108 protein-coding genes, 1 tRNA gene and 1 pseudogene (2 of these 110 cut by a window edge) are annotated in these 115,343 nt (G+C 60.8%); 48 read left to right on the top strand and 62 right to left on the bottom strand.

Annotated features, from left to right (window positions below; all coding sequences use genetic code 11):
* From sdhA to accD, 16 genes are all read left to right on the top strand, one after another.
* Positions 1-1,002: the 3' portion of a succinate dehydrogenase flavoprotein subunit gene (gene sdhA / locus HZ993_RS07990; protein WP_209396818.1), read on the top strand. The gene continues 789 nt to the left of window position 1, outside the view; the window shows 1,002 of its 1,791 coding nt (coding positions 790-1,791); its start codon lies beyond the left edge, outside the window; it ends in the stop codon at positions 1,000-1,002.
* Positions 1,003-1,017: 15 nt separating this feature from the next.
* A complete protein-coding gene (locus tag HZ993_RS07995; RefSeq protein ID WP_209396820.1) occupies positions 1,018-1,722 on the top strand; it encodes a succinate dehydrogenase iron-sulfur subunit in 705 nt (234 codons plus the stop codon).
* Positions 1,723-1,727: 5 nt separating this feature from the next.
* On the top strand, positions 1,728-2,018 hold the full coding sequence (locus tag HZ993_RS08000; RefSeq protein ID WP_371816972.1) for a succinate dehydrogenase assembly factor 2: 291 nt from the start codon (positions 1,728-1,730) through the stop codon (positions 2,016-2,018).
* 10 nt (positions 2,019-2,028) lie between these two features.
* On the top strand, positions 2,029-3,339 hold the full coding sequence (gene gltA, locus HZ993_RS08005; protein ID WP_209396824.1) for a citrate synthase: 1,311 nt from the start codon (positions 2,029-2,031) through the stop codon (positions 3,337-3,339).
* Between the two features lie 232 nt (positions 3,340-3,571).
* Entirely contained in the window at positions 3,572-4,507 is a 936-nt protein-coding gene (locus tag HZ993_RS08010; protein WP_209396826.1) for a LysR family transcriptional regulator, read from the top strand.
* 28 nt (positions 4,508-4,535) lie between these two features.
* On the top strand, positions 4,536-5,984 hold the full coding sequence (gene leuC, locus HZ993_RS08015) for a 3-isopropylmalate dehydratase large subunit (protein ID WP_209396828.1): 1,449 nt from the start codon (positions 4,536-4,538) through the stop codon (positions 5,982-5,984).
* Between the two features lie 27 nt (positions 5,985-6,011).
* The gene (locus HZ993_RS08020) at positions 6,012-6,143 is read left to right on the top strand and encodes an entericidin A/B family lipoprotein (protein WP_209396830.1); all 132 of its coding nucleotides are present in this window, start codon (positions 6,012-6,014) and stop codon (positions 6,141-6,143) included.
* Positions 6,140-6,790: a 3-isopropylmalate dehydratase small subunit gene (gene leuD, locus HZ993_RS08025; RefSeq protein ID WP_209396832.1), complete on the top strand. Its 651-nt coding sequence runs from the start codon at positions 6,140-6,142 to the stop codon at positions 6,788-6,790. The genes HZ993_RS08020 and leuD overlap by 4 nt, the downstream gene beginning before the upstream one ends.
* Positions 6,791-6,824: 34 nt before the next feature.
* The gene (leuB, locus tag HZ993_RS08030; RefSeq protein WP_209396834.1) at positions 6,825-7,907 is read left to right on the top strand and encodes a 3-isopropylmalate dehydrogenase; all 1,083 of its coding nucleotides are present in this window, start codon (positions 6,825-6,827) and stop codon (positions 7,905-7,907) included.
* A gap of 228 nt (positions 7,908-8,135) precedes the next feature.
* On the top strand, positions 8,136-9,272 hold the full coding sequence (gene asd / locus HZ993_RS08035; RefSeq protein ID WP_209396836.1) for an aspartate-semialdehyde dehydrogenase: 1,137 nt from the start codon (positions 8,136-8,138) through the stop codon (positions 9,270-9,272).
* A gap of 321 nt (positions 9,273-9,593) precedes the next feature.
* Entirely contained in the window at positions 9,594-12,194 is a 2,601-nt protein-coding gene (locus tag HZ993_RS08040; protein ID WP_245213875.1) for a FimV/HubP family polar landmark protein, read from the top strand.
* Between the two features lie 43 nt (positions 12,195-12,237).
* Positions 12,238-13,020, top strand: coding sequence for a tRNA pseudouridine(38-40) synthase TruA (gene truA, locus HZ993_RS08045; protein ID WP_209396838.1), 783 nt, complete (start codon positions 12,238-12,240; stop codon positions 13,018-13,020).
* Positions 13,017-13,814, top strand: a complete 798-nt coding sequence (locus HZ993_RS08050) for a phosphoribosylanthranilate isomerase (RefSeq protein WP_209396840.1) — start codon at positions 13,017-13,019, stop codon at positions 13,812-13,814. Before truA ends, HZ993_RS08050 begins: the two co-directional genes overlap by 4 nt.
* A 95-nt stretch (positions 13,815-13,909) precedes the next feature.
* The gene (trpB, locus tag HZ993_RS08055) at positions 13,910-15,220 is read left to right on the top strand and encodes a tryptophan synthase subunit beta (protein ID WP_209396842.1); all 1,311 of its coding nucleotides are present in this window, start codon (positions 13,910-13,912) and stop codon (positions 15,218-15,220) included.
* On the top strand, positions 15,217-16,038 hold the full coding sequence (trpA, locus tag HZ993_RS08060; RefSeq protein WP_209396844.1) for a tryptophan synthase subunit alpha: 822 nt from the start codon (positions 15,217-15,219) through the stop codon (positions 16,036-16,038). The genes trpB and trpA overlap by 4 nt, the downstream gene beginning before the upstream one ends.
* 76 nt (positions 16,039-16,114) lie before the next feature.
* Positions 16,115-16,990 carry an acetyl-CoA carboxylase, carboxyltransferase subunit beta gene (accD, locus tag HZ993_RS08065; protein ID WP_209396846.1) on the top strand — a complete coding sequence of 292 codons (876 nt, stop codon included), beginning with the start codon at positions 16,115-16,117 and terminating at the stop codon, positions 16,988-16,990.
* A gap of 135 nt (positions 16,991-17,125) precedes the next feature.
* Here the strand turns inward: accD and HZ993_RS08070 are convergent, their stop codons facing one another.
* Complete coding sequence (locus HZ993_RS08070) at positions 17,126-17,692, bottom strand: YggT family protein (protein ID WP_209396848.1); 567 nt, start codon at positions 17,690-17,692, stop codon at positions 17,126-17,128.
* A gap of 202 nt (positions 17,693-17,894) precedes the next feature.
* On the opposite strand from HZ993_RS08070, the gene lysS reads away from it, so the two are divergent.
* Both lysS and HZ993_RS08080 read left to right on the top strand, forming a co-directional pair.
* Positions 17,895-19,448: a lysine--tRNA ligase gene (gene lysS / locus HZ993_RS08075; RefSeq protein WP_209396850.1), complete on the top strand. Its 1,554-nt coding sequence runs from the start codon at positions 17,895-17,897 to the stop codon at positions 19,446-19,448.
* A 43-nt stretch (positions 19,449-19,491) separates the two neighbouring features.
* A complete protein-coding gene (locus tag HZ993_RS08080) occupies positions 19,492-20,034 on the top strand; it encodes a M48 family metallopeptidase (protein ID WP_209396858.1) in 543 nt (180 codons plus the stop codon).
* A gap of 13 nt (positions 20,035-20,047) precedes the next feature.
* On the opposite strand, the gene HZ993_RS08085 is transcribed toward HZ993_RS08080, so the two are convergent.
* The 4 genes from HZ993_RS08085 to HZ993_RS08100 all read right to left on the bottom strand — a co-directional run bounded on the left by HZ993_RS08085 (position 20,048) and on the right by HZ993_RS08100 (position 23,533).
* On the bottom strand, positions 20,048-20,296 hold the full coding sequence (locus tag HZ993_RS08085) for a YdcH family protein (RefSeq protein ID WP_209396860.1): 249 nt from the start codon (positions 20,294-20,296) through the stop codon (positions 20,048-20,050).
* Positions 20,297-20,446: 150 nt separating this feature from the next.
* Complete coding sequence (locus HZ993_RS08090; RefSeq protein WP_209396862.1) at positions 20,447-21,523, bottom strand: hypothetical protein; 1,077 nt, start codon at positions 21,521-21,523, stop codon at positions 20,447-20,449.
* A 17-nt stretch (positions 21,524-21,540) separates the two neighbouring features.
* The gene (locus HZ993_RS08095) at positions 21,541-22,566 is read right to left on the bottom strand and encodes a metal-dependent hydrolase (RefSeq protein ID WP_209396864.1); all 1,026 of its coding nucleotides are present in this window, start codon (positions 22,564-22,566) and stop codon (positions 21,541-21,543) included.
* A gap of 103 nt (positions 22,567-22,669) precedes the next feature.
* A complete protein-coding gene (locus HZ993_RS08100; protein ID WP_209396866.1) occupies positions 22,670-23,533 on the bottom strand; it encodes an MBL fold metallo-hydrolase in 864 nt (287 codons plus the stop codon).
* A 118-nt stretch (positions 23,534-23,651) separates the two neighbouring features.
* Here HZ993_RS08100 and HZ993_RS08105 point away from each other — a divergent pair, with 118 nt between their 5' ends.
* Entirely contained in the window at positions 23,652-24,545 is an 894-nt protein-coding gene (locus HZ993_RS08105; protein WP_209396868.1) for a LysR family transcriptional regulator, read from the top strand.
* Between the two features lie 16 nt (positions 24,546-24,561).
* Here the strand turns inward: HZ993_RS08105 and HZ993_RS08110 are convergent, their stop codons facing one another.
* Together HZ993_RS08110 and HZ993_RS08115 are read right to left on the bottom strand one after the other, a co-directional pair.
* On the bottom strand, positions 24,562-24,888 hold the full coding sequence (locus HZ993_RS08110; RefSeq protein ID WP_209396870.1) for a helix-turn-helix domain-containing protein: 327 nt from the start codon (positions 24,886-24,888) through the stop codon (positions 24,562-24,564).
* 5 nt (positions 24,889-24,893) lie between these two features.
* A complete protein-coding gene (locus tag HZ993_RS08115) occupies positions 24,894-26,222 on the bottom strand; it encodes a type II toxin-antitoxin system HipA family toxin (RefSeq protein WP_209396872.1) in 1,329 nt (442 codons plus the stop codon).
* Between the two features lie 389 nt (positions 26,223-26,611).
* Here HZ993_RS08115 and HZ993_RS08120 point away from each other — a divergent pair, with 389 nt between their 5' ends.
* Positions 26,612-27,622, top strand: coding sequence for a hypothetical protein (locus HZ993_RS08120; protein WP_209396874.1), 1,011 nt, complete (start codon positions 26,612-26,614; stop codon positions 27,620-27,622).
* 8 nt (positions 27,623-27,630) lie between these two features.
* Here HZ993_RS08120 and HZ993_RS08125 read toward each other — a convergent pair whose 3' ends face one another.
* The 4 genes from HZ993_RS08125 to HZ993_RS08140 all read right to left on the bottom strand — a co-directional run bounded on the left by HZ993_RS08125 (position 27,631) and on the right by HZ993_RS08140 (position 32,412).
* On the bottom strand, positions 27,631-27,843 hold the full coding sequence (locus tag HZ993_RS08125) for a DUF3820 family protein (protein WP_209396876.1): 213 nt from the start codon (positions 27,841-27,843) through the stop codon (positions 27,631-27,633).
* A 133-nt stretch (positions 27,844-27,976) separates the two neighbouring features.
* A complete protein-coding gene (locus tag HZ993_RS08130) occupies positions 27,977-29,494 on the bottom strand; it encodes an FAD-binding oxidoreductase (protein WP_245213876.1) in 1,518 nt (505 codons plus the stop codon).
* Between the two features lie 46 nt (positions 29,495-29,540).
* The gene (locus tag HZ993_RS08135) at positions 29,541-31,130 is read right to left on the bottom strand and encodes an FAD-dependent oxidoreductase (RefSeq protein ID WP_209396878.1); all 1,590 of its coding nucleotides are present in this window, start codon (positions 31,128-31,130) and stop codon (positions 29,541-29,543) included.
* A gap of 22 nt (positions 31,131-31,152) precedes the next feature.
* Complete coding sequence (locus HZ993_RS08140) at positions 31,153-32,412, bottom strand: diguanylate cyclase domain-containing protein (protein ID WP_209396888.1); 1,260 nt, start codon at positions 32,410-32,412, stop codon at positions 31,153-31,155.
* Positions 32,413-32,518: 106 nt separating this feature from the next.
* On the opposite strand from HZ993_RS08140, the gene HZ993_RS08145 reads away from it, so the two are divergent.
* From HZ993_RS08145 to HZ993_RS08165, 5 genes are all read left to right on the top strand, one after another.
* On the top strand, positions 32,519-33,034 hold the full coding sequence (locus HZ993_RS08145; protein WP_209396890.1) for an ABC transporter substrate-binding protein: 516 nt from the start codon (positions 32,519-32,521) through the stop codon (positions 33,032-33,034).
* Positions 33,035-33,040: 6 nt separating this feature from the next.
* Positions 33,041-33,331, top strand: a complete 291-nt coding sequence (locus HZ993_RS08150) for a hypothetical protein (protein ID WP_209396892.1) — start codon at positions 33,041-33,043, stop codon at positions 33,329-33,331.
* A 137-nt stretch (positions 33,332-33,468) separates the two neighbouring features.
* Entirely contained in the window at positions 33,469-33,696 is a 228-nt protein-coding gene (locus tag HZ993_RS08155; RefSeq protein ID WP_209396894.1) for a hypothetical protein, read from the top strand.
* A 37-nt stretch (positions 33,697-33,733) separates the two neighbouring features.
* Positions 33,734-34,132, top strand: coding sequence for a hypothetical protein (locus HZ993_RS08160; RefSeq protein ID WP_209396896.1), 399 nt, complete (start codon positions 33,734-33,736; stop codon positions 34,130-34,132).
* 14 nt (positions 34,133-34,146) lie between these two features.
* A complete protein-coding gene (locus HZ993_RS08165) occupies positions 34,147-36,126 on the top strand; it encodes a S8 family serine peptidase (RefSeq protein ID WP_209396898.1) in 1,980 nt (659 codons plus the stop codon).
* On the opposite strand, the gene rrtA is transcribed toward HZ993_RS08165, so the two are convergent.
* Positions 36,070-36,726, bottom strand: coding sequence for a rhombosortase (gene rrtA / locus HZ993_RS08170; protein WP_209396900.1), 657 nt, complete (start codon positions 36,724-36,726; stop codon positions 36,070-36,072). The genes HZ993_RS08165 and rrtA overlap by 57 nt on opposite strands.
* Position 36,727: 1 nt before the next feature.
* Positions 36,728-37,834, bottom strand: a complete 1,107-nt coding sequence (gene nagZ / locus HZ993_RS08175) for a beta-N-acetylhexosaminidase (protein ID WP_209396902.1) — start codon at positions 37,832-37,834, stop codon at positions 36,728-36,730.
* Positions 37,835-38,014: 180 nt separating this feature from the next.
* Between nagZ and HZ993_RS08180 the strand changes: the two genes are divergently transcribed.
* From HZ993_RS08180 to HZ993_RS08200, 5 genes are all read left to right on the top strand, one after another.
* Positions 38,015-38,584, top strand: a complete 570-nt coding sequence (locus HZ993_RS08180) for a GNAT family N-acetyltransferase (protein WP_209396904.1) — start codon at positions 38,015-38,017, stop codon at positions 38,582-38,584.
* The gene (locus HZ993_RS08185; protein WP_209396906.1) at positions 38,581-39,615 is read left to right on the top strand and encodes a nitronate monooxygenase family protein; all 1,035 of its coding nucleotides are present in this window, start codon (positions 38,581-38,583) and stop codon (positions 39,613-39,615) included. Before HZ993_RS08180 ends, HZ993_RS08185 begins: the two co-directional genes overlap by 4 nt.
* A 28-nt stretch (positions 39,616-39,643) precedes the next feature.
* A complete protein-coding gene (locus HZ993_RS08190; RefSeq protein WP_209396908.1) occupies positions 39,644-40,957 on the top strand; it encodes an adenylate/guanylate cyclase domain-containing protein in 1,314 nt (437 codons plus the stop codon).
* Between the two features lie 115 nt (positions 40,958-41,072).
* On the top strand, positions 41,073-42,350 hold the full coding sequence (murA, locus tag HZ993_RS08195) for a UDP-N-acetylglucosamine 1-carboxyvinyltransferase (RefSeq protein WP_209396910.1): 1,278 nt from the start codon (positions 41,073-41,075) through the stop codon (positions 42,348-42,350).
* A gap of 31 nt (positions 42,351-42,381) precedes the next feature.
* Positions 42,382-44,286, top strand: a complete 1,905-nt coding sequence (locus tag HZ993_RS08200; RefSeq protein ID WP_209396912.1) for an ankyrin repeat domain-containing protein — start codon at positions 42,382-42,384, stop codon at positions 44,284-44,286.
* Positions 44,287-44,326: 40 nt separating this feature from the next.
* Here the strand turns inward: HZ993_RS08200 and acpS are convergent, their stop codons facing one another.
* The 21 genes from acpS to HZ993_RS08305 form a co-directional block, all read right to left on the bottom strand.
* On the bottom strand, positions 44,327-44,728 hold the full coding sequence (gene acpS / locus HZ993_RS08205; RefSeq protein ID WP_209396914.1) for a holo-ACP synthase: 402 nt from the start codon (positions 44,726-44,728) through the stop codon (positions 44,327-44,329).
* Positions 44,728-45,486 carry a pyridoxine 5'-phosphate synthase gene (locus HZ993_RS08210; RefSeq protein WP_209396916.1) on the bottom strand — a complete coding sequence of 253 codons (759 nt, stop codon included), beginning with the start codon at positions 45,484-45,486 and terminating at the stop codon, positions 44,728-44,730. Before HZ993_RS08210 ends, acpS begins: the two co-directional genes overlap by 1 nt.
* Positions 45,487-45,576: 90 nt before the next feature.
* Positions 45,577-46,326, bottom strand: a complete 750-nt coding sequence (gene recO / locus HZ993_RS08215) for a DNA repair protein RecO (RefSeq protein ID WP_209396918.1) — start codon at positions 46,324-46,326, stop codon at positions 45,577-45,579.
* Positions 46,327-47,289 (bottom strand): GTPase Era, encoded by a 963-nt coding sequence (gene era / locus HZ993_RS08220; RefSeq protein ID WP_371816973.1) that lies wholly within the window; start codon positions 47,287-47,289, stop codon positions 46,327-46,329.
* A 95-nt stretch (positions 47,290-47,384) separates the two neighbouring features.
* Positions 47,385-48,071 carry a ribonuclease III gene (gene rnc / locus HZ993_RS08225; RefSeq protein ID WP_209396920.1) on the bottom strand — a complete coding sequence of 229 codons (687 nt, stop codon included), beginning with the start codon at positions 48,069-48,071 and terminating at the stop codon, positions 47,385-47,387.
* A gap of 1 nt (position 48,072) precedes the next feature.
* Positions 48,073-48,426: a DUF4845 domain-containing protein gene (locus tag HZ993_RS08230; protein WP_209396922.1), complete on the bottom strand. Its 354-nt coding sequence runs from the start codon at positions 48,424-48,426 to the stop codon at positions 48,073-48,075.
* Positions 48,427-48,439: 13 nt separating this feature from the next.
* On the bottom strand, positions 48,440-49,405 hold the full coding sequence (gene lepB, locus HZ993_RS08235) for a signal peptidase I (RefSeq protein ID WP_209396924.1): 966 nt from the start codon (positions 49,403-49,405) through the stop codon (positions 48,440-48,442).
* 85 nt (positions 49,406-49,490) lie between these two features.
* Positions 49,491-51,302 carry a translation elongation factor 4 gene (gene lepA / locus HZ993_RS08240; RefSeq protein WP_209396927.1) on the bottom strand — a complete coding sequence of 604 codons (1,812 nt, stop codon included), beginning with the start codon at positions 51,300-51,302 and terminating at the stop codon, positions 49,491-49,493.
* 486 nt (positions 51,303-51,788) lie between these two features.
* Positions 51,789-53,258, bottom strand: coding sequence for a DegQ family serine endoprotease (locus HZ993_RS08245; protein WP_209396929.1), 1,470 nt, complete (start codon positions 53,256-53,258; stop codon positions 51,789-51,791).
* Between the two features lie 73 nt (positions 53,259-53,331).
* Positions 53,332-54,348, bottom strand: a complete 1,017-nt coding sequence (locus HZ993_RS08250; RefSeq protein ID WP_209396931.1) for a MucB/RseB C-terminal domain-containing protein — start codon at positions 54,346-54,348, stop codon at positions 53,332-53,334.
* The gene (locus tag HZ993_RS08255; RefSeq protein ID WP_245213877.1) at positions 54,345-54,944 is read right to left on the bottom strand and encodes a sigma-E factor negative regulatory protein; all 600 of its coding nucleotides are present in this window, start codon (positions 54,942-54,944) and stop codon (positions 54,345-54,347) included. The genes HZ993_RS08250 and HZ993_RS08255 overlap by 4 nt, the downstream gene beginning before the upstream one ends.
* A gap of 20 nt (positions 54,945-54,964) precedes the next feature.
* On the bottom strand, positions 54,965-55,588 hold the full coding sequence (rpoE, locus tag HZ993_RS08260) for an RNA polymerase sigma factor RpoE (RefSeq protein WP_209396933.1): 624 nt from the start codon (positions 55,586-55,588) through the stop codon (positions 54,965-54,967).
* Positions 55,585-56,058 carry a hypothetical protein gene (locus tag HZ993_RS08265; protein WP_209396935.1) on the bottom strand — a complete coding sequence of 158 codons (474 nt, stop codon included), beginning with the start codon at positions 56,056-56,058 and terminating at the stop codon, positions 55,585-55,587. Before HZ993_RS08265 ends, rpoE begins: the two co-directional genes overlap by 4 nt.
* A gap of 25 nt (positions 56,059-56,083) precedes the next feature.
* Positions 56,084-57,328: a beta-ketoacyl-ACP synthase II gene (gene fabF / locus HZ993_RS08270; protein WP_209396937.1), complete on the bottom strand. Its 1,245-nt coding sequence runs from the start codon at positions 57,326-57,328 to the stop codon at positions 56,084-56,086.
* Between the two features lie 131 nt (positions 57,329-57,459).
* Entirely contained in the window at positions 57,460-57,699 is a 240-nt protein-coding gene (gene acpP / locus HZ993_RS08275; protein WP_209396939.1) for an acyl carrier protein, read from the bottom strand.
* 123 nt (positions 57,700-57,822) lie between these two features.
* Positions 57,823-58,569, bottom strand: a complete 747-nt coding sequence (fabG, locus tag HZ993_RS08280; RefSeq protein WP_209396941.1) for a 3-oxoacyl-ACP reductase FabG — start codon at positions 58,567-58,569, stop codon at positions 57,823-57,825.
* Positions 58,566-59,528 (bottom strand): ACP S-malonyltransferase, encoded by a 963-nt coding sequence (fabD, locus tag HZ993_RS08285; protein WP_209396950.1) that lies wholly within the window; start codon positions 59,526-59,528, stop codon positions 58,566-58,568. The genes fabG and fabD overlap by 4 nt, the downstream gene beginning before the upstream one ends.
* A gap of 52 nt (positions 59,529-59,580) precedes the next feature.
* Positions 59,581-60,555 (bottom strand): beta-ketoacyl-ACP synthase III, encoded by a 975-nt coding sequence (locus HZ993_RS08290; RefSeq protein WP_209396952.1) that lies wholly within the window; start codon positions 60,553-60,555, stop codon positions 59,581-59,583.
* A gap of 30 nt (positions 60,556-60,585) precedes the next feature.
* The gene (plsX, locus tag HZ993_RS08295) at positions 60,586-61,611 is read right to left on the bottom strand and encodes a phosphate acyltransferase PlsX (protein WP_209396954.1); all 1,026 of its coding nucleotides are present in this window, start codon (positions 61,609-61,611) and stop codon (positions 60,586-60,588) included.
* Between the two features lie 124 nt (positions 61,612-61,735).
* A complete protein-coding gene (gene rpmF / locus HZ993_RS08300; protein ID WP_105259923.1) occupies positions 61,736-61,918 on the bottom strand; it encodes a 50S ribosomal protein L32 in 183 nt (60 codons plus the stop codon).
* 125 nt (positions 61,919-62,043) lie between these two features.
* Positions 62,044-62,586 (bottom strand): DUF177 domain-containing protein, encoded by a 543-nt coding sequence (locus tag HZ993_RS08305; RefSeq protein ID WP_209396956.1) that lies wholly within the window; start codon positions 62,584-62,586, stop codon positions 62,044-62,046.
* A 25-nt stretch (positions 62,587-62,611) separates the two neighbouring features.
* On the opposite strand from HZ993_RS08305, the gene HZ993_RS08310 reads away from it, so the two are divergent.
* On the top strand, positions 62,612-63,226 hold the full coding sequence (locus tag HZ993_RS08310; protein ID WP_209396957.1) for a Maf family nucleotide pyrophosphatase: 615 nt from the start codon (positions 62,612-62,614) through the stop codon (positions 63,224-63,226).
* Positions 63,223-64,020, top strand: a complete 798-nt coding sequence (locus HZ993_RS08315) for an SAM-dependent methyltransferase (RefSeq protein WP_209396958.1) — start codon at positions 63,223-63,225, stop codon at positions 64,018-64,020. The genes HZ993_RS08310 and HZ993_RS08315 overlap by 4 nt, the downstream gene beginning before the upstream one ends.
* Positions 64,021-64,030: 10 nt before the next feature.
* Here the strand turns inward: HZ993_RS08315 and HZ993_RS08320 are convergent, their stop codons facing one another.
* The 4 genes from HZ993_RS08320 to HZ993_RS08335 are packed head-to-tail and all read right to left on the bottom strand — an operon-like array spanning position 64,031 to position 67,212.
* The gene (locus HZ993_RS08320; protein ID WP_209396959.1) at positions 64,031-65,047 is read right to left on the bottom strand and encodes a S49 family peptidase; all 1,017 of its coding nucleotides are present in this window, start codon (positions 65,045-65,047) and stop codon (positions 64,031-64,033) included.
* A gap of 33 nt (positions 65,048-65,080) precedes the next feature.
* The gene (locus HZ993_RS08325; RefSeq protein ID WP_209396960.1) at positions 65,081-65,452 is read right to left on the bottom strand and encodes a Rieske 2Fe-2S domain-containing protein; all 372 of its coding nucleotides are present in this window, start codon (positions 65,450-65,452) and stop codon (positions 65,081-65,083) included.
* A complete protein-coding gene (locus HZ993_RS08330; RefSeq protein ID WP_209396961.1) occupies positions 65,445-66,113 on the bottom strand; it encodes an HAD family hydrolase in 669 nt (222 codons plus the stop codon). The genes HZ993_RS08325 and HZ993_RS08330 overlap by 8 nt, the downstream gene beginning before the upstream one ends.
* Before the next feature lie 28 nt (positions 66,114-66,141).
* Positions 66,142-67,212, bottom strand: coding sequence for an RluA family pseudouridine synthase (locus HZ993_RS08335; RefSeq protein ID WP_209396962.1), 1,071 nt, complete (start codon positions 67,210-67,212; stop codon positions 66,142-66,144).
* A gap of 496 nt (positions 67,213-67,708) precedes the next feature.
* Between HZ993_RS08335 and HZ993_RS08340 the strand changes: the two genes are divergently transcribed.
* The gene (locus HZ993_RS08340) at positions 67,709-70,771 is read left to right on the top strand and encodes an Rne/Rng family ribonuclease (protein ID WP_209396963.1); all 3,063 of its coding nucleotides are present in this window, start codon (positions 67,709-67,711) and stop codon (positions 70,769-70,771) included.
* A 63-nt stretch (positions 70,772-70,834) separates the two neighbouring features.
* On the opposite strand, the gene HZ993_RS08345 is transcribed toward HZ993_RS08340, so the two are convergent.
* Genes HZ993_RS08345 through hemC form a run of 5 tightly spaced genes read right to left on the bottom strand, consistent with a single transcriptional unit; the run spans position 70,835 to position 76,026 of the window.
* Positions 70,835-71,911, bottom strand: a complete 1,077-nt coding sequence (locus HZ993_RS08345) for a GGDEF domain-containing protein (RefSeq protein ID WP_209396964.1) — start codon at positions 71,909-71,911, stop codon at positions 70,835-70,837.
* A gap of 31 nt (positions 71,912-71,942) precedes the next feature.
* Positions 71,943-73,220: a heme biosynthesis protein HemY gene (locus HZ993_RS08350; protein ID WP_209396966.1), complete on the bottom strand. Its 1,278-nt coding sequence runs from the start codon at positions 73,218-73,220 to the stop codon at positions 71,943-71,945.
* 2 nt (positions 73,221-73,222) lie between these two features.
* Positions 73,223-74,278 carry a uroporphyrinogen-III C-methyltransferase gene (locus tag HZ993_RS08355; RefSeq protein ID WP_209396968.1) on the bottom strand — a complete coding sequence of 352 codons (1,056 nt, stop codon included), beginning with the start codon at positions 74,276-74,278 and terminating at the stop codon, positions 73,223-73,225.
* On the bottom strand, positions 74,275-75,096 hold the full coding sequence (locus HZ993_RS08360) for a uroporphyrinogen-III synthase (RefSeq protein WP_209396970.1): 822 nt from the start codon (positions 75,094-75,096) through the stop codon (positions 74,275-74,277). The genes HZ993_RS08355 and HZ993_RS08360 overlap by 4 nt, the downstream gene beginning before the upstream one ends.
* A gap of 3 nt (positions 75,097-75,099) precedes the next feature.
* Complete coding sequence (gene hemC, locus HZ993_RS08365; protein ID WP_209396972.1) at positions 75,100-76,026, bottom strand: hydroxymethylbilane synthase; 927 nt, start codon at positions 76,024-76,026, stop codon at positions 75,100-75,102.
* 60 nt (positions 76,027-76,086) lie between these two features.
* On the opposite strand from hemC, the gene ppc reads away from it, so the two are divergent.
* Positions 76,087-78,942, top strand: a complete 2,856-nt coding sequence (gene ppc, locus HZ993_RS08370; RefSeq protein WP_209396974.1) for a phosphoenolpyruvate carboxylase — start codon at positions 76,087-76,089, stop codon at positions 78,940-78,942.
* A 433-nt stretch (positions 78,943-79,375) separates the two neighbouring features.
* On the opposite strand, the gene HZ993_RS08375 is transcribed toward ppc, so the two are convergent.
* Positions 79,376-80,128 (bottom strand): LytTR family DNA-binding domain-containing protein, encoded by a 753-nt coding sequence (locus HZ993_RS08375; protein ID WP_209396983.1) that lies wholly within the window; start codon positions 80,126-80,128, stop codon positions 79,376-79,378.
* Positions 80,125-81,180, bottom strand: coding sequence for a sensor histidine kinase (locus HZ993_RS08380; RefSeq protein ID WP_209396985.1), 1,056 nt, complete (start codon positions 81,178-81,180; stop codon positions 80,125-80,127). The genes HZ993_RS08375 and HZ993_RS08380 overlap by 4 nt, the downstream gene beginning before the upstream one ends.
* 38 nt (positions 81,181-81,218) lie before the next feature.
* On the opposite strand from HZ993_RS08380, the gene argH reads away from it, so the two are divergent.
* The gene (argH, locus tag HZ993_RS08385; RefSeq protein WP_209396987.1) at positions 81,219-82,670 is read left to right on the top strand and encodes an argininosuccinate lyase; all 1,452 of its coding nucleotides are present in this window, start codon (positions 81,219-81,221) and stop codon (positions 82,668-82,670) included.
* A 159-nt stretch (positions 82,671-82,829) separates the two neighbouring features.
* On the opposite strand, the pseudogene HZ993_RS08390 reads toward argH, so the two are convergent.
* The 4 genes and pseudogenes from HZ993_RS08390 to HZ993_RS08405 form a co-directional block, all read right to left on the bottom strand.
* Positions 82,830-83,125, bottom strand: a pseudogene (locus HZ993_RS08390) (transposase zinc-binding domain-containing protein); the annotation flags it as partial.
* Between the two features lie 159 nt (positions 83,126-83,284).
* Positions 83,285-85,474 carry a prolyl oligopeptidase family serine peptidase gene (locus HZ993_RS08395; protein WP_209396991.1) on the bottom strand — a complete coding sequence of 730 codons (2,190 nt, stop codon included), beginning with the start codon at positions 85,472-85,474 and terminating at the stop codon, positions 83,285-83,287.
* 545 nt (positions 85,475-86,019) lie between these two features.
* Complete coding sequence (locus tag HZ993_RS08400; protein WP_209396997.1) at positions 86,020-87,027, bottom strand: DUF2804 domain-containing protein; 1,008 nt, start codon at positions 87,025-87,027, stop codon at positions 86,020-86,022.
* 49 nt (positions 87,028-87,076) lie between these two features.
* Positions 87,077-88,141: an aldo/keto reductase gene (locus tag HZ993_RS08405; protein WP_209396999.1), complete on the bottom strand. Its 1,065-nt coding sequence runs from the start codon at positions 88,139-88,141 to the stop codon at positions 87,077-87,079.
* 110 nt (positions 88,142-88,251) lie between these two features.
* On the opposite strand from HZ993_RS08405, the gene HZ993_RS08410 reads away from it, so the two are divergent.
* Together HZ993_RS08410 and HZ993_RS08415 are read left to right on the top strand one after the other, a co-directional pair.
* On the top strand, positions 88,252-90,411 hold the full coding sequence (locus HZ993_RS08410; RefSeq protein WP_209397001.1) for a transporter substrate-binding domain-containing protein: 2,160 nt from the start codon (positions 88,252-88,254) through the stop codon (positions 90,409-90,411).
* A 6-nt stretch (positions 90,412-90,417) separates the two neighbouring features.
* Entirely contained in the window at positions 90,418-92,136 is a 1,719-nt protein-coding gene (locus HZ993_RS08415; RefSeq protein WP_209397011.1) for a sensor histidine kinase, read from the top strand.
* A 13-nt stretch (positions 92,137-92,149) separates the two neighbouring features.
* On the opposite strand, the gene HZ993_RS08420 is transcribed toward HZ993_RS08415, so the two are convergent.
* The 3 genes from HZ993_RS08420 to HZ993_RS08430 form a co-directional block, all read right to left on the bottom strand.
* Positions 92,150-92,755: a DUF1579 domain-containing protein gene (locus HZ993_RS08420; protein ID WP_209397014.1), complete on the bottom strand. Its 606-nt coding sequence runs from the start codon at positions 92,753-92,755 to the stop codon at positions 92,150-92,152.
* 91 nt (positions 92,756-92,846) lie between these two features.
* Entirely contained in the window at positions 92,847-93,650 is an 804-nt protein-coding gene (locus HZ993_RS08425; RefSeq protein ID WP_209397016.1) for a helix-turn-helix domain-containing protein, read from the bottom strand.
* Positions 93,651-93,727: 77 nt separating this feature from the next.
* On the bottom strand, positions 93,728-94,123 hold the full coding sequence (locus HZ993_RS08430) for a hypothetical protein (protein WP_209397018.1): 396 nt from the start codon (positions 94,121-94,123) through the stop codon (positions 93,728-93,730).
* A gap of 349 nt (positions 94,124-94,472) precedes the next feature.
* Here HZ993_RS08430 and HZ993_RS08435 point away from each other — a divergent pair, with 349 nt between their 5' ends.
* The gene (locus HZ993_RS08435; RefSeq protein WP_209397020.1) at positions 94,473-95,501 is read left to right on the top strand and encodes an acyltransferase; all 1,029 of its coding nucleotides are present in this window, start codon (positions 94,473-94,475) and stop codon (positions 95,499-95,501) included.
* Between the two features lie 15 nt (positions 95,502-95,516).
* Here the strand turns inward: HZ993_RS08435 and HZ993_RS08440 are convergent, their stop codons facing one another.
* Complete coding sequence (locus HZ993_RS08440; protein ID WP_209397022.1) at positions 95,517-96,356, bottom strand: hypothetical protein; 840 nt, start codon at positions 96,354-96,356, stop codon at positions 95,517-95,519.
* Positions 96,337-98,151: an acyl-CoA synthetase gene (locus tag HZ993_RS08445; protein WP_209397024.1), complete on the bottom strand. Its 1,815-nt coding sequence runs from the start codon at positions 98,149-98,151 to the stop codon at positions 96,337-96,339. Before HZ993_RS08445 ends, HZ993_RS08440 begins: the two co-directional genes overlap by 20 nt.
* Before the next feature lie 25 nt (positions 98,152-98,176).
* Between HZ993_RS08445 and HZ993_RS08450 the strand changes: the two genes are divergently transcribed.
* The 9 genes from HZ993_RS08450 to HZ993_RS08490 all read left to right on the top strand — a co-directional run bounded on the left by HZ993_RS08450 (position 98,177) and on the right by HZ993_RS08490 (position 108,546).
* Complete coding sequence (locus HZ993_RS08450; protein WP_209397026.1) at positions 98,177-99,079, top strand: alpha/beta fold hydrolase; 903 nt, start codon at positions 98,177-98,179, stop codon at positions 99,077-99,079.
* A complete protein-coding gene (locus HZ993_RS08455) occupies positions 99,079-100,173 on the top strand; it encodes a patatin-like phospholipase family protein (RefSeq protein WP_209397035.1) in 1,095 nt (364 codons plus the stop codon). The genes HZ993_RS08450 and HZ993_RS08455 overlap by 1 nt, the downstream gene beginning before the upstream one ends.
* A gap of 84 nt (positions 100,174-100,257) precedes the next feature.
* Positions 100,258-101,362, top strand: a protein-coding gene (prfB, locus tag HZ993_RS08460) for a peptide chain release factor 2 (protein WP_209397037.1) whose coding sequence is annotated in 2 segments (ribosomal slippage) — positions 100,258-100,338 and positions 100,340-101,362 — 1,104 coding nt in all. Because the reading frame shifts where the segments join, the coding sequence is not laid out codon by codon here.
* A 34-nt stretch (positions 101,363-101,396) separates the two neighbouring features.
* Entirely contained in the window at positions 101,397-104,105 is a 2,709-nt protein-coding gene (gene pepN / locus HZ993_RS08465; RefSeq protein WP_209397039.1) for an aminopeptidase N, read from the top strand.
* A gap of 16 nt (positions 104,106-104,121) precedes the next feature.
* A complete protein-coding gene (locus HZ993_RS08470) occupies positions 104,122-105,126 on the top strand; it encodes a class 1 fructose-bisphosphatase (protein WP_209397041.1) in 1,005 nt (334 codons plus the stop codon).
* 30 nt (positions 105,127-105,156) lie between these two features.
* Positions 105,157-105,232: transfer RNA gene (locus HZ993_RS08475), tRNA-Thr, on the top strand.
* 144 nt (positions 105,233-105,376) lie between these two features.
* Entirely contained in the window at positions 105,377-106,033 is a 657-nt protein-coding gene (locus tag HZ993_RS24340) for a PEP-CTERM sorting domain-containing protein (RefSeq protein ID WP_245213878.1), read from the top strand.
* 247 nt (positions 106,034-106,280) lie between these two features.
* Positions 106,281-106,952, top strand: a complete 672-nt coding sequence (locus HZ993_RS08485; RefSeq protein ID WP_209397043.1) for a DUF2087 domain-containing protein — start codon at positions 106,281-106,283, stop codon at positions 106,950-106,952.
* The gene (locus HZ993_RS08490; RefSeq protein WP_209397045.1) at positions 106,939-108,546 is read left to right on the top strand and encodes an amidase; all 1,608 of its coding nucleotides are present in this window, start codon (positions 106,939-106,941) and stop codon (positions 108,544-108,546) included. The genes HZ993_RS08485 and HZ993_RS08490 overlap by 14 nt, the downstream gene beginning before the upstream one ends.
* On the opposite strand, the gene HZ993_RS08495 is transcribed toward HZ993_RS08490, so the two are convergent.
* The 7 genes from HZ993_RS08495 to HZ993_RS08525 form a co-directional block, all read right to left on the bottom strand.
* The gene (locus HZ993_RS08495) at positions 108,543-108,836 is read right to left on the bottom strand and encodes a hypothetical protein (protein WP_209397047.1); all 294 of its coding nucleotides are present in this window, start codon (positions 108,834-108,836) and stop codon (positions 108,543-108,545) included. The genes HZ993_RS08490 and HZ993_RS08495 overlap by 4 nt on opposite strands.
* An 81-nt stretch (positions 108,837-108,917) precedes the next feature.
* The gene (locus HZ993_RS08500; RefSeq protein ID WP_209397049.1) at positions 108,918-110,420 is read right to left on the bottom strand and encodes a tripartite tricarboxylate transporter permease; all 1,503 of its coding nucleotides are present in this window, start codon (positions 110,418-110,420) and stop codon (positions 108,918-108,920) included.
* A 12-nt stretch (positions 110,421-110,432) separates the two neighbouring features.
* Positions 110,433-110,894, bottom strand: coding sequence for a tripartite tricarboxylate transporter TctB family protein (locus tag HZ993_RS08505; protein ID WP_209397051.1), 462 nt, complete (start codon positions 110,892-110,894; stop codon positions 110,433-110,435).
* A 17-nt stretch (positions 110,895-110,911) separates the two neighbouring features.
* Positions 110,912-111,886, bottom strand: a complete 975-nt coding sequence (locus HZ993_RS08510) for a tripartite tricarboxylate transporter substrate binding protein BugD (protein ID WP_209397053.1) — start codon at positions 111,884-111,886, stop codon at positions 110,912-110,914.
* A 67-nt stretch (positions 111,887-111,953) separates the two neighbouring features.
* The gene (locus HZ993_RS08515) at positions 111,954-112,379 is read right to left on the bottom strand and encodes a universal stress protein (protein ID WP_209397055.1); all 426 of its coding nucleotides are present in this window, start codon (positions 112,377-112,379) and stop codon (positions 111,954-111,956) included.
* Positions 112,380-112,449: 70 nt separating this feature from the next.
* Positions 112,450-113,175, bottom strand: a complete 726-nt coding sequence (locus HZ993_RS08520) for a TerC family protein (protein ID WP_209397057.1) — start codon at positions 113,173-113,175, stop codon at positions 112,450-112,452.
* A gap of 45 nt (positions 113,176-113,220) precedes the next feature.
* Positions 113,221-114,225, bottom strand: coding sequence for a TRAP transporter substrate-binding protein (locus HZ993_RS08525; protein WP_209397059.1), 1,005 nt, complete (start codon positions 114,223-114,225; stop codon positions 113,221-113,223).
* 142 nt (positions 114,226-114,367) lie between these two features.
* On the opposite strand from HZ993_RS08525, the gene HZ993_RS08530 reads away from it, so the two are divergent.
* Positions 114,368-115,135, top strand: coding sequence for a YdcF family protein (locus tag HZ993_RS08530; RefSeq protein ID WP_209397061.1), 768 nt, complete (start codon positions 114,368-114,370; stop codon positions 115,133-115,135).
* 16 nt (positions 115,136-115,151) lie between these two features.
* Here the strand turns inward: HZ993_RS08530 and HZ993_RS08535 are convergent, their stop codons facing one another.
* Positions 115,152-115,343, bottom strand: partial view of a hemolysin family protein gene (locus HZ993_RS08535; protein WP_209397063.1) — the end only. It continues 1,098 nt past the right edge of the window; 192 of the gene's 1,290 nt are visible here — the last part of the coding sequence; the start codon falls outside the window, past its right edge; it ends in the stop codon at positions 115,152-115,154.

Raw genomic sequence — 115,343 nt, forward strand, 5'->3', positions numbered from 1 at the left:
GCAATTCTGCTGAACAGCAATGGCGAACGCTTCATGGAGCGTTATGCACCCACGCTGAAAGACTTGGCACCACGCGATTTCGTGTCCCGCTCCATGGACCAGGAAATCAAGGAAGGCCGTGGCTGCGGTCCCAACAAAGACTACGTGCTGCTGAAGCTCGACCACCTGGGAGCCGAGACCATCCACAAGCGCCTGCCGTCGGTGTACGAGATTGGCGTCAATTTCGCAAACGTGGATATCACCCGCGAACCCATCCCCGTGGTACCCACGATCCACTACCAGATGGGTGGCATCCCCACCAACATCAACGGCCAGGTTGTCACGCCCAAGGGTGATGTGCACAACGCCGTGGTGAATGGCCTCTACGCGGTCGGTGAATGCTCTTGTGTCAGCGTGCACGGCGCCAACCGCCTGGGCACCAATTCGCTGCTGGACCTGCTGGTGTTTGGCCGCGCGGCGGGCAACCACATCGTCGACTTTGCAAGCAAGACCAAGGCGCACAAGCCGCTGCCCAAGGACGCGGCAGACCGCACGTTGGAACGCCTGGCACGCCTGGACAATTCCACGACGGGTGAATACGCACAAAACGTGGCCGACGACCTGCGCGCCAGCATGCAGTTGCACGCCGGTGTGTTCCGGACGCAAAAGAGCATGGACGAAGGCGTGGTCAAGATTGCCGAGCTGCGCAAGCGCGTCGACGCCATCACGCTGAAGGACAAGTCCAAAGTCTTCAACACTGCACGTATCGAAGCGCTGGAAGTGGACAACCTGATCGAAGCCGCACAGGCCACCATCGTGTCCGCTGCCGCCCGCCACGAAAGCCGCGGTGCCCACACCGTGGACGACTACAGCGACAGCCCCGAACACCCCAACGGCCGCAACGACGTTGAATGGCACAAACACACGCTGTGGCACAGCGAGAGCAATTCGCTGACCTATAAGCCCGTGCAAATGAAACCGCTGACGGTTGATTCCGTGCCCTTAAAAGTCCGCACCTTCTAAAGCGAGAAACAGAACATGACCAAACGCACTTTCTCCATCTACCGCTACGATCCAGACAAGGACGCCAAGCCTTATATGCAGGACATCGAGGTCGAACTCGACGGCCACGAACGCATGTTGCTTGACGCTTTGATGAAGCTCAAGGCCGTGGACCCCACCATCTCTTTCCGCCGCTCGTGCCGTGAAGGTGTGTGTGGTTCGGACGCCATGAACATCAACGGCAAGAATGGTCTGGCCTGCCTGACCAATATGCTGACACTGCCCGGCAAAATTGTGTTGAAGCCCCTGCCCGGCCTGCCCGTGATCCGCGATCTGATCGTGGACATGACACAGTTCTTCAAGCAGTACAACTCGATCAAGCCCTATTTGATCAACGACACCGTTCCGCCCGAGAAAGAACGCCTGCAGAGCCCCGAAGAGCGCGAAGAGCTCAACGGCCTGTACGAATGTATTCTGTGCGCGAGCTGCTCCACGAGCTGCCCCAGCTTCTGGTGGAACCCGGACAAGTTTGTAGGCCCCGCCGGTTTGCTGCAGGCCTACCGCTTCCTGGCCGACAGCCGCGACCAGGCCACTGGTGAACGCCTGGACAACCTGGAAGACCCCTACCGCCTGTTCCGCTGCCACACCATCATGAACTGTGTGGATGTGTGCCCCAAGGGACTCAACCCCACCAAGGCGATTGGCAAGATCAAGGAAATGATGGTGATGCGTACTGTCTGATGAGCATGCCACACGTTGAAGACGAGCTGCTGGATGAACGGGCCCTGAGCAAGCTGCGGTGGCGCTGCCGCCGCGGGTTGCTGGAGAACGATTTATTCATCGAGCGGTTCTTTAAAAGCTTCAGCGCGTCGCTGACCGTACGCCAGGGCCACGCATTGGGCCTGTTGATGGATTTGAGCGACAACGACTTGCTGGACGTGCAATTGGCACGTAAATCGTTGGCACAGGTATCAGAGACATTAGACCGCGAAGACGGTGTGCACGAAGTTTTGAGTATGTTGAGAAAAAACTGTTGAAAGGTCGAAAATGAAATTAGCTGACAACAAAGCCACACTGTCCTTCAGTAATGGCAGCCCCAGCGTTGAACTGCCGGTGTACCAGGGTAGTGTCGGACCCGATGTCGTAGACATCCGCAAGCTCTACGCGCAAACCGGAATGTTTACCTACGACCCGGGCTTTTTGTCCACGGCGGCGTGCCAGTCAGCGATTACTTACATCGACGGCGACAAAGGCGAGCTGTTGTACCGCGGCTACCCCATCGAGCAATTGGCCACCAATTGCGACTTCATGGAAACCTGTCACCTGCTGCTGTACGGAAACCTTCCCGATGCCGCAGGCAAGGCCGACTTCACCAGGCGCGTGACCCAGCACACCATGGTCAACGAGCAGATGCAGTTCTTCCTGCGCGGTTTCCGCCGTGATGCACACCCCATGGCCATCATGACCGGCCTGGTGGGCGCACTGTCGGCCTTCTATCATGACAGCACCGACATCAACAACCCCGAGCACCGCGACATCTCCGCGATCCGTCTGATTGCCAAGATGCCGACCCTGGTGGCCATGGCCTACAAGTACAGTGTGGGCCAGCCCTTCATGTACCCCAAGAACGACCTGAGCTATGCCGGCAACTTCATGCACATGATGTTTGCCACGCCTTGCGAGCCCTATGTCGTCAATCCCGTCATCGAGCGTGCGCTGGACCGCATCTTCACACTGCACGCCGACCACGAACAAAACGCGTCCACATCCACCGTGCGCCTGTGCGGCAGCTCGGGTACCAACCCGTTTGCCGCCATCGCAGCCGGTGTGGCCTGCCTGTGGGGCCCCGCCCACGGCGGCGCCAACGAGGCCTGCCTGAACATGCTGGAAGACATCCAGAAGATGGGTGGCATCAGCAAGGTTGGCGAGTTCATGGAAAAGGTCAAGGACAAGAGCTCCGGCGTCAAGCTGATGGGCTTTGGCCACCGCGTGTACAAGAACTACGACCCTCGCGCCAAGCTCATGCAAGAGACCTGCAAGGAAGTGCTGGCGGCCCTGGGCCTGGAAAACGACCCGCTGTTCAAGCTGGCCATGGCCCTGGAAAAGATCGCACTGGAAGACGACTACTTTGTGCAACGCAAGCTCTACCCCAATGTGGACTTCTACTCCGGCATCGTGCAACGCGCCATCGGTATCCCCGTGAGCCTGTTCACCGCCATCTTCGCGCTGGCCCGCACCGTCGGCTGGATTGCGCAGTTGAATGAAATGATTGGCGACCCCGAATACAAAATCGGCCGTCCCCGCCAGTTGTTCACCGGCTCTGAAAAGCGTGACGTAGCGCCCATCGCACAACGCTAATCCGCTGCCTCCCTTCAAAAGCCCGCCAGCGGTCAACGCTGGCGGGCTTTTTATTTGCTATATTTTTGATAGCTACATATCCATATTTCTCGGGGGCTACAGGCCATTTTTCCTTAGAACGATCCGCCAGCACGGTTTACCATACCTTCCATCGCCATACGCGATGGCAAACCAGCCGATACTGTAGGAAAATACGCCTACGCATCGCCATCAGCGATGTCTTTGACATCCCATGAACACCCCTGACCGCAGTTTTGCCCGCCGCATGGACCTGACCTCGCTTCAGCTCTTTGCCGCTGTCTGCGAGCTGGGAAGCATCGGCAAGGCCGCGCAGCGGGAGTTCATTGCACCTTCGGCCCTGAGCAAGCGGCTCAGTGATCTGGAGGCCACGTTGGGCACCGCACTCTTGCACCGCCACTCACGTGGTGTGCACCTCACGCCTGCAGGTCAAAACCTGCTGCAGCACGCGCGGGCCGTGTTGTTCAGCCTGGAGCGCATGCAGTCCGAGTTCAGCGAATACGCCGACGGTGTACGCGGCCAGGTGCGGGTGCATGCCAGCATCTCGGCCACGGTGCAGTTTTTGCCCGAAGACCTGGGTGCCTTCGTCCGTGCGCACCAGGGCGTCAAGATCGACCTGGAGGAACACCTCAGCAGCGAAGTGTTGCGCGCGGTGCAAGAAGGTGCAGCGGACCTTGGCATCTGCAACACGGCCGATGGCGTGGGCGAACTGCAGACCCTGCCCTACCGACAAGACCAACTCGTGCTCATCGTGCCCACAGGCCATGCGCTGGCTGGCAAGCCCCGCGTGGCCTTTGAAGAAACCCTGGCCTACGACCATGTGGGTCTGCACTCCAACAGTTCCATCTATGTGGCCATGCGCCAGGCCGCGGCCGCGCTGGGGCAAAGCATCAAGCTGCGCATCCAGGTCAGTGGACTGGACGCCATGGGCCGCATGATTCTCAACGGACTGGGCATAGGCGTCATGCCCTTGCGCGCCTTTACGCTGATGCACAGCGCGGGCGGGCTTACTGCTGTGGCCCTGACCGATGCGTGGACCACGCGCCGCATCGAGCTAGTAGCCCGCGATTTCTCCACCCTGCCGCACACCGCACGGCTGCTGGTGGACCACCTCACCGCCATGCCTCCGCAGCCGGGGGCCAAGGCCTAGAATCCCGTTTCACAAGGAAAACATCTCCATGGCACGCACGCTTTACGACAAGCTTTGGGACGACCACGTTGTCCACACCGAGGAAGACGGCACGTCCATCCTCTACATCGACCGCCACCTGGTCCACGAAGTGACCAGCCCCCAGGCCTTTGAAGGCCTGCGCGTGGCGGGCCGCAAGGTCTGGCGCGTGAGTTCCATCGTGGCCACCGCGGACCACAACACCCCCACCACGGGCTGGGAATTGGGGTACGACGGCATCACCGACCCGACCAGCAAAGAGCAGGTCACCACCCTGGATGCCAACATCAAAGAGTTTGGCGCCGCGGCCTTCTTCCCGTTCCTGTCCAAACGCCAGGGCATCGTGCACGTCATCGGGCCTGAAAACGGCGCGACCTTGCCTGGCATGACCGTTGTCTGCGGCGATTCCCACACATCCACCCACGGCGCCTTTGGCGCACTGGCCCACGGCATTGGCACCAGCGAGGTCGAGCACGTCATGGCCACGCAAACCCTGTTGGCCAAGAAGGCCAAGAACATGCTGGTGAAAGTGGAAGGCGCCGTTGCCCAGGGCATTACCGCCAAGGACATCGTGCTGGCCATCATCGGCAAGATAGGCACGGCCGGTGGCACCGGTTACACCATTGAGTTTGGTGGTTCGGCCATACGCGCCCTCTCCATGGAAGGCCGCATGACCGTCTGCAACATGGCCATCGAAGCCGGTGCACGCGCGGGCCTGGTGGCCGTGGATGAAAAAACTATCGATTACGTCAAGGGACGCCCCCTGGCCCCCGGTGCCAATGCCACAAGCCCCGAGGCAGCGGCCGTGGAATGGGACCAGGCGGTGGCATTCTGGAAAACACTGCACTCCGACACCGGTGCACATTTCGACACCGTGGTCGAGCTGGATGCCACCCAAATCGTTCCGCAAGTGACCTGGGGCACCTCGCCCGAAATGGTGCTGGGCATTGACGCCCGCGTGCCAGACCCGGACAAGGAAAAAGACGCCAACAAACGCGGAGCCATCGAGCGTGCGCTGACCTATATGGGACTGGAGCCCGGCAAGGCCTTGAACGATTTGTTTGTCGACAAGGTGTTCATCGGTTCCTGTACCAACAGCCGCATCGAAGACATGCGTGAAGCCGCAGCCGTAGTCAAAAAGCTGGGGCAGAAAGTGGCCAAAAACATCAAGCTGGCCATGGTGGTACCGGGCTCCGGCTTGGTGAAAGACCAGGCGGAACGCGAAGGTTTGCACGAAATTTTCAAAGCCGCCGGCTTTGAATGGCGCGAGCCCGGTTGCTCCATGTGCCTGGCCATGAATGCCGACCGCTTGGAGCCGGGCGAACGCTGCGCCTCCACCAGCAACCGCAATTTTGAAGGCCGCCAGGGAGCAGGTGGACGCACCCACCTGGTTAGCCCGGCGATGGCTGCGGCAGCGGCCATCCATGGCCATTTTGTTGACATCCGCAAATTCAGTTAACTCCAAGCCCACCGAGAGGAAACCACCATGAAAACCATCGTTTACGCTGTGTGCGCATCCGCCCTGTTGCTGTTGACTGCCTGTAACACCGTCAAGGGTGTGGGACAGGACGTCCAGAAGGTTGGCGAAAAAATCGAAGACGCGGCGAAGAAAAAATGAACAAATTCACCATCCACAAGGGCCTGATTGCGCCCATGGACCGCGAGAACGTGGACACGGACGCCATCATTCCCAAGCAGTTTCTCAAGTCCATCCGCAAGACCGGTTTTGGCCAAAACCTGTTTGACGAATGGCGCTACCTGGACGCGGGTTTTCCCGGCCAAGACCCGACCAGCCGCAAGCCTAACCCGGACTTTGTGCTGAACCAGCCACGTTATGCCGGGGCCAGCATCCTGTTGGCGCGCAAGAACTTTGGCTGCGGCTCGTCGCGCGAGCATGCGCCCTGGGCGCTGGACCAGTATGGTTTTCGTGCCATCATCGCGCCCAGCTACGCCGACATCTTCTTCAACAACAGCTTCAAGAACGGCCTGCTACCTATTGTGCTGAGCGAAGCGCTGGTGGACCAGTTGTTCAGTGAGGCTCTGGCCTTCCCCGGCTACCAGCTCACCATCGATCTGGAGCGCCAGGTCATCGTCAAACCCCAGGGTGAAGAAATCCCGTTTGAGGTGCAGGCTTTTCGCAAATACTGCCTGCTCAACGGCTTTGATGACATCGGCCTGACCCTGCGCCACGCGGACAAGATCAAGGCATTTGAGGCCGAACGTCTTGCACAAAAACCGTGGTTAGCCCGCACGATGTCTGCCTAAGCAGCTACAAATTCAATAGCACATTAAGGACCCCATGAAAATCGCAGTGTTGCCGGGTGACGGCATTGGTACCGAAATCGTCGCCGAAGCCGTCAAGGTCTTGAACGTTCTGGACTTGCCCCTGGAAATGGAAAGCGCCCTGGTTGGCGGTGCCGCCTATGAGGCCCATGGCCATCCCCTGCCTGAGTCCACACTCAAGCTGGCCAAGGAAGCAGACGCCGTGCTGTTCGGCGCCGTGGGTGACTGGAAATACGACAAGCTGGACCGCCCGCTGCGCCCCGAACAGGCCATTCTGGGCCTGCGCAAGAACCTGGGCCTGTTCGCCAACTTCCGTCCCGCCATTTGTTACGAGCAGTTGGTCGGTGCTTCCAGCCTCAAGCCCGAACTGATTGCCGGCCTGGACATTCTGATCATTCGCGAACTGACCGGCGACATCTACTTCGGCCAGCCCCGCGGTCGCCGCATAGCCACCGATGGCCACTTCCCCGGTGCCGAGGAAGCCTATGACACCATGCGTTACTCGCGCCCCGAGATCGAGCGTATTGCCCACGTAGCTTTCCAGGCGGCGCGCAAGCGCAAGGCATCGGGAAGTGAGGGTCGCGTGACCAGCGTGGACAAGGCCAATGTGCTGGAAACCTTCCAGTTCTGGAAAGACGTGGTCTCCGAGGTCGGCCTGCAATACCCCGACATTGCGCTAGACCATATGTATGTGGACAACGCCGCCATGCAACTGGTCAAGGCGCCCAAACGTTTTGACGTGGTGGTCACCGGCAATATGTTTGGCGACATCCTGTCGGACGAAGCCTCCATGTTGACCGGGTCGATTGGCATGCTGCCCTCGGCATCGCTGAATTCCAGCAACCAGGGCCTGTACGAACCCAGCCACGGCAGTGCACCCGACATTGCAGGCAAGGGCATCGCCAACCCGCTGGCCACCATTCTGAGTGCGGCCATGATGCTGCGCTTCAGCCTGAACCAGGAAGCTTCTGCCCTGCGTATCGAAGCCGCCGTGCAAAAGGTGCTGGCACAAGGCTTGCGCACGGCCGACATCTACAGCGAAGGCACAACCCGCGTCAGCACCCGCGAAATGGGTGATGCTGTTGTCAAGGCCCTGTAAATATCTGCCTTACAATCGGCCCATGCAAATCCATCGCCCCGTTTCCCTGGTACTGCCCTTCTGCGGCGGTACAGGCGCGTGGGCCGGTGTGCCGTCGGCTCTGCCTGCGACCACCAAGACGACAACCATTAAAGGCTAAACAAGCCCGGTTCGTCGCGCCCCTACCCGGCCAGACGAGCCGGGCAGACCAAATTCTGTGTTTTGAATTTTTTCTGAAAGGGCAATGTCATGAAGGTAGGTAATCTCGTAGGCCTCGTCGGTTGGCGCGGCATGGTGGGTTCGGTTCTGATGGACCGTATGCAAACCGAGGGCGACTTCGATTTGATCGAACCCGTGTTCTTCTCCACCTCCAACTCCGGTGGCAAAGCCCCGGCCCAGGCCAAGAACGAAACCACGCTGCAGGATGCGTTCAATATTGACGCCCTGAAGCGCTGCGACATCATCATCAGCGCCCAAGGTGGTGACTACACCACCGAAGTCTTCCCAAAATTGCGTGCTGCAGGCTGGAACGGCCACTGGATCGATGCCGCATCTACATTGCGCATGGACAAGGACGCCGTCATCATCCTGGACCCGGTCAACATGCCTGTGATCCAGAAGGCGCTGGCCAACGGTGGCAAAAACTGGATAGGCGGCAACTGCACCGTCAGTTGCATGCTGATGGGCGTGGGTGCGCTGTACAAGGCTGGTCTGGTGGAGTGGATGAGCACCCAGACCTACCAGGCGGCTTCTGGCGGTGGCGCGCAGCACATGCGCGAACTGCTTACCCAGTACGGCACACTGAACGCTGAAGTCAAAGCCCTGCTGGACGACCCCAAGAGCGCCATCCTGGAAATTGACCGCAAGGTTATTGCCAAGCAGCGAGCACTAACTTCCGCAGAAACGGCTAATTTTGGCGTACCGTTGGGCGGTTCGTTGATCCCCTGGATCGACAAGGACCTGGGCAATGGCCAGTCCAAGGAAGAGTGGAAGGGCATGGCCGAGACCAACAAGATCATGGGCATGGGCGAAGGCTTCAGCACCCCTGCCATCCCCGTGGACGGCTTCTGCGTGCGTGTGGGCGCCATGCGCTGCCACAGCCAGGCTCTGACCTTCAAGTTGAACAAGGACGTACCCGTGGCCGACCTGGAAGCCATGATGGCTGCCGATAACGAGTGGGTCAAGGTCGTTCCCAACACCCGTGAGGCGACTATCAGGGACCTGACACCGGTGGCAGTGACCGGCACCATGACGATCCCGGTCGGCCGGGTGCGCAAACTCGCCATGGGCCCGCAGTACGTTGGCGCCTTCACAATTGGCGACCAGTTGCTCTGGGGAGCCGCGGAGCCATTGCGCCGGATGCTACGTATTTTGCTGTCTGCGTAATTAATTGCAACTCGGGAGTACCGGCACAGATTACACTCCCGAGTCGTTGTCGCAAGGCAACAAAAAAGTACCAAGTTGGCATGGCACAGGTCCGGCCTGTAAAGTTAAGCGCTTTCTTAGCTTGTCAGTCTAAGACATTGATGTTATGGTACTTTTTACGTTTTGAGAGTCTGGCTTTTGGGCCGCAAAGAAGCAAACAAATTGCTGCTCGCGTGAGCTGCACCGGAGGCATATAAATTGATAGCAAAGTCACATCGTTGGCAAAAGACCGCTGTAGCGGCTGCGGCCATTGCGCTACTGGGTCTTACCACCACTGGGGCTTTGGCGCTTTCGCTTGGCCGCATCACGGTACAGTCAGCGTTGGGCGAACCCCTTCGCGCGGAAATTGAAGTCCCTGACATCAACGCCGAAGAAGCCTCATCCCTGAAAGCCAGCGTTGCGTCCCCCGCAGCTTTCGCTGCCGCAGGACTGGAATACAACGCAGCCATGGCCGGGTTGCAGGCCACATTGCAACGTCGTGCCGATGGCCGTGCCTACATCCGCCTGAGCAGTGACCGTCCGGTCAATGACCCGTTTGTGGACATGATCATCGAGGCCAGCTGGTCGTCGGGTCGCATCCTGCGCGACTACACCATGCTGTTTGACCCGCCCGTTACGCGAAGCCAGGCACCGATTGCGACCACGCTGCCACAAACATCCACGCCTTCGGCCTTGCCCAGAACTGGCCGAGCGACCGCACCATCTGCTCCCGCAGAGCCCACACGCAGCGCACCCGCGCAGCGGCCGGTGGCAGCCAGCCAACCAAAACCTGCCGTTGTGGCGTCACCGTCCGACGACACACGCCGTGTAGTCGTCAAATCCGGCGACACTGCCAGCAAGATTGTGGCCAATGCCAAACCAGCGGGGGTCTCGCTGGACCAGATGCTGGTGGCACTGTTGCGCACCAACCCGGACGCGTTTGTCAACAGCAACATCAACCGCATCCGCGCCGGCGCTGTTGTGGATTTGCCAAGCGCCGAGCAGGCCCAGGCCTTGTCGGCGGCTGAAGCAACCCAAACCGTGGTTGCCCAAAGCAAGGATTTCAATGAATTCCGCCGCAACCTGGCAACCAATGCGCCGGCAGCTGCTGTAGCGGCACCCGCACGCAAGAGCAGTGGCGCTATTGATACCAAGGTCGAGGACAAGAAGACCGCCGCCGTCACGCCGGACAAGTTGACACTGTCCAAAGGCTCCGTCCAGTCCAAGACAGACGACACCAAGATTGCCAAGGAGCGGGCTGAGAAAGAAGCCGCTGCGCGCGCTGCTGAAATTGCCAAAAACATCAGTGACCTGAAGAAGCTCGGTGGCGCCAGTGCGGCAGCCCCTGCCGCCGCTGCAGTGGCATCCCAACCCAAACCTGCGGCTACGCCGTCGGTGCCGGCACTTGCCGTTGCGGTGCCACCACCCGTGGTGCCGGTCGCCCCGCCCTCTGCGCCAACCGCTGTGCAGCCTCCAGCGCCCGTTGCTTCGGCTCCCGCATCTGCTGCTGCAGTAGCATCCGCTCCAGTTGTTACGCCGACGGCAAGCGCTCCTGCCAGTGCGCCCGCTTCTGCGCCAGCAAAGCCCAAGGTGGTGGTGCCGGCGCCCCAACCGGTGGAAGAGCCCAGTTTGGTGGATGAGTTGTTGGGTAACCCCTGGCTGCCGTATGGCGCAGGCGCTCTGATTGCCGTGTTGGGCGGTTTTGCATTCTGGCGTACACGCCAGCGCAAGAACAGCCAGTCGCACATGGACAGTTCCTTCCTGGAAAGCCGTCTGCAGCCAGACTCGTTCTTTGGCGCCAGTGGTGGACAACGGGTCGACACCAATAACGAGAATTCGGCCACGGGCTCGTCCATGGTCTATTCTGCAAGCCAGCTGGATGCAGCAGACGACGTCGATCCAGTGGCGGAAGCCGATGTGTACCTGGCCTATGGCCGCGACCTGCAAGCAGAAGAGATCCTGCGCGAAGCAGTGCGCACCAACCCTGGCCGCTTGGCCATTCACACCAAGCTGCTGGAGATTTTCGCCAAACGCCGCGACGCCAAAAACTTTGAAGCCAGCGCAACCCATGCATTCCAGTTGACGGGCAGCAACAGCCCAGACTGGACCCGCATCTGCGAAATGGGCATGGGATTTGACCCTGGCAACCCCTTGTACCAACCCGGTGGTGCACCCACGGGCGATGGCGGTGCTACACAGCCGATTGCTGCGGTAGCTAGCTCTACGTTTGGCAACAGCACCATACCGCAACCCGTGCGCGCCGATGCGGGCGAGTCTGTGTCCGGCGTCGACCTGGATCTGGATCTAGATTTCTCACTGGATGACGAACCGGCACCGGCCGTTACCGAACTGAGCAAGAACGACTTCAGCCAGGCCAAGGTTGAGCAGACCGTCAAGATGCCAGCCGCGCCTGGTGCAGATGCCCATGCGCCGATGGACATGGATATGGACATGGACTTCGAAATGCCCATCGAAGCACCCGTTGCCGCGCAGGCCGCTGCGCCCCAGTCCATGTACGAGCCGCCTGCCAGCGCATTGCCGGAAATTTCCTTGTCCATGGATTTGGATGAGCCCGCTGTGGACCACCACCCGGTGCCAGAATTTAATGCCACATCGCCGGCTCCGGTGGTATCTGCAGCGCCAGCTGCAGACGCCAAAGACTCTGGCATGCTGGAATTTGACCTGGGCTCTTTGTCGCTGGACCTCGATGGCCCGGCATCTGAGCAGCACACTGCGTCGGACAACCTCACCGAAGACCCGTTGGAAACCAAACTCGCGCTGGCCGATGAGTTTGTATCCATCGGCGACGAAGACGGCGCCCGCGCGCTGATCGAAGAAGTGGTGGCAGAAGCCACCGGTGAGATGCGCGCCAAAGCGCAACGCGCCCTCGCCAACCTGAGCTAAGCCCGCCCTCGGGCGGAGCGCTCCTGACGCATACAACATTGCCGTGAGGGTCGCGCTTGGTATCAGCTACAACGGACAGGCCTACCAGGGCTGGCAAAGCCAGCTCTCCGGTCTGACCGTACAAGACAAACTGGAAGCAGCCCTGGGCAAGTTTGCCGCCCAGCGCGTGTCCACGCTGTGTGCCGGCCGCACCGATTCGGGCGTACACGGCATCATGCAGGTGGTGCACTTTGACACCCCGCTGGAACGCGACACCTACTCCTGGGTCCGTGGCACCAATGCCAATCTGCCCCGTGACATTGCGGTGCAATGGGCAGTTGTTCCCCCCGAAGGATTCCATTGCCGGGCCTGCGCCACATCGCGCCGTTATGCCTATGTGCTGTACGAGTCCACGATACGCCCCAGCATTGACCAGGGCCGTGTGGGCTGGGCGTTTCGCTCGCTGGACGCAGATGCCATGCGCCAAGCGGCAGACATCCTCATTGGCGAGCACGATTTCACATCCTTCCGTGCCTCCCAATGCCAGGCGCTGACTCCCGTCAAGAATCTGATGGAGATCGCCTTCAGCAAACGCGGTTCCTACTGGCGCATCGAATTTGAGGCCAACGCCTTTCTGCACCACATGATCCGCAACATCATGGGCTGCCTGGTGCAGATCGGCCAGGGCAAGAAACCACCGGAATGGATGGCCGAGGTGCTGGCCGCGCGGGACCGCCGCGCCGCCGCTCCCACCTTTTCTCCCGATGGCCTGTACTTTCTGGGACCACGCTATGACGCCAAGTGGGGTATCCCCGACCGTGCGCCTGCGTATGATGGGCTGCCATGACATACATTGCCCCCACGCTTGCGACTACGTTTGCTGCGCTGCTCCCCGAGGGGGCGCAATCCGCCTTGGGGCGGCTCGGCGGCGGATTCATCCGAACCCGCATCAAAATCTGCGGCTTGACCCGCGAAGACCAGGTGGACGCAGCCGTTGCCGCCGGTGCCGATGCGATTGGATTTGTGCTGTACGCCAAGAGCCCGCGTGCGGTCACGGTGCAGCGTGCGGCCGAATTGGCCAAACGTCTGCCACCCTTTGTCACACCGGTGCTGCTGGTTGTGAATGCAAATGCTACAGAAGTAATAGCAGCATGTTCAATGATCGCGGGGGCTACTGTCCAATTCCATGGAGACGAAAGTCCAGAGGACTGCCATCTGGCCACGCTGGAGAGCAAGCGCCCCTGGGTGCGCGCGGCGCGTATACCGCTGGACGATACCGCTGCCAGCTTTGACCTCGTACAATTCGCCAACGATTACTCAAACGCACAAGCCATTCTGCTCGACGCCCATGTCGATGGATTTGGTGGCAGCGGCAAGGCATTCAATTGGTCACTTCTTCCTCCAAGCGTCAACGCTCACCTCGTCTTGAGTGGTGGACTCACACCTGCAAACGTGGGCGATGGGATCGCGCTGGTTCGGCCGCGCTGTAAGACGCTGGCCGTGGATGTGAGCTCCGGCGTTGAAACCGTGGACGCTCAGGGTAAGCCCCTCAAGGGCATCAAAGACCCCATCAAGATTCAACAGTTTGTGGCCGCCGTGCGCGCTGCCGACAACCAGCGAATCCAATCTCCAGCGGACTAGGCCTCGCCTTCGCGTGCCGGGTCCGCGTTCTGAAACTTGCGGGGCAGACCGCGACACACCGTGACCGCTCTGTCCTCAACACGAGAGAAAAGACCATGTACGCATACCAACAACCGGACCCGACCGGACACTTCGGAAAATACGGCGGCAGTTTTGTGTCCGAGACACTAACCCACGCCATCAACGAACTCAAAGACGCCTACGCAAAGTACCAGCACGACCCGGCCTTCCTGGCCGAGTTCCAGTCCGAGCTGGCCCACTTTGTAGGCCGCCCTTCCCCGGTCTACCACGCAGCCCGCATGAGCCGTGAAATGGGCGGTGCACAGATCTTTCTGAAGCGCGAAGACCTCAACCACACGGGCGCCCACAAGATCAACAACACCATTGGCCAGGCCATGCTTGCCAAACGCATGGGCAAGCCACGCGTGATTGCCGAAACCGGCGCCGGCCAGCACGGCGTGGCCACTGCCACCATCTGCGCCCGTTACGGACTGGAGTGCGTGGTCTACATGGGCAGCGAAGACGTCAAACGCCAAAGCCCCAATGTCTACCGCATGAAGCTGCTGGGCGCCACCGTGGTGCCAGTGGAGAGCGGAAGCAAGACGCTGAAAGACGCGCTGAACGAAGCCATGCGCGACTGGGTTGCCAATGTGGACAACACCTTCTACATCATCGGCACGGTGGCCGGCCCCCACCCCTACCCGATGATGGTGCGCGACTTCCAGAGCGTGATTGGCAACGAATGCCTGGTACAGATGCCCGAGATGCTAAAAGCCGCAGGTTGCAAAGGCGAACAGCCCGACGCGGTGGTTGCCTGTGTAGGCGGCGGGTCCAACGCCATGGGCATTTTCCACCCCTACATCGCCCATGAAGCCACGCGCCTGATCGGCGTCGAAGCGGCTGGCGAAGGGGCAGACAGTGGCAAACACTCCATGTCCATCCAGCGCGGCAGCCCCGGCGTGCTGCACGGCAACCGCACCTATGTGCTGCAGGACGACAACGGCCAAGTGACCGAGACACACAGCATCAGCGCCGGTCTGGACTACCCCGGAGTGGGCCCTGAGCATGCCTTCTTGGCCGATATCGGTCGCGCCGAATACGTGGGCATCACCGACAAGGAGGCGCTGGAAGCCTTCCACTACCTGTGCCGCACCGAGGGCATCATCCCCGCGCTGGAATCCAGCCATGCGGTGGCCTACGCCATGAAGTTGGCCAAGACCATGCGACCGGACCAATCCATTTTGGTGAACCTGTCGGGCCGTGGCGACAAGGACATTGGCACGGTGGCCGATTTGAGCAATGGTGAGTTCTTCTGTCGACCCAGTTGTACAGGTCAATCGGTCAAGGGAAATGTGGCCCTAGCCCCCGTATCTGCTGCATTGTCTGCTATCAAGGTGGTAGCATGAGCCGCATCACCTCCACCTTCGCCACACTGAAGTCCCAGGGCCGCAAGGCGCTGATCCCCTTCGTCACTGCGGGTTACCCGTTTGCCGACGTTACCCCCGAGCTGATGCACGCCATGGTGGCGGGCGGCGCCGATGTCATCGAGCTGGGCGTGCCCTTCTCCGACCCCAGCGCCGACGGCCCGGTGATCCAGAAGGCCGGTGACAAGGCCCTGGCCTTTGGTATTGGCCTGGTCCAGATTCTGGCCATGGTGCGGGAATTTCGCCAGACCAACACCAGCACGCCCATCGTGCTGATGGGTTACGCCAACCCGGTGGAACGTTACGACCAGAAACACGCCAAACCCGGTATCAGCAGCCCGTTTGTGAAGGACGCAGCAGAGGCAGGAGTGGACGGCGTGCTGATCGTCGACTACCCGCCCGAAGAATGCGAAGCCTTTGCCGCCGACCTGCGTGCCCACAACATGGACCTGATCTTCCTGCTGGCCCCCACCAGCACCGAGCAACGCATGCAGCAGGTGGCCCGCGTGGCCAGCGGTTATGTGTATTACGTGTCCCTCAAGGGGGTGACGGGTTCGGGCGCGCTGGACGTGGGCGCGGTGGAAGCCATGTTGCCCCGTATCCGCCAGCACATCCAGGTGCCAGTGGGGGTCGGTTTTGGCATACGTGATGCGGCAACGGCCAATACCATTGCCCAGGTGGCTGATGCGGTGGTCATTGGCAGCAAGATCATCCAGCTGCTGGAAGACCAGCCGCGTGACCAGGTCGGTTTCACAGTGCAAAATTTCCTGAAAGAAATACGGGTCGCTTTGGATTCATAATGGCACCCTTGCGGAACCAGGCGCGGCGGCCCGCAGCCCTGCGCCGGTTCCCCCTTGAGATGAAGGAACACCACCCATGAGCTGGCTCGAAAAACTGCTTCCCCCCAAAATTCAGCAAACCGACCCGGCCGACCGCCGCAGCGTCCCTGAAGGCCTGTGGGTCAAGTGCCCCAGTTGTGAATCCGTGTTGTACAAGACCGATCTGGAGCAAAACCAGAACGTCTGCCCCACCTGCAGCCACCACCACCGCATTGGCGCCCGCGCCCGGCTCAATGTGTTTCTGGACAACGAAGGCCGTTTTGAAATCGGCCAGGAAGTGCTGCCGGTGGACCCGTTGAAGTTCAAAGACAGCCGCAAATACCCCGACCGTCTGAAAGAAGCCCTGGAAAACACCGGCGAGACCGATGCCCTGGTGGTCATGGGCGGTGCCGTGCATGGTGTCAGCCTGATCGCAGCCTGCTTTGAGTTCGACTTCATGGGCGGCAGCATGGGCTCCGTCGTCGGCGAGCGTTTTGTTCGGGGCGTGGAAGCGGCCGTTGAACAAAAGGTGCCTTTCCTGTGTTTTACCGCTACCGGTGGCGCACGTATGCAAGAAGGTCTGTTGAGCCTGATGCAAATGGCCAAGACCAATGCAGCCCTGACCCGTCTGGCCAAGAAGGGCCTGCCCTACATCAGTGTGTTGACCGACCCGACCATGGGTGGCGTCAGCGCAGGTTTTGCGTTCCTGGGTGACATCGTGATTGCAGAGCCCAAGGCCCTGATCGGTTTTGCCGGTCCGCGCGTCATTGAATCCACGGTGCGGGTGACGCTGCCAGAAGGTTTTCAGCGTTCGGAGTTTTTACAGACCAAGGGGGCTGTGGATCTGATTTGTGACCGTCGTGAACTGCGCAAGACCGTGGCTAATTCGCTGGCGATGCTGCAAAGGCAGCCTGCTGACGCAGTCATCATCTAAAGCTTATTGCTTTTTGGCTACACCGCGGGGATTGCGGTGAGCCGGTCTCCTCATGGTGCCAAATGCGCACAAATCGGATACCGGCTCACCGCAATCCCCGCTCTACATTTGCGCTGCGTAAAAGCCAGACCTGCACTACAGCGCGACTAGCACGGCGGCCTGCACATTCCCCAGCACAATGCCTGCGATTTGCAGGATGACGAGCAGCACCAGCGGTGACAGGTCAATACCGCCTACCAGGGGCACGACGCGGCGAATGGGTATCAGCAGGGGCATGACCAGCCGCTCCAGAAAGTCGGCCGCCACTGACTGGGTCTGCACCCACGACAAAATGGCATAAATGATGACCAGGCCGGTCATGCCCGAGATGGCCATACGCACCAGGCCAAACGCGGCCAGCACCAGCACCGACAGCAGATTGGCACCCATGCCGGTGAGACCCCACAGGATCAAAAACTGCGCCAGCTGGATCAGGAAGGCACCCACCAGGCTGGCCAGGTCCCAGCGCCCCACCGCCGGGATCACGCGGCGCAGCGGCAGCACCAGCCAGTCGGTCAGCGCAAAAATGAACTTGGCCAGCGGGTTGCCCGAGCGCACTGACATGGGTATGCGCTGGTACTGCATGTACAGGCGCAGCAGGCAGGTGCCGGCCAACAAACCGGCGGCCACTTCCAGCAACAGAGAGGAGATTTGGTAGAGCATGGTGTCCAATGAAAAAGGGCCTTTGCATCATAGCCGCAGCGGCTCTTCCAGGCCGCCGCGCCGGGCCGCCCCAAGCAAGGCCGCACCCCCTCGGGGGGCAGCGCAGTACGCGAAGCGACAAGCGTGGGGGCTTAGAACTTAGAATCTAGGGTTCTGGCCGGCAAAAGCGGCCTTCTCTTTGACCCACCCTCTGCCCACCTCCATGTCTGACTCCAACGCATCTGCTCCCGCCCCCGCACCCCAGGACGAAAACCAGTTGATCCTGGAGCGCCGCGAAAAACTCAAGGCCATTCGCCAGCAGCAGGTGGACGGCAAAGGCGTGGCCTTTCCCAATGACTACAAGCCCAGCCACAAGGCCGAGGCCCTGTTCGCCGAATTTGACAGCCGGACCACCGAAGAGCTCGAAGCCCTGAACATCACCGCCAAGGTGGCCGGCCGCATGATGCTCAAGCGTGTCATGGGCAAGGCCAGCTTCTGCACCCTGCAAGACGCTTCTTTTGGCACGACCGGCGGGCGCATCCAGATTTACGTGAAGGGTGAAGATGTGGGTGCGGAGCTGTACGCCGCGTTCAAGCACTGGGACCTGGGTGACATCGTCGCCGCCGAAGGCAGGGTGTTCAAGACCAAAACTGGCGAATTGTCGATCCACGCCACCAGCGTGCGGCTGCTAACCAAGAGCCTGCGTCCTCTGCCAGGCGACTTCTATGGCATGAAAGATCAGGAGCAAAAATACCGCCAACGCTACGTGGACCTGATCACTGACGTGGAAGCCCGCAAGCGCTTCATGGCGCGCAGCAAGGCCGTCAGCGCGTTGCGCGACTTCATGGTGAGCCACGACTTCCTGGAAGTCGAAACCCCCATGCTGCACCCCATTCCCGGCGGTGCCAATGCCAAGCCCTTCAAGACCCACCACAACGCGCTGGACCAGGAGATGTTCCTGCGCATCGCGCCCGAGCTGTACCTCAAGCGCCTGATCGTCGGTGGCTTTGAGCGCGTGTTCGAGATCAACCGCAGCTACCGCAACGAAGGTATCAGCGTGCGGCACAACCCCGAGTTCACCATGATGGAGTTCTACGCGGCGTACTGGAACTACCAGGACCTCATGGACTACACCGAGGCGCTGATCCGCGACGCCGCCCAGCGCGCGACCGGCTCGCTGCAACTGACCTACGCCGGCAAACCGGTCGACCTGAGCAAGCCTTTTGAGCGCCTGACGATTGTCGAAGCCATCCGCAAGTACACCGATGCGGGTGACAACGTCAACGACCCCGTCTGGCTGACCAACGCCGTCAAGAAGCTGGGCCTGACCGAGGCCAAGAATCGCCTGGAAGGCCGCACCCTGGCCAGCCTGCAGGTGCTGTACTTTGAAGAGACCGTGGAAGAGAAGCTGTGGAACCCCACCTTCATCATGGAGCACCCCACCGAGATCTCGCCGCTGGCCCGTGCCAATGACGAGCGCCCCGAAGTGACCGAGCGTTTTGAGCTCTACATCACCGGCCGCGAATTCGGCAACGGCTTTAGCGAATTGAACGACGCCGAAGACCAGGCCGCCCGCTTCCACGCCCAGGTGACCGCCAAAGACAGCGGTGACGACGAGGCCATGCACTTCGACCACGACTTTGTGCGTGCACTGGAATACGGCATGCCCCCGACCGGCGGCTGCGGTGTGGGTATCGACCGCCTGATGATGTTGTTGACCGACAGCGCCAGCATCCGCGACGTGATCCTGTTCCCTGCCCTGCGCCGAGAGGTCTAAGCGTTTTAGGCCTCCAGCCCCCGAAAAACATGGTTGCATAGCTATGAAATCGGTAGCAACCGTGCAATGGAAGTTTCTGCAAGGCTACCCGCCCGACACGCTGGCCCAGGTGCAGCAGATGCTGGACGGGCAGCGCACGGGCGCCTGGCTGTTGAAAAAATACCCCACGGCCCACGGTGTGCGAACCGACCGGGCCTTGTACGACTACGTGCAGGGGTTGAAGGCGGAACACCTGCGTGGTGCCGAGCCTGTATCCAAGGTGGCGTTTGACAGCAAGCTGCAAATCGTCCAGCACGCGCTGGGCACACACACCACGGTATCCCGCGTGCAGGGCAGCAAGCTCAAGGCCAAACGCGAGATCCGAATTGCATCCCTGTTCAAGGACTGCCCACCCGAGTTTCTGAAAATGATTGTGGTGCACGAGCTGGCCCACTTGCGCGAGCGCAACCACGACAAGGCCTTCTACCAGCTGTGCACCTACATGGAGCCGGCCTACCACCAGCTGGAGTTTGAAGTGCGCCTGTACCTGACGCACCTGGATGCAGTGGGTACGCGCTGCTGGGCTGCTGCCGACAGCGCGCCTTAGGCACCCCAGCCCGTCAGGGCCGGGTGAGCATCTGGACGATTTCGTCTTTGATCTTCAGACGTTTCTTCTTTTCGATTTCTAGCGCCTCGTCCGTCATGGCTGCGCCGGCACCGCCCGTTGTCTCCACCTTGGTGATGGCATGGTTGACCAGGTCGTAGCTCTCAAATAGCTTGGCGAAATGGGCGTTGCTGGCCCTCAGGCTCTGTATCTTGTCCTTGAATTGGGGGAACTCGGTGGCGATGTCGTGTTTGAGCAGGTTCATGCGCATCCTTAAAGCGTTGAGGGATGGGATAAGCGGTGCGCGCAAAGACGACGCGCACCCCGGGTGTACCACAGGCCCTCGGTGCGGGCTAGCAGTTCTTTTGTAGATCTGCTTCGCGGGTGACCGCAGGGCCAGAACAGCACAACTTCATCAAAGAGCGACCTTTTCAAACTGCGACAACAGCAAGGCATTTTGTCCAGACCAGCGCTCCAGTGCCGCGGTGTCTTTACCGTGGAGCCGGTTCAGAAATGCCAGCGCCAGCTGGCGGGTCGCCACCTTCACTTTGGGATTGAGCGCAGCGCCGCCCGTGCCCATGCGGTCGGTAAAAATGCTGTGCGAGCCATCCTTGAAAACCGCCAGCACTTTGGCGGCCTGCGTGCTTGCACCGGTCGCCTGGTACAGCGCCAAGCGGTCGGCCACACCAGAGCTGTAGCCAGGGATTTGTATGTCATCGGCGGTCGCGGTGATGTGCAGTGTGGGCACATCGATGCCAGACACAATTTTGAGCGGATCACCCAGGCCATAAAACGGGGGCGCAGAGATCAATATCGCGGCACCAAAGCGCGGGTCTTTGACCCACACGGTATTGCCATTCATGTCCACCTTGGCGCCGGCCAGCAGCATCGTTGTATTGGCACCGTAGGAATGACCGGCTGCGATGAGGCGTTGGCCATCAATGACCTTGCCCACCGGATCGCCCAGCAGGCGGTCGAGTGCGAACTTGACATCCTTCACGCGATGCAGCGCCTCGGTGTCTTGGGCTGCATCGGACAAGCGCGAAACCAGCGTCAGCGGGTTGCCGCGCCAGAGTTGGCGGTCGCTCCCCACATGCTGCACGTGCAAGCTGGCATAACCGTGTGCTGCAAAGTAGCGCCCCAGGTAGCTGTAGCCTTCCATGGAGCCACCAATCCCGTGTGAGAAAACGACCAGAGGCACCGTGCCTGCATCCAAGCCAGGCCCGGCTGGCAGATAAATCTTGGCCGGCACCGGCCGGTCGCGGGTGGTATCCTTCCATTGAAAGGTCTGCGTGGTGAACAACGACGGATCTACCGAAACTGCTTCTGAAGCGGCAGCCGTCGCGTCCGGTTTCGGCGCGGCCTCCACCGACGCCGATGTGGCTGCCTGGGCACCGAGTACGGCCAGGCCAAGCAAAGCCGCCGCTATGCCGCGGTATATCCAGGTTTTGGCACCAGGCGTGGTGAGTGGGATGCGCGTGAGGAGGTTCATAAGTCTGGCTCTGAAGGTTAGCGTTGTGTGGTGACCGTACCTAGCGCGGGGAGGTCGCCGCCCCACATGCGGGCCCACAACCAACGCAAGCTGTCAGCTATGGGTGGGCGGGCCGTGTGCTGGATGGCAGGCGGTGGTGTCGCGCCGGGGTGCAAAGGCCGCCCCAGTACAAAATCGAATACATAGGCGCCCTCCTGCCCCATGCGCAGATCGGTCAGCCACAGGTGACCGTCTTGAAAGCGCATCCGCATCAGGCCATCGGTAAAACGCAGCATGCGTTGTACATGGGGGTGGTTTGCATGGGCCTGCACCAGGTCTTGCCCAAGGGCATGTTGGGTCCAGCGCACCGGGCGGTTGCCATCCAACAATGCGTAATACCCTTCGTAGTAGTGGTCGCCCTGCACCGCTACCGCACGCCACAACAGCGTGTTCAAGGGGGCCGGGGTGACCAGCAGCGCCTGGGGTTGCAAGCCCTGGCTTGCCAATGAGCGCTGCACGTGATCGGTAGCCCAGGCCTGTGCCAGCAGACTCCAGCCCAGGTAGGCCGTACTCAGCGCCAACAGCGAGCCATTCCACCGCAAGCCCGTATGGGCGGGGCGGCGCAGGGCCATGGTGACCCCCACGAGCAAGGGCAGCGTGTACAGCGGGTCAATGATGAACATGCTGCCCACACCATAGGCCTCATCGGTAAAGGGTTGCAATAGCTGCGTGCCATAAATGGTGAGTCCATCCAGCAGTGGGTGGGTGGCCATTGCTGCAAACATCGCCAGGCACCAGCGCCATCGCAAGGGCCATTCATGGTGCAGCCTTGCCGCTAGCAGGCCCAGCAGTGCGCCACCGAGTGAGGTCCACAACAAGGAGTGTGAGTGCCCCCGGTGCAAGACCATGTTGAGCACGGCATCGCCGTGGTCCAGCAATACGTCAAGGTCTGGCAACGTGCCAGCCACACCGCCCCACAGTGCTGCTTTCCATACCGCGGTACGGCGCCCCATGAGGGCAATGCCAATACTGGCGCCCAGTGCCAATTGCGAAACAGAGTCCATGGAAATGCGGCTGTTGGCGCCCTAGGTGGTTGAGGCCCGAATGTAGCGAAAGGGGGAAGCCCATACCCCATCTGGGGACGAAAAAGCCCCCCCCCGAGCTACATCACCACTTCATGTCGCCCTTGTTGACCTTGGCACCAATGTCCAGCGCCATGGCCATGCCCGCATCGGGGTACGCCTTTTGCAGGCTGCTGATCAGCTCGGCGCTGGTCTTGGTGGCGGCTGCGTTTTTCTCAAAGGTCTGCAGGTAGGTCTTGGTGTAGGTGATGGCGCTGGCATCCAGCTTGGTGCCCGCGTTCATGTGGCCAGGCACCACAACGACCGGGTTCAAGGCCGCCATCTCGTCCAGCTGTGCCGCCCATGCACTACGCTCGGCGGTGGTCTGTGTATCGGCCGTCCACACATGCAAGTTGCCAAACACCGCGATATTGCCAACGATGGCCTTGATGGAGGGAATCCAGGCATAGGGCCGGTGCGCCAGCAGGCCCTGGGTGCCGCGAATCTCAACCTTTTCACCATCCACGGTCAGCGTGGTACCGCTCAATGCCTTGGGCAGCACCGGCGTCTTGGGAGCATTGGCACCCATCTTGGGGCCCCAGAAAGCGACCTTGCCAGCCATCTTGGCGCTCAGCTTCTCCAGCACGGCGGGCGTGGCCAGCACCTCGGCCTGGGGGAAGATTTCCTTCAGCGTTTCCACGCCAAAGTAATAGTCCGGGTCGGCCTGGCTCACGAAGATGGTCTTGAGTTGTTTACCGCTGTCCAGCACATTGGCTGCTATGCGCAGCGCGTCGGCGCGGGTAAAACCAGCGTCTATGACCAGGGCTTCCTTCTCGCCGTAGACCAGCGTGGAGTTGACGTTAAAGCTATTGTCGTCGCCGTTGTAGACCTTGATCTGCAATGGCTGAGCGGCTTGGGCGCCAGAAAAAGCGATGGCCAAAGTGGCGGCGATGAGGGTGGTGCGGAACATGGTGATTCACTCCAAAAAGAGGGTTGTTGCTGTACAAGAGCCTGCAGTTTAATTTCGTGAATCGTGCAGATATACCCCATAAAATGGCCATTACTGTTTCACAAATTGAGCAAACACAATGGACCGACTCACCGCCATGCAGGTCTTTGCCGAGGTGGCAACCAGCGGCAGCTTCACCGCCACAGCCGACAAACTGGACATGTCCCGCGCCATGGTCACGCGTTATGTGGCCGAACTTGAGCAGTGGCTGGGCGCCCGCCTGCTGCAGCGCACCACCCGCAGCGTGACGCTGACCGACGCGGGCGAGACGTGCCTGCGCCGCAGCCAACAAATGCTGGCGCTGATGGAAAACGTGGAGGAAGAAACCTCTACCGCCACCGGCGGTGCGCTGCGCGGCCAGTTGCGTTTGACCTGCGCAACATCCTTCGCCTATGCCCACCTGGCCGCGGTGTTGTCTGACTTCCTGGCGCTGCACCCGCAATTGAAGATCGACCTGAACATCAGCGAAGGTGCGCTGAACCTGGTGGACGCCCGCATAGACATGGCCATCCGCATCAGCGCAGAGCCCGACCCCATGCTGATCGCCCGGCCGCTGGCGCGGTGTGACTCGCTGCTGGTGGCGTCACCCGCCTATCTAGCCAGCCACGGCACACCGAAATTGCCGCAAGACTTGGCGCAGCACCGCTGTCTGAGCCATGCCAATTTCGGCAAGAGTGTGTGGCATTTGTCGCGCGGTGAAGAGTCTGCGAAGGTCAGCGTGGCCAGCCACTTCAGCGCCAATGAGGCGACCGCGCTGCTGAAGGCCGCCATGGCGGGTGGCGGCATTGCGATGTTGCCTAGTTACCTGGTCAACCCGAGCGTGGCTACGGGTGCATTGCAGGTGGTCTTGCCGGAATGGAAAGTGCCGGCCTTGACGATTTATGCGCTGTACCCGTCGCGGCGGAATTTGTCGCCAGCGGTGCGGGCGTTGCTGGATTATTTGGTGGGGCGGTTTGAGGTGGTGCCGTGGTGAGCGTACCGGTGGTAGTTCAGGCTTTTGGCACTGGCAGGTTTGATGTGGATGAACTCTGTTCCCGAACGATACGGGTAACGCCAAGTCGGAGTCCGAGCATCCCCAAAATGCGGTTCATGGTTTGAACGGTGCCTTCGCTGCGTTCCTGCTCGATGTCTTGCATGGTGCGTGCTGAGACACCAGAGAGTTTGGCCATCTCGGCCGTGGTCAGACGCATGGTCTTCTTGAGGTGGCGTACAGCTTGTGCAAGCGACCACTCTGGATGCGCTATGACGTCTTCTACGGCTTTCTTGCGCAGATCCAGTTGCTCCGATACCGACAGGGTGTTGAAACGTTTGTCCATGGCTATCAGACGAGAGTGGCCAACTCGTCGGCCCTGGCCAGAATGGATGGGCGCAAGAACGCAGCGACGTCTGGCTCCAGCCCCATGGCCTGGCCTGCATCAGCAACCTCTCGCAAGTGGGGCTCCATGGCCTTGAGACCCGCCACCAGTGGCGCACGCTCAATCAGCACCCGCTTGCTGCGCCGCTCTTTCTGAACCGCTGTTCCCAGTTCACACACGCGGTCTACGACCCGCGTCCAGTTCGTTTGGCCAAAGTCGTTGTTGTCCCACCGAATACGCCGGGCGATGCCATCCGGATGGAGGTACATCGGGGCGAAGTCGTACAGCGGGGTCAGTGAGATGTGATTGTCAAAGTTCCGTTGCACGGCCGTATTGCGCGCATGGTTGTCCTTGTTGAGCAGCGCTAGGTTGACAATGTCCCGCTTCAGATATTCCAGCACTTCAGCCTGCGGGTCCGTGCAATGCCGAATGAGTGCCTCGCAGATTTGGTCGTGGCTTGGTACCGCTTCGAACCCTGGCATGCCGGTCAAGGTGGCCACACTTTCTTGCGCCAGCCGCGTCACTCCACCACCGGCGCCAACGATGCGGTCGAACCGGGGAATGAAAAGGGCACGTTTTCGGAGAGCCAGCGGCGCGTGCACACGCAGGCCGAGCCGGCGAGCAATGTCCATATACGGGGCCTCATGCCTCAGGATGCTCGCCAAATGTGGGTCGGCGCCCCTCCCGAACTTGACGATGAAGTGCTCTACCGCCCGCGCGTCGGGAAGGGTGTGGTCGAGGTACAGAAGCCCGTCATCCGCCCGGGTCAGGAGAATTTTGGGCCACTCACCTTGAACGCCGGAAGAACCGGCAACGAAGAGTCCATGCGACGCCAGGTATTCCGAGAATGCCTCGCCACGCTCTGCTACGTTGTCGTCCGTAAATCCACGCAACGGCCCAGCGTTTTCGGCCAGCCACATGGCAGCCTCTTTGACCCGAAGGTTTCCAATCGTATTGCCAGCGCCAACCAACAGCAGCTTCCAGTCCACACCCAGACCTGCAGTGGGGGACTCTCCGATGCGTCTGAGCAACTCCTGCCTTCCGAAACCCTGCGGCAGCATATCGATGAGGAACACCGGCCAGTGGTCCTGCTCCAGGGCTTCCAAACCTACCGGCCAGCGCACACAGAGGGCATGTCCGTCCGCGGCCTTGGCGTGCGCAAACGCCCACTCCACCGCATAACCTGAATAGGTCTTCGCCTTCCATCCCTGTGCCGCAGACCCAAGCAGGCGGACACTCGCTACGTCGTGCCAGGCATTGTGTGCGTGCAGTTGGAGGGTGCAGGTTTCATACATTTACACAGAATTTTATATATATCGATACAGCTTGTCGACTTAAATAGTATGTTTTTATGTGCAAATAGAAATTATTGAAGTCTTCTACTCCAAGGCCGACGCCGGTAGAGACCTGGCACAACACCGCTGTTTGAGCCATGCCAATTTCGGCAGGAGTGTGTGGCAGCTGTCGTGAAGCGAAGTGTCTGCGCAGGTCAGCGTGGCCAGCCATTTCAGTGCCAACGAGGCCACCGCGTTGTTGAAGGTCTTTGTTTCTGCCCTTTGTGGAAACTGTCCCGATCCTGATGGCAAGAGCCATCTTGCACTGCGTTCGGTTATTCAAGACCACTAAAGTATGCGAGTGACATGGGCTGCAGTTGCTGATAGCGTCGCCGCTAACACTTCAGCCTATGAACACAATCCACACATTTCTTCTGACCTGTATCGGCACTGCATTTTTGACAGCCTGCGGAGGCGGTGGCGGTACACCGGTCCCACTTGGCATAGGCGAACCAGTAACAGGCTCATTGGTCATCACGCCTGCCAATGCAAAAGCGGTGGCAGCCCATGCGCTGTCACAAACAACCAACAGGCTCTACACACTCGGCGCCGCCGGCCCGCTAGTCGCATATACGGAGTTTCTATCGCCCTCAAAATCCAGCTTGGCCAACCCAACCGTGCTGAACTCCAACTCACTGAAAACCGGTCAAGTGTGTGGCGCTGGTGGCGCCGTCCAAGTGACCGGCTCGGTTGCCAATACTTCGGGGCTTGGCACCGGTGATGTGGTCCAGTCGACATACAAAAACTGCGGCGTTCTTGCATATGGGTTGTCTCCCACGTACCTAGACGGAAGTGCCATGCAGACGGTTACCAGTGGCGGTGCGGCAACCATGCCGTTTCAGATCGTGCTGGAAGGCAGTCTAGACAATGTGCGTATAGGTATCCCGCAAGCCGGCGGCGGTTTTTCAGAAATCCAGGTCCTCAATGGGATCCCGACACTGCAATGGAGTGCAACCAGCAAAACGGTGCAAACCCTGACTATTTTTGGCAGGCCGCTGACGATCAAGAGTACGGTTGGTGGCGTCCTGCGCACCCACAATTGGCAGGGGCACCGCCAAGTCATAAGCATCAATGGTGTCTACACAGGCTATTCCCTGGACGCTTTGGTCTATTCGGACAACCCCCTTTTTGGCCCAACCGGTGGCAGCTATGTCCTGAGGACCCTTACACCCGTAATCAAAGATACCGTGTCCAATGTCCTGACTGCCGGTGTGCTCCGGGCCGAGGGATACTTCAACGCGCGGGCGCTCATCAGCATCGGCACCAACCAAGTGGTGCAAGTGGATGTGGATGCCAATGGTGATGGGATGTATGAAACCACCGTCTTCAGCACGGTGTCGGAGTTGAGTGGCCTCTTGTAGCCAGGCGTTCAGCCACCCCGCAACGGCTTCAACAAATCACCCAAGCCGTTGTGATCAATCTCATGCATCAGCGCCAGCAACCTCCCAATCTCCCCTTTGGGAAAGCCCGTGCGGGCAAACCAGTTCAAATAATCTCCGGGCAGGTCGGCGATCAGACGGCCCTGGTATTTGCCAAAGGGCATGGTGCGGGTCACCAACAGGGAGAGGTCTTCGGCTTGCATGGTTGGAGCGTAGCGTAGATTTGCTACTTATTTGATAGTGAAACAGTGATATTTGACGGGGGCTACAGGCCAAAAACGCTTACAACGACCTGGTGACTGGGTCTTGCAAGGTCCTGGCTGCCACCCGCTTCCATCAGGCCAGCGGAATACTCTGCGGAAACCTGAAGATATTGTCGGTGTCGTATTTACGCTTGACCTGCGAGAGGCGCTGCAGATTTTTGCCGTAGTAGGCGCTGGCCCAGTTCTCCTGGTCGCGGTTCGGGAAATTCACATACGACTGCGCCAGCACATAGGGCTTCATGGCGGTGAAGTAGCGGGCCAGCCATTCGCGCTGGGCGCGCACCACCTCAGGCTTGTCCACCGGTGCCCAGGCGCACTCCATTTCGAAGATGTAGTTGGCGTTGCGGTGCACGTAGGCGGTGGCGTCTTGCGCCACGCTGCGCACCTTGCCGCCAATGGCAAACAGGATGCCCATGTTCTCGGGCAGCAGCGCGCCGCCTGGCCATTGCATCATCCACTGCAGCATGGTCTCCAGCCCGGCCTCTGGCATGGCGTCGGCCACATAGGACGAACGCAGGTCGTACATGCCGTTGGGGTCGTCCGTCACCAGGTAGTCGCGTGCCTGCCAGTAGCCCATGGTGCGGATGTCCACGCTCAGGGGCGCCAGCAGGCCCAGTGCAGGGGCCAGCGCCTTGCGGGTCTGTTCTTCATTGCCCCAGTAGATGCCCAGCGTGGCGACCTGGATGTCGGCCAGCTTGGGGTTGGGCCCTGCCTTGTCGGGGTAGGCCTTGGTGCGGGTGGAGATCATCTGGCCGTGGTTGTTCTGGATCTCTTGCAGCGTACGCAGCATGGCAATCTGGTTTTTGCCGGGCCACAGGATGTTGAAGATGGTGACATCCCCCACGCGGTGGGTCTGAAAGGTGAAGGAGGTGTTGACGCCAAAGTTGCCGCCACCGCCACCGCGCAGGGCCCAGAACAACTCGGGGTTCGCGGTGTCACTGGCGCTGACCAATTGTGTGTCTGCCAACACCACATTGGTCTGGCGCAGGCTGTCGGCCGTCAGGCCCGAGTGGGTGGCGGCAAAGCCCCAGCCACCGCCCAGCACCAGGCCGCTGACGCCCACGGTAGGGCAGCGGCCCGACGGCACGGCAACCCCGATGCCCGACATCGTGTTGGCCATGTCCTGGTTGGTGGCACCGGCCTGCACCCAGGCCAAGCCGGTGCTGGGGTTGTAGGACACCTTGTTCATGGGCCGCACGTTGATGAGCAGGCCGGTGGTGGTCGAGAAACCCGCATACGAATGCCCGCCGCAGCGGATGGCAAAGGCCTCGCCCTGGTCGCGCGCCCAGCGCAGGCACAGCTGCACATCGGCCTCACTGGCGCACATGGCAATAGCCTTGGGGAACACACCGGCCCAGCGTGCATTGTTGGGGTAGGTGGCCATGTAGTAGCCCTCGTCCCCCGGTAGTAACAGGCGGCCCTGCATGCTGCTGCGCAGGGCCTGCAGGTTCTGTGGCGAGTGGATGGCCAGCCCGCTGGCGCAGGCGCTGACCAGGCCCAGCGTGCCCAGGCTGCCCGCAGTTGCGGCCAGGCCACCGGCCTTGAGGAAGAGGCGACGATCAAAGCGGTCGTCCAAGGTGCTGACGGTCATGGGAGCTTTCCTGTGCGGGAGTGGGTGAAGTGTCTCGTGGTGGAATTCAGCGCATATGGCGCATGGCATGTTCGGCGGACAAGAACGCCCCTTCCTGCCAGCCAGGCAAGGGCGAGAGCTGGTCGCCTATGGCGATGAAGCGGCCCTCGGGCTGCAGCAGGCGCTGGTAGAGGGCGGTGTGCGCAGGGTTGGTGCGCTCCCAGGCCGCATAGCCGGCGCTTTGGCCTTCGGCCTGGTGCCAGGCAATGCTGACGGCCTTGCTGGCGGGCAGCAGTTTTTCGTCGGCAAACTCGGGGTGCAGTTTGATGGCATCGCGTCGGGCCACGCGGATGCGTTCGGCCAGGCTCATGTTGCCAAAGGCGCGGGCCTGCGCGTCGTAGGTGTAGCAGCCGGGGATGATGCCTTTTTTACCCATGTAGTCGTTGGAGGGGTACCACATCTGTGTCATCGGGGAATCGGTGTAGCTGATGCCGCCAAAGATGTTGTAGGGCGCCTCTTCCCAGAAGCGGCGTTCGGCCTGCCACGCCAGCTTGTACAGCTCCCCCACCGGGAACGCGGCCAGGGCCTGCTGGTAGTCGGCGCTGAAGTTGTTTGGGATGGCAGCCAGCTTGGGCAGGGGGATGGCGCTGAGCACGTGGTCGGCGCGCAGGGTGTGGGTTTGGCGGGTCTTGCCATCGCGGTAGACCACCTGCACACCCTTGTCCTGGTTGGTGATCTGTACCACCTGGGCGCGGTAGCGAATCAGGCTGCCCACATGGCGGGTAAAGCCCTCCACCAGCTTGTCCATGCCGCCCATGGGTTGGAACAGCGTGGGTTCCCAGTCACCCTCGATGGGCTGGAAGAAATTGTGCTCCCAGAAGCCCGAGCGCAGCATGTCGTCCAGCGCCAGGCGGGGGTTGGGTGCACACATGGCCTGCACGGTCATGGGGTGCAGGCACAGGTTGCGAGGGGTGTCGGATGCAGAGCCCAGCGCGTCGTCCAGCGGCAGGCCGCCAAAGCTGCGTACCATGGCCATGAAGCGCTGGCGATCCTCGGGGCTCAGCTCGGCATCCAGCGCACCCCGTGCGTTGGCCTTGCCCATCATCTCGGCGATGTGGCTGTTGACGTCGTTACCCAGCCGGTAGCGGGGCACGGCCTTGCCTCCAAAGGCCTTGTCCGACTGGAATAGGTTGGCCGCGGTGGACATGACATACACCTCCAGCGGCACCTTCAGTTCCTTGCAGTAGTGCATGAGCCGCGGGTGCTGAAACGGCAGGCGGGCCGGGCCCAGGTTCATGTACTGCCCGGCGTCAAACTGGCAGACCTGCTCGGTGCGGCCCTGGGGGCCGGTGTCTTCCACCACACGGGTGCCCCGCCGGGCCGTGAAGTTGCGGCCGCCGGGGCGGCCCAGCGCCTCCAGGATGACACAGCGGTAGCCGGCCTTTTGCAGCTCGTAGGCGGCCATCAGACTGGAGACACCCGCACCCAGCAGGGCCACGGTCTTGCCGTGACCGGCCGGCAGCTGCAGGCCCGATGGCCCGGCCCAAGCAGACGGCGTGTGCAGCAGGCCCAACGTGGCCATGGTCTGGTAGAGGGCGGTGGCACCGGCGGTTTTGCCAACCCACTGGAGCAGGTGGCGGCGTGTAGGTGTTTGCATAGAGCGGGGTGGGTCTGGAGGGTTAATAACGGTAGCAGTTGCCACCGGCCTTTTTGGCGCGGTACATGGCCTCGTCTGCGTGTTTGATCAGCGCATCCACCGTGTCGCCGTGGTCCGGGTACAGGCCCACGCCGATGGACGGGCTCACGCGCAGGGTGTGTCCATTGAACAGCACAGGTTCGGCCAACGCGGTGATCAGGGCGTTGGCCACACGCTCTGCACTGTCGGGGGCCGCTATACCGGTCAACAGCATCAGAAACTCGTCGCCGCCCAGTCGCACCACCAGATCGCTCTCACGCACCAGGGTTTGCATACGCCGTGCCACTTCTTGCAGCAGCGCATCACCGGCATCGTGGCCATACGTATCGTTGACGGGTTTGAAGCCGTCCAGGTCCACAAACAACAGGGCTACCAGGTGGTTCTGCCGCCGCGCCTGGGCCATGACGCGGGGCAAAAACTCGGCCAGGTAGTTGCGGTTGGGCAATTGTGTCAAGACATCGTGCAGGGCCAAAAACTCGATACGCGCCTGGGCCTGCTTGTGCCGGCTGATGTCCCGCACCACAGCCACCCGGTAGCTGCCGCCCTCGTCGGGCATGGTTTTGCCGACCACCTCTACCGGCACCCGCCGCCCGTCGCGCGTGAGCAGTTCGGTTTCGTAGGGCTCTTCTTTGCCCGCCGCCAGGTAGGCTTGGGTGATGTGTCGCAGCTCGGGTGCCATCAGGTCGGTGGTCAACATGCCTTGCAGCTCGGCGCCGCTGTAGCCGGTCAGGTGCTGGACCGCGGCATTGGTGTCCGAGATCACGCCCTCTTTGTGCACCACGATGCCTTCCGCCGTAGCCTCAAAAAATTTCTGCAGGCGCACACCGGCGTCCCGCACGGCTTGCGCTGCCTGGCGCTGGGCTGTGATGTCATTGATGAGCACAAAAAGGCCGATGACCCGGCCCGCCTCCAAGTGGGGAACCAGATGGACGTTTATCCAGCGCCGATGCCCCTTGGGCAGGGTTTGCTCGCGTTCGTAATTCTGCGGCTGGGCGGTGCGCAAACCTTCGGCAAGAAAAGGAGAAATAAAGCCCCACCCGACCTCGCCCACAATGTCGCGCACTGTTTTGCCCAGCATCGACTCGGGTGTGCAGCCGTGGTAGTCGGCGTAGCGTTGGTTGGCGAAGCGGCAGCGCAGGCCGTCGGCGTCGAAATAGGCGATCAGCGCGGGCACAGAATCGGCAATCAGCCTGACCAGCGTTGCCGGCACTTCGGTCCAGGACTCTAAGGGGGCATCCGACATGGTCTCCGATCTCCAGCGTCTGCGGATTGGCACTGGCCTGCATAATGTTCTCAGGCTAGGATTCGCTTCTTATTCTGAACCACCTGAGCGACTTGCGGGGGAAATTATGGCTTGTAGTGTCGTTCGCCAAACGCAACCTGGCAACCTGCGTAGGCTGTTCTTGCTGTGCACCGTGGCCCTGCTGCAGGCCCTGCCCGCGGTGCAGGCAAAAGAGCTGCGCATTGTCACAATAGAGTCCGCGCCATTCGGCTTTGTAGGCCCTGATAGACAACCCACGGGCATGATGTACGAGATTGGCAACCTGATTGCCACCGAAGCCGGCTTCACCTACAGCAACCAGTTGACCCCCTACGCCCGATCAGCCCATGCGGTGGTACATGGGGACGCCGATTTTGTGCTGCGCTACAGCAGCGCCGAGCTGGCAGCGGCGGCCATCCCGGTGACGGGTGTGCTGCGCCTGCCCACCATTGTGGTGGGCAAGCCCGCGTCCAGATTTGAGTCACTGGCAGATTTGCATGGCAAGACCGTGGGCACGCCACGCGGGGGTCGGTTTGATGCAAGCTTCGAAGCCGATACCGCCATTCTCAAATACCAGGTCGCCGACTATTCACAAATGCTCTAGATGTTGATGAATGACCGCTTTGATGCCGGCATAGGCTCATCCATTGGGCTGTACTACAACGCGCATGTGCTCGGCATTCAACGTGAGCAACTGGGCAAACCCCTGGTGCTGAGCACCCAAACCTTTGAGCTGCATTTCTCCAAAAAAACGGCGGATGACAACACGCTGACCGCACTGCGCGAGGCTGTTGCACGGCTCAAGGCCCGCCAAGCCTTTCGCAAGGTGGTGGACAAATACCTGGGTACCTTTGACTGGAACGTAGCGCCTCGGGAGGCCAGAACCATCGTGCAACCGTAACGTTATGCAGTGAGGATGAATCAGGCCTTTCATTTGCTACCATTTTGATAGCGACCTAACCAAATAATACGGGGGCTATGTGCCACAATGGCACCTAGCGATTGCCCCGCAGAGAACGAGTAGAAAAGGATTCCACCATGTCGCGTCCCCATGTTTGGGCCAGCAAGATCGTCACGCTGATTCAGGGTGGCAACACCCAGGCGGCGCTGGCGCAGATCAAAGTCGCCCCGTCCGTCACCGATGTCGAGCAGTTGCGCACCCTGTTGACCAATGCCAAGCTGCTGGCCCGTTACCCGGTGCTGGACGCTGCCACACAAGACCAGATCAACGCGCTCAAGGGCTCGCGCCTGCACCGCGCGCCATAGGTTTGGTTGCCGCCCCCGTCTGACCCGGAGAAGCCCTTTGAAGAATGTCTACACCGTGCCGCTTGGCGCAACCGTTATCAGCCTGTTGCTGACCGCCTGCGCCAGCAGCCCGGAAAACCTGCCGCCCTTTCCGGCAGACGCCCTGCCCCCACCCAACCTGCAGGTAGACGCCGGCAAGGCGGGTATGGCAACGGTGAGGGTGGTGCTGCAGTTCAAGTCGGGCACACAACAGGCCTTTGACGACGAAAATTTTGTAACAGGCCTGCAGGTGCAGGCCCAGGTGCCGATGCACTACATAACATCGGTATCTGCAGACACCCATGTCTACGGGCTGGAGCTGCCCGCCACTGCCGGCGCGGCACCTGCGGTACAGCGGCTGCAAGCGTTAACATCGGTGCAGCGGGCCGAGTTGGACACAAGGGCCACAACCAAATAAGCAAAGGGAGCGTCATGTCCGGATATCGAATTCTTGTAGCCATTGCCTCAGGCACCGCATTGGCAGGTGCTTCGTGGTTTGCGCAGGCCCAGGCGAACACGCGTGCGGCGGCCGTTGTTTCATCTTCAGCCAAGGCTGAATTGCGCGTGGCCCGATCAGGCGCCGGGCAGCGCATGAACCGGTTAATTGTGCAGTTCAAAAACACTGTAGATAGCGATAAAAACGGGGCCATGCAGTTGGCCTCGGCGCAGGAACGTGTACAAAGCCTGAACACGTTCGCTCTGTCCAGCAGGGCGGGTGGTGCAACCCTTTCGTACCTGAAATCGGTCTCAGCCAACACCCATGTGGCGCAGACCAGTGCTCCCATGGATTACGCCGCATTGCGCGCACTGGCCCAAACCCTGGCCCAGGACCCGCGTGTAGAGTATGCCGAGGTGGACGAGCGGGTGTTCTCCCACTTTGTACCCAATGACACGTTTTACGCAGCCCAGCAGGGCAACCTGCAATCGCCGTTTGTGCAAGCCGGTGGGGCCAACCTGCCCAACGCGTGGGGGCGCTCCGTGGGGGGTGTACCCGTCAGCGGATCAGGTGTTACGGTAGCCGTGCTGGACTCGGGCTACCGACCCCATGCAGATCTGGTGGCCAATATTGTGGCGGGCTACGATTTTGTCAGCCAGGACGGCGTCGCTGACTTCACCACCGCCAACGATGGTGATGGTCGCGATGCCAATGCGCTGGACCCGGGCGACTGGAACTCGCAGAAAGACCTGTGCGACGTAGAAAACTCATCGTGGCATGGCACCCATGTGGCGGGCATCATCGGTGCGGTGGGCAACAACAATGCAGGGGTGATCGGTGTGGCCTACCGGGCCAAAGTTCTGCCGGTGCGGGTGCTGGGTGTGTGTGGTGGCTACACCTCCGACACCGCTGCGGCCCTGCAGTGGGCTGCGGGCCTGGCCGTGCCGGGTGTACCGGCCAATGCCAACCCGGCCAAGGTTATTAACATGAGTTTTGGCCGCAGCGGTGCGTGCTCTGTAACCTACCAAAACGCCGTGCGTGCAGTCACTACGGCGGGTACCCTGATAGTAGTCTCCACCGGCAACGACGGTTCCACCGACGCCATCACCCAGCCCAGCAATTGCCCTGGGGTCATGGCCGTCACCGCGCACACCAGCACGGGTGCCAACACGGACTACGCCAATGTGGGTGCTGGCACCTTGATCAGCGCGCCGGGGAACAGCATCTATTCCCTCAGCAACACGGGTACCACAGTCCCGGGTGCAGATAACTTTATTGCACGCACGGGCACCAGCTTCTCGGCGCCACAGGTTGCGGGCGTGGCAGCGTTGCTGGCGCAGATCAAGCCTGGCATCACCCCGGCCGAAATCATCACCCACATCACCACGTCGGCCAGGCCCTATGCCGCGGGCACGTATTGTGTTGGCCGGCCCGAGTGTGGTGCGGGCCTGCTGGATGCTTTCAAGGCGGTGTATTCGGTGCTGCAGTCACAGGGCGTGGCCAACGCCGCACCGCTGATGGCGGCGCTGCCCCAGCAGTATGTGTTGCCAGGTGGTGCGCTGCAGTTCACCGCCACGGCGAGTGACGCCGACGGTGACGCTGTGGCCTTTATCGGCAGCGGTCTGCCCGCTGGCGCCACCTTTAATGCGGTCACCGGCGTCTTCAGCTGGCCCAAGGCCCAGCCTGCGGGTGACTACAACTTTGTAATCCAGCCCACCGATGGCGCCACTCTGGGTGCCAGCATCACGGTGAAGATTTCGGTGACCACGGCGATACCGGTTGCACCGGTGGCGCCGGTAGAGCCCACACCACCAGCGGTAACCCCCACGCCGCCGCTCACGCTGACACCCATTACCAACAGTGGCGGCGGCGGTGGGGGCGCCATGGGTTGGATGGATATGGTGGCTGGTCTGCTGTTGTTAGCCGCCAGTGCCTGGGTCCGCCGGACTGCCCCGCCGCAACCCACGCGCAGCTAAGGGCAGCAGCCACGCCGCGCACACCACGGCCAGCAGGCCACCCACAGCCCCGGCCTCGTGGGCCGGGTAATAGGTTGCAAAACCCAGCCAGCCAGCCTGGGTGGGGGACGTACCAAAGTGCTGCACCAGCAGCTTGGCCGCCAGCCCCAACAACACACAGCAGGCCAGTATGTGCATGCGCTGACGTGTCATGGGCAACTGCGGGGGCGACGCCAGCAACGCACAGGCGCTACCTGCCAGCAGACCATGCAAGGCACCCGATGCGCCGGCATACACCGTGCAATGGGGGTCCAGCGCCAGCACCACCGCCACACCGGCATACCCCCCCAGCAGAGCCACCACTTGCAGGTGCCCGCTGATCAGCCCCTGGAATACCCGCAGCAAGACCACCAGGCCCAGCGCATTGGCGGCCGCGTGTAAGGTGCCCATGTGGACCCATTGGGCGGTGAACAGTTGCCACCACGCACCCGCTACATAAGTAGGGCGCACAAACTGCAAGTTTTCGGCAGCGCCCGGCAGCCATTGCAGACCCAGCGTCACCACCACGAAGCCCAGCGACCACAGCCCAGCCCCGCTCCACAGACTGTGGCGCACAGCCATATCAGGCAATCCAGTCCAGCGCGTGCATATAGGCTGGCTGCACCATCAGGGCGTCCCACTCCACGGCCGGGGTGGCTGGCAGCAGCGCACGGCGGCGCAGCTCACCCGCGTCGCTGGGCTGCCACTGGCCTTTGACCTGGGCTTCGGTCAGCCCGTCCAACACCGCGTCAATACCTTTGCCACCCCCTTCGCTGCTGGCCAGCGACTGGTTGCACAACAAGACCATGTCGCAACCCGCCGCCAGCGCAGCCAGGGCGGCCTGCGTGAAGCTGACTGGCTGGCCATCCACAACCCGCGCACCGGCCATGGACAAATCATCGCTAAAGATGGCGCCACCAAAACCCAACTGGCCACGCAGGATGTCGTTCAGCCAGATGCTGGAGAAACCCGCCGGCCGCGCATCCACCTTGGGGTAGATCACATGGGCGGGCATCACACTCAGGGTCACGGTGTTGAGCCAGCGGTAGGGCGCGGCATCGTCGGCCAGAATCGCTTTGAGGCTGCGTTTGTCCACGGGGATGGCAGTGTGGGAATCCGCAGCCACAAAGCCGTGCCCGGGAAAATGTTTGCCGCAGTTGGCCATGCCGCTTTGCAGCATGCCCTGCATCAGACTCTTGGCCAGCAGGCTGACCACCCGCGGGTCGCGGGCAAAGGCGCGGTCACCGATGACACTGCTGCCACCGTAGTCCAGGTCGAGCACCGGCGTGAAGCTCAGGTCCACACCGCAGGCGCGTAACTCGGCGCCCATTACGTAGCCGCAGGCGGTGGCAGCATTGGTAGCGTCCATCGGACCGGCGTGGCCTTTGGCGTCAGCACCCGCCTTGGGCGGCTGCATCCACATCTCACCCAGCGCGCGCATGGGCGGCAGGTGGGTGAAGCCATCGGTCTTGAAACGCTGCACCCGGCCACCCTCGTGGTCCACACAGATCAGCAGATCGCTGCGTATCTTTTTGATGTCGGCACACAGGGCCGTAAGCTGGGCGCGGTCTTGCCAGTTGCGTGCGAACAAAATCAGCCCACCCACCAGGGGGTGCTTCAGCCGCTTGCGGTCCGCGGGCGTCAACGTGAGGCCTGCAATATCGATGATGAGGGGTGCGTGGAAGGTCATGGTGTGTGTGCCGGGTGGTGGCTTGCTATTAATTCAGTAGCTATAGGTTTATATTGTACGGGGGCTACAGGCCATTTTGGCTTAGAGTCTTTGGGTAAAACACACCTCTGCGTCGGGTCAAACGACCTGCGGCACACTACGCAGACACATCCCACACACACATTGGCACCACTGACTTCCATGCGTGACTTCCCCGCGCTGACCACACCCCGCCTGCACCTGCGCGAAATCGTAGCCGCCGACGTCCCCGCACTCTTCGCCATCCACAGCAACACCGAAGCCATGCGCTGGTTTGGCGCAGACCCTCTGCAGACCCTGCAGGATGCCGAAAAACTGGTCGAGATGTTTGCCAGCTGGCGCAAGCTGCCCAACCCCGGCACGCGCTGGGGCATCACCGACCGGGCCAACGGGCAACTGTTGGGCACCTGTGGTCTGTTCAGGTGGAACCGCAACTGGCGCAGCTGCGCCATAGGTTATGAACTGGCACCGGCCGCCTGGGGCCAGGGCCTGATGCACGAGGCGCTGAACAGCATGCTGGACTGGGGTTTTGAACACATGGCCCTGAACCGGGTCGAGGCCCAGGTGCACCCGCACAACACCCCGTCCATCAAACGGCTGGAAGCGCTGGGCTTTGTACGCGAAGGGCTGTCGCGCCAGGCCGGTTTCTGGTTGGGCGAATACCGCGATCTCCTGCAATACGCGCTGCTGCGCAACGAACGACCACCCCTCTCTGGAGCCACCACACCATGACACTGCAACAACACCTGGGCATAGAACTCCCAATCATCCAGGCGCCCATGGCCGGCATACAGACCAGTGCCATGGCCATCGCCGTGTCCAACGCCGGCGGACTGGGCTCCCTGCCCGCCGCCATGCTGACACTGGAAGTGCTGCGCCAAGAGCTGAGTACTATCCGCGCCCAGACCGACAAGCCCTTCAATGTCAATTTCTTTTGCCACACACCACCCGCACCCGATGCCCACCGCGAGGCCGCCTGGCGCAGCACGTTGACACTCTACTACGCCGAATACGGCATTGACCCCACGGCGATTGCGCCCGGAGTGGGCCGCATGCCCTTCAACACCGAAGTGTGCGACGTAGTGGAGCCGTTTGCGCCGCCGGTGGTCAGCTTCCACTTTGGCCTGCCCAATGCAATCCTGCTGGCGCGCGTGCGCGGCTGGGGCGCCAAGGTGTTGTGTTCGGCCACCACGGTGGAAGAAGGCCTGTGGCTGCAGGCCCAGGGTGTGGACGCCGTCATCGCCCAGGGCCTGGAAGCCGGTGGCCACCGCGGGCATTTCCTCAGTGACGACCTCAGCCAGCAAATGGGCACCTATGCCCTGCTGCCGCAAATGGTGCGCGCATTGCAGGTTCCTGTGATTGCTGCGGGCGGCATTGCAGATGCCAAAGGTGTGTCCGCCGCACTGGCCATGGGGGCCGCGGCCGTACAGGTTGGCACAGCCTACATGTTGTGCCCCGAAGCCACCACCAGTAGCCTGCACCGCGCCGCATTACAGAGCGACGCAGCCCGCCACACGGCGCTGACCAACCTGTTCACCGGGCGGCCGGCGCGCGGCATTGTCAACCGCGTGATGCGGGAGCTGGGTGCCATCAACCCGGCGGCACCACATTTCCCGCAGGCCACCACGGCCATCGCCCCGCTGCGGACCAAGGCCGAGGCTTCGGGCCTGGGGGATTTTTCGCCCCTGTGGTCGGGCCAGAACGCCAGTGGCTGCAAGGCGGTACCGGCTGCGCAGTTGACGCGGGAGTTGGCTGGGGTCTAGCATCGCGTGGTACACAGGGGATTGGCGCATGCAAGATCACCAGGACGACGCGAACCACGGAACACCGACCAAGGGCTGGCCCGGCCTCTTGCAAGCCCAGGGCCTGCAGTTCGACAATCCTGCGGAGGAACAAAGGTTCGCCAAGGAGTATGTAGAGGACTACCGGCAGTTTCACCAGCTCTCGATCTTCCTGGGGATCATGCTGTACTACATCTTCTTTCTGTGGGACCGCATCATCGACCCGGTGAACTACGGCTACACACAGGCCATACGCGGCCTGGTCTTTGCACCCATGGGTCTGGTCTGCATAGGCCTGCTGCAACTGGACCGCATGCGCAAGGCCCACGAATGGCTGGTCATCACAACGCTGACACTGGCCAATATGGGCCTGACCGTCATCTACTGCATACTGACCGATGGCATGAACTACGGCAGCGTGGGTATTGTGCTGGTCACGCTGTTCACCTTCATGCTGCTGCGGGTGCGCTTTGTGTTTTACCTGCTGTACAGCGTTGCCACACTGGTGGCCTTCAACCTGGGCCAGTGGTATGCCAACACACAGGCCGGCATGTTTGGCATCAACAACTTGTGTGTAGTGTCCGCTGCGCTGATGGGCCTGTTTGCCGCCTTCCACCGCGAGCGCGACATGCGCCGCAAGTTTGTCGTCGAGGACGAGCTGCGCGCCGCCAAGCGTAAGGTGGAGGAGCTGCTGTACTCCATGCTGCCCGACGACATCGTTCGGCGCATCAACCTCGGCGAGAAAGTGATTGCCGATTCGTATGGAGAGGTCAGCATCGTCTTTGCCGACCTGGTAGGTTTTACCCATCTGGCGCGCAAGCTGTCGCCCAATCACTTGGTTGAAACATTGAACCAGTTGTTCTCCGAATTCGACCAGTTGGCGGCGAAGTTCCAGATTGAAAAGATCAAGACCATTGGCGATGCCTACATGGCAATCTCCGGTGTCGGCAAGGACAAGGAGGGCCAGGCGGAACGGGCCGCCGACTTTGCCATCGGCATCCGCGAGATCGTGGCCCGCATGTCCGACCGTAACGACTTTGACATGCATGTGCGCATAGGCCTGCACATTGGCCCGGTGGTGGCCGGCGTCATCGGCAGCGCACGCCCGGCCTTTGACTGCTGGGGTGACGCCGTCAACCTGGCCAGCCGGCTGGAGGCCAGTGCTCGCAGCGGCGCCATCCATATCTCCGAGCAGGCCTACTGGCGACTGCGCGATACCTTTGTCATTGAGCAAGGTGAGGACGTAGATCTGAAAGGCATGGGCAAGACGCCGTCGTTTGCGCTGCTGGGGCGGCGCGGGGCCGGCACTGCGACGGGGTATTGACCGCGATTGGGGGGCGATTTCCGGCCCAGGGCATGGCAAAATCAGGCCCCACCCAGCCTGGCACGCAGCTTTCTGCCCAGCCTGCGGCCACATACTGCATCTACCCACCACCACCATGTCAACTTTTGAAATTGAAGGCGGTATTCCGCTGCGCGGTACCGTGCGTGCCTCGGGCAACAAAAACGCCATATTGCCGATGATTGCGGCCTGCATACTGACCGACCAGGAGATGGTGCTGGACAACGTGCCCGACATCATAGACGTGCGCCATATGTTGGACGTCCTGGTTGCGCTGGGCGGCAAGGTCGAGCGCAGTGGCCAGCGGGTCAGCATCCACATGGCGCAGATCAACGGCAGCGAGATCAGCCGCGAGCTGTGCAACAAGGTACGCACCTCCATCCTGTGCGTGGCGCCACTGCTGCACCGGACCGGCAAAGCCAAGCTGTACCCGCCCGGTGGCGACGTGATTGGCCGCCGCCGCCTGGACACGCATTTCTACGGCCTGCAGAAGCTGGGCGCGGTGCTAGCTTCCAACGGCAGTTACGACTTTGCGGTGCCCAACCGGCTGCGGGGTGCCGAACTCTTTTTTGACGAGCCTTCTGTCACGGGTACCGAACACATCATGATGGCCGCCGCAGTGAGCGAAGGCCACACGCTGATCCGCAATGCTGCCTGCGAGCCGCATGTGCAAGACCTGGCGGTGATGCTCAACGCCATGGGCGCCAAGATCAGCGGCATCGGCACCAACCAGCTCAGCGTCGAGGGTGTGCCATCACTGCACGGCACTACACACATGGTGTGCCACGACCATATTGAAGCGGCGTCTTACCTGGCCCTGGCCGCCGCAACCGGTGGCGAGATCCGGGTTGAGGGCACCGACCTGCACGCCTACTGGATGTGCCACCGCGTCTTTGAGACGCTGGGCGTCAAGATCGAGCTGTACAAAGACCACATCTACCTTCCGCCGAACCAGGAGCTGCGCATCCTGCGCGACAACGACGGCACCATGCCGGTGATTGGCGACGGCCCCTGGCCCCAGTTTGCCAGCGATCAGATGAGCTGCATGATCACGCTGGCCACGCAGGTGGAGGGTAATGTGTTGTTCTTCGAAAAGATGTTTGAGTCGCGCCTGTATTTTGTGGACCGCCTGATTGGCATGGGCGCCAACGCCATCGTGTGTGACCCCCACCGTGTAGTCATCAGCGGGCGCTCCAAACTACGGGGCACCACCATGAGCTCCCCCGACATCCGTGCAGGCATGGCATTGCTGGGTGCGGCCCTGTGCGCCACCGGCAAGTCGACGGTACAAAACGCCAACATGATCGAGCGCGGTTATGAGCGTGTCGAAGAAAAGCTGCTGAGCCTGGGCGCTCGGATCACGCGCAAGGGTTGATGTTGCCGGTAGTCCCGCCCGTCCACACCCCGTGACAAAGTCCGAACGCTCACAGACCCGCACCCGCGCCGGAAAAGGCGCAGAGGCTCTAACCGTGTTCGCCATCGTGTGGGACACCATCGTGCTCAAGCTGATGGTCCCCACGGGCGATATTCCGTTTTGGTTCAAGGCACTGTTTGTGTTGGCGGGGGTGGGGGTGACCTGGGGTGCGCTGTACCTATGGCGCCAGCGTCTCAAAGGGGGCGGCGCCCGCCTGAAACTGTCCCAGGACCCGGTGCCGCATGGTGTGCCGGTGACGGTAGAGTTTCAGATCGACCGGTCCATCACCGCAAACCAATGGCAGGTAGAAGCAAAGCTGGAGTCGTCAGCGCGCAACCAAAGCGGGTTTGGCTTGGTCTGGAGCCAGGACTACCCCGCCAGGGCTGTAGACGCCCACCACATCCGGGCGGAGGTGACCCTGCCCAGTGACATGCCCAGCACCGCGGCGTCCGACCGTGACATGGCGTACAGCATGACACTGACCTTGCGGGCAGACGGCGTGGAATGGACCTTCGACTTGAAGACGCGCAAGGCCCGCGAAAGCGAGTTGCAGTTTGCACCGCGTGACACCCGCAACCTTGGCAACAAAAAACCCACATACACGCCAGAACAAGTGGCGGCCATCCGCAAGCGGTGGGCTCCATGGGGCTGGGGCTTGATTGCGCTGGCGCTGGTGGCGCAGTTTTCGTTTTTTCTGGACCTGAATGTGTGGACGCGTGCCAAGGCCCTGATCGGTGCAGGTGCCGAGACCACTGGCGTCGACACCGAAGCGTTTGACATCCGGGTCACCAATTACCTGGTCAACGATTGGGCGTTGCGCGGCCGGCTGGTGGGCAAGGCGCACGTGGCCCAGGGCGTGCTTATCGTGCAGGTTGAATCGCTGGACGTGCAACCCGTGGGTGCCTGCGAGGCGGACAGCCGCGTGTGTGAAGTTGAATCGGTGAGTCTCTTGCTCTCGCAAGACGGAGAGAAGAATTTTTCCACGCTCGCGCAGAGTGGCTCGATTGCCGTGAACGCCAATCTGCGGGAGGTCACGCGCTGGAGTCTGCCGCCACAGAAAAAGGGTGTTGAGATCCGCATGCCCCTACCTGCGGCCGTGGAGACACACGGTGTGCGGCTCAAACTGCAGATCCGCTCGGCGGGTGGCTCCACGGTCTACCCGGAGCACGGCCCCTACCTCAATCTGCACCGTGCCCTGGCCAAGGCGCGCGGGGCCAGCGATCCTTGTGAACAGGTAAAGGGTGAACTGGAACTGGTACGCGCGGGTTGCGGCGAGCGCCTGCGCGGTGCTGCAATACAAGACAAGGATGGTCTGCTGCTGGAAGCGCTCAAGACCGAAAACTTCGACACGGCCACGCTGCTGCTGGCCGCCGGTGCCCGTGCCGACGCGCATAGCGCGGAAGACGCCGGCCGCACGGCCCTGGGTTATGCGGCGGCGAGTAATGACGTAGCGATGGTCGAGCGGCTATTGGCCACCGGCGCAAATGTGAATGCCCGAAAGACCAACGAACAGGGGCAAATCGTGACCGCACTCACGCAGGCATTGCGCACGGACGCGGCGGCCGCTGTCCACCGCCTGATCCAGGCCGGCGCAGAACCAACCACCAACGACCCGACCGGCTGGACGCCCATGCATATTGCGGCGTATGAAAGCGCCACGGAGTCGATCGCGGAACTGGTCCGCGCGGGCGCCGACATCAACGAGCGCACCCCGGCCTACCGGAAACAGACAGCCCTGCAAACGGCCGTGCAGTTTGGCAGTGCTGCGACCGTGCAAGCCTTTGTGCAGCTGGGTGCCGACCGGTTGCTCCAAGACAACCAGGGCCAGAATGCCTGTGATTGGGCGAAGTTTTTTAAGCGCAACGCCGAGATCCAGGCCACGGTCTGTGCAGAGTAGCTCCGCTGTGTGGACAGTGGCGCGGGCCGTCTATCGTGGCCTAGGCCTGGAGCTGGGTCTCGACCACGCAGAAGCTGGCCGCGTAGTCGGTCTCGTCCGTCACGCTGATGTGGGCACTGAGCTGTTTGGCGTCAAACCATTCCTTCAGCACGCCGTGCAGCACGATGGTGGGCGCGCCGCTGGGCAGCTTGGCCACTTCACACAGCCGCCAGGTCATGGGCATGCGCATGCCCAGGCCGATGGCCTTGCTGAAAGCCTCCTTGGCTGAGAAGCGCGTTGCCAGGAAACGGATGCCGCGCTCGGGCCAGCGGGCGCTGCGCGCCTTCCAGGTCTTGAATTCCCCTTCGCTGAGGATCTTCAATGCGAAGCGGTCGCCGTGTTTGTCCAGACTGGCCTTGATGCGGCGCACGTCGCAGATGTCGGTGCCTATGCCGTAGATCATCAGACCAAACAATCCAGATAGGCCTTGACGGTGGCGGTATAGCCCAGCTCCAGCGCGTCGGCAATCAGCGCGTGGCCTATGGACACCTCATCCAGTCCCTGTACAGCGCGGGCGAAGGCAGGCAGGTTGTCGCGGTTCAGGTCGTGGCCGGCGTTGACGCCCAAGCCTGCATCCAGCGCGGCCTGGGCGGCCTGCGCGAATCGCCGCAGCTGTGCATCCTGGTCAGGTGTGCCCCAGGCCGCGGCATAGGGTTCGGTGTAGAGCTCGATGCGGTCGGCGCCCACGGCCCGGGCGGCAGGCATCGCGGCTACATCCGCATCCATGAAGAGGCTGACGCGTATGCCCAAGGCGTGCGCCTGGTCAATCAGTGGCTTCAAACGCGCGGCATCCTGCGGGAAGCTCCAGCCGTGGTCACTGGTGAACTGGCCTTCGGAATCGGGCACAAAGGTGACCTGGTGCACCGGCAGCTTGCGCGCCACGAGGTCGGCCACACAGTCCATCAGGTTGTGGAAGGGGTTGCCCTCGACGTTGTATTCGCGGTCCGGCCAGTCCTGCATCAGCGTGGCCAGTTCCACCACGTCGTCGGCGCGGATATGGCGCGCATCCGGCCGCGGGTGCACCGTGATGCCCGCCGCGCCGGCTTGCAGGCACAGCAAGGCGGCCCGGGTCACGCTGGGAATACCCAGGTGGCGCGTGTTGCGCAGGTGGGCGACCTTGTTGACGTTGACCGATAGGTTGGTGCGGGGTTTGGGGGTCATAGTGTTTTGCCGCCGGGCCGCCCCAAGGCAAAACTCGCCCCCTTGGGGGGCAGCGTCGTACACGAAGTGACAAGCGTGGGGGCCATATTGCTATAAAGATTGAATGTCCACCATCATCTGGCGGGTGCGCAAGGTTTTGACACCACAATGGTAGTGCAGCAGAGCCCGCAGCTGGGGCTTGAGTTCGGTGGTGACCTCGGAGCAGGCGCGCAAAGTTGTGGTGAACGGCGCGTTGTCTGCCAGCGCGGCCTGCAGAGCTGTCCACTGCGCACCGCTCAGGCTGGCCCGGTCATCGCCATGGGCCTGGCGCAAGCCACCTTCTGGCACCAGGCAATAAGCGGTATCGGCAGCCAGCGCGCCCAGCGTCATGGTTTGGGCATTCAACTGTGGCAACAGACCGATTTCGCGAAGCAGCAGCAGCTCGTAGGTGCGCAGTGCGGCCTGGAGTGCCTCGCCGTGTTCGCTGGCCAGCACACGCACCACGTTCGCGTAGACATCGAACAACCGGGGGTGCGGGTCGTCCCGCGCTAGCAGGGTCAGCAACAATTCATTCAGGTAGTAGCCCGACAGCAGCGCATCACCAGTGGGCATGACATGCCCACCCTGCCATTCGGCGCTCTTGAGGGTGCGGATTTCGGCATCACCGCCATAGGCCACATGCAGCATCTGCAGCGGCAGCAAGACGGGGCGGAAGCTGGAACTGGGCCGCTTGGCCCCCTTGGCCACCAGCGCGATGCGGCCATAGTGGCGGGTAAAGACCTCCAGTATCAGGCTGGACTCGCTCCAGTCGTAGCGGTGCAGCACATACGCGGGCTCGTCGGCTATGCGCTTGGTAGCCACTTATTCATAGCCAAAGGAACGGACGCGGGCTTCATCGTCTGCCCAACCGGATCGCACCTTGACCCACAACTCAATGAAAACCTTGGCATCGGCCAGCTTTTCCAGTTCGACGCGGGTTTCCATGCCGATGCGTTTGATACGTTCACCCTTGTCACCAATGACCATGGCCTTGTGGGTGTCGCGCTCGACGACGATGGTGGCGGCAATACGCAGCAAACGCTTCTGGCCTTTCTTCTGGGGGGGCTCTTCTTCGAACTTGTCGATGACAACCGTGGAGGTGTAGGGCAGTTCGTCGCCCGTCAGGCGGAACAGCTTCTCGCGCACCAGTTCGCTGGCCAGGAATTTTTCGCTGCGGTCGGTCAGTTCGTCTTCGGCATACCACCAGGCCTGTTCGGGCAGGAATTTTTCGCAGATGCCCAGCAGTCGGTCCACGTCCTTGGCGTTCTTGGCCGACATTGGCACAAACTCGGCGAATGTGTGTTTGTCCTGCATGGTTTGCAGCCAGGGCGCGATATCGCCACGGCGGTGGATGTTGTCCAGCTTGTTGGCGATCAGCAGCGTGGGAATGTTCTTACCCAACAGCGACAACACGCGGGCATCGGCCGGCGTGAAGCTTCCCGCCTCCACCACAAACAATATCAGGTCGACATCGGCCACCGCGCCTTGTACGGTCTTGTTCAGCGACTTGTTCAGCGCATTGGCATGCAGGGTCTGAAAGCCGGGCGTGTCCACAAACACAAACTGTGTAGCGCCGCGGGTGTGCATGCCGGTGATGCGGTGGCGCGTGGTCTGCGCCTTGCGCGACGTGATGCTGATTTTCTGGCCGACCAGGGCGTTGAGCAGCGTGGACTTGCCGACATTGGGTTTCCCGACGATGGCGACCAGGCCGCAGCGCTGACCCATCTCGGCTGCAGCGCCGGGCTGCGCCAGCTTGGGTGTGCTTTTAAGCACGCCTTCGAGCATGCTGTCCAGATCAGACTGTTGGTCATTTGTGCCGCCAGCCCCCGCAGAATTTCCATGAGGCGCTATGGTTTTTATAGTAGATGTTTTTTTGGATGTCATGGTTTGACTTTTGCCTTGATGGTGAGCAGCATCGCGGCAGCTGCAGCCTGTTCGCCGGATCGGCGGGAACCACCTATGCCCCGTTCGGACAGGCGCAGTTCGGGAATTTCACACTCCACGTCGAAGCTTTGTTTGTGCGCCGCACCGATGGTGGCAACCACCTTGTACAGCGGCAGCTTCATTTTGCGACCCTGGAGCCACTCTTGCAACTCGGTTTTGGCATCCTTGCCAATGGCCTCCATGCCGGGGTTGATCTCTACGTCCTTGAACAGCCTCTGCACCAGGGTCTGGGCCGCGGCAAATCCGCTATCCAGGTAGACGGCGCCAATGATGGCTTCCAGCGTATCGGCCAGGATGGAGGGGCGCTTCTGCCCACCGGAGCGGACTTCGCCCTCGCCCAGGCGCATGACGTCTGGCAAGCCCAAACCGACCGCCAACTGGTGCAAGGTTTCCTGCTTGACCAGATTGGCCCGCACACGGGACAAATCACCCTCAGGCAAATTGCCCAGGCGGGTGTAGAGAAGATCGGAGACTGCCAGATTCAGCACCGAGTCGCCCAGGAACTCCAGGCGCTCGTAATGGTCGGCGGAGAAGCTGCGGTGGGTCAGTGCCTGGGTCAGCAGCGCAGCATTGGTAAATTCATGTTGCAGGCGACGCTGCAACTCCAGTAAACCAGATGCCACGCTATTTAGAGTTGCCGGCGTACTTCAACGTTAACCAGGCGGGGCCTGTCAAGTGAATTTCACGCTCGTAGGCAAAACTGACCACCACTTTGTCTCCCTCTTTGGTGATTTCAAGATCTTTACCACTAATGGCTTTGAAATCGTCAATCGCTTGCATACGGTCAAACGCAGCGCGAACTTCCACCACTGAAGTACCTTCAGCCGATTTCCTTGCTGCCTTCTTGATGGCTTGGTACTCTACAAATGTCGGGAAGACTTGCGCTGCGACCACACCGGTCACGGCCAACACCACACCCACAAAAACCAAACCAAAAAAAGTAATGCCGCGTTGCTTGGATCTGCTTTGCACTCTCATGTGTACTTTCCTTTCAATCAAACGAACCGATACGCTTGGGATTGCTGAAATTCATCCAGACAAAAAAAGCCTTGCCCACAATATTTTTCTCTGGAACAAAGCCCCAATAGCGCGAATCCAGTGAATTATCGCGATTGTCACCCATCATGAAATAGTGACCTTCCGGTACCTTGCAGCGCACACCCTCCACGGAATACAGGCAGGCATCACGGCCGGCAAAGTTCTCCACACCAGGCACAAAAGCCGGGCGTTCCTCATCATTAAGGACCTTATGCTTTTTGTCACCCAGCGTCTCTTCATACTGCTTGAAGTAACGCATGACGTCTTCATCAAAAAAATCAGGCACACCCGTGGTGACAACGGATTGGCCGTTAACCGTCAAACGCTTGTTGATGTACTGAACGGTATCCCCCGGCAACCCCACCACACGCTTGATGTAGTCCAGACTGGGCTTGGGTGGATAGCGGAACACCATGACGTCGCCACGTTTGGGTGCGCTGCCTTCCGTGATTTTGGTGTTGAGCACCGGCAGGCGCAGGCCATAGGTAAATTTATTCACCAGGATCAGGTCGCCGACCAGCAGTGTGGGGATCATGGAGCCCGACGGAATCTTGAACGGCTCTACGAGAAACGAGCGCAGGAAGAAGACGGCGATGATGACGGGGAACAAACCAGCGGTCCAATCCAGCCACCAAGGCTGTGCCAACAGGCGACTCTTGGCTTCTGCAATATCACCATCAACCTGTTTGATGCCCATCTTGCCCAGATCTTCGCGCCGTTTGGCGTCCGAAGCTTCCAGCACCGCTGCGGCGGTTTGCCGTTGTGGCAAAAAGTAGAACCGTTCAGCCAGCCAATAAGCGCCAGTGACCACGGTTGCCACAAACAGCAGCAAGGCAAAGTTGCCTTCCACATACCCGAAATACCAGGAACCGGCGTACAGCACAAAAGCCGCCAGCACGGCAGAGGTCAGCGCCTGCATCAGTTAGTTCCCCCCACGCTTGCCGCTGCGCGTACTGCGCTGCCCCCCAAGGGGGCCATCGCGCCTTGGGACGGCCCGGCGGCGCTCAATCTTCCACCTGCAAAATAGCCAGGAAGGCCTCTTGTGGCACTTCCACCGATCCGACTTGTTTCATACGTTTTTTGCCTGCTTTTTGTTTTTCGAGGAGCTTCTTCTTGCGTGAAATGTCACCGCCATAACACTTGGCGAGCACGTTCTTGCGAAGGGCTTTGATTGTCTCACGGGCAATGATGTTGGCTCCTATGGCCGCCTGGATCGCCACGTCGTACATCTGGCGGGAAATGATTTCGCGCATCTTGGCCACCACGGCCCGGCCGCGGTACTGGCTCTGGGCGCGGTGCAGCATGATGGATAAGGCATCGACCTTTTCGCCGTTGAGCAAAATATCCACTTTGACGACATCGGCCGCGCGGTATTCCTTGAACTCATAGTCCATGGAGGCATAACCCCGGCTCACACTCTTGAGCTTGTCAAAGAAGTCCAACACGATTTCAGCCAGCGGCATTTCATAGGTCAGTACAACCTGGCGGCCCTTGTAGGCCATATTCATCTGCACGCCGCGCTTCTGGTTGGCCAATGTCATGACCACTCCCACATATTCCTGCGGCATGTACAGGTGCATGGTGACAATGGGTTCACGGATCTCGGCCATCTTGCCCACGTCCGGCATCTTGGAGGGGTTCTCCACCATGATGACTTCGCCGTCGTTTTTCATAACCTGGTAGACCACGCTGGGTGCGGTGGTGATCAGGTCCTGGTCAAACTCGCGCTCTAGGCGCTCCTGCACAATTTCCATGTGCAGCAAGCCCAGGAAGCCGCAGCGGAATCCAAAACCCAGCGCTTGCGACACCTCGGGTTCGTAATGCAACGATGCGTCGTTGAGTTTGAGCTTTTCCAGTGCGTCACGCAGCGAATCGTATTCACTGGCTTCGGTCGGGTACAGGCCCGCAAACACTTGGGGCTGGATTTCCTTGAATCCAGGCAGAGCCTCGGTGGCCGTCATTGCCGCGCCGCCAGTGCCAGGCTTGATCAGCGTCACCGTGTCACCCACCTTGGCGGCCTGGAGTTCCTTGATGCCGGCAATGATGTAACCCACTTCTCCCGCTTCCAGCGACGGACGTGGCTGGTTGGCTGGCGTGAACACGCCCAGGTTGTCGGCGTTGTACATGGCGCCCGAGGCCATCATCTTGATGCGTTCACCCTTGGCCAAACGGCCATCGACCACACGGACCAGCATCACTACACCGACATATGGATCGAACCAGCTGTCGATGATCATGGCTCGCAGCGGGCCATTGGGGTTGCCTTTGGGGGCCGGTATCTTGGCGACGATGGCTTCCAGGATGTCATCGATACCCAAGCCAGTTTTGGCGGAGCAGACAATGGCATCGGTTGCGTCGATGCCAATCACGTCTTCTATTTCGCTGCGTGCGTTGTCGGGGTCCGCGTTGGGCAGATCAATCTTGTTGAGCACCGGCAGCACTTCCACATGCAGATCCAATGCGGTGTAACAGTTCGCCACGGTCTGTGCTTCAACACCCTGACTGGCATCCACCACCAGCAACGCACCTTCACAAGCTGACAGTGAACGACTCACTTCATAAGAGAAGTCCACATGACCGGGTGTGTCGATCAGATTGAGGTTGTAGACCTGCCCGTCTTTCGCTTTGTATTGCAGCGCGGCGGTCTGCGCCTTGATGGTTATCCCACGCTCTTTTTCGATATCCATCGAGTCAAGAACTTGCGCTTCCATCTCACGTGCTTCGAGGCCGCCGCAACGCTGGATCAATCGGTCCGCGAGTGTGGATTTGCCGTGATCAATGTGCGCAATGATCGAAAAATTTCTGATGTGATTCATCAACGAGAACGCTTAAGTGGTTGAATTAAAAAGGACGCACAAGAAAAAAGGGCGCGTCGGATAGTGACGCGCCCTGAAACCAACAATCATTGGCAACTGCGAAGGTTGGAACTTCATTGTAGGCAAAAAGCCCTGAATGCAAAGCCCCCAAAACGCCAATCGGGTGAAGTTGCAACTCAACAACAGTTATCTTATTCACAGCTTATCAACAATTCGAAGGGGGAAGTTCTGTACAACTTGTGGGTGATCTGTGGATCAGCTGTGGGGGACTTGTCGTCATCCCATATGATGGATTTTTACCCATCCATATACCCAAAAAGTACTTTGTAAGTGCCGCATTCTAACCAATTTTCGAACGAACTCGAAAAGTTAGTAACTGCAAACATTTTGAGGGGATTTTTACCCCGATATAAAAAATCTATGGTTCGGCCTCCCTAACACGCCAAAACCCCACCGTAACGTGGGGTTGTTGGGTGGCCGAACGCCTTAACGTGCCGGCTTGATGATGACAAACTGGGCCAACTCTCCGCGGCGGATCAGCACCGGCAAAGGTTTGGTCTTGTCATGTTTTGCCAATGCCGCTTCAAACTCTTTCACGGACAGCACATCCACATTGGCCAAGGCCAAGATCACATCCCCCTCTCGCAGACCTGCGCGAGCTGCGGCGTCTACGGCGCTATCAACTTTGACACCGCCTTTGACCTTGAGCTCTTTTTTCTGTACATCGGTCAGCTCGCTGACGGAGAGCCCCACAGCCTGACCGGCAGCCGAGGCTTTGGGCTTCTCATCACGCGACGAGGTCTTGACCGATGGTTTGTCGGCCTCAACTTCTGCAATGGTGATACTCAGGTCCTTGGATGTACCACGGCGAAACACGGTAATAGTGCTCTTGGTACCAGGCTTGGTACCGCCCACCATGCGTGGCAGGTCGCTTGATTTTTCAATGACCTTGCCATCAAAACGGGTGATGATGTCGCCCGCTTCGATACCGGCTTTCTCCGCAGGTGATCCGGCTTCCACACCGCGCACCATGGCGCCCACCGATTTGCCCAGGCCGATGGACTCCGCGACGTCTTTGTTGACCTGTTCAATCTGAACACCAATGCGACCACGAGACACGCGGCCCGAGCTGCGCAGTTGGTCACTCACGCGTACCGCTTCATCCATGGGAATGGCGAAGGAAATTCCCATAAACCCACCCGAGCGCGAATAAATCTGGCTGTTGATACCCACCACTTCACCACGCATATTGATCAAGGGTCCGCCCGAATTGCCAGGATTGATCGCCACGTCCGTTTGAATGAAGGGCAAAAAGTCTCCCGTATCGCGTTGTTTTGCACTCACGATACCTGCCGTAACGGTGCTCTCCAGACCAAAGGGTGAGCCAATAGCCATAACCCATTCGCCAACGCGCAGTCGGCTGACATCGCCCACCTTGACCGCCGGCAACCCAGTAGCCTCGATCTTCACAACGGCAACGTCGGTCCGTTTGTCTGTACCAATGATCTTCGCCTTGAACTCACGCTTGTCAGTCAACGTCACCAAAACCTCGTCTGCACCATCCACCACATGGGCATTGGTCATGATGAAGCCGTCAGCCGTCAGGATGAATCCGGAACCCACACCACGGGGCTGTTCCTCTTCCTGCTGGGGCTTGTTTTGCCGCGGGACCTGGCGCGGATTTCCAGGCACATTGGGCATCGGAATGCCAAAACGCCGGAAGAACTCCATCATGTCTTCGTCACCTTGGGCGCCCGGCTGGCGGGCCACCACCTTCTCCATGGTGCGGATATTGACAACGGACGGGCCCACCTGGTCCACCAGATCAGTAAAGTCGGGCAACGCTCGGGCTTGCGCCATGGCGGGCTGTAACGGCGCCGTGGCGACGAAAGCACCGGCTGACAGGCTCAACGCGACCAGGAAAGCACGCAAAGTCTTGTGCACGAAAATTTTCATCGAGAATATCCTCCATTCAAAATACAGGTACTGCCATAGAGCGCCCTGCGCTGGCGGTGTTCCCCGCGCAGCGCTATTTTTTTCGTTCCAGGGCCTGCGCAAACGCATTCAATGTGGCCAGTGGCACCTCACCGACCGCGGTCACCCACCACATATCTATGCGGCGGGTCAGCGTGTGTGTGGCGCCCCCCATATCGGTGGCGCCTTCACGCAGGTGGCGCCGGGCATCGAAGGTCTCTACAAACAGTGACAGCGTTGCGACACCATCCGAGAACACCCATTGCATTGTGGGTTGCGCTTTACCCTGCTGAGTGGCCTGCGGCTGAACCACAGCGGCGCGCTGGTAACAGCCCATCGGCTTGAATCCGTCCACAGGCTTTTGAAGCGCCCAACCCTGGGCATCTGCGGTCGTCTTCTGCAAATCGGGCCGCACCACGCGGTAACCATCCGTGTTACCTGAGCGGGTCAGTTTGGCCACATTGACCGCGGCACCCAGTTGCAACTCGGAAAACGCGGACTGTTCCAAAACCTTGCCGCTCAGATCCAAGGTCTGCAACTGGATGATGAGGCCCGACTTTTTTTCACTCCACACCCGGTAGCCAAAGCGCAGTCCGTCTTTGGGCTGCAGCAGAAAAATTTCGGTGTCAAAGCCCGCTATGCGTTCGTTGCCCAACGCTTTGAGCTGGTAAAAATCACCGATTGACGAGTCACTGGATTTGAGCAAGTCGGGGAACAGGCCCAGGGATTCGCGCACTTCTGCAACCGCAATGCGGGACTGTGGAAAAAACGTGACTACTTGGTCGTTGTGCCGAAATATGGCCCTGGGTATCCCGCTGAGGGACTCCACCCGCTCCAGTTGTTGTGCACCATCGCATACATGCCAGATACGGGCACTGGCCATGCCGGCGCTCGATGACACTACAAACGTGCCGGTATAGACACTTTGCCGTGCCGCCTGGTGCACGCGCAACAACCAGGCATTCAAAGACGGGGGTTCGGAAACTGCTGGCTGCGCAAAGGCACTATTGTGCGACACCAGCCCGTACAGTGCCAGCAACAAACTGACGAAGAAAAGCCGAGTCTGCCTCACCGGGCAGGTCCTTCATAAGTCGCGTTGCGCAGAAAGCCCGCTGGCACCTGCAATGCGGAATGGCCACCCAACTGGCGGTGGGCCGCCATCAACTCGTCCAAACGCGGGTCGCGCAACATAGTGCCCGCACCCGTGTCGGCCACGACAACCGTTGTGGGTGCACGCGGTGCAACAACCTCCTGAGCGACCAGTTGCGCACCACTACGCGAGCCCACTTGTGTCCAGAGATTCAGACCTACGACACCCACCAAGGCAAATCCGGCCACACCGGCCAGCATTTTCCAGCGGAACACCGAGGCGTTGGCGCTGGGCACATTGACCGTGATGGTGGCAAGTTGTACTGGGCTAACCACTGGGCGTATGGGCTCTTGCGCCAGCCTACGCTCCAACCGCTCCAGAAAAGCATGGTCACTGCCGGACGGAGCCAGCTCCGAGCTGCGCAGCACATCACCAATCACATGGTAGGCATGCCAGGTTTGCACCGCTTGGCGGTCCGACAACAAGGCATCTAAGGCATGTGCGCCCTCGCCGTCCGGCACATGGCCGTCGACCAGATCACAGATACGTTCGTTGGGTATTGAATTCATCTTTTCCATGTGCAACCCTCTGCCACCGTTTACCACCGTTTACCTGTTTGTTTGTCCAATAGCGGCCGTACTCGCGCAGAAATAGCCTCCCGGGCACGGAAGATGCGCGAACGCACGGTTCCGACGGGGCAATCCATGGCGGCAGCAATTTCTTCGTAACTCAAGCCTTCAATCTCTCGCAACACGACAGCCTGGCGCAAATCGACGGGCAGGTCATCCATGGCGGCATTCACGACGGCTGCAATTTCTTTGGCAGCAAGGATGGATTCCGGTCCGTCATCGGCTGTTGGTTCGTTTTTCTTCCAGGAAGTTTCATCGTCGTCGTCATTGGCCAGAAAACTCTCCGATACCGTGGGATCGTTCTTGAGCTCCAGCAGGAACTTCTTGGCCGTGTTGACGGCAATGCGGTACAGCCAGGTGTAAAACTGGGCATCGCCGCGGAACTGGTGCAAGGCACGGTAGGCGCGGATAAAGGTTTCCTGGCAAATGTCTTCCACCAGATCGACATCGCGCACCATACGGCCAATAAGGCGCTGAATGCGGCGCTGGTACTTCAACACCAGCAAGCCATAGGCGCGCTGATCACCTGCCACGGTGCGCTGCACGAGGACCGCGTCGCTATCCTGGGGGGTTGCGGGCAGGACGTCGCTCACGCAAGCTCCCCTGCAATGCCAGTGCTGGATGTTTTGCTTTTGCTGTTGGCTTTAGCTTGACTAGACACGATTGCACGCCGCAAAGGCTTCCAGCCCGTGTCGCCGGGAGCCGCCTCCAGCCACAGGGAAATTGGCGCCCGGCCTTCGGTCGTGACATGGACCACAACAACACTCTGAAAGTCCATCAACACGTCCAGGCGACACTCCGGGTTATCGCCAAAGCCCGACCAGCGCCAATGCTCGCCGTCCCAGCGCAAGCTGCCCTGCGGGGAATTCTTCCACCCCACGAGCGCCACGCCACTGGCAGCCAATACAGCCAGGGCCAATCCTCCGGTACGAAGGTCCAACACGGTCTGCGTCCACGCGAAAGTTACCAAGGCAAGCAAGGCCAGCAGGCTTGCGGACACGATAAGCCAAGCCTGCCAGCGCGAACGTTTGACGAGAAAATTGACCGCGGGGGCCCGGTGCATGGAATCTGACGAAGGGCCCGTGCGCCTAGACGCGCTTGAACACCAGGGAACCGTTGGTGCCACCAAAGCCAAAATTATTCTTCACCGCGACGTCAATGCGCATGTCACGGGCAACATTGGCGCAGTAGTCCAGATCACATTCGGGATCCTGGTTGAAGATATTGATGGTCGGTGGGCTCTTTTGGTGGTGCACCGCCAACACAGTAAACACCGATTCAATGCCACCAGCGCCGCCCAACAAATGCCCGGTCATGGACTTGGTCGAATTGACCACGATCTTTTTGGCATGGTCACCCAAGGCCGCCTTGATCGCGTTGGTCTCATTCAAATCACCCAGTGGTGTCGAGGTGCCATGTGCATTCAGATAGTTCACCTGATCAGCGTTGACACCGGCATTGCGCATGGCACTCAGCATGGCGCGGCGTGGGCCGTCCATATTCGGAGCGGTCATATGACCGGCATCGGCACTCATGCCAAAACCTGCCAATTCGGCATAAATCTTGGCACCACGGGCGACCGCGTGTTCATACTCTTCAAGGACCAATACGCCAGCGCCTTCGCCCAGCACAAAACCATCGCGGTCCTTGTCCCAGGGGCGCGACGCGGTCGCAGGGTCATCGTTGCGGGTGCTCAAAGCGCGCATGGCGGCAAAACCGCCGATGCCCAAAGGCGACACGGTAGCCTCGGAACCACCGGCAACCATGACATCGGCATCGCCGTACTCAATCATGCGGCCGGCTTCGCCAATACAGTGCAGGCCGGTGGTGCAAGCGGTCACGATGGCGATATTGGGGCCTTTGAACCCATACTTCATCGACACATGGCCCGCAGTCATGTTGATGATGGTGGCAGGCACAAAAAACGGAGAAATACGGCGCGCGCCCCGGTTGGTGAGCTCGGTGTGCATGGTCTCGATCAATGGCAAGCCACCGATACCAGAACCGATCACACACCCAATACGCGTGGCTTCTTCTTCGCCCAGTGCGTCACCCGTGGGCAGACCGGCATCCACAACGGCCTGCATGGCCGCAGCAATGCCGTAGTGGATGAACGAGTCCATAGTCCGCGCTTCTTTCGGACTAATGTAGGAATCCAGATCGAAATTGCGAACCTCGCCAGCGATCTTGCAGGCGAAAGTGGAGGCGTCAAAACGGCTGATCAAATCGATGCCAGACTTGCCGGCAAGCACATTCGACCATGCCGCGTCTACCGTATTACCTACGGGACTGACGCAACCCAAACCAGTGACAACAACGCGACGACGGGACATAGCAATCAGTTTTCAGCTTTGGTCAAAAAAAGGCCGATCAAGTCGGCCATGTTCTGGATAGGCACTACCGTGACCCAAGCCACGGTGTTTGCCAATATCCATGCAGCACCTGGGTGCCGCAAAGGCCTTTATCAGGCCTTCTTGTGCGTGCTGGCGTAGTCGACAGCGTTTTGCACGGTGGTAATCTTTTCTGCGTCTTCATCGGGAATTTCAATTCCGAACTCGTCTTCCAACGCCATCACCAATTCGACGGTGTCCAGAGAATCTGCACCCAGATCGGCCACAAAGGCTTTTTCGTTGGTGACTTGGGACTCTTCCACACCGAGTTGTTCGGCAATAATTTTTTTGACGCGGACTTCGATATCACTCATGGCTTCCCTCTAAGGGTTGTAAAAGAATCCGTAATTTTACCCGGGCTTAGAGTCACAACTCCAAACGGGTCGCCGAACGGACAAATCGGCTGAATTTTTGCGCGCAGTACCTTAGCTTGGTACCTACATGTACATGCCGCCGTTGACATGCAGTTCCTGCCCCGTCACATACGCGGCCTGCGGGGACGCCAAGTATGCAACAGCATGGGCCACATCGGCCGGTTTACCTAAATGGCCCAGTGGAATCTGGCCCAACAGGGCTTTTTGCTGGTCCTCGCCCAGGCTGGCAGTCATGTCGGTCTCGATAAAACCAGGTGCCACACAGTTGACCGTGATGTTGCGCGAGCCCAGTTCCCGCGCCAGCGCACGCGTCATGCCTGCGACGCCAGCTTTGGCGGCGGCGTAATTGGCCTGACCCGGATTGCCGGACGCACCGACCACCGACGTGATGTTGACGATGCGACCGTAGCGTTGTTTCATCATGGTGCGCATCACAGCGCGGCTCATGCGGAAGACGCCCTTGAGGTTGGCCTCCATCACGGCGTCCCACTCGTCGTCCTTCATGCGCATAGCCAAGTTGTCGCGGGTGATGCCGGCGTTGTTGACCAGTATCTGCAGGCCGCCATGCTCCTTGACCAAGGCATCCACCAGGGCTTCGCCTGCGGCGCTCTGCGTTACGTCCAGCGTACGACCGGCACAGCCGGGAAAAGCAGCCAAGGCATCGGCGATCTTGGCTGCGCCCGCATCCGTGGTCGCCGTGCCAATGACTTTGACACCCCTGCGGGCCAATTCCAGCGCAATCGCTGCGCCAATACCGCGCGACGCGCCTGTTACCAAGGCCACCTGGCCTTCAAATTTCACGTCGTTCATGCCTCAGCACCCTTTAAAGCTTCTTGTGTATCTTGCAATGTGGCGGGGTCATATACCGCCAGCCCCATCAACTCGGCATCTATGCGTTTGACCATGCCAGCCAACACCTTGCCCGGGCCACACTCCACCAGTGTAGTCAAGCCGCGTGCCTTGATGGCCTGCACACATTCCACCCAACGCACTGGACCAAAGGCCTGGCGGTACAGGGCGTCGCGGATACGGTCCGCATCCACTTCCACGGCCACTTCAATATTGTTGATCAGCGCAATCTGTGGCGCTGCAATGTCCAGCGTCTCCAGATGGGCCTTGAGTTTCTCGGCAGCCGGCTTCATCAGACTGGAATGAAACGGTGCAGATACCGGCAGCGGCAATGCGCGCTTGGCGCCGCTTGCCTTCAGCACTTCACAGGCCTTGTCCACTGCAGCCTTGCTGCCAGCGATCACGGTTTGGGCCGGATCGTTGAAGTTGACGGCCTCTACTATTTCGGCAGAACCGGCTCCGAAAGACTGCGTGACTTCGAGGCACCCCGCAGTAACCCGCGCCGCATCCATACCCAGAATGGCCGCCATGGCCCCTACACCCACGGGTACCGCCTCTTGCATGGCCTGTGCACGCAGACGCACCAAGGGCGCCGCCTGTTTCAACGTCAGGGCACCGGCGGCAACCAAGGCCGTGTATTCACCCAGGGAATGACCGGCAACGGCCGATGGTGCAACGCCCACTTCCGACATCCAGACCCGGTAGGCCGCCACACCCGCCACCAACATCACCGGCTGGGTATTGGTGGTCAGCGCCAATGCTTCTTTGGGGCCTTCGTGGATCAGTTTGGCGACATCTTCGCCCAGCGCATCGGACGCTTCCTGCAAGGTCTGGGCAACCACGGGGTGGTCACCCCAGGCGTCCAGCATGCCGACTGATTGTGATCCCTGTCCGGGAAATACAAATGCAAAGTTTTTCATAACCACTATTAGTTAAAAGTGCCTCTAGCCCCCGCAAAATATGCGTGAGTAGCTACAAAATCAGGAGCAATGCGCCCCAGGTGAAACCACCGCCCACACCTTCGAGCAGCAAGGTCTGGCCGGGTTTTACCTGGCCCGAGCGCACACCGGCGTCCAGGGCCAGCGGAATGGACGCAGCCGACGTATTGCCATGCTGGTCCACCGTGACCACCACCTTGTCCATGGACAACTTGAGCTTGCGGGCCGTACTTTGCATGATGCGGATATTGGCCTGGTGCGGTACCAGCCAGTCGATATCCGCCTCGGTCAGATTGGCCTTGGTTAACGTGGCGCGGGCCGCACTCTCCAGCAGGCCAACCGCCAGTTTGAAGACCGCCTGACCATCCATCTTCAACAGCGGATCACCCAAAATAGCTCCACCCGACACATGGCCCGGCACACACAAAATGCCCACGTGTTTGCCGTCGGCATGCAAATCGCTGGACAAGATGCCGGGCGTATCCGACGCCTCCAGCACAACCGCGCCGGCGCCATCGCCGAACAGCACGCAGGTCGTGCGGTCGTTGAAATCCAGGATGCGGGAGAATATTTCGGCGCCCACCACCAGCGCACATTTGGCTGCGCCGGTCTTGACCATGGCGTCCGCCACCGTCAAGGCGTAGACAAAGCCGCTGCATACGGCCTGCACGTCAAAGGCAGCGCCACCATTGGCACCCAGCTTGTTCTGCAAGATGCAGGCGGTCGATGGAAAAACCATGTCGGGCGTCGATGTGGCGACGATGATCAAATCCACATCCTTGGCCGTACGGCCCGCAGCCTCCAGCGCCTTTTTAGCGGCTTCCAATCCGAGATCGCTGCTGAATACACCGTCCGCCGCAAAGTGCCGGGCACGGATGCCAGTGCGCTCGACGATCCACTCGTCCGATGTTTCTACGCCTTTGGCTGCCAGTTCAGCCACCAAATCGGCATTTGTGAGTCGGCGCGGGGGTAAATAACTACCCGTGCCTGTAATTCGCGAATATTTCATGGTGGGGTTGATGACACCCGATCAGGTTTTTTATGGAGCGCTGTCAGCCGTCGCCAAAAGCGGTGCTGCGTGCGCGATACGTGCCTGAACGCGGTCAAGCAAGTTGTTTCGGGCTGCATCATACGCCCGGTTTAACGCGAACCCAAAACCCAGCACATCAGCCGAACCATGGCTCTTGAATACCAGACCGCGCAGACCCAACAAGGCCGCACCGTTGTAACGCCTGTGGTCTACGCGAACTTTGAGCGCAGTTAAAACAGAATAAGCGGCAATTGCCGCAACTTTCGTGAAAATGTTGCGAGAAAACTCGGCCTTCAGAAAATTGCCGATCATGCCGGCAAGGCCTTCACTGGCTTTCAGCGCCACATTGCCGACAAAACCGTCACAGACCACCAGGTCCACCGTGCCCTTGAAAATATCATTGCCTTCGACATTGCCAAAGAAGTTCAAATCGCCGGCTTTAGACGCAGAACGCAGCAGTTCACCCGCTTTTTTAATGGTTTCGTTACCTTTGATGATTTCTTCACCAATATTGAGCAAACCTACCGTGGGCGACTGTTTGTTATTCAGCACCGATACCAAGGCAGAGCCCATGACGGCAAACTGCAATAAGTGCTCGGCCGAACAATCCACATTGGCACCCAGATCCAGCATCGTGGTGGCACCACCCGTGGCATTGGGTAGTTGGCCCGCAATGGCCGGGCGCTCAATACCGTCAATGGTTTTGAGGATGTAACGTGAAATAGCCATCAATGCGGCCGTGTTGCCGGCAGATACGGCCGCCTGGGCCTTGCCTTCTTTGACCTGCTGGATGGCAACACGCATGGACGAATCCTTTTTGCGGCGCAGTGCAATTTCCAGCGGATCATCCATCGTCACCACTTCACTGGCAGGCACGATGGTGGCACGGGGGTGCGAGAAACCCGCCAGCTTGTCAGCCAAACCCACCAATACCAAGGCGGCGTCGGGGTGCTGCTCCAGAAACTGCGTACAGGCAGGCAGCGTGACTTGGGGGCCGTGGTCGCCTCCCATACAGTCAACAGCAATTGTGATCATGGGGTAGACGCCCAAAAAGTGAGGAGATCAAACATTGGCCACCACCATGGAATGCAGGGCCAAAAACGACAAAAGCCCGACGCTACAGGATTTGTAGCTCCGGGCTTTGGTTGAAAAACCTGGGTCAGGCTTCAGATTTGGTCTTCAGCACCTTGCGACCACGGTAGAAACCGGTGGGGCTGATGTGGTGGCGCAAGTGGGTTTCACCGGTGGTGGATTCCACAGCAATGCCTGGCACAACCAGTGCATTGTGCGAACGGTGCATACCGCGCTTGGAAGGCGACTTCTTGTTTTGTTGGACGGCCATGACTTGGCTCCTCAGCTGGGGTGCTGCGCCATGCTCAAAGCAAAATGCAACACTGGGGGTTAGTAAAAAACGCGGCAAGTTTCACACGCGAAGCCTCAGATTATAGCCCAAAGCAAGCGAAAGGGCTAGGGACGCTTTTTCAGCTGCTCCAGAACCGCAAACGGATTGGGCTTTTCCTGCTCGTCCTCGGCGAAATCGGGGTCAGCCACCTGCAACTTGACCGCTCCCGGGCATACGTCGTGTTTGGGGACCACAGGCAAGGCCATCAAGAGTTCGTCTTCCACCAGTTCCAGCAGGTTGAAGTCGCGGCTGAGCACCAGCACATCCTCTTCCGACTCCTCGTCCTCCACCTCGGCCACCTCTTCACTGACCACAAAACGAAACTCCCGCTCAAAGTGCACCGGCACGTCCACAGGGCCCAAGCAGCGCTGGCAGGTTTGTGGCAGGGCCACTTCGGCGCTCAAAACCAGCCAGATCTGTTCACTGGTGGCGCCGTTGGGCCGCGTCATGCCGGTGGCCGTAAAGTGCACCGGGTTTTGGGCGCCGGCGCCTTGCGCCTCCTCCAGCAAACGGTCAAATTGGGCCAGGTTTTGACTGGCGGTGATGCTTCCGTTGGCCTTGGCGAATGCCTCAATGTTCAGGTGCTGGGCGTCGTAGTCGTGTTTCATGCGCGCAGTGTAAGAGAATCAGGCCATGCCAGATACTTCCCATAGAAAACTCATACTCGGCTCCACATCGGTCTACCGGCGGGAACTGCTGGGCCGTTTGAACGTTCCTTTTTCGGTGGAATCGCCCCATGTGGACGAAACGCCGCTGCCCGGCGAACAGCCGGCCGCTCTGGCCCAGCGGCTGGCGCTGGCCAAGGCCCTTGCCGTAGCCACACGATTTCCGGATTGTGTGGTGATCGGCTCGGACCAGGTCGCAGATCTCGATGGGCAGGCACTGGGCAAGCCCGGTACCCACGAAAGGGCCGTCGCGCAATTGCGCCAGATGCGTGGAAAAACCGTGGTTTTCCAGACGGCAGTGGCCGTGGTCTGCCTGGAAACGGGTTTCAGCGAACAGTCTCTGGCCCCGGTTAAGGTGCTGTTCCGCAGCCTGGACGACTCCGAAATTGAAAACTACCTGCAGCTGGAGCAGCCCTACGACTGTGCAGGCAGCGCCAAAAGCGAAGGACTGGGCATTACCCTGCTGGACGCCATCGACAGCGACGACCCGACGGCGCTGGTTGGCCTGCCACTGATACGCACCAGCCGTATGCTGCGGGCGGCAGGTGTCCCATTGCTGGGCAGCAAACGGACGCCGGCATGACAACAACCCCCTTGCCAGCCAACACTCCGCGTGACAAACCGCTGGGTACTTTGTACCTGGTACCCGCCCCCCTCGATTTCGGCTGTGACAGCCAAGTGAAGCTGGACCGTGCCTTGCCTGCAGCAACCCTGGAAGTTGCCGCGGGGCTGAAACACTGGATCTGTGAAAACGCAAAGTCCACACGCGCGTACCTCAAGCGAATAGCCGAGACCCACCCTCTGTGCCAGCCTTTGCAGGCCATGCAACTGCAGGAGCTGCCGCATGAAGTCCACAAAAAGGGCGACCACCAGGGTCACTTTGATGCGCGTTACCTGCTGCAACCCGCGGTGCAGGGCGAAAACATGGGTTTGGTCAGTGAGGCCGGCATGCCCGCCATTGCCGACCCAGGCTCCTCGGTGGTTCGCGCCGCGCATGATCTGGGACTGCCCGTGGTGCCCTTGGTCGGCCCCGTGTCCTTGTTGTTAGCCCTGGCTGCCAGCGGGCTCAGTGGGCAAAACTTTGCTTTTGTGGGTTACTTGCCCAGCACACCCGCTGAGCGCAGCCAGCGCATCCGCGAACTGGAATCCCTGGCGCTCAAAACCGGGCAAACCCAGTTGTTCATTGAAACGCCGTACCGCAACCAGGCCATGCAACAAGCTCTGTTGCAGACCCTGCAGCACAACACACGCCTGGCGACGGCCAGCGGGCTGACGTTGGATACCGCACAGTGCCACAGCGACGTGGTGAAGAACTGGAAACACAAGCCCTGGGCCCTGGCAAACACCGTACCCACGGTGTTTGCGCTAGGCCGCTAGGCCCATTGGATTAACGCAGGGCTGGAACGCCCCGCATGGCCTTTACACTGCCTTCTCCGATGGCCGCACCAAAGCGTTTGACCAGGCGTTCGGCTACGTTGTCTTTGCGGGTGTAGTCGATCAATTCTTCGGCCTTGACCACTTCACGGGCCACATAATCCAGATTGCCCAGTTGGTCAGCCAAACCCATGTCAATGGCCTGCTGGCCGGTCCAGAACAGGCCGCTAAAAGTTTCCGGATTTTCTTTCAGGCGTTCGCCACGGCCAGCCTTCACCACGGCGATGAACTGCTGGTGGATCTGGTTCAGCATGGCCTGGGCAAACTCACGCTGCTTGTCGGTCTGGGGGCTGAAGGGATCCAGGAAACCCTTGTTTTCACCGGCTGTCATGAGGCGGCGCTCCACACCAATCTTCTCCATCAGACCGGTAAAGCCAAAACCATCCATCAACACACCAATGCTGCCAACCACGCTGGCCTTGTCGACAAATATCTTGTCAGCACCCGCGGCAATGTAATAAGCGGCCGAGGCGCAGGTCTCTTCCACCACCGCGTAGACCGGCTTCTTGTGCAGGGCCTTGAGCCGGTTGATTTCGTCATTGATGATGCCGGCCTGCACCGGGCTACCGCCGGGTGAATTGATCAACAACACCACCGCCTTGGCACCCTTGTCTTCGAACGCGCTGCGCATGGCGGCGACGATGAGTTCGGCACTGCCCTCGGATTCTGAGGCAATTTCCCCCTGGATCTTCACCAGCGCGGTGTGGGGGGTGGTGGGGTCCGCTGCACTGCCGCCACGGTCCATGCCCAGCCACAACAGGGCTACGAAAAAGCCCAGCCAAGCCAGGCGAATGCCGTTGCGCCAGCGGCGGGCCTGGCGCTGCTCGGTGATGGCTGCCAGGGCCAGTGTTTCCAGCGTTGCGCGCTCCCAGCCCGGCGCCTGATCAGCACGGGTTGTGTTGACGGATGCTTCTGTTTTTATAGCAGCATCGGTAATGTCTTCGGGGGCTTGGGGTTGATTTAATGTCATAACGTATGGCCAGGAGTGTTCAAGTCAAAGGGTTCAGAATTCGACGGCTTGCAGGTGGGGGGCAGTATGCCAGTGCACCACACCATCGCGCTCGGTCATGGCTATCTTGACCAGGCCGCCGCGGCAGGGCCCACCAATGCAGTGACCCGTCTGCGGCCGGTACATGGCGCCGTGGGTGGCACACATCAGCCAACTGCCACTGCTGTCGAAAAAGCGGTTGGGCTGGTAGTCCATCTCCATGGGAACGTGGGCACATTGGTTCAGGTAGCCATAGACCTGGCCTTCAAAACGGATGGCAAACCCGCGGGATGTGCGCCCGCAATACACCACGTCAAAGGGAACGGCTTCGCCACTGTCCACTAGGTCGGCAGAGTTGCACAGGGCTATGGGTGGTGTATCAGGCATGTTCTGCAAACCAGGCATGGAGCTCAGGCACGGTGTGGGCTACGAATATGGGTTTGAGTGCTGCAAAAGCGGCTGGCTCGTGGGCGCCATAACTGACGCCCACGCTGGGGCAGCCGGCGTTTATCGCCATTTGCAGATCGTGTGTGGTGTCGCCCACCATCAACACACGCTGCGCGGGCACGCCAAACTCCTGCATCAGCTCCTGCAACATCAGGGGGTGGGGCTTGCCCGCGGTTTCGTCCGCGGTGCGGGAGGCATGGAACAGGCCCTGTAGCTCTGAGGTTTTCAGCACCTCGTTGAGCCCACGCCGGCTTTTGCCGGTGGCCACGGCCAGTACGTAGTTGCGCGCCTTCAGCTCGGCCAAGAGGGGCAGGATTCCGTCAAACAGGCTGATGTCGTTCTGGTGCGTGGTGTAGTGGTGCTTGTAACGGGCACCCAGTTCGGCGTATTTGCTGGGCGGCACGTCGGGCGCGGCATGGGCCAGCGCCTGCATCAGCCCCAGGCCGATGACATAGGCCGCATCCTGGTCGCTGGGTTTGCGCCCCCCCACATCCACCACCGCGGCCTGGATGCAGCGGGTGATGATGGCGGTGGAGTCAAACAGGGTTCCGTCCCAGTCAAAAGCGATCAGGTCAAAGGGGCGCGTGGGTTTGGTCGGCATGGAAAAGAATCAAAAAATGGGCAGGCGCTCAACTGGCCTGTGGCAAGATCTGTTGCACAAATTGGGCCAGTTCGGTCGGCAGATTCGCCTGCAATTCCAGGCGCTCGCCGGTGGCGGGGTGGTTGCACTGCAGCCGCCAGGCATGCAAAAACATCCGTTTGAGCGGCGTGGTGCTGTTCGCGCGGGCCAAGGCCTTGTTGCTGTCAAAGTCGCCGTATTTGTCATCCCCGACAATGGGCAGGCCTTCGGATGCCAAATGCACACGGATCTGGTGTGTGCGGCCAGTCTTGATGGTCACCTCCAGCAGGGAGTAGCCGCGGTCACTACTGACAGGCGCCTGGTGCGTACCGGGGACCACACCACCGGCTGCACGCACCTTGACCAGGGTCAGCGATGGCATGCCGTCCGGATCATCCTTGGCCACCACTTTGACGCGGCGCTCGCCATCGGGCAACAAATACTTGTGCAGCGGCTTGTCCAGCACCTTCTTATTAGCAGGCCATTGGCCAATGACCATGGCCAGGTAAGTTTTGCCGGTTTCCCGCTCGCGGAACTGGTCTTGCAGGTTTTTCAGCGCGCTGCGCTTCTTGGCGACCAGCAGGATGCCACTGGTTTCCCGGTCCAGCCGGTGCACCAGCTCCAGAAACTTGGCCTGCGGCCGGGCCATGCGCAACTGCTCGATGACGCCAAAACTGACGCCTGAACCACCGTGGACTGCCACGCCGGCCGGTTTGTTGATCGCCAGCAGGCTGTCATCCTCAAACAAAACGGCAAATGCCTTGGCTGGCACATGGCTGGCCACTTGTTCGGCCATGGCCTGGGCTTTCTCGGCCACCCGTTCGGAGATACGAACCGGGGGCACACGCACCTCATCCCCGGCGTTCAGACGGGTTTCTGCCGATGCCCGGCCCTTGTTGACCCGCACCTCGCCACTGCGGATGATGCGGTAGACGTGGGTCTTGGGAACACCCTTGAGGTGGCGCATCAGGTAGTTGTCTAGCCGCTGCCCAGCCCCATCTTCGTCGATGGTCAGGGTTTTCACCTGGGGCGGAACATGGGCGGATGGGGGCGCAGGAATGCCCCCTATAATGTGTTTCACTAGCGTCGCGCTGTAAGTGGTTGATTTGTCTGGAGTTTAGTCCACACGCCATACACAGACACGCTGGAAGGTCGATGCCGCCGGGTTGCGCTGCAAACAAACCACACGCCAAATGCCTGTGGTGGTCTGCAAACAACACGGTCAAGACTGCGAAACGAAATACTGATACGGAATACCTACAGTTTGCAGACCCCTCGTCTGTGAACGGAATGAAACGAGATGTTTGTGCTGATGTGCCTGATGTGTCTTTGCCTACGGAGCGTTTTCGCGCCGTTGCTTGGCACAAATCGGCATCTAGCCCCCGTCAAACGGGCGCAATCCGCTATGCAATTGATAGCAAACCCACAAACGCACCCCCTCGCTCCCCTCCACGCGCCTACGCTTCGTCGCCTCATTTGAGTCGAAGTTCTCCGGCAATTCCTTTTCGCTTCGTTTCGTTCAGTCCAGGTATCAATAGCCCCTTGAGGGCATGTAAAACTGATGAAGGACGCAATCCATGAAACGGATGCTTATCAACGCCACGCAGGCTGAAGAACGCCGCCTGGCCATTGTCGATGGACAAAAACTCCTCGACTACGAAATCGAAATCGAAGGGCGCGAACAGCGCAAGGGCAATATCTACAAGGCCGTCGTCACCCGCGTAGAGCCATCGCTGGAAGCCTGTTTTGTCGACTACGGCGAAGACCGCCACGGTTTCCTGCCGTTCAAAGAAATCTCTCGGATGTACTTCAAGGAAGGCGTCTCCGCCTCCCAGGCCCGCATCCAGGACGCCATTCGCGAAGGCCAGGAACTGCTGGTCCAGGTCGAAAAAGAAGAACGTGGCAACAAGGGCGCAGCCCTGACGACCTTCGTCTCGCTGGCCGGCCGTTATGTGGTGCTGATGCCCAACAACCCGCGTGGTGGTGGTGTATCCCGCCGCATCGAAGGCGAAGACCGCGCCGAGCTCAAAGAAAACATGGACCAGTTGGAATACCCCAACGGCATGTCCATCATCGCCCGTACCGCCGGCATCGGCCGCAGCGCACCCGAGCTGCAGTGGGACTTGAACTACCTGTTGAAGCTGTGGACCGCTATCGACGGCGCAGCCAAGGGTGGCAAGGGTGCCTACCTGATCTACCAGGAATCCAGCCTGGTGATCCGCGCTATCCGCGACTACTTCAACCATGACATCGGCGACATCTTGATCGACACCGACGACGTGTATGAACAGGCCCAGCAGTTCATGGCCCACGTGATGCCCGAACACGCTGCCCGCGTGAAGCGTTACCGTGACGACGCGCCGCTGTTCAGCCGCTTCCAGATCGAACACCAGATCGAATCGGCCTATGCCCGCACCGTGACCCTGCCCTCCGGCGGCGCCATTGTCATCGACCACACCGAAGCCTTGGTGTCCGTGGACGTCAACTCGGCCCGCGCCATCAAGGGTGGCGACATCGAAGAGACTGCCACCCGCACCAACCTGGAAGCCGCTGACGAAGTGGCCCGCCAGATGCGCCTGCGCGACTTGGGTGGCCTGATCGTCATCGACTTTATCGACATGGAAGAATCCCGCAACCGCCGCGAAGTGGAAAACCGCTTGCGCGACGCGCTACGCCAGGACCGTGCCCGTGTGCAGTTCGGCACCATCTCCAAGTTCGGCCTGATGGAAATGAGTCGCCAGCGCTTGCGCCCTGCGCTGAGCGAAGGCGCATCCATTCCTTGCCCCCGTTGCGGTGGCTCCGGCCACATCCGTGACACCGAATCCAGCGCTTTGCAGATTCTGCGGATCATCCAGGAAGAGTCGCTCAAAGACAGCACAGCCTCCGTGCTGTGCCAGGTGCCCGTCGACGTGGCCTCGTTCCTGCTGAACGAAAAACGCTCTGAAGTGGCCAAGATTGAGCTCAAGCAACGCATCAACGTGCTGCTCGTGCCCAACAAGACACTGGAAACACCCAACTACAAGCTGGAGCGCCTGAAACACGACGACCCACGTTTGGACAACATCGAAGCCAGCTACAAGATGGCCGACGTGGTGGAAGACCCGACCAGCGTCACGCGCCGTTCGCAAGAGCCTACCAACAAACAAACACCCATCATCAAGGGTGTGTTGCCGGATGCACCGGCGCCTATCGCAGCACCGCGCCCCGTCGCGCCTGCGGCACAGCCCGCCGCGGCCGCACAACAACGCCCCGCGGAGGCCAAACCGCCGGTCGCGGCAGAAAAAGGCTTCTTCGGCTGGATCAAGAGCCTGTTTGCGGCGGAGCCAGTGCCGCCCGCCAAGCCCGTACCCGCTCCTGCGCCCAAGGCCCCCGAGGGCCGTGAAACCCGTGACGGCCGCAACCGTGATGGCAACCGCAGCGGCGGCAAACCCGGTGAAGGCCGTGGTGATGGCCAACAAGCCCGCGGCGGCGAAGGCCGTGGCCCACGTGGCGAAGGCCGCGGTGACGGACGCAACAGCCGCGGTGGACGTGGTGGACGTGGCGGCAGTGGTGGTGCAGACCGCCAAGGCGGCGCGCAGCGCGAGCGTTTTGACGCCGAAGGCAAACCCGTGCCCATGGACGCCAACCTGCAAGCCGGTGGCCAGGCGCCAGGCGGCCCAGAAGGCAATCGCCAGGAACAACGCCCTGATCGCGCACCCCGCGAGCGCGGTGAACGTGGCGGCCGTGGTGGACGTGGCGGCGGTGAGCGCAATGAAGCCGGTGAACGCAACGAGCAGCCCCGCGCAGAGGGCCGTGCCGATGCCGTGACCGAAGGCGGTATGGACATGCCCCGCAACGACGGCCAGGCCCGCGAAGGCCGTGGTGAGGGCCGCGAAGGTGGCCGAGACGGTGGTCGCAACGGCCGCGGTGGTCGCAATGGACGTGGTCCCCGCCAGGATGGCGAAGGCCGCAATGCAGGTGGTGAAAACAACCAGCAAACCCAGCTTGGTTTCGCGGAAGCGGACAACAGCACTGCCACCCCCACTGCTGACGCACAACCGTTGACCGATGCCAACGGCCAGGCGCCACGCTCTGACAACGGTGAAGCCCGCGAGAAGCGCTCACGTGACCGCTACGGCCGCGAACGCGCCCCCCGTGGCGACCGCAGCGAGCGTGAAGAGCGTCCGGACCTGCGCATCCCGGTCCAGGCCGCGGCCCAACCTGCCGAGACCGGTGAAACATCAGCGGCGGCGCCCCAAGAACTGCCAGCCGCAGCTGCTGCACCTGTTGCAAGCGCTGCACCAGAGGCACCTGCCGTGCAACCGGCTCGCGCAGCCGCGCCAGTCGCTGCTGCACCCGTCGCCGCTGTTGCCACGGTGGCAGCCGTGTCCGCGGATCGCATGCCAAAGGTCACGACCTACACCTTGCCCACCGAGAGCCTGGTTGAAGTCGCGCAAAGCTCGGGTTTGCAATGGGTCAACTCGGATGCAGCCAAGATTGCGGCCGTGCAGGCAGCCATTGCAGCCGAAGCCAAGCCCATCCACGTGCCCCGCGAACGGCCGGAACCCGTCAGTATTGACGCTGGACCTTTGGTTCTGGTGGAGACCAAACGTGACCTGCGCAATATGACCCTGCCATTTGAGCAGCCACCAGCCGCCTGATAACTGCTGCTACCAACAGAAAGGGCCCCTCGGGGCCCTTTCTTCTGGGTGCCTGTTAGGAACTCAGAATATATCGACGGCGCCAACTTTGACGGCATCACCAAAGAGCCCCTTGCGCACCAGATCGTCGTAACTGTGGACCTGGTTGCGTCCGTTGCGTTGTGCGTAATCGACGGCCCGCTCGGCCCGCTCAAGCGTGGTGCTGGGTGAATCGTCCGCAGTCACGCGGGTGAAGCCTGCGCATGCAGTAGCCCGCCCGACCTGGGGGAAATTGAACTTCTCCATGTTGGCGCGGAAACGCTCGAAGGCCGCCAGCACCAGGGCTTCATCCGGGCAATGCATCAGCACCGCAAACTGCTCTCCGCCCAAGCGGTAGATGCGGTCGTAAGTGCGGAAGGTGTTGTTCATGATGCGAGCCACCAGCAGCAACACCTCTTCGGCGATCAGATGGCCGCTCTTGTCATTGATGACACCAAAATGGTCCACGTCGACCGTGCCCAGCCAATAATTGGGTGGCACGCGGTGGCGGCGCTCGGCGACCGGCAGCACACTGGCCTCCAGCACCGCAGTCTCGCCCTCCAGGCCGTGGTCCATTTCTTCGAGCACGGCACTGTAAAACGTGTCGTCCAAAGACTTGCGGTTGAGCAAGCCGGTCAGCGCATCCCGGTCGCTGTAGGCCAACAGGCGGTACATGTTGCGAAACACGTGCACGATGTCCTCTATGACCTGCACCTGCCCTTGGCTCAGTGCGGAGCCGGAATGCACCTCGATCACACCTTCGTCGTCGCTGGCGGAGTCGGCAAACAAGGGGATAAAACTGATGCGAGGCCCCTCTTCACCGGCCCAGGCATATTCGACCAGGCTGCGGGTCTGCAAACAGCGCAAGCGGTCTTTCTCGTCGGCCAGTTCACGCAGCGAATCAAAATCCACACGCAGGGGGTCTACCACCTTGCCACCGCCCCGCACATCCAGCGACGCAACCTCCAGCCATCGCTTGACACCTTCTTCACTGAGAACCCTTGCGATGACCACACGGTCAATGCGCAACAGGTCAATCAGTGCCTTGGAGAGGGTCAACTCCAGAAGCTCCCGATCCCGGTGGTCGGTCAGCTTGATGATGTGTTCGGTGAGTGTTGCCATGGCCGCATAATAGCCCTGAATCCCACTCCCGTCACCTTTTCGCGGCCTCCCGGTAGGCCTGTGCCGCTGCAGCCATATCCTGGCGCTGCTCGGCCATCTGGGCCAATGCCAACCAGGTGTCACGGGCAAGTTCCGAGTCCTGCAACATGGCCAGTGACTGCTTGAACAACTGCTGCGATTTGCCCCACAGGCTCAGGCGCATACACACCACACCGGCCAGGTATTGCAACACCGCGTCGCGCGGGTTGCTCATTTGTGCGGTCTCTATGCGGCTCAACCACGCGGCATCCGGGGCACCGTCAGCAGCCGCAAAACCACGCTCCAGCACCCGGGCCAAGCGTTCCCGCTGTGCCAGCGTCAACGCGTCATGGCGTTGCACCATGGTGTCCCAAACGGGCAACAACCACTGGCGCGACACGGCCACCGCGCCACCGTGCGCGAGCAGACGCTCCGCCGCTTCAAACACAACCTCTGGCACCTGTTGCTCTGCACTGTCCAAAGAATCCCATGCCCGCTGGATCTGCACACTGTCGTGTGCGGACCGGATCAGCTCGATAGCCAGACCCCGCGCAATGCTTTTGCCTGCGGCTTCCGAATAGGCCCGGTGCTTAGTCAACAGGCGCACCGTCTCCAGGGCCAACTGCAATTGACCCGACTGGCGTGCAGCCCTGAAACGCAGGCGCAGGGCCAACGTGCGCCGGGAGGCACCTTGCGGCAACTGATCCAGCCACTGCACGGCGGCAGGCGCGTCGCGGTCGTCCAGCGCCCATTGGGCCCCCCTGAGCTGCACACCCTCGCGCACGTCTTGCGATTCGCGTCCCGCGGCCTCCTGCAGGGCCAACTGGAAATGGTTGTCACGCAGGCTGCGGTTCTGCAGGGCATGGGCGCTTTCCGCGGCCAGCACATGGGACAAGGTGCGCAGACGCCCACCGTAAGCCAGGCGTTCTCCGCTGCGCTTGAGCGAATCTTCCAAAGAGATGACCAGTTCGGCCGCCTTGCGCGCCCGCACATAACGCCCCGCTGCCAGGTGCAACAGCGAATCCAGCAAGGTCGTGTGCATGGCACGTTCTTTTTGCTGCAAACGCCAGTTGCGCGCCTGGTGTGGAATATTCGTCAGGGCAGACAGGGCCCGCATGGCCAGGTGCAAGGTCAGAAACCCGGCCGCCAACAACAACAAAAACAGGTTCAACGACAGGTCCACCCGGTGGGGTGGCAGGAACAGGGTCACGGTGCCTGCGTTGTTGCCCGCAAACAGCGCGCTGGCCACTGCGACCGCGAACAGCGCCATCAGCCACAGTGCGACCCGCATGCTCAGCGCCCCGCCGCAGCCGTTGACAAGGCCGCCAGGGTGTCCTCCACCCGGGGCAGCTCCAGTGCTTTCAACTGGCCACGCACCTGCTGCAACTGCGCACTGGCGGTCTGCGTCTTGCGCGATGACGCATCAAAATACCGCCCCACCGCCACCGACGCGGCGGCCAGATCCGAACGCACCGAATCGATCTGGCGCGACAACAAGCCCAGGCGGGCATTCAGCAGTTTGAGCTTGAGGTTTTCCCGCAGAAAAAAAGACTGTTCGGGCGACAACAGGGCCGCGTCCGGGTCTGCAATACGGCTGACCCGCACCAGGCTGCGCACCTCATCCCGCACCAACAGGCCCAAGCGCACCCACCAGTCAGCAACCGCTTCCTCGGGTTTGCGTTTGAGCGTGTCATTGGGTCGGCTAGTCGGCAGGGCGTTGGCAACCGGCAATTCATCCGCCAGCAAGACCAGCTCGTCCAGCTTGACCAACAGGGCGGGCGTGTCCGCCAGGGCCGTAGCCTTGATGCGGCTGATGTCACGGGTGATGGCACGTTGCACCGGTGTCAAGCGGGGCTGCGCCGCCCGGGCTACGCGCAGTTCAGCACTTTTGAGCGCGGCCAGCAGCGGCTCCACACTGCCGGTCAATTGGGCCTGTTGTTGTGCCAGGCGCAGCGCGCTTTCAATATCAACCACCAGGTTTTCGTCACGCGAGCGCGACAGGCTTTGCATCAGCTCTTCGAGCTGGCTGCGTTGCAGGGAGACTTCACTGAGCCGGGCCTCGGCAACCGCCAGCTTGGCGGCGGTCTCCATGGCCAACTCCTGGGCTTGCCGGGCGGTGGCCCGGGCCTCGACAGCTTGGCTGCCCGCATCTGCACTTTGGCGCGCCAGCTGTTCCTGGATGTTGCCCAATTTTTGCCACAGCAGCACACTGATAACCAGGGCAACCCCGGCGACTAATGCTATGGCCCATTGCAACCGCATAGCCGTTGACTTGGGCTGGCCTGGGGCGGGTGCCGGCGAGCCCTCCGAAGGCGCACTCGCCACGGTAAGGCTGGGCTCTGTGTTCATGCCACCGATTCTATAGACGCCATCAAAGCGGCCAGCGTGGGGCGTGACTCGCAAACAACAGAAAAACCAGCCTTGCGGGCCGCTTGTGCAATGCGGCTGTGGGTGACCACTGCCTTGGCCTGGGTCCAGGACTGGTCAGCGCAGGTGGCGACCAGATTGCCGATGGCTTCCGAGCTGCTGAACAGCCACACGGAGCCGTCGGCCGCCGCGTCGCGCACCAGGGCGCGGTCACTCTCCGACAGTTCGGGCGGACGCCGCTGGTACGAGACCACAAACTCCACGCTGCCGCCCGCGGCGCGCACCTGTTCGGCAAACCAGTCGCGCCCCACACCGTCGGCCGCCTTGTCTGCGCCTGTTGCGCCGGGCGAAGCATCACTGCTGCTACCGCTGCCCCGCACGATCAACACGCGGTAACCAGGCTGCACCCGCTGCGCCACCACGGCCCACAACGCCTCGGAGTCAAACTGCTCGGCCGCACGGTCCGGCATGTCGATGCTACGCACATCCACCTGCGCCCGCTTCAGAGCCGACAAACTGCCAGGTCCGGTCACGAATGCTCTGATATTGGTAGCACCAGGCATACCAAACACGGGGGCTGCAGGTGGTTTTGACGCAAAGAAATGTTCTACGGCATTACCGCTGACAAACATCACGGCGTCGAATTCGGTGATGCGTTCCCAGGCGGCGGCCACGGCCGCCGGGTCGGGTGGGGGCAACACACCAATCAAGGGCAGGGCCAGGGCTTTGTACCCGGCATCATTCAGCGCATGGACCCACTGCGCGGCTTCCTGGGTTGGGCGGGTAACGATGACACGCATGAATCAGACCCCTTGCTCGGACTGCTGGCGCACCTTGGCCTGCAATTGGCGCGCGACTGCTTCACCCAATGCCGTGGCGGCTGGCGCATCTGTTACGGCACCCTGCGCCTGTGCGTGCACCAGAGGCAACACACCGTCCGGGTCACCCCAGACTGCGCGGATGCTCAACACATCACCCTGCAATGTGGCGTAGGCCGCCAGCGGCATGGAGCAGCTGCCACCCATCACGCGGCTGACAGCCCGCTCGGCCGACACGGCCAACCAGGTCGGCGTGTGTAACAGCGGCTGCAAAACCTGCACCACATCGGCACGGCCCGCGCGCAACTCGATACCCAAGGCGCCCTGACCGGCCGCCGGCAGCATCTCTTCGGGGCTGAAGGTTGCACGGATACGGGACTCCAAACCCAGGCGCTTGAGCCCGGCAGCTGCCAGCACAATGCCGTCGTACAGGCCATCGTCCAGTTTCTTCAAACGGGTGTCCAGGTTGCCGCGCAACCCTTCAATTTTGAGATCGGGGCGCAAGGCGCGTACCAAAGCCATGCGCCGCAGGCTCGATGTGCCGACCACCGCGCCCTGCGGCAGATCGGCCAGGGAGGCATAACGGCTGGATACCCAGGCATCGCGTGGGTCTTCCCGCTCCATGACACAGGCCAGGCTAAAGCCTTCGGGCAGCTCCATGGGTACGTCTTTGAGCGAATGCACGGCCAGGTCAGCCTGCCCGGCCTCCAGGGCGACTTCGAGCTCTTTGACGAACAGGCCCTTGCCGCCGACCTTGGAGAGTGAACGGTCCAGAATCTGGTCGCCCTTGGTGGTCATGCCCAACAGGGTGACCTGGTGGCCTTGCTGTTCGAGCAATGCCTTGACATGCCCCGCTTGCCACAGAGCCAAGCGGCTCTCGCGTGTGGCGATTGTTAAATTGTGTGCTGCCATGGCCTCTAGTCGTAACCCATTTGTAATCTATTGCGGGTGGTCAATGCTAGCATGGGCACCATGAAAACTGTACCCGCCCCAGCCCCCGCCAAACGCGCAAAAGACAACGAACGCCCCCTGGTGGAGGACATCCGCCTGCTGGGTCGGATACTGGGTGACGAAATCCGCGAACAAGAGGGTGATGCGGCCTTTGAGTTGATAGAAAAAATCCGCACCCTGTCCGTCGCCTTTCGCCGCGATGCCGACCAGGAAGCTGACAAAGCGCTCAAGAAGCTGCTCAAAGGGCTGAGCGGCGACCAGACGGTGAGTGTGATCCGCGCCTTCACCTATTTCTCGCACCTGGCCAACCTGGCCGAAGACCGCCACCACATCCGCCGCCGCGCCATCCACGAGCGCGCGGGCGACACACAAGAAGGCAGCATCGATGTAGCCATGTCGCGCCTGCGCTGGGCCGGCATTGCGCCCAAGACCATCTCCAGCACACTGGCGCAAAGTTATGTGTCGCCGGTGCTGACCGCCCACCCCACCGAGGTGCAGCGCAAGAGTATTCTGGACGCCGAGCGCGGCATTGCCCGACTACTGACCGAGCGTGACGAGATCAAGATGCGCAGCGCCTTTTTTGAGAACAAGAAGGATGCCCTCAGTGCCCGCGAACTCGCCGCCAATGAAGCCCAGATGCGCGCGCGTGTCATGCAGCTGTGGCAGACCCGGCTGCTGCGCTTCAACAAGCTCACCGTGGCCGATGAAGTGGAGAACGCGCTGAGTTATTACGAATCGACTTTCCTGCGCGAGATACCCAAGCTGTATGCCAACCTGGAGCAACTGCTGGGTAACAACCAGCCCGTGCACAGTTTCTTGCGCATGGGCCAATGGATCGGCGGTGACCGTGATGGCAACCCCAACGTCAGCGCACAGACGCTGGACTACGCGCTGCGCCGGCAGGCCGAAGTGGCCCTGCGCCACTACCTGACCGAGGTGCATTACCTGGGCGGCGAGCTGTCGGTGTCCGCCATGCTGAACGAGTGCACGCCGGAGATGAAGGCGTTGGCCGAAAGCTCACCCGACCAGAACGTGCACCGCATGGACGAACCCTACCGCCGCGCCCTCACCGGCGTTTATGCGCGCCTGGCCGCTACCCTGAAAGAACTGACCGGCACCGAGGCCGCGCGCCACGCGGTGGCACCACAAAACCCGTACAAACGCTCGCAAGAGTTTGCGGCCGAGCTGCGCACCATCGAGGCCTCGCTCAAAGCCAACCATGGCTCTGCGCTGGTGGCCGAACGCCTGCACCCGCTGATCCGCGCGGTAGATGTATTTGGCTTCCACCTGGCCACGGTGGACCTGCGCCAGAGCTCCGATAAACACGAAGAAGTGGTTGCCGAACTGCTGGCCACTGCCCGCATCGAGACCAACTACTCCGCCCTGGACGAAGCCGCCAAACGCAAGCTGCTGATGGGCCTGCTGGGCGACGCGCGTGCGCTGCAGGTGCATGGCATCAGTTACTCGGCGCATACCCAAAGTGAGCTGGCCATTTTCTCGGCCGCCAAGGTGATGCGTGAACGTTTTGGCCACGAGGCGATACGCCACTACATCATCAGCCACACCGAAACCGTCAGCGATTTGCTGGAAGTGCTGCTGCTGCAAAAAGAGGTGGGCTTGATGCGCGGTGTGCTGAACGGCCCCGCCACTTCTACCGGCGCTGACCCGCTGAGCCCCGTCTGTGACCTGATTGTGGTGCCGCTGTTTGAAACCATCGAAGACCTGCGCAATGCCGCGCCCATCATGCGCGAGTTTTACGCCCTGCCAGGCATCGCGGCCCTGGTACAGCGCAGTGGTGGCGAGCAGGACATCATGCTGGGTTACTCCGACAGCAACAAGGATGGCGGCATCTTCACCAGCAACTGGGAGCTGTACCGCGCGGAGATTGCGCTGGTGGAGTTGTTTGACGAACTCGCGAAGAGCCATCCCATCCAGCTGCGCATGTTCCACGGCCGTGGCGGCACCGTAGGCCGCGGTGGCGGCCCCAGCTACGAGGCGATTCTGGCCCAACCCCCGGGCACGGTGCGCGGCCAGATCCGCCTGACCGAGCAGGGTGAGGTGATTGGCTCCAAATACGCCAACCCCGAGATCGGCCGACGCAACCTGGAAACCCTGGTCGCCGCCACGCTGGAAGCCACGCTGCTGCAACCCACCAAGTCCGCCACCAAGGCCTACCTGGACGCAGCGGCCGAACTGTCGCGCAACAGCATGGCCGCCTACCGCGCGCTGGTGTACGAGACCCCCGGTTTTACCGAATATTTTTTCAGCTCTACGCCCATACGGGAGATCGCCGAACTGAACATCGGCTCGCGCCCTGCGTCGCGCAAGGCCTCACAGCGCATTGAAGACCTGCGCGCCATCCCCTGGGGCTTTAGCTGGGGCCAGTGCCGCCTGACCCTGCCCGGTTGGTATGGCTTTGGCTCGGCCGTGCAGGCTTTTATCAGCGCCGGCACACCTGCGGAGCAAAAAGAGCGCACCGCCCTGCTGCAGAAGATGTACCGCCAGTGGCCCTTCTTCAAGACCCTGTTGTCGAACATGGACATGGTGATGGCCAAGAGTGATCTGGCGCTGGCCTCACGTTATTCGGAGCTGGTGGCCGACGCGCGGCTGCGCAAGAAAATCTTCACCGCGATTGAGGCCGAATGGCACAGCACGGCCCAGGCACTGGCCACCATCACCGGCGACAAGAACCGCCTTGCCAACAACGCGGCGTTGCAGCGCTCCATCCGCCACCGCTTTCCGTATATTGACCCGCTGCACCATTTGCAAGTGGAATTGGTGCGGCGATACCGGGAAGGCAAGGCGGATGAGCGGGTGCAGCGGGGGATTCATATTTCGATCAACGGGATTGCGGCTGGGTTGCGGAATACGGGGTGAGTTTCGAACTTCCGAACTTCCGACTTCCAATATCCGACTCCCCACTCCCCCCAGCCCCCTCGCCCCCGTCGGGCGAGGGGGAGTTTTTAACTGCCGATTTGGGGGCGTCGCGCCGAATGCGGCACTACAAAAGTGGGGTTACGTTACGGACCTGCTCACTCAGGTCTAGCGCCAGCGGTCGTAAATATTGCAACCGCTTTCGCGCACAGCCACTGGCACGCGCAGCGGCCAGAGTTGGCATACCCACCCAGAGCCGTTGACTACGACCGCCACAAACAAAACCTGGGTACCCACACCACCCACCGCGCCGTATCGCCTGTAAACGGGTGTTCGGCGCGACGCAGCCAAATCGGCTGTCCGCCTTAACTCCCCCTCGCCCGGCGGGGCGAGGGGGCTGGGGGGAGTGGGGGCCGGAAGTTAAAAAAATGAGAACCTACCGCGAAACCAACTCCCGCACCGCCGCCAGTTGCCGCCGCGATACCGCCAGCAACTCATCCACCCCATTCAGCCGAACGGCCCAACCTTCACCCTCTTCCGCATCAAAGTGTTTCTCCAGCGCCCGTACGGCGCGCCGGGCGATCAGGGCGTTGCGGTGGATGCGCACAAAGTCGGCGCGGTGTTTTTCTTCCAGCTCGTTGAGTGAACCGTCCAGGATGTAGCTGCGGCTGGCAGTGCGCACGGTCACGTATTTGAGCTCGGCCTTGAAGTACAGAATCTGCTGCAGCGGTATGCGCTCGGTGCGGCCCCGCTCCTGGATGATCAGCACATCGTCTTGAGCCAAATTGGCCTCTAGCCCCCGTCGGGATTGAATGTATCGCTCTACTTTTTGTAGCGCCTGCTGCAAACGCTCCAGCCGCACGGGTTTGGTCAGGTAATCCACCGCCTCCAGATCAAAGGCCCGAACGGCGTGCTCTGCGTGGGCCGTTACAAAAATCAGCGCCGGTGGTTGCGACAAAGACTGCAGGGATTGCGCCAATGCCAAACCATCCGCTCCGGGCATGTGGATGTCGAGCAATGCCACATCCACGGCCTGATGCTGCAACATTTCCATGGCCTGCACCGCGTTGGCAGCTTCACCCACACAATGCACCGTGGGGGTCTTGCAGTCCCCAAGCAGCGTGCGCATGCGGGCGCGGGCCAGGGCTTCGTCGTCCACCACCAGCGCTTTGAGCACGACGCCCGTCATATTGGCACCTCCATGCGCACCTGAAAGACACCGTCTTTGAGTGCGCTGCGAAACTGGCTGTGCACATCGTGCAGCAGGTCCAGCCGCTCACGCACATTGCGCAGCGCCAGGCCCTGGCCTTGTTCACCCTGCCCGTTGGGCACGGTATTGGTCACCTTGATCACCACCATCGACCCCCTGCGTTGTGTGGAAATTCGCACGTCGGCACCCTTGTCACTGGGCTCCACGCCGTGGCGCACCGCATTTTCTACCAAAGGCTGCAGCAACAACGGGGGCAGCAGCGCGCCGTCTGCATCGGGGTCCAGCGCCCACTGCACCCGCAGGCGGTCACCAAAACGCACCTGCTCAATCGCCAGGTAACGCTGCGCCAGTTCGATCTCCTGCGCCAGCCGCACCGGCTCGCCAGAGTCTTTCAGGGCCTCGCGGAACAGGTCGCTCAGGTCTTCCAGCAGCGCTTCGGCCTTGGCCGGCTCGGCCCGCACTAGCGCAATAGCACTGTTGAGGGTGTTGAACAAAAAATGCGGGCGTATGCGGGACTGCAGCTCAGCCAGCCGGGCCGACGTATCGGCCGGCATGCGGCCCTTGCTGCGCATAACTAACGCCGCCACCAAAATGCCCGACAACAGGGCGCCGCTGAAAGCGCTGGCCACCCAGGGTGGGCTGATCATGATGCCCGACCAGGCCAACATGCCACAGCCATACAGGCCCGCCACTGCTCCCATGAGCACCGCCACCATGTACTGCGCCACCGGCGGCAGGCGCGCCAACACCCGCTTAGACACACATGCCAGCAACAACCACGACAGGGTTGCCGGCAAGGCACCACCGGTCACCATGGCCAGGCGTATCACCCAGTCCATCGCATCGTGGGCAAAAAATGCAACACCCACACCCGCAGACACTTCTACAAACAACACCGCCCGCAACACCACCCCGGTCTGGCAGGCGTCAAACACCAAACCCGCCTCTACCGGCTGCGCGCCCGCGGGCCTGCCGTCGTCGGCTGGCGGGGGCATGTCGTGGAACGCCGATAATATTTGGGTGTCTTTCATGAACCCGGATTTTGACTCCATTACCCGCCCTGCCCACCATGTCCAAAAACCAACTCGATAAAAAATCCCAGGCGTGGTCCGCGCTGTTCTCTGAGCCCATGAGCGATCTGGTCAAACGCTACACCTCCAGCGTGTTTTTTGACAAGCGCATGTGGCAGGCCGACATCACCGGCAGCCTGGCCCACGCCGAGATGCTGGCGGCCCAGGGCATCATCGGTGCCGAAGACCACGCGTCCATCCAGCGCGGCATGGCGCAGATCACCGCAGACATTGAATCCGGCAACTTTGAGTGGAAGCTGGACCTGGAAGACGTGCACCTGAACATCGAAGCCCGCCTGACCCAGTTGGTGGGCGACGCCGGCAAGCGCCTGCACACCGGCCGCAGCCGCAACGACCAGGTCGCCACCGATGTACGCCTGTGGCTGCGCAGCGAGATTGATTTGATTGGCGAACTGCTGGTGGATCTGCAAAAGTCTCTGGTGGACGTGGCCGAGAAAAATGTGGACGTCATCCTGCCCGGTTTCACCCACCTGCAGGTGGCGCAGCCCGTGAGTTTTGGCCACCACATGCTGGCCTATGTGGAAATGTTCAGCCGCGATGCCGAGCGCTTTGCGGAAGTGCGCCGCCGCACCAACCGCCTACCCCTGGGCGCCGCCGCCCTGGCCGGCACCAGCTACCCACTGGACCGCGAACGTGTCGCCCGCACGCTGGGCATGGTCGATGAAAATGGCAACCCGCAGGTCTGCCAGAACAGCCTGGACGCAGTGAGCGACCGCGACTTTGCGATCGAGTTCACATCCGCCGCCACGCTGACCATGGTGCACATCAGCCGCATGAGCGAAGAGCTCATCATCTGGATGAGCCAGAACTTCAGCTTCATCAAGATTGCCGACCGCTTCACCACCGGCAGCTCCATCATGCCGCAGAAGAAAAACCCCGACGTGCCCGAACTGGCGCGCGGCAAGACCGGTCGTGTGGTCGGCCACCTGATGGGCCTGATCACGTTGATGAAAGGCCAGCCCCTGGCCTACAACAAGGACAACCAGGAAGACAAGGAGCCGCTGTTCGACACCGTGGATACCCTCAAAGACACACTGCGCATCTTCTCCGAGATGATTGGCGGCCAGTTGAACCCTGCAACCGGCGTCAAAGAAGGCGGCATCACCGTCAACGCGCCGGCCATGGAGCAGGCCACGTTAAAAGGTTACGCCACCGCCACCGACCTGGCCGATTACCTGGTCAAGAAAGGTTTGCCGTTCCGCGATGCACACGAGATCGTGGCCCATGCCGTCAAGGCCGCCACCTCACACGCCTGCGACCTATCCGAACTGCCGCTGGCGGTGCTGCAGGAGTTCAATCCGATGATTGAGAAAGACGTTTACGAATGTTTGAGCCTGCGCGGTAGCCTGAACGCACGCAAGACGCTGGGGGGTACTGCGCCGGTGCAGGTGCAGGTGCAGATTGCGCGGCATCGGGTGCGATTGGCTTAGGTTTGCTTCTATTTTAATAGCGGACTATTGATATTTCACGGGGCTACCGGCATATTTTTAGGCAATTACCCGCCAAAGTTTTGTGGAACTTGGAGGTGATGGGGCGTTGCAGTCGGCCGCCAGTGACTGCTTTATGGAAGTCCAATGCTCTCCCCTCGCCATACGTCGCAGTTTGCACGAGGAGCAGACGCTCTGGCCTATCCAGGAGTAGGCGACGAAGCAGTCGTGCCCGCAGTTATCACACCTTGCGCCGGCAAAACCGCTGGCGAAGATACCGCATTCGATGTATTTTCGAAAGGCTTGGCGCACAGAGGGCCAAGGGGTGTGGTGGTCGCCCTGGCCGTCAAACTGCGCTGCACTGAACAGTGCCACGTCTCGAGTTGTGCGGCAATTGTCATGTAGGGAAGTGTGCGCTCAGGGTGTTGAGGGTTGTAGAGAGTGCCGGGAAGCGGCAGCTCCGCAGGCGCGCCAAGTGGCGTGGCTTGGACGTCGCCTATTTGCCGCAGGCAAGTGATGCAGCGGTATAAGCCGAGAAACCTATTCAGGTCGGCCTCGGTTTAGTGCCTACTAACCATCGTGCTTCGCCGACTTCACAAGCCGCAGCACTTAAGGCCTCACTTCGGCTGAAAACCCGGCACGCCCGCGTGCCAGAGGAAGAAAGACCAGCGGTCTGCCGTGCGCTGCTGCCCCTGGATACGCGTGGAGCCCACTCCATGACCCGCGTCGTACTCCAGGCGCATCAACACCGGCTTGCCATCGGGATTGGCCGCCGCGAAGCGTGTGCCTGCCTTGGTGCTCATCCACACGTCCACGCGCGTGTCGTTTACGCCATGCTCGAACATCAGCGCCGGGTACTTGGTGTTGGGCTTGATGTGCTCATAGGTGCTGTTGTTGCGAAGGGCGTGGAACTCTTCTTCGATCTTCACCGTGCCGTACTCGGGGATGTTGCCGGCCCCATTGGCTCGCGTCTCGCTGCGAATCTGGTCCAGATTGCCCACACCCATGGCCGCAGCGGCAAACAGATCGGGCCGCTCGGTGACCACGCGTCCAACGAAGATGCCGCCGGCGCTGCCGCCATACACTGCCAGCCGCGACGCCGAGGTGTAGCCCTGACGGATTAGCCATTCGGCCGTGGCAATGCCGTCACGCCAAGTGTTGAATTTGGTGGTCTTGTGGCCGGCCTTGTGCCACTCATCGCCCAGGATGCCGCCACCCCGCGCATGGCAGATCACCATCACCCCGCCCTGCTCCAGCCAAGCGAGGGTGCGCGGGCTAATGCCCGGCTCCTCTACGGTGCCATAGGCGGCATAGCCGTAGAGCATGGTGGGGTTTCGGCCATCGAGCTTGATGTCGCTGCGCGAGATGATGGATACCGGTACTTCCACGCCATCGTGGCTTTTCACCTTTACCTCGCGCGCTATCACACCGGCTGGCGCATCAAACTTGCCTTTGGGTGCCAGGTTCAGCTCTTTGGGCTCAGTGTCTGTGGCGGCCAGAAAGTAGTGTCGGGCTGATCGCGTCCATCCCGAGAGCTGCAGCACCACGCCAGGCAGCTCGGCGTCTGCATCGGCAATAGCCACATCGCCTTCGAACGGCAGCTTGATGGCTTGCGCCGCAGCGCCCGCTTCCGCGCCATGCGGCAGACGGTACAGCCTCTTGGCAGCGCCATCGCGGCGGGTGAAGTACAGACCCTCTGGGGCGGAGGCGATCGCCGTGATCACCTCCGCGCCGCCGGGCACCAGCACCTCGGCACGGGCCATGTCCGCCTGCGGCAGCGCCAGACGCAGCAGCTTGTAGCGCGGTGCCTCCTTGGCCGAGCGCAGGTACAGCCAACCTTGATGGGTGCTGATATGGCTCACCTGCGCGGACTGATCAAACACCTTGCGCCACTGCGGCTTGCCGGCCAGCAGCGCCGCAGTTTCACTCATGTACAACGAGCGGTAGCGGCTCACACCATGGTAGACAACGGCCAGCGCCACGGGCTGCCCGCGCAACACAAGCACGCTAGCGCCGTCGGATCGGTCCAGGCCCAATTCGGGGTGCACCGTGGGGCCGAACACCGCCACATCCTTGCCCGGCTCGGCCAGACGGCGCAGATAGACCGTGTTGTCCATGAAGCGCTCGGCACGCGGGCGATTCTCCCAGCCTAGGGCCAGGCGGGAGTAGAAGAAGGCCGAGCCGTCATCGAGCCAGCTCGCATCGCCGCCACGAATGCGGTCGATCGGCGGCATCACCTCCTGGCCAGACTCGGTATTGATCACACGCAGGGTGCCAATTTCGGCTCCGCCGGCTGAAATGCTGTACGCCACCAAGGTACCGTCGCGGCTGTTACTGTAGGCGCCGATGGCATGTGGCTTGCCGGTGGCCTTGGCCAGTGCTTCCGGGTCCACCAGCAGCTTCTCGGGGCCGTCGAAGCCACGGCGCAAGTAGAGCTTGAACTGGTTGTCGCTGGCCAGACGCTTTTCATAGAACAGATTGCCCTTGGCATCGCGGCTCACATCGGTCACGTTGGCAGGCACCTCGGAATCCAGCTCCTGGATGCGCTTGAGCAGCGGCTCCCGGCCCGGAATGCGTGAGAGCACTTTCTCGGTGGCCTCGGCCTGCGCCTTCATATAGACCTGTACGCCGGGCTCGCCCAGGTTCTCCAGGCAGCGGTAGGGGTCTTCGATTTTCACGCCCCAGTGCGTATCGGTCACAGGGCATGGCGCATGCGCAGCGGGCAACTCCACGCCAGCGACGGCAGCGGCATGAACAGGAAGTGCGTTGGTCAGCGCTATAGCAAAGGCAATGGCAACGGTTCTCAAAAGGCTTCTCCAGTGAGCGGCATGGAACATACAAAAAACGAGCGTAACACGGACAGTAAGTTCAACCACTGAGGCCAAGAATCGACTCTTGGAAGAACCCTCACCCCACGTAGAAACCTTCACCGCGCCCGCAGTAAGACCGTGCTTGGCCGGTCCACCGCTGCCCGGCAGTGAGTCTTAATCCCCGTTTTGCCCGGTCACCAGTTGATGCACTGATCGACCTCATATTGAAGGGGCGGTTGTGCAGCCAGATCCCAGTCTGGATCGGCCGTAACACCCTCACCGACATGCGCATCGAAGTCATCCCACAAAGGTGGCGCGCGCCGGGAACACATGGCCGGTATGGAGAAGGAAAATCGCTGTCCACTACTTCCGCTCTGCGTCTTTTCCAGCCTTGCGTATAAAACAACCCGTCTGCACTGGCGTTTCTTACAGCGCGATAGTGCCGACCCTGCCCACCCAGCCGATGCGCGGGTCCGATACTTTCACCGAGCGCTTGTTCACCATGCGTCAGCTGGACGACTGCCTGCGATAAAGACACCGGGCTACCAGCGGGATTGGTGGTCTTCTGTCACCCCCACTAGTGCATGAACCTGCCGCGCTGTGGCGTTGGGTGATGTTTTCACGGTCCCGCTGAAGCTGCCTATGGGCTGAATGTAGTAGCTGGCTGCCACCAACAGGTTCTTGCTTTGTTGGCGGGCGCCTTCGGGCTGAAACCGCAGGGCTAGCAGGCCGTCGTCGGTGTGGATGTCCCAAGGTGCCAATGGGGCCTTGGGCTCAAAGTCAAAATGCGCATTGTCCAAGGGAATCAACTCACCATCCAGCCACAGCGCATTTTCATGGTTGCCAAAGTAGCCCTGTTGCAGATTGAAACCCACGCTGGGTGAATGGGCCGAGGCCCAGCGCCACTGGGTATCGCGGGCCAGCAGGCCATTGGAGTAATCAAAACTGGCCACGCCACCGCCAAGGTCAAAGGTTTTTCCGCCCGCCCTGACCTGGCCGCTTAACGACAGCGCCGACGATTTCACCGTGGAGTGGGCACAGCCACCCTGGCCAATGGGACCAATGGCGCAGAGGAACGGTGGTGCCTGCGCGCTGTCCAGCTCGGCATCCATCTCCAGATCCTTGCCGATACAGACGTGCAAGCGGTAGCGGCTGCCTTGCAAATGCTCATAACGCATGCTGCTGCCGATATGGCGAAACCACGTCACCGCTCCGTGTGTGGGGCGGTCACTGACCTGTGCGGTCAGGCCGGGCAAACCATCTTGGGAATAATCGACGAGCAGCTTCTTTTGCTGACGGTCAAAAACATAGGCAAAGGCGGTATTGGTCCAACCAAGGTCCACAATGGCAAGCCCTACAAAACACTGCTCCGTGGCCATGGCAACGTAGTGCCAGCGCTTGTGGTGAAAACGCTTCCACAAAGCCGAGCGTTGGAAGGCGCCTTGCAGACCCGACCAATCGACGTGTGCCGGGTTTCCGGTGTAACGCCCGGTAGCGGGGCTGCCGTCCAACACCACGGTGGGCGGAGCAGGAGGGAGAACACCATTCATTCTTTGACCCATTCGATTTGCGCAGACACTTTATGCAACACCCCCCGGACTAAAAAGCAGGATCCCGCATCTCCAACCGAATCGCATCAATCGCCGCCAACGTCTCAGGCGCCAGCGTCGTACCAAACGCGTTGATATCCTCATCCAACTGGGCCACCGAAGTCACCCCAATGATGGTGCTGGCCACCTGCCATTTGGTGTAACAAAACGCCAGCGCCAGCTGCGTGGGTGTCAGCCCCACCGACTGCGCCAGCGCGTTGTAGCGCCGGGCGGCGGCCAGAGACTGCGGGCGGCCCCAGCGTTGTTTGCGTACCGATTCAAAGCGGGCAATACGCGCCTCCTGCGGCGCGTTCGGCCCCTCGGTACCCGATGCGTCGTATTTGCCCGTCAACAACCCAAAGGCCAGCGGTGAATAGGCCAGCAGGGAAACGCCCAGTCGGTGCATCGTTTCATCCAGCCCATTCTCCAGCCCCCGGCTGATCAGGTTGTAGACGTTTTGCACGGTGGCGATGCGTGGTAGGCCATGTTGCTCGGCCAGGTGCACCATTTCATGCACGCCATACGGCGTCTCGTTGGAAAAGCCAACCGCCCGCACCTTGCCGGCCTTGACCAACTGGCCCAACGCTTCCAACTGGGCATGAAGGCTGGTCACTGCGCTGTCGTCCGCGGGCTTGTAGTACAGCCCGCCAAACATGGGCACCGAGCGATTCGGCCAGTGGATTTGGTATAGGTCGATCACATCGGTCTTGAGCCGCTGCAGACTGCCATCACACGCATCGATGATGTCCTGCGCCGACGTGTCGCCCTTGCCGCCGCGCACCCAGGGCATCCCGCGCGAGGGGCCGGCCACCTTGGTAGCGATGGTGAGCTTCTGACGCAGGCCCGGGCGCTCGGCCAGCCAGTTGCCCATGATTTTTTCAGTGGCGTTGTAGGTCTCGGCGCGGGCCGGCACGGCGTACATCTCGGCCGTGTCCAGGAAATTGATGCCACGCTCCACGGCGCGGTCCATTATGGTGTGGGCGGTGGGCTCATCCACCTGTTCACCAAAGGTCATGGTGCCCAGGCAGATGGGGGTGACGTGTAGGCCGCTGCGGCCGAGTTGTACTGTTTGCATGTTGTATCGACGGTCTTGGTATTGGGGTTTCCCGGGGCATTCTTGCATGTAGAAGCCGTATAGTTGTTTACCATGGAAAACGTCAATACCCACGCAAGGGGCACCCTCGGATGCTGAAGCAGCACGGCTTGGCGCTTGGTAGGGCCTGGTGGGCCTGCCTGTTGCTAGCCGCCGCCATGCTGCTGCCGACCGTACACGCCGCAGCGGGCGCGGGCATTCCCCTCACCACGGAGCAAACCGCCTGGCTGGACCACAACAAGGCGCAGACCTTTACCGTAGGTTTTGACCCGTTTGGCGGTGTCGACAGTTTTGAGTTGCGTGGCAAGCGCCACGGCTTTCTGCACCTGCTGCTGGCTGATATCCACAAACAGACAGGGCTGCGCCTGGTCCCGGCCAATAGCTCCGACTGGGACGACGCCTACAGCCGCTTTGTGGCCGGCAAGATCGACATACTCTACGGTGCCAACCCGACGCACGAGCGCGAGAAGATCATGCGGTTTACCGCACCCGCGCAGCGTTACCCCTATGTGGTGTTGGCCCCCAAGGCAGGCAACGTGCAAACTCTGAGCGAGCTCGATGGCAAACGCCTGGGTGTGATCGCCAACGACTTTGTGCTGGAGGCCCTGCCCCGCTTTTACCCCAACATCCACTTCAAACCCCTGGTGTTTTCTGACCAGAACCTGGCCCTGGCGGCACTCACCCAGGGCAGCATTGATGCATTCGTGACCTCGGGCGGCGGGGTGGAGGTGGAATACCTGGTGGGCAACCCAGAGCTTGCGGTGATGGCTCAGCTGCGGGCCATCACCTCCGACATGACGCTGGCCGTGCTGCACAAGGATGCGATGCTGGCCAGTATTCTGGAGCGTTACCTGGACCATAACCAGGACAGCATCACCACCATGGCCCGCGATGCCCGCAAGATCTACAACCGCAAGGCACTGCGGTTGTCCGATGCCGAGCTGGACTGGCTGGACGCGTCCAGTGAAGCCGTGGTGGGCGTCGCCGAAGACTACCTGCCGTTTGACTACTACAGCAACGGCCGCTACCTGGGCATCGCGGGTGAGTATTTCCGTGCCATTGCAGACACCGTTGGCATCCGTTACACGGTGGTGTCAGCGCCGTTTGCCAACATCATGGACCAGGCCCGCGCCGGCAAGGTGCACGTGGTGGACATGGCCAAGACCGAAGACCGGCTGCGCGACTTTGTGTTCCCCCACCCCATCAGCCAGGAGCGCGATATTGTGGTGGGACTCAAGACCAGCCCACCGGTGTCGGACATCTATGCGCTGGATGGATTGCGGGTCGCCGTTATCGAAGGTTTCTGGCACGAAGAGTACCTGCGCAAGAACCTGCGCGACCCGCGTATTGTCAAGACGCAGGACATCATGGAATCCCTGCAAAAGGTGCGCAAGGGCGAGGCCGACTACCTGATAGAAAACCCGACCGTGGCCGAGTTTTATATTAACGGACTGGGTTACCAGGACCTGGTCAAACGGGGCAACACCTCCAGCGACTCGTTTGTCTACTTTGGTGTGAGCCGCACCCAGCCACAGCTGGCCAGCATCATGGACAAGGTGATTCCGCTGCTGTCGTTTGAAGAAATGAAGTACCGCGGCGTGCAGGGGGTGCCCACCCTGACCAACGAGAGCACTGGCCGCCTGCGCTGGATCGCCGGGCTGCTGAGCCTGGCCCTGGTGGCCATTGTGGTGGTGACCGCCGTTACCGCCCGCAAGCTGACCAACGAACGCCTGACCACGCAGTTTCTGCGCGAACGCGAAGAGCTGCTCTACACCGACACGCTCACCGGCCTGTTCAACCGCAACCACTACAGCCACCATGCCGATGCGCTCAGCACCAGTCTGGGCTTTCCGCAGGCGGTGGTAGTGGCCGACCTGAACAACCTGAAACGCACCAACGACACCTACGGCCACGCCGCCGGTGACCGCCTGATCCAGATGCTGGCCGAGGCTGCCCGCGCCCATTGGCCCGCAGCCAAGGGCTACCGCATGGGGGGTGATGAATTTCTGTTCCTGGTGCCGCTCACCGATGCCCACGCCTCTGTGCAACAACAGCTCGAAGCCTTTCAGACGCGCTGCGCCACACTGACCCACACCCTGCCCGACGGCACGCCCATGCACCCCAACAGCGCCTTGGGTTACGCCTTGCGTTTGGACAACAGCAACACGCTCGACCACTGCCTGGCCACCGCAGACGCACGTATGTATGCGATGAAGGCCAGCCAAAAAAAGCGGCGCACCGATGTGGGGTAACAGCATATGACAGCAGAGACACCGTTTTGGCACCGCATGGTGTGGGACGAGATCGAGTCGGTGGTTTCCAACGCCGATGTGCTGGCGCTGCTGTTTGCCTGGCAGGCGCTGCCCCGGCGCAATGCCGACCTTCCCGACGTTGACGACTTCGCGCTGCACCGAGAGCCGGTGGCAGAGCCATTGCGCTTGTACGTCCCCAAGGTCATGGTGTTGGACGCTCTGGACGATGGCGACTTCAAATACTTGCACTACGGCGTAGAGATCAGCCGCCACAGCCAGATCAACATGACCGGTAAACGGGTCTCCGAGTTTGGCGGTGTGCTGGCACCCTTTTTCCTGGACTGTTACCGCAGCGTGCAGGCGCAACGAAGGCCCCTATACACCTTGCACTACTCGGACCGGGCGTCTTCGGTGTTTACCTGGGAGCGCCTGATACTGCCGCTGCAGCGCGCCGATGGTGGGCTGACACTGGTCGTCTACAACCAGCCCTTGGAGATGCGTGCCCACCTGCTGGATGCGGTGCTGGATGGCAGCCACGATGCCATCTTGGCGCTGCGGCGTGTGGTTGGTGAAGTACCGGGGCGCACCGACTGGATGGTTTTGGTAGCCAACAAGACGATGTGTGAACTGGCCGACGCAGGCACCGCCAAGATAGAAGGCCGGCCAGTGGCCCAGGCACTTCCCCGCTGGCAGGCGCTCGGGTTTGCGGACCTGTGCGAGCGGGCGCTTGCATCGGCGCACGAACTGGAAGAAGAACGCTTTATTGCGGCGCACCCAAGCCTGGATGGCGAGGGGCGCTGGTTTTCGGTCTACTGTGCCCCCCTGCAAGAGGGCTGCCTTGTGCGCTTGAGCGATATCACCGAGGCCAAGGTCCGGGAGCAACAGCTGGAAAAGCGTGTTGCCGAGCGCACCGAGGAGTTGAGCAATATGCTTGCGCTGCTCAAGCGGTCTCAGGAAGAGCTGGTCGATTCAGAAAAGCTGGCATCACTGGGCTCTTTGGTGGCGGGGGTGTCGCATGAGCTCAACACCCCGATTGGCAACGTACTGATGCTCTCCAGCACGCTGCAAGACCGCGTGGCCGAGTTCAGTGACCTGGTGAACGGCACTGAATTAAAACGCGCCGAACTGCAACGGTTTCTGTCGTTTCTGGGCGAGGTCAGCGCACTGCAGGTCAGCACCATCCGCAAGGCTGCCGACCTGATCACCAGTTTCAAGCAAGTCGCGGTTGACCAGACCTCTCAACGGCGACGCGACTTTCTTTTGCACGACGTGGTGGAGGATGTGCTCAACACCCTCGGCCCCACCATGAAGAAATCCAGCGCCGTCCAGATCCGCAACGCCGTGCCGTCCAACATTGGCTGCGATGGCTTCCCCGGCCCCCTGGGCCAGGTCATTACCAACCTGGTGCAAAACTCATTTACCCACGGCTTTACCGGCGGGCCCGATGACGCCATCACGCTGCAGGCAACACTCGACGCGGCCAGTGGCTGGGTGCACCTGCAAGTGATGGACAACGGCGTGGGCATGGAGCTGGGCGTGGTGTCGCGCATCTTTGACCCCTTCTTCACCACCCGCCTGGGGCAAGGCGGGTCGGGCCTGGGCTTGGCCATTTCGCACCGCATCGTGACCTCGCTGCTGGGTGGCAAATTAACGGTCGAATCCACACCCGGCCAGGGGAGCTGCTTCACCGTGGCGTTCCCGGCCAAGGCGCCCACGCAGCTTTAGACCAAGCGGCGTTTTATGGCGTCACAGGCTGGGCCGCCGGCCAGTCGGTATCACCGGTGCGTTTGAGCGTCATTTCGATGATCTGGCGCGGCGGCTGGTCTTTGGCCAGGTAGTGCCCCACTTCGCGCCACACGCCATCTTCAATGGTGATGGTGTAACGCACGGTGGCGTTCGGCCCGGCCGCCAGCTCCCATACCACACCGTTGGGAATGGACTCCATGCGGTAGTTGCCGGACCGGCCCTGCGCATAGGCCTTGAAGTCGTACGCACCGGTCTTGGCATCGGCCGACACCGTGCCAAAGGCGTTGAAGGCCAGCGAGCCGTCGCTCTTGTAACCCCGCCCCTCTATCACCAGCACATCGCCGTTCAGCATGGAGCCCACCCGTTCGGTTTGGCGCACCGTGTAGGGCTTGCCATCTGGCCCCACACCCTTGGCGTCGCCCACCCAGGTGCCTTTGAGGATGTCGAGCTTGCGCATCAACGTATTGGGTGCTGCCGCGGCCTCTTGGGCGGTAGCGGCGCCACCCCACAACAACAGGGTGCAGGCCAGCCATACGCTGCCCGCCATCCGTGCGGTATGTGCCAAAGCCATGCTGCGTGTGTTCTTGATCTTCATCATCTTGAAAGGTCCTGGTGGATGGGAAAGCCCGAGCTTACGCAATCGCGGCCCGCAGGCATTGAAGATTTCGGACAAGTGGGCGGCAAAAACTTCAGCCCGCACCCTGCAGCTCCACCACATTGGTGTGCTGGATCTGGCGCAGGTACTGGTGCAGCAGCTGCGGCGTCATGCCAAAAACCGTACGCAACTCGCGCGAAAAGTGGGCTTGGTCGGAGAAGCCGTGGTCAACCGAAATGCCCGCCACCCCCGACGGCGCGTGCAGCAACAGATCGGCACAGGCCCTGCGCACCCGCCGCAAGCGGGAAAAGACCTTGGGCGTCAACCCCACCTCAGCCACAAAGCGCCGGCGCAGCTGCCGTTCACTCAAGCCGAAGGACTCCAGCAGCGCACCGAGCGGCGCCTCCCCCTCGCTCTGAATCAACAAAGCCACCAGCTTTTGCACGGCGTCATCTAGCACGTGCGTATGCTCGGCACGGTCTGCAAACAGCTGCCCTGCCTTGGCGGAGAACTCGACCAACGACTCTGGCAAGGGCGACAGGCCTTGCTGCACGGCTGCATAAACATCGGGCAATAGGGCTTGCAGCGGCATGCTCTTGTTAGCCACCAGCGCCACATCCAATCCCAGAAAAGCGCGCACCGCGCCCGGCTTGAGCCGGATGCCGCGGTAGCGAACCCCCCTGAAAACCGGCACCCGCAGCGCCACGGCACAGGGCCCCGTCAGCGATGCATACATCTGCCCACCCGGACCGGGTTCGACCAGGGTCAGGTTGCAGGCGCCATCTGGCATCACCACATGGTCGATTTGCGCGGGGCCGCCGTTGGAGACATCGAAGGCCCAGAAGCGGTCTACGAAGTCGCTCAGGGCCAGGGGTGGGGGTTGTTCTTCGTAGTGCATGGGAGAGCCGGACTAGACGGTGTGCGGAGAGGGATGAAATGCTTGATATGGTCAGTTAACAAACCACTGTGGTCCATCTAACCGCCGATTCCAATTCCTAGCGTATATCGGACACGTTTGGCTCGGTCACATAGTTCTTCGCGGTTTTCATTGAGATTCACCCCGACGCTCCATGAGCGGATCTCTTCGCCTGTGTACGCAACTTCCCGGTATACGCCCCCATGGTGTGTCGATACTTCATACGCCAAAAAAGGCTCCCCATCTTCAATCATGAATCTATAAGTGACAGTGTCTACAAAATTATGCAATTCGATCGGCTCTTCACTGTAAAACGTTGCCAAATCGATTTGAATGTGAAGGTCTCGCGCTGACTGAATAAGCTTCTGTAGTGCGCCCGCATAGGCGAGCTCCGATGGAACGACGAGATTCGACATTGTTCCTATAGAAACAATAGATTTTGGGCGGTTAGTCATAGACGAGTTTTTTCAGGTAGCCACTTGCAGAATCATTCGTGGCGCTCGGTCACAACTATAGAGTGTGAGACCGTAAAAATCGGGACCACTCGCGCCTCCCGCAGAGCTTGGGTCAGTGGTCCCCGCCGATTTGTGGGCGTTTGACACTATGAGGCGGGGGCCACTGACCCAAACTCTGCCGCCCGCCACACAAAATCACTTCAATTTTAATAGCTACTCAGGTCCATCCGACGGGGGCTAGAGGCCAATTTACCTTAAGAACTTCCGTACAAACAGCTCACAGCGGCACACCCCGTGTTAGCATCCCCGCGCCCTGCCACCGCCAGCCTCCCTGCCACCCTCCCCCCTTATGTCCCCGCTGAACCGCGACGACAACCGCTTCGACATCCTGCGCCTGTTCGCGGCGTGGCTGGTGTTGTTCAGCCACTGTTATCCGCTGGGTGGGCGCGGCGGCAACGAGCCGTTGGCCAGCGCGCTGGGCATTGACACGCTGGGTGGCGTGGGGGTGGCTATCTTCTTTGTGCTCAGCGGCTACTTGGTAACGCTGTCGCTGGAGCGCAGCCCCAGCCTGTTTGAATTTGCTCGGCGCCGTGCGCTGCGCATCTACCCGGCGCTGGTGGTCATCTGCCTGCTGTGTGTGCTGGTGCTGGGGCCGCTGATGACGACCTGGCCGCTGGCGGCGTATTGGTGGCACACGGTGACATGGACCTATTTACAGACGGCCAGCGCCTGGGTCATCCACTACCCGCTGCCGGGTGTGTTTTATGCCAACCCGCAGCCCATCAGCGTGAACGGTGCCTTGTGGTCATTGCCATATGAGATCACCTGCTACGGCGTGCTGGCGTTGGCCAGCCTGTTGCCGGGGCCGCTACGGATCAAGGTACCGCTGTTGGGTGCCGCGCTGTTGGCGCTGCTGTTGCTGCGCCCGGTGGGGCCACAGCTGGGTGTGTTTGATCTGTTTCTGGGCATGGACTACTACCACGGCAAGCTGGGCCTGCTGTTTGCGCTAGGCGCGGTGTTTGCCTGCTGGCGCACGCACATTCGACCCCTGTTGTGGCCCGCGCTGTTTCTCTTGGTGTTTGCAGTGTTCTTGCCCAAATCAAGCAGCTGGCAACTATTGGCCTACCTGCTGGGCGTGGGTACGTTGACGCTGTGGCTGGCCCTGTATGCACACTGGCTGCCGCGGGTGCCGGCGCGTGTGGGCGACTGGTCGTATGGCGCGTATCTGTATGGCTTTCCGGTGCAGCAGGTGCTGGCGCACTACAAGCTACACGAGGCCAGCTTTACGGCTTATGTGCTGGCCAGCACCGTAGTCACATTTGCACTGGCCGGGCTGTCGTGGCACCTGGTGGAGAAGCAGGCGCTGCGCTGGAAGTAGCTCCCGCGCCGCGTCTCAATCACCACCGCCGCAGCCGCCGCCGCCTCCCCCATCTCCGTCACCAGAGCCGCCCGCGTCGCTGGACGAAGATTCGCTGCCGCCAAAGCTGCCGGCGTCGCCAGCGGAGCCTCCGTCTGCACCGCCGCCATCACCAAAGCTGGTGCCGCAGTAGTCGCCCGAGCCGCTTTTGCGGTCGATGTCGCTGCAATCCGGCACATAAGCAAAGCCGCCGGCAATGGCGAATTTTTTGTCCAGCGCAAACAGCAGGGGCAGGCGGGTGGGTTTGCGCGGGTTGATGCTTTCTTCTTTGCAGGCCCAGTACCAGGTGCGGCGCAGGCCGTCGTTGCGCTTGGGGTCGCGGCCCAGCACCTCGGCGGGTGTGTGGTGCATCAACTTGCCAAAGGCGGCGCTGCACCAGGCTTCATACGCGCGGGTGTGCAGGATGAACTCGTGCCAGGCGGCATCCGCCACCTGCGACGGCATGGCCACAAACTGGCGCTGGCTGCGCAGGTGGGCCATGAAGAACTGGCGCAGGCCATGCAGCACCAGCTCCACATCGCGCGCACCCAGTTGCGGGTACTGCGCACGCAGCTTGGCACCCAGAAAACGCGGCAAGGTGGACTCGCGGATGAACTGGCGGCGCAGGCTGGTCTCCCAGGCCCGCAGCGCCATGAACAATATGAAGCCCAGAAACACCGCGCACACCAGCATCACCCCAAACATGCGGCCCCAGGGCCGGTTGGCGAGCACCAGCAAGGGCAACACAGGCACCACCAGCCATTTGCTCCAGTCCAGCCAGCCGATACGCCGCACCAGCGTGGGCTTGAATGTGGACTTAAGCGCGAGCGGCTGCATAACGCTCTTCCTCTTGCAGGCGCAGCACGCGGCGCTGCACCTTGCCAGTGGTGGTCATGGGCAGGGCGTCAACGAACTCAATCTCCTTGGGGTATTCATACGGTGCCAGCAGACCTTTGACGTGGGTCTGCAGTTCCGCCACAAGATTTTCACGAAATTGGTCCCTAGCCCCCGTATCACTTGCATACTGCGCTACAAAATCAGGAGCAATGACCACATACGCCTTGACCAGGGCGCCCCGTTCGGCGTCGGGCTTGGGCACCACCGCCGCGTTGGCCACAGCCGGGTGTTTGACCAGGCAGTTCTCGATCTCGCCCGGGCCTATGCGGTAGCCCGCGGCCTTGAACACGTCGTCGCTGCGGCCCTGGTACCACAGGTAACCGTCGGCATCGCGCACGGCCATGTCGCCGGTGCGGCACCAGTCACCGGTGAACTTGGCCTGGGTCGCCGCGTTATTTTTCCAGTAGCCCAGAAAGAAAATGGGGTCGGGCTGGCCATTCACGTCAAAACGGTTCAGCGCAACGTCGCCCGGCACGCCCACGGGGCATTCGTTGCCCGCATCGTCTATCACCTGCACGCGGTGGCCGGGGTAGCCCATGCCCATGCTGCCAGGTTTGGACGGCCACAGCGCGTTGCAGTTGCCCACGATGTAGTTGATCTCGGTCTGGCCAAACATCTCGTTGGGTTTGACGCCCAACTGCTGCTCACAATAGGCAAACACGGCGTCGCCCACGGCCTCTCCCGCGCTCATGATGGCTTGCAGCTGCAGATGGAACTGCTGGCGCACGGTACGCTGCGGCGTGCCGGGAAAGGCCTTCATCATGGCCTTGAGCGCGGTGGGGAACAAAAAGGTGTGGGTGACGCCGCAGGCTTGCATCAGCTCCAGCGCAGCCTGGGGGCTGAAGCGCCCGCGGTACGCCACGATGGGGCGGCCAAAGTACAGCGTGGGCAAGAGTGCGTCCATCAACCCGCCCGTCCACGCCCAGTCCGCGGGGCTCCAGAACACGGCTTGCGAGGTCGACTCGGCGGCATTTGGGTCAAAGCCAAACCAGTTCTGGCTGGCCACAAAGCCCGGCAGGTTGCCGATGAGCGCCCGGTGCGCCAGCAGTGCACCCTTGGGATTGCCGGTGGTGCCGCTGGTGTAGATCAGGATGGCGGGGTCGTCGGCCAACGTATCCACCGGGGTGAAGTGGGTGCTGAATTGGGCCAGCGCGTCGGCAAACTCACAATCTGCATGGCCTTGCACGGCATCCGGTGCGCCCACCCCCATAACGGTGCGCAATGTGGAGCAGTGTTTGCGGGCCAGTTGCAGGTCGGCCAGCGCGGTGCTGTCGGCAATGGCCAACACGGCCTCGCTGTCCTGCAGGCGGAACTCCAACGCGTCGGGCCCAAACAACAGCGAGAGCGGCATGGCCACCGCCCCCATTTGCAATACGGCCATGTAGGCCACCGCCGTTTCAAAACACTGGGGCATCACGATGGCCACGCGGTCACCGCGCTGCACGCCCTGGGCCACCAGCACGTTGGACAGGCGGTTGGCCTGCTCCTGCAGCAAGGCGTATGAGTAAAAAGTGCTATCAGCCCCCGTGGAATATGACTGTATAGCTATGTTTTCAGTAGCATCCGGCAAAGCAGCCCAGCGGGCACAGCACACCTGGGCAATATTGAAGTGTTGGGGCACGTCCCACGCAAAGCTGCCGTGTACACGGCTATAGGCCGGGGGCACGCCGCCCAAAGATGCAGAAATTTCCCGACTGGTGGTTTTGTATTTGTCGCTGTGCTGACTGACTGGCATCCACTGCCTCCGTATGATTGATCAAATGTACCAAGTCAAAAGAAAATTCCGTAGCGAGTTTGTCCCTATACGCAATCTGCAGTACCACGTGCAAATTTGGGGCCAACCCTCTCCCGACAAGACCCCGCTGGTCATGGTCCACGGCTGGATGGACGTGGCGGCCAGTTACCAGTTTGTGGTGGACGCCTTCAAAGACGACCACTACATCATTGCGCCAGACTGGCGCGGTTATGGCAAAACCCCGTCGGGGAACGTAGACAACTACTGGTTCCCCGACTACATGGCCGACCTGGACTTTCTGCTGGACCACTATTCGCCCGACCAACCCGTCAACCTGGTCGGCCACAGCCTGGGCGGCAACGTGGTGATGCTGTACGGCGGTGTGCGCCCCGAGCGCATCCGCCGCCTGGTCAATCTGGAAGGTTTTGGCCTGCCCGCTACCACGCCCGACATGGCGCCCGGCCGTTATGCCAAGTGGATGGACGAGCTGAAAAAACTGCACCGCGGCGAAATGGACCTCAAAGCCTATGACGCCGTTAGCGGCGTGGCCCGCCGCCTGATGAAGACCAACCCCCGCCTGAGCCAGGACAAGGCCGACTGGCTGGCCCAACACTGGGCCGCCGAAAACGCCGAAGGCAAATGGACCATATTGGGCCAGCCTGCGCACAAGGTCATCAGCGCCCACCTGTACCAATCGGAAGAGGTGCTGGAGCTTTACCGGCGCCTGAGCATGCCGGTGCTGGCCGTGGAAGCGTCTGACAACAGCCTGGACTTGTGGTGGAAAGGCAAGTTCACGCTGGAGCAGTACCACGAGCGCATCAAGAATGTGCCGAATGTGGAGATCGGCTTCATACCCGATGCCGGCCACATGATGCACCACGACCAGCCGGAGGTTTTGGCGGGCTTGATCGAACGGTTTATCGCCTAGTGGCTGCACCCCTGGTCAACCTGGCCCTGCAGGGCGGTGGCTCCCACGGTGCCTTTACCTGGGGCGTGCTGGATGCGCTGCTGGACGACGGCCGCGTGGCGTTTGAAGGCATCAGCGGCACCAGCGCAGGTGCCATGAATGCAGTGGCCATGGCCCACGGGTTCGCCCAGGCGCAGGGCCAATCGGCGCTGGCCCAGCGCGAATCGGCACGTGCATCACTGGCCGCCTTCTGGGAGGGCATTGTGGACATGGGTGCGGTGTCGTCTTCCGTTGCCCAGGCCCAGCGCGCGCCGCTGGACATCCTGTTCGGCGGTTTTGGTGCACTTACTGGCAACCGCCAGTCGCCCAGCCAGTTACTCAGCGATGCGGTAACCAGCTTTTGGGCCAGCAGCGTGTCGCCCTACCAGAGCAACCCGCTGGACATCAACCCTCTGCTGCAATTTCTGCACAAGCAAATCGACTTTGAGCAACTGGCGGCATTCCAGGACCTGAAGCTGTTTGTAGTGGCAACCACCGTGACCACCGGCAAGGCGGAGGTGTTTTCCGGCAAGCGGCTCACGGCCAAGGCCGTCATGGCCTCAGCCTGCCTGCCCACCGTGTTCCAGGCGGTGGAAATCGACGGTCAGCACTACTGGGACGGCGGTTACGCCGGCAACCCGGCCATCCACCCGCTGATCTACCAGTGCGAAAGCCGCGACGTGGTGCTGGTGCAGATCAACCCCATACAGCGCGAGAAGCTGCCCACCACGGCCGCCGAGATCATGGACCGCATCAACGAAATCACGTTTAATGCCGCGCTGATGGCCGAAATGCGCGCCATAGATTTTGTCAAACGCCTGCTGATGCAGGGCAAGCTGGACCCCACGCGCTACAAAAACGTGCTGATGCACCGCATCGACGGGGGCGAAATACTGGGTAGTTATCCCGCATCCACCAAATCCGCGACCGACGCCAAGCTGATCCACACCCTGCGCGACCTGGGCCAGGCATGCGCCAAACGCTGGCTGGCCAGCCACTTTGCGTCGCTGGGCCATGCTTCAACGGTCAACATCGCGCGCGACTACTTGGACGATCTGCGCGTACCGGGGCGCTAAACCAAGCCTAATTGGCGCTCTTTAGCGATGTCCCACCTAAAATGCTGGGTTATTCCCCGAATTCACGCATAGGACAGCACCATCATGGAAGCAGAACGCATCAACCTCATCGGCACCCAACTCACGGACCTGAGCGCAAGGACCCAAGAGTTACGGGGGTATCTTTGACTACGATGTCAAAGCCGAACGCCTGCGCACCGTTGTTGCATCGCTAGAAGACCCCACCGTCTGGAACGACCCCAAACGTGCCCAGGAACTGGGCAAAGAGAAAAAAGCGCTGGATGGCGTGGTGGTCACCATCACCGAGCTGGAAACTGAACTCAGCGACAACCTCGAACTGTTCGAGATGAGCAAGGAAGACGGCGACGAGGCCGGCCTGATGACGATTGAGGGCGAGACTGCCAAGTTGGCCGCCATCATCGAAGGGCTGGAGTTCCGCCGCATGTTCAGCAACCAGGCCGATCCGCTGAACTGCTTTTTGGACATCCAGGCCGGCGCAGGCGGCACCGAAGCCTGCGACTGGGCCAGCATGCTGCTGCGCCAGTACCTCAAGTACGCCGAGCGCAAGGGCTTCAAGACCACGATTGAAGACGAAACCGCGGGTGACACCGCCGGTATCAAGGGCGCCACCATCAAGATCGAAGGCGAATACGCTTTTGGCCTGCTGCGCACCGAAACTGGCGTGCACCGCCTGGTGCGCAAGTCGCCGTTTGACTCGTCGGGCGGGCGCCACACCAGCTTTGCCAGCGTGTTCGTTTACCCCGAGATCGACGACTCCATCGAAATCGAAATCAACCCCAGCGATGTGCGCACCGACACCTTCCGCGCATCGGGCGCTGGTGGTCAGCACATCAACAAGACCGACTCGGCCGTGCGCCTGACCCACATCCCCACCGGCATCGTCGTGCAGTGCCAGGACGGACGCAGCCAGCACAGCAACCGCGACGTGGCCTGGAAGCGCCTGCGCAGTCGCTTGTATGACTTTGAGCTGCGCAAGCAGCAGGAAGCCCAGCAAAAGCTGGAAGACACCAAGACCGACGTGGGCTGGGGCCACCAGATCCGCTCGTACGTGCTGGACAACAGCCGCATTAAAGACCTGCGCACCAATGTCGAGGTATCTGCTACGCAGAAGGTTTTGGACGGCGATTTGGACGTCTTCATCGAAGCCTCCTTGAAACAAGGCGTCTAACGCTTTTTCACCACAAGAATTTCTGGAGAACCCCATGCTGCAATTCCGAGATAACGAAGGCGCCCCCACCGTCATCAACCGGGCCGACTACACGGCGCCGGCCTACCGCATTGACACGGTAGAGCTGACCTTTGATCTGGACCCGGCCAAGACCCGTGTGCTGAACAAGATGACGCTGCGTCGCAACCCCGACGTGCCAGCCCAGGCGCTGAAGCTGGACGGCGAAGAGCTGAACCTGGCGCGTGTGCTGGTCAACGGCCAAGGCACATCCTTCAAGATGGATGGCGAGCGCCTGGTGCTGGAAAACCTGCCGGAGGGCAACGAACCCTTCCAGCTGGAAATCTTCACCACCTGCGCGCCGGTCAAGAACACCAAGCTGTCGGGCCTGTACACCAGCAACGATTCGTTCTTCACGCAGTGCGAGGCCGAGGGCTTTCGCCGCATCACCTACTTCCTGGACCGCCCGGATGTGATGGCCATGTACACGGTCACGCTGCGCGCCGACAAGGCCAAGTACCCTGTGTTGTTGAGCAACGGCAACCTGGTGGACAGCGGCACGTTGGAGGACGGCCGCCACTTCGCCAAGTGGGTTGATCCGCACAAGAAACCGTGTTACCTGTTCGCGCTGGTAGCGGGCCAACTGGTGGCACGTGAACAGCGCATCACCTCCCGCGCGGGCAAGGACCACCTGCTGCAGGTCTTTGTGCGCCCCGGTGACCTGGACAAGACCGAACACGCGATGAATTCGCTGATGGCCTCCGTGGCCTGGGACGAAGCCCGCTTCGGCCTGCCGCTGGATCTGGAACGCTTCATGATCGTCGCCACGGCCGACTTCAACATGGGCGCCATGGAGAACAAGGGCCTGAACATCTTCAACTCCAAGTACGTGCTGGCCAACCAGGCCACCGCCACCGATGTGGACTTTGCCAACATCGAAAGTGTGGTCGGCCACGAATACTTCCACAACTGGACCGGCAACCGCATCACCTGCCGCGACTGGTTCCAGCTGAGCCTGAAAGAAGGCCTGACCGTGTTCCGCGACCAGGAATTCAGCCAGGACATGTGTTTTGAGCCCTCGGCACGCGCTGTCAAACGCATCGAAGACGTGCGTGTGTTGCGCACCGCCCAGTTCCCCGAAGACGCAGGCCCCATGGCCCACCCGGTGCGCCCGGACAGCTACATCGAGATCAACAACTTCTACACCGTCACCATCTACGAAAAGGGTGCCGAGGTGGTCCGCATGATGCAGACCCTGGTGGGCCGTGACGGTTTCGCCAAGGGTATGAAGTTGTACTTTGAGCGTTTTGACGGCCAGGCCGTCACCTGTGACGACTTTGCACAGAGCATGGCCGATGCCAACCCGAGCTCCAGCCTGGCGCAGCTGCTGCCCCAGTTCAAGCTCTGGTACAGCCAGGCCGGCACACCCCGCCTGTCTGCCCGCGGCAGTTTTGATGCGGCTGCGCAGACCTACACGCTGCAGTTCACACAAAGCTGCGCCGCCACGGCCAACCAGGCCACCAAACAAGCCTTTGTAATCCCGGTGCTGCTGGGCCTGGTGGGCAGCAACAGTGGTGCGGCCTTGCCACTGACCGTGCAGGGCAGCAGCGACGCCGCCGCCGACAACCACCTGTTTGTGATGACCGGCGACACCGCCAGCATCACCTTCACCGGTGTGGCAGAAGAGCCCGTGCCCTCCATCCTGCGCGGTTTCTCCGCGCCTGTAGTGCTGGATTTTGACTACAGCGACGCCCAGTTGCTGACGCTCTTGGCCAACGACCCCGATCCATTCAACCGCTGGGAAGCCGGCCAACGCCTGGCCCTGCGCAGCGCTATCAATGCGATAGTGGATACATCAGCATCCACGGGGGCTAGCGTGCTAAATGACGCATACCTCTCGGCCATGCGCAGTGTGTTGCGCTCGCCCCAGCTGGACGCTGCGTTCAAGGAACTGGTGCTGACACTGCCGGGTGAAACCTATATCGCAGAGCAGTTGGACGTGGTCGACCCCCAACGCATCCACGCCGTGCGTGAGGCCATGCGCCTGCAGATCGCCACCGGCCTGCAAGCGGACTGGGAATGGGCGTTTGATGCCCACCAGGACAACGGTGCCTACAGCCCGGACGCTACCTCGGCCGGCCGCCGCGCACTGGCTGGCATGTCCCTGAGCTACCTGTGCCTGGCCGCCACCCAGAGTGGTGACGCGGTCTGGCCTGGCAAGGCGCTGCAGCGTTTCAAGGACGCTGGCAACATGACAGACCAGGCCAATGCGCTGCAGGCTCTGGTGACCAGCGGCCACGCATTGGCTACACCGGCCCTGGCCCGCTTCCACGCCATGTTCAAGCACGAAGACCTGGTGCTGGACAAGTGGTTTGCACTGCAAGCCGGTGCGCCAGACCGCGGTGGCAATGTGCTGCCCGCCGTGCGCCAGCTGATGACACACGCCGACTTCAACATCCGCAACCCCAACCGTGCGCGCAGCGTGATCTTTAGCTACTGCAATGCCAACCCGGGCGGCTTCCACCGCGCGGATGCTGCGGGTTATGTGTACTGGGCCGAACGTGTCATCGAGCTGGACGGCATCAACCCCCAGGTCGCCGCCCGCCTGGCACGTGCGCTGGACCGCTGGAAACGCCTGGCCGAGCCCTACCGCAGCGCCGCCCGCGAAGCCCTGGCCCGCGTGGCTGCGAAGTCAGACCTGAGCAACGATGTACGCGAGGTCATTGACCGCGCCCTGGCGGACTGATTTCACAAGGAACACTATGGCATCCAAAATATCACTCACCCGCTACCTGGTTGAAGAACAACGCGTAGACGGCTCCATCCCCGCCCAACTGCGCCTGCTGCTGGAAGTGGTGGCCCGCTCCTGCAAGAGCATCAGCCATGCCGTCAACAAGGGCGCCTTGGGTGGTGTGCTGGGCACGGCCGAGAGCGAAAACATCCAAGGTGAAGTCCAGAAGAAACTGGACATCATCTCCAACGAAGTACTGATCGAAGCCAACGAATGGGGCGGCCACCTGGCAGCCATGGCATCGGAAGAAATGGAAGGCATCTACCTGGTGCCCAACCGCTACCCGCAGGGCGAATACCTGCTGCTGTTTGATCCCCTGGACGGCTCCAGCAACATCGATGTGAATGTGAGCATTGGCACCATCTTCAGCGTGCTCAAAAAGCCCGAAGGCGCGGGTGTCTCGGAGCAGGACTTTTTGCAGGCCGGCTGCAAGCAAGTGGCCGCTGGCTACTGCGTCTATGGCCCCCAAACCACGCTGGTGCTGACTGTGGGCAGCGGCGTAGCCATGTTCACACTGGACCGCGAGCAAGGCTCGTTTGTGCTGACGCAAGAGAAGATGCGCATTCCCGAGGACACCAAGGAATTCGCGATCAACATGAGCAATATGCGCCACTGGGACGCCCCGGTGAAGCGTTATATCGACGAGTGTTTGCAGGGCAAGGACGGCCCCCGCGGCAAGGATTTCAATATGCGCTGGATTGCCAGCATGGTGACCGACGTGCACCGCATCCTGACCCGCGGCGGCATCTTCATGTACCCCTGGGACAAGCGTGAGCCCGAGAAGCCCGGCAAGCTGCGCCTGATGTACGAGGCCAACCCCATGGCCTGGCTGGTTGAACAGGCGGGCGGCGCTGCCACCAACTGCAGGGAGCGCATTTTGGATATCGCGCCCGGCAAGTTGCACGAGCGTGTCAGCGTGTGCCTGGGTTCCAAGAATGAAGTGGAACGTGTGACCCGTTACCACGTGGAAGGCTGAGGCACCAACGGTATAATTTTTGACTGGTTAGCCGCTTTAGCTCAGTTGGTAGAGCAGCTCCTTCGTAAGGAGAAGGTCGACAGTTCGATTCCGTCAAGCGGCACCACAGTACAGAGCCCTGGTATTCATTTATCGGGGCCTTTTTATGTACGCAACGCACGGCCGCAAGCTGCTACTAGTCCATATGGACTATTGCCGCACCAGTGGGTGGCTGATAACGTCAGAATGTATCTTCAGAACACCTTCGACCATGAAAATCTCCCATTTCGCCCAGGCTGTTGCGGCCCTCACCTTCGTTTTCAGCGGTGCGGCCAATGCCACCATTCCATTGTCTGGTGAATACTCCGTTACTTCATTTGCCAGCGGCGTGGGTGCTAACACCTGGCAGTTTGACTACTCGGTGACAAATAACAACCAGGGCATGGGTGGATTTACTGGTCTGGACGGCTTCACGATTTTCATTCCAGAATCGGCGACCGTCATTGACTCAACATCGCCAGCCCCATTTAATGGAGCGCCAGGCTTCTGGTCTGTCTCCATCGGCACCGGACTGGACCTTCAGGGCAATGGTTCGGCAAGTCTGTTTGCACCCGCCGGATTCAAGTCGTTTACCTGGTGGGGTAGCGACCCGTCTTCTGTCTATACCGTGGGATCCACTGCGGTGTTCAGCGTCACGCTGGGTAATGTCAGCGTCGGCAGCAACACCGTGGGCATCACCACCTACTTTGGCGGCTTGGTGCCAGCGCAGGAGCATACTCAAAACCAGTGGGGCAACTACTCCACCATCATTGGCAAATTCACATCCCCCGTATCTGCGGTACCTGAACCCGAAACCTACGCCATGATGCTGGCCGGCCTGGGACTGATCGGTGCCATTGCCCGCAGAAGGCAGCAGCGCAAAGCCTGATACGGTTGACGCGTTGGCAGCACAAAGGCGACTTCGGTCGCCTTTGTCATTTTTGCCATTGGGTTTTTCAGTGGCTACAATCGCGCCAGGGTCAGCAGTTCACCCAGGCGTTGCCAGAGTCTTGTTTGGACTCACGCTAAACCTGATTGGTAATCGCAAGTACGCATCAAAAAATCTTTTGTGTGCCTACGCTGCAAGTGGCAACCCCAGCACTCTTGACAGAGTCAACGGCGCACGAGGAACTTTGATGACTCGCATGCTTTTACCCCTGTCCATCGCGGACATTTCTTCCTTTGCGAAGACGCTCAAATCAGACTTGGACGCACGCGCCGACCAGGGCCAACCGCCACCCAGCCACCTCGAACTGCTCAACCTGCTGGCCCGTGCGGCTGGCATGCGCAACTTCCAACACTTCAGAGCCACGGTGGAAGCCAGCCCCACTGCAGTGCCGGACGCCCTGCCAGCCCCTGTACAAGCCACCGATGATAAGGCCACGCCAAACTTGGGCAGCTTGTCCCCTACCGTACGCAAAACGCTGATGCAATTTGACACGGCTGGCCGCCTGGTGCGGCTGCCCAACAAGTTTTCCGTGCAGCAGATGGCCATGTGGTGGATGTGGACGCAGTTTGCAGTGCGGCGCAAATACACTGAGAAGGAAGTGAACCAGGTGCTCAACGCCCACCACACCTTTGGTGACCAGGCCACGCTGCGGCGTGAACTGGTCAACATGAAGTTGCTGGGGCGCAAATCCGATTGCAGTGAATACTGGAAAGAACCCGTGCGACCCAATGACGAGGTTCAGGACTTTCTGCGTACCCTGCGCCAGGTCACCGCGGGCGCACAACCCACCAAAGCCTTGACCGCGTTGAGTACGCGGACCCGACCCACCCACCGAGTAAGTACCCATGCAACGACGTGAATTTGTAGAACTGATGGCCCTGACAACAAGCGCGACCATGGCAACCCAATCATTCGCCAAAACCCCCGGTGTGCCTTTCGACGTGGCGGAGAAGTCGGTTGTCGAATTACAAGCTGCCATGGCAGCGGGCCGCACAACGGCGCAGCAACTGGTTCGCCTCTACCTGGCGCGCATAGCGGCGGTCGACAAGGCGGGACCGAAACTGAACGCCGTGATAGAGCTCAACCCCGACGCACTGGCCATTGCCAAGGCGCTGGATGCAGAGCGCAAGGCCAAGGGTCCACGCGGGCCTTTGCACGGCATGCCGGTGTTGCTCAAAGACAATATTGCCACTGCGGACAAGATGCAGACCACGGCCGGCTCCCTGGCCCTGGTGGGTATGAAGCCACCGCGGGATGCAGCACTGGTGACCCGCCTGCGCGATGCCGGTGCGGTGATCCTGGGCAAAACCAATCTGTCGGAGTGGGCCAATATCCGCTCCACACGTTCCACCAGCGGTTGGAGTGCGCGTGGTGGCTTGACACGCAATCCCTATGCACTGGACCGCAATACCAGCGGCTCCAGTTCGGGATCGGGTGCCAGCATGGCGGCCAGCCTGGCTGCGGTCGCCGTGGGCACCGAGACGGATGGCTCCATCACTTCGCCCTCGTCCATCGCTGGTCTGGTGGGCATCAAACCCACCGTGGGCCTGGTCAGCCGCGCCGGCATCATTCCCATTTCTCACTCGCAAGACACGGCAGGCCCCATGGCCCGCACCGTGGCCGATGCTGCAGTATTGTTGACCGCCATGGCCGGTAGCGACGGGCGTGACCCTGCCAGTGCACCTGCTGACCAGAAAAAGGCTGACTACACCCGTTTCCTGAACAAAGATGGACTCAAAGGTAAACGCATCGGCGTGGTCCGCGCACAAATAGCCAGCGCCAATGACCGCGTTGCAGCCGTTGTGCAAGCGCAGTTGGCCGTGCTGACGGCGCAGGGCGCAACACTAGTGGATGTGGATGACGTGCCCAACAGCGACAAATACGGCGAGTCCGAACTGACCGTGTTGTTGTACGAGTTGAAGGCCGACATGGCCGCTTACTTGGAGGACTACGGCCCCAATGCCCCCATCAAAACCCTGGCCGATGTCATTGCCTTCAACGAGAAACACCGCACACAAGAAATGCCGTTCTTCGGCCAAGAACATTTCATCCAGGCGCAGGCCAAAGGCGGACTCGACAGCCAGGAGTACCGGGACGCACTGGCAAACAACCACCGGTATGCCCGAGCAGAGGGTCTGGACCAGGTCTTGCAGCAACACCGGCTGGATGCCCTGGTAGCACCCACCGGCGGGCCTGCTTGGCTGACGGACCTGGTCAACGGGGATGCGCCCGGCGGCAGCTTCACATCGCCTGCGGCCGTAGCCGGTTACCCCCACATCACGGTGCCCTGCGGCACGGTGCACGGCTTGCCCATTGGATTGTCTTTTGTAGGCGGCGCCTGGTCCGAAGGGCCCTTGATTGCGATGGCCTATGCCTACGAGCAGGCCAGCCTGCAACGGCGACCACCCACCTATGTGTCGTCACTCAATCCGAAAGCTGCATCCCACCGTTAACTGGCGTGTAACCACTGCGCTTCGGGCAATGCCCTGAGGAAGGCAGCCACCGACTCCAATGCGCCGTGTTCTGCGGCCCACTCGATGTGTTCGGCCAGGCGCAGAGTTTTGAGCGGAGCCGGCGTGCTGTCCCAGGCTTCCAGAATCAAGGGCAGGGGTGGCTCCCAACCCAGCGCCGTACGCTTGCGGTTTGGCAGCATCTCAAACAAGGCGTTCCAGCTTTGGGGCATGGGGCACACCCGGTTGTTCCCCCGGCAAAAGGCAATCAGACTCTGTGGCGTTTCTGGCATGGCCTGCACTCCCGGACCTAAAACTGCTTTATCGGCCCAGGAGCGCCCCATGGGTATTGCTGTAAACCCTCGCCGCCGGGTTTAATCTTCCTGGAATGCCTCTTCCCGCTTCTTGCGCAGATTGGGGCTGAGCACCACCATCATGGCCACGGCGGACAGTGTCAGCATGGTCGCGCTGATGGGGCGCTGCACAAACACCATGGGGTCGCTGTGTGACAGCAGCAAAGCCCGGCGCAGGTACTCTTCCATCATCGGTCCGATGATGAAGCCCAGCAGCATGGGTGTTGCCTCGCAATTCAACTTGGCGCAGATGTAACCCAGCAAGCCAAACAGGGCCATCAGGTACACATCGAACTCGTTGTTGCTCAGACTGAACACGCCAATGGCGCAGAACATCAAAATGGCCGGGTACAGGCGGTGGTAAGGCACCGTGATCATCTTGACCCACAGGCCAATCATCGGCAGGTTCAGCACCACCAAAAAGAAGTTGCCGATCCACATCGACACGATCAGGCCCCAGAACAACGCGGGCTGCTCGGTCATCACGGCCGGGCCGGGTTGAATGCCCTGAATGATCATGGCACCAATCATCAGCGCCATCACCGGGTTGGACGGAATGCCCAGCGTCAGCATGGGAATGAACGACGTCTGCGCACCGGCGTTGTTGGCGGCTTCAGGGGCCGCAACACCTTCGATGGCGCCTTTGCCAAACTGTGCCGAGTTCTTCGATACTTTTTTCTCGATCGAATAGGCTGCAAACGACGCCAGCATGGCCCCACCACCCGGCAGAATGCCCAGCGCCGATCCCAGCACCGTGCCCCGGAAAACCGGCGCAACGATGCGTTTGAAGTCGTCCTTGGTCAGCATGAGCCCGGAAACCTTCTTCATCACCAGGTTGCGGGTTTCGTCATGTTCCAGGTTGCGGATGATTTCACCAATGCCGAACATACCCATCGCCACAATGACGAAGTTGACACCGTCCGCCAGTTCCGGCACGTCAAAGGTGTAGCGCGCCGTACCCGAGTTGACATCGGTGCCGATCAGGGCGAGCAACAGGCCGAGGATGACCATGCCAATCGCGTTCAACATCGAACCACTGGCCAACACAACCGATGCCACCAGCCCCATCACCATCAGGGAGAAGTATTCGGCCGGTCCAAATTTGAGCGCCAGGTCTGCCAACGGCGGTGCAAACAGTGCCAGCAACACGGTCGCAACGGTGCCGGCAACAAACGAACCGATGGCCGCTGTCGCCAACGCCTTGCCTGCCTGGCCATTGCGCGCCATTTGGTAACCATCGATCGCCGTCACTACCGAGGAGGATTCCCCTGGCAGATTGACCAGGATGGCGGTGGTTGAGCCGCCATACTGCGCGCCGTAATAAATGCCCGACAACATGATCAGCGATGAAATGGGCGGCAAGCCAAACGTGGCCGGCAGCAGCATCGCGATGGTGGCGACCGGACCCAATCCGGGTAACACACCTACGGCGGTGCCGACAAAAACACCGACCAGGCAATAGAACAGGTTGGTGAGGGTGAAGGCGGTATCAAGGCCCAAGGCCAGATTGCTGAATATTTCCATATCAATTCCCCATCAGAAACCAAACCAGGGGCCGAGCATCGGCATCGGCAAGCCCAGCAGCTTGACGAACACCAGCACACTGAAGGCAGCCAGGCCACCCGCCAGCAACAGCGCAGAACCCCAGTGGAATTTGGGACTGGCATAGGCACTGAGTACAACCAGCACAACAACGGCGGGAATCAGCCCGGCACCGCGCATCAGCGCGCCGAACAGCAAAACCGCCGACAGAATCAGGATGATTTCCTTGATATAAAACTTACCCACCGGCTCGCCGTCGCGCACAAAGGAGCGGATCACCGCGGTGGCCCCGATCAGCGCAAGCAGCGAGCCCAGTACGGTGGGAAAGTAAGACGGCCCCATTTTTCCTGCAGTGCCCATCGGGTAATCCTGGCCGAGGATCACCGCCGCCAGACCGAAAAAGAGAAAGATGGTGCCGGTCCAAAAATCTTTGGGATGGCGTATGAATGATGGCACTTTGGGTCCCTAACTGGTTAGTCGGCGTAGGCGCCGGCCTTTTTGATGATGGGGGCCCACTTGTCGACTTCGGCCTTCAGGTGGGCTTTCAGTGCTTCCGGCTTGGCGCGGCTCTCTGCCACGGGCTCGGTGCCCAGGTCGGCAAAACGCTGTTTGACCATCGGATCCTTCAGCGCAACCTGCAGCGCGCCGGAGAGTGTGTCGATGATCGCCTTGGGCGTACCCTGTGGCGCATACATGCCATGCCACACGGCCACTTCAAAGCCCGGCAGGCCGGCTTCGTTCAGGGTCGGCACATCGGGCAACGAGGCCACACGTGTCTTGGTGGTGACGCCATATGCCTTTACCTTGCCGGCCTTGATCTGGCCCGTGGTGTTGGTGGTTTGGTCACACATGATGTCCACCTGGCCGCCCAGCAAGTCGTTCATGGCCGGGCCGGTGCCTTTGTAGGGAACCGTGGTCAGATCGGTCTCAATGGCCGTCATGAACAACATGCCACACAGGTGGGATGCTGAGCCCAAACCCGCATTGGCATAGGTCACCTTGTCTTTGTTGGCTTTGACATAGGCCAGCAATTCCTTGAAGTCCTTGGCTGGAAAATCCTTGCGCGCCACCAGTGTCATGGGCACATCGGTCACCAGGCCGATCGGCTCGAAACTATCGATCGCGTTGTAGGTCAGCTTGCGGTACAGCGCAGGCGCGGTGGACTGGCCGATATGGTGCAGGAATAGCGTGTAACCATCGGGTGCCGACTTGGCGACACGCGCCGCGCCAATGGTGCCACCGGCACCGCCAACGTTTTCAACAATGATTTGCTGTTTGAGTTTGACGCCCATGGATTGGGCGACCAAACGTGCCACGGTGTCGGTAGGACCGCCGGCAGCAAAGGGCACAACCATGGTGATGGTCTTGGTGGGATATTCCTGCGCATGGGCCGCAGCGCCACCCAGCAGCGCCAGGCAGACGAGGGATCGCAAAAATTTGCTGTTCATAAAAGAAGCTCCTTTAGTAGTAGTAACAGAGTGAGAAAAAGTAAGGCCGTACACGCGATGCAGTGGTTTATTTGACGAGTAACACGGGCATATCTGCCAGGTGGATGATCTTGGTGGCGACCGAACCCAGCAGCAGGCTGGAGACCGCGCCCAACCCGCGGGTGCCGATCACAATCTGATCGCAAGCGTTTTCTTTGGCAAAACGCGTGACGGTCTCGGCGGGCTCGCCAACAAAGAGGTGGGAGTGGTAGGGCACATCGGCAGCGTCCAGCAGCGCACGTGCTGGGGCCAGCGTCTTTTCCCCCTCCGAAGCATGGTATTCCTTGATCTGCGCGCCATCGACAAACGCGCTGACGCCGCCGTGGACCGGGTATTGCACATTGATCACATGGATCTCCTGCGCGGCCTGGTCACCGGAAAAATTCTTGATCACATGTCCGACGGCACGCAGCGCTGCCTCTGACCCGTCTATGGCCACCACTATTTTCAACATAGCTAACTTTCTTGGGTTCTTGATTCGTGCAAAACAAATCTGGCTGTAACAGCTGGTTGGTGGAGCCTGGTTAAGGCGCGCGGCTCTCGTGGGCCAGGTCTTCTAGCGGTGCCAACGCACGCTTGGCTTCACTGCGGGCGGCCAACCATTTGCCCAGTGCAACGACCAGCAGCGCACCCACTACCGGGCCGACCCATTGGGAGGCAGGAATGGTGTTCTTGAACCAGGCATTCACTGCCACATCACCGACCACCATGCCACCGGCAATCCAGCCCAGCAGCGCACCACCGGCCACCACCACAACAGGGAAACGGTCCATCAGTTTGATGACCAACTGGCTGCCCAGCACGATGATGGGAACACTCAGCACCAGGCCAAAAATAATCAAACCCCTGCTGTCACCCGCCGCGCCGGCAATGGCAATCACGTTGTCCAGGCTCATCACGGCATCCGCGATGATGATGGTCTTGATCGCTGCAAACAAGGTCACATTGGCCTGGATGTTGTGTGCGTCTTCCTCCTCTGGCAGCAGCAGCTTGACACCAATCCACAGCAACAGCGCAGCGCCGACGATTTTCAGGAACGGGACCGTCAACAGCGTGACGGCAAAAAATATCAGGATGACCCGCAAACCGATGGCGCCGACCATGCCCCAGAAGATGCCGTACTTGCGCTGTTGGTCCGGGAGCTTGCGGCAAGCGAGCCCGATGACAACGGCGTTGTCGCCGCCCAGCACGATGTCGATGGCAACGATCTGCAAGACCGCGATCCAAAATTGTGGACTACTGAAATCCATGGTTATCCTAAAAAGTGAAAGATGAAAGTGGAGCGGGTGGTGCCTTTACGGCGCGTTCGCGTTGAATCCGGTTTCTTTGTAGATCGCCTCCAGCAGGTCTTTGCCCACCCGGTCAGCCATCTTGTTGTGCACGGGTGCCATGGCTTTTTTCAGCGCCATGCGCTCCTCCTTGCTCAGCACATAAACCGTTGTTTTTCCTGATTTGCGGACCGCTTCCAGAGAGAGATCGTTCTCTTCCTGGGCGATCTTGTTGGCATAGGTGGTGGCCTCTTTCATGGCCTGCTCCAACTGGCCGCGTATGTCGCCAGGCAGTCGGTCCCAGAACTTCTTGTTCACAATGACGGCGTAACCCAGGTAGCCGTGGTTGGAGATCGACAGGTGCTTTTGCACCTCGTGCATCTGCTGGCTGTACAGGTTGGAAATCGGATTTTCGGTACCGTCCACCACGCCGGTGCGCAGCGCCTGGTACACCTCAGAAAACGCCATCACTTGTGGAGTGCCACCCAGTGTGCGAATCTGCTCTTCCAAGACTTTGGAGGACTGGATGCGGAACTTTTTTCCCTTGAAATCGACCGCACTCCGCAGCGGTGTATTGGCCGAGAATGACTTGAACCCGTTGTCCCAAAATGCCAGTCCCTTGACACCCTTGGCATCCAGTTTTCCCAGCAGGCTTGCACCCACGGGGCCCTGGGTCACGCGGTGCAGGTCGGCGGTGTCGTCAAAGATGAAGGGGAAGTCAAACACCTCAAATTCCCTGACGCCCAAGGGGCCGAACTTTGCAAGTGATGGCGCCAGCATCTGCACGGCCCCGATCTGCAAGGCCTCCATCTCTTCCTTGTCTTTGTAGAGCTGGCTGTTCGGGTACACGTCTACCTTGACCTGGCCTTTGGTCAATTCGGCAGCACGTTTGGCAAAAAAATCGGAGGCCTTGCCCTTGGGCGTGTCGGCGGCCACCACATGGCTCAGTTTGATGGTTATAGCTTTCTGGCCAAAGGCCAGCATGGACAACGATCCAAGCAGCAAACCAAGAACAACCGAGCGGATTCTCATTGCGATTTCCATTAGTGATGAGACGGAAGCGAAGGTTAATCGGATGGCTAAAACCCACAAGTGTGGAGCTCCACTAAGTAGTAACCCTAGACCCCAAAACCATCACGTACGATTGCGCAACCCACTACCAAACCACACACGCATGACCATCCTGGCAACTCTTCTTTTTGTGTTGACGCAACCCCTGTCGTGGGTACTGTTTCTGCTCGCCCTGAGCCTGCTGGCGAGTCGCAGACCGGCGCTGGGGCGTGGGTTGGTGGGTAGCGCCATGGCGCTGCTTTTGCTGCTGGGGTGGAAACCATTACCCGATGTGCTGATACGCCAACTGGAAGCGCAGCACCGCGAGATACCGCCCCAGGCGGACTTGCGGGCCTATGTGGGCATGGTGGTGTTGGGTGGCTCGACCGAGCCCAGTTTTGTAGCTGCTGCCCATGCACATCCCCTGCTCAACAGCGCCGCTGAGCGGATGACAACGCCTCTGGTAATGCTGCAAAAGAATCCGCACCTGAAGCTCGTTTACACCGGTGGTGGCACCGAGACGGGTGCCAGTGTGATCAAAGAAGCACAACTCGCCAAAGTCTTCTTCGACAGCATGGGTGTGACGGGAGCGAATGTGCTCTACGAAGGTGCATCACGTACCACCTTTGAAAACGCCACTTTGACTGCGCAATTGCCGGGCGTGGACATCACGCAGCGCTGGCTGCTGGTCACATCCGCATGGCACATGCCGCGGTCCATGGCCACGTTCACCAAAGCGGGGTGGAATGTGACGGCCTACCCGGTGGACTTCCGCACGGGCCCAACTACACCCTGGACAGAATATTCACTGGGGCCGGCTTTGCGCAGCTGGCAAATGGCCTTGCATGAACACCTGGGCACTCTGGCCTACCGCATAACGGGCCGTCTGTAACACCTGCCGGTGCCGTTCAGGCGCTGCGGGCCAGCACCTTGTCAATGCGCTTGCCTTCGAGTGCCGTCACCTCAAACTGCCAGTAGGCGCAGTCAATGCGTTCACCCACTTTGGGCAATTCGCCCGATACAGCCATCAGCAATCCAGCCAGGGTGTTGTAGCGCCCACGGTCTTCCTGGGGCAGCTCATCAATGTCAAGACGCGCCTT

Source organism: Rhodoferax sp. AJA081-3, from assembly GCF_017798165.1.
Taxonomy (GTDB): Bacteria; Pseudomonadota; Gammaproteobacteria; order Burkholderiales; family Burkholderiaceae_C; genus Allorhodoferax.

Coding starts and splice junctions, on each gene's coding strand:
- HZ993_RS08515 (WP_209397055.1), bottom strand. CDS start 112,379: ATGTTGAAAATAGTGGTGGCCATAGACGGGTCAGAGGCAGCGCTGCGT.
- nagZ (WP_209396902.1), bottom strand. CDS start 37,834: ATGACCTTCCACGCACCCCTCATCATCGATATTGCAGGCCTCACGTTG.
- HZ993_RS08085 (WP_209396860.1), bottom strand. CDS start 20,296: ATGAACCTGCTCAAACACGACATCGCCACCGAGTTCCCCCAATTCAAG.
- HZ993_RS08345 (WP_209396964.1), bottom strand. CDS start 71,911: ATGGCAACACTCACCGAACACATCATCAAGCTGACCGACCACCGGGAT.
- HZ993_RS08470 (WP_209397041.1), top strand. CDS start 104,122: ATGGCATCCAAAATATCACTCACCCGCTACCTGGTTGAAGAACAACGC.
- HZ993_RS08485 (WP_209397043.1), top strand. CDS start 106,281: ATGACTCGCATGCTTTTACCCCTGTCCATCGCGGACATTTCTTCCTTT.
- HZ993_RS08000 (WP_371816972.1), top strand. CDS start 1,728: ATGCCACACGTTGAAGACGAGCTGCTGGATGAACGGGCCCTGAGCAAG.
- lepB (WP_209396924.1), bottom strand. CDS start 49,405: ATGCAGGCGCTGACCTCTGCCGTGCTGGCGGCTTTTGTGCTGTACGCC.
- asd (WP_209396836.1), top strand. CDS start 8,136: ATGAAGGTAGGTAATCTCGTAGGCCTCGTCGGTTGGCGCGGCATGGTG.
- HZ993_RS08165 (WP_209396898.1), top strand. CDS start 34,147: ATGTCCGGATATCGAATTCTTGTAGCCATTGCCTCAGGCACCGCATTG.
- HZ993_RS08265 (WP_209396935.1), bottom strand. CDS start 56,058: ATGCACCGGGCCCCCGCGGTCAATTTTCTCGTCAAACGTTCGCGCTGG.
- fabD (WP_209396950.1), bottom strand. CDS start 59,528: ATGAAAAACTTTGCATTTGTATTTCCCGGACAGGGATCACAATCAGTC.
- trpB (WP_209396842.1), top strand. CDS start 13,910: ATGTACGCATACCAACAACCGGACCCGACCGGACACTTCGGAAAATAC.
- rpmF (WP_105259923.1), bottom strand. CDS start 61,918: ATGGCCGTCCAACAAAACAAGAAGTCGCCTTCCAAGCGCGGTATGCAC.
- HZ993_RS08080 (WP_209396858.1), top strand. CDS start 19,492: ATGAAATCGGTAGCAACCGTGCAATGGAAGTTTCTGCAAGGCTACCCG.
- HZ993_RS08450 (WP_209397026.1), top strand. CDS start 98,177: ATGTACCAAGTCAAAAGAAAATTCCGTAGCGAGTTTGTCCCTATACGC.
- HZ993_RS08405 (WP_209396999.1), bottom strand. CDS start 88,141: ATGCAAACAGTACAACTCGGCCGCAGCGGCCTACACGTCACCCCCATC.
- argH (WP_209396987.1), top strand. CDS start 81,219: ATGTCCAAAAACCAACTCGATAAAAAATCCCAGGCGTGGTCCGCGCTG.
- lepA (WP_209396927.1), bottom strand. CDS start 51,302: ATGAATCACATCAGAAATTTTTCGATCATTGCGCACATTGATCACGGC.
- HZ993_RS08210 (WP_209396916.1), bottom strand. CDS start 45,486: ATGACCCCCAAACCCCGCACCAACCTATCGGTCAACGTCAACAAGGTC.
- ppc (WP_209396974.1), top strand. CDS start 76,087: ATGAAAACTGTACCCGCCCCAGCCCCCGCCAAACGCGCAAAAGACAAC.
- HZ993_RS08190 (WP_209396908.1), top strand. CDS start 39,644: ATGCAAGATCACCAGGACGACGCGAACCACGGAACACCGACCAAGGGC.
- trpA (WP_209396844.1), top strand. CDS start 15,217: ATGAGCCGCATCACCTCCACCTTCGCCACACTGAAGTCCCAGGGCCGC.
- HZ993_RS08255 (WP_245213877.1), bottom strand. CDS start 54,944: ATGGAAAAGATGAATTCAATACCCAACGAACGTATCTGTGATCTGGTC.
- HZ993_RS08110 (WP_209396870.1), bottom strand. CDS start 24,888: ATGGACAAACGTTTCAACACCCTGTCGGTATCGGAGCAACTGGATCTG.
- HZ993_RS08105 (WP_209396868.1), top strand. CDS start 23,652: ATGGACCGACTCACCGCCATGCAGGTCTTTGCCGAGGTGGCAACCAGC.
- acpP (WP_209396939.1), bottom strand. CDS start 57,699: ATGAGTGATATCGAAGTCCGCGTCAAAAAAATTATTGCCGAACAACTC.
- HZ993_RS08490 (WP_209397045.1), top strand. CDS start 106,939: ATGCAACGACGTGAATTTGTAGAACTGATGGCCCTGACAACAAGCGCG.
- fabF (WP_209396937.1), bottom strand. CDS start 57,328: ATGTCCCGTCGTCGCGTTGTTGTCACTGGTTTGGGTTGCGTCAGTCCC.
- HZ993_RS08180 (WP_209396904.1), top strand. CDS start 38,015: ATGCGTGACTTCCCCGCGCTGACCACACCCCGCCTGCACCTGCGCGAA.
- murA (WP_209396910.1), top strand. CDS start 41,073: ATGTCAACTTTTGAAATTGAAGGCGGTATTCCGCTGCGCGGTACCGTG.
- era (WP_371816973.1), bottom strand. CDS start 47,289: ATGCTCGAAGGCGTGCTTAAAAGCACACCCAAGCTGGCGCAGCCCGGC.
- HZ993_RS08410 (WP_209397001.1), top strand. CDS start 88,252: ATGCTGAAGCAGCACGGCTTGGCGCTTGGTAGGGCCTGGTGGGCCTGC.
- HZ993_RS08380 (WP_209396985.1), bottom strand. CDS start 81,180: ATGAAAGACACCCAAATATTATCGGCGTTCCACGACATGCCCCCGCCA.
- HZ993_RS08510 (WP_209397053.1), bottom strand. CDS start 111,886: ATGAACAGCAAATTTTTGCGATCCCTCGTCTGCCTGGCGCTGCTGGGT.
- HZ993_RS08420 (WP_209397014.1), bottom strand. CDS start 92,755: ATGATGAAGATCAAGAACACACGCAGCATGGCTTTGGCACATACCGCA.
- HZ993_RS08090 (WP_209396862.1), bottom strand. CDS start 21,523: ATGAACCTCCTCACGCGCATCCCACTCACCACGCCTGGTGCCAAAACC.
- plsX (WP_209396954.1), bottom strand. CDS start 61,611: ATGATCACAATTGCTGTTGACTGTATGGGAGGCGACCACGGCCCCCAA.
- leuB (WP_209396834.1), top strand. CDS start 6,825: ATGAAAATCGCAGTGTTGCCGGGTGACGGCATTGGTACCGAAATCGTC.
- HZ993_RS08185 (WP_209396906.1), top strand. CDS start 38,581: ATGACACTGCAACAACACCTGGGCATAGAACTCCCAATCATCCAGGCG.
- gltA (WP_209396824.1), top strand. CDS start 2,029: ATGAAATTAGCTGACAACAAAGCCACACTGTCCTTCAGTAATGGCAGC.
- HZ993_RS08340 (WP_209396963.1), top strand. CDS start 67,709: ATGAAACGGATGCTTATCAACGCCACGCAGGCTGAAGAACGCCGCCTG.
- leuD (WP_209396832.1), top strand. CDS start 6,140: ATGAACAAATTCACCATCCACAAGGGCCTGATTGCGCCCATGGACCGC.
- fabG (WP_209396941.1), bottom strand. CDS start 58,569: ATGAACGACGTGAAATTTGAAGGCCAGGTGGCCTTGGTAACAGGCGCG.
- HZ993_RS08230 (WP_209396922.1), bottom strand. CDS start 48,426: ATGAGAGTGCAAAGCAGATCCAAGCAACGCGGCATTACTTTTTTTGGT.
- HZ993_RS08495 (WP_209397047.1), bottom strand. CDS start 108,836: ATGCCAGAAACGCCACAGAGTCTGATTGCCTTTTGCCGGGGGAACAAC.
- HZ993_RS24340 (WP_245213878.1), top strand. CDS start 105,377: ATGAAAATCTCCCATTTCGCCCAGGCTGTTGCGGCCCTCACCTTCGTT.
- HZ993_RS08500 (WP_209397049.1), bottom strand. CDS start 110,420: ATGGAAATATTCAGCAATCTGGCCTTGGGCCTTGATACCGCCTTCACC.
- HZ993_RS08440 (WP_209397022.1), bottom strand. CDS start 96,356: ATGCAGCCGCTCGCGCTTAAGTCCACATTCAAGCCCACGCTGGTGCGG.
- HZ993_RS08125 (WP_209396876.1), bottom strand. CDS start 27,843: ATGCAAGCCGAAGACCTCTCCCTGTTGGTGACCCGCACCATGCCCTTT.
- HZ993_RS08145 (WP_209396890.1), top strand. CDS start 32,519: ATGGCTTGTAGTGTCGTTCGCCAAACGCAACCTGGCAACCTGCGTAGG.
- HZ993_RS08435 (WP_209397020.1), top strand. CDS start 94,473: ATGTCCCCGCTGAACCGCGACGACAACCGCTTCGACATCCTGCGCCTG.
- rrtA (WP_209396900.1), bottom strand. CDS start 36,726: ATGGCTGTGCGCCACAGTCTGTGGAGCGGGGCTGGGCTGTGGTCGCTG.
- HZ993_RS08115 (WP_209396872.1), bottom strand. CDS start 26,222: ATGTATGAAACCTGCACCCTCCAACTGCACGCACACAATGCCTGGCAC.
- HZ993_RS08430 (WP_209397018.1), bottom strand. CDS start 94,123: ATGACTAACCGCCCAAAATCTATTGTTTCTATAGGAACAATGTCGAAT.
- leuC (WP_209396828.1), top strand. CDS start 4,536: ATGGCACGCACGCTTTACGACAAGCTTTGGGACGACCACGTTGTCCAC.
- acpS (WP_209396914.1), bottom strand. CDS start 44,728: ATGATCTACGGCATAGGCACCGACATCTGCGACGTGCGCCGCATCAAG.
- HZ993_RS08100 (WP_209396866.1), bottom strand. CDS start 23,533: ATGTTCCGCACCACCCTCATCGCCGCCACTTTGGCCATCGCTTTTTCT.
- HZ993_RS08330 (WP_209396961.1), bottom strand. CDS start 66,113: ATGCCGACCAAACCCACGCGCCCCTTTGACCTGATCGCTTTTGACTGG.
- HZ993_RS08375 (WP_209396983.1), bottom strand. CDS start 80,128: ATGACGGGCGTCGTGCTCAAAGCGCTGGTGGTGGACGACGAAGCCCTG.
- HZ993_RS08400 (WP_209396997.1), bottom strand. CDS start 87,027: ATGAATGGTGTTCTCCCTCCTGCTCCGCCCACCGTGGTGTTGGACGGC.
- HZ993_RS08150 (WP_209396892.1), top strand. CDS start 33,041: ATGAATGACCGCTTTGATGCCGGCATAGGCTCATCCATTGGGCTGTAC.
- HZ993_RS08310 (WP_209396957.1), top strand. CDS start 62,612: ATGCCAGATACTTCCCATAGAAAACTCATACTCGGCTCCACATCGGTC.
- HZ993_RS08245 (WP_209396929.1), bottom strand. CDS start 53,258: ATGAAAATTTTCGTGCACAAGACTTTGCGTGCTTTCCTGGTCGCGTTG.
- HZ993_RS08135 (WP_209396878.1), bottom strand. CDS start 31,130: ATGCAAACACCTACACGCCGCCACCTGCTCCAGTGGGTTGGCAAAACC.
- HZ993_RS08445 (WP_209397024.1), bottom strand. CDS start 98,151: ATGCCAGTCAGTCAGCACAGCGACAAATACAAAACCACCAGTCGGGAA.
- HZ993_RS08320 (WP_209396959.1), bottom strand. CDS start 65,047: ATGACATTAAATCAACCCCAAGCCCCCGAAGACATTACCGATGCTGCT.
- HZ993_RS08095 (WP_209396864.1), bottom strand. CDS start 22,566: ATGGACTCTGTTTCGCAATTGGCACTGGGCGCCAGTATTGGCATTGCC.
- HZ993_RS08290 (WP_209396952.1), bottom strand. CDS start 60,555: ATGAAATATTCGCGAATTACAGGCACGGGTAGTTATTTACCCCCGCGC.
- HZ993_RS08520 (WP_209397057.1), bottom strand. CDS start 113,175: ATGGATTTCAGTAGTCCACAATTTTGGATCGCGGTCTTGCAGATCGTT.
- HZ993_RS08020 (WP_209396830.1), top strand. CDS start 6,012: ATGAAAACCATCGTTTACGCTGTGTGCGCATCCGCCCTGTTGCTGTTG.
- HZ993_RS08525 (WP_209397059.1), bottom strand. CDS start 114,225: ATGAGAATCCGCTCGGTTGTTCTTGGTTTGCTGCTTGGATCGTTGTCC.
- HZ993_RS08415 (WP_209397011.1), top strand. CDS start 90,418: ATGACAGCAGAGACACCGTTTTGGCACCGCATGGTGTGGGACGAGATC.
- HZ993_RS08070 (WP_209396848.1), bottom strand. CDS start 17,692: ATGCTCTACCAAATCTCCTCTCTGTTGCTGGAAGTGGCCGCCGGTTTG.
- HZ993_RS08140 (WP_209396888.1), bottom strand. CDS start 32,412: ATGTCGGATGCCCCCTTAGAGTCCTGGACCGAAGTGCCGGCAACGCTG.
- HZ993_RS08155 (WP_209396894.1), top strand. CDS start 33,469: ATGTCGCGTCCCCATGTTTGGGCCAGCAAGATCGTCACGCTGATTCAG.
- lysS (WP_209396850.1), top strand. CDS start 17,895: ATGTCTGACTCCAACGCATCTGCTCCCGCCCCCGCACCCCAGGACGAA.
- accD (WP_209396846.1), top strand. CDS start 16,115: ATGAGCTGGCTCGAAAAACTGCTTCCCCCCAAAATTCAGCAAACCGAC.
- HZ993_RS08120 (WP_209396874.1), top strand. CDS start 26,612: ATGAACACAATCCACACATTTCTTCTGACCTGTATCGGCACTGCATTT.
- HZ993_RS08315 (WP_209396958.1), top strand. CDS start 63,223: ATGACAACAACCCCCTTGCCAGCCAACACTCCGCGTGACAAACCGCTG.
- HZ993_RS08305 (WP_209396956.1), bottom strand. CDS start 62,586: ATGAAACACGACTACGACGCCCAGCACCTGAACATTGAGGCATTCGCC.
- HZ993_RS08010 (WP_209396826.1), top strand. CDS start 3,572: ATGAACACCCCTGACCGCAGTTTTGCCCGCCGCATGGACCTGACCTCG.
- HZ993_RS08050 (WP_209396840.1), top strand. CDS start 13,017: ATGACATACATTGCCCCCACGCTTGCGACTACGTTTGCTGCGCTGCTC.
- HZ993_RS08350 (WP_209396966.1), bottom strand. CDS start 73,220: ATGCGGGTCGCACTGTGGCTGATGGCGCTGTTCGCGGTCGCAGTGGCC.
- HZ993_RS08425 (WP_209397016.1), bottom strand. CDS start 93,650: ATGCACTACGAAGAACAACCCCCACCCCTGGCCCTGAGCGACTTCGTA.
- HZ993_RS07995 (WP_209396820.1), top strand. CDS start 1,018: ATGACCAAACGCACTTTCTCCATCTACCGCTACGATCCAGACAAGGAC.
- HZ993_RS08325 (WP_209396960.1), bottom strand. CDS start 65,452: ATGCCTGATACACCACCCATAGCCCTGTGCAACTCTGCCGACCTAGTG.
- pepN (WP_209397039.1), top strand. CDS start 101,397: ATGCTGCAATTCCGAGATAACGAAGGCGCCCCCACCGTCATCAACCGG.
- HZ993_RS08130 (WP_245213876.1), bottom strand. CDS start 29,494: ATGACCGTCAGCACCTTGGACGACCGCTTTGATCGTCGCCTCTTCCTC.
- HZ993_RS08355 (WP_209396968.1), bottom strand. CDS start 74,278: ATGAACACAGAGCCCAGCCTTACCGTGGCGAGTGCGCCTTCGGAGGGC.
- hemC (WP_209396972.1), bottom strand. CDS start 76,026: ATGGCAGCACACAATTTAACAATCGCCACACGCGAGAGCCGCTTGGCT.
- HZ993_RS08360 (WP_209396970.1), bottom strand. CDS start 75,096: ATGCGTGTCATCGTTACCCGCCCAACCCAGGAAGCCGCGCAGTGGGTC.
- HZ993_RS08530 (WP_209397061.1), top strand. CDS start 114,368: ATGACCATCCTGGCAACTCTTCTTTTTGTGTTGACGCAACCCCTGTCG.